This window comes from Pseudomonas petrae (assembly GCF_021728295.1).
GTDB lineage: Bacteria > Pseudomonadota > Gammaproteobacteria > Pseudomonadales > Pseudomonadaceae > Aquipseudomonas > Aquipseudomonas petrae.
This window is the reverse complement of record NZ_JAKJXE010000019.1, coordinates 1-97604: the sequence shown is the minus strand read 5'-3', so window position 1 is coordinate 97604 and position 97604 is coordinate 1. Positions and strand designations below refer to the sequence as shown.

Sequence of the window (97604 nt, the reverse complement as noted above, 5' to 3'; positions counted from 1 at the left end):
CCCAAAGGGTACAAAATGTCACTCGCGCCGCCCCGCCGTTGGTACAACGCCTACCCAAAAGCACACGATCCATCGACAAAACCCCCATAAACCGGGGACTGGACGGCAGTGGCCCGCGCTTTGCTCTACGCTCTAGCCATGCGACCTAGCTAGGCGCCGCAACGCGTTATCCCCAGACAATCACAAGAGCAAGGAGATATTCACCATGCGTTATGCCCACCCCGGTACTGAAGGCTCACTCGTCACCTTCAAGACCCAGTACGGCAACTACATCGGTGGCGAATTTGTGCCGCCGGTCAAAGGCCAATACTTTGAAAACACCTCGCCGATCACCGGCAAGCTGATCGCAGAATTCCCTCGCTCGACCGCCGAAGACATCGACAAAGCCCTCGACGCCGCCCATGCCGCTGCCGATGTGTGGGGCAAAACCTCGGTGCAGGAGCGCTCGCTGACCCTGCTGAAAATCGCTGACCGCATCGAACAAAACCTGGAATTGCTGGCGGTCACCGAGACCTGGGACAACGGTAAAGCCGTGCGCGAAACCCTCAACGCGGACATCCCCCTGGCTGTCGACCATTTCCGTTATTTCGCCGGTGTGCTGCGTGCTCAGGAAGGCTCGGCTGCGGAGATAGACGGCAACACCGTGGCGTATCACATTCACGAGCCGCTGGGCGTGGTCGGGCAGATCATCCCGTGGAACTTCCCGTTGTTGATGGCCGCCTGGAAACTCGCGCCCGCCCTCGCCGCGGGTAACTGCATCGTCCTCAAACCGGCCGAGCAAACGCCGTTGGGCATCACCGTGCTCATGGAACTGATCGGCGATCTGTTGCCAAAAGGCGTGCTGAACGTCGTGCAAGGTTATGGTCGTGAAGCGGGTGAAGCCCTGGCGAGCAGCAAGCGTATCGCCAAGATCGCTTTCACCGGTTCGACGCCGGTGGGTTCGCACATCATGAAACTAGCGGCTGACAGCATCATCCCGTCCACCGTGGAACTCGGCGGCAAGTCGCCGAACATCTTCTTCGAAGACATCATGCAGGCCGAGCCGGAGTTCATCGAGAAAGCCGCTGAAGGCGTGGTGCTGGCGTTCTTCAACCAGGGCGAAGTCTGTACCTGTCCATCCCGCTGCCTGGTTCAGGAGTCGATCTACCCGCAGTTCATGGAAGTGGTGATGAAGAAGGTCCTCAAGATCCAGCGCGGCGATCCGCTGGACACCGATACCATGGTCGGTGCGCAGGCGTCGCAGCAGCAGTTCGACAAGATTCTTTCGTACCTCGAAATCGCTCAGGGCGAGGGTGCCGAATTGCTGACCGGTGGCAAGGTCGAGAAGCTCGAAGGCTCGCTGGCGACTGGTTATTACATCCAGCCGACACTGCTGAAAGGCAACAACAAGATGCGCGTCTTCCAGGAAGAAATCTTCGGTCCGGTGGTAAGCGTGACCACCTTCAAGGACGAAGCTGAAGCCGTGGCCATCGCCAACGACACCGAGTTTGGCCTGGGCGCTGGCGTCTGGACCCGCGACATCAATCGCGCGTATCGCGTGGGCCGGGCAATCAAGGCCGGTCGCGTGTGGACCAACTGCTACCACCTGTACCCGGCCCATGCGGCGTTCGGCGGTTACAAGAAATCCGGCGTCGGCCGCGAAACCCATAAGATCGCGCTCGAGCACTATCAGCAGACGAAAAACCTGCTGGTGAGCTACGACATCAATCCGCTGGGCTTCTTCTGATTAGCGTGTTCGGGTGACAAGCAACGGCCTCTTCGGAGGCCGTTTTTTGTCGCAGGGTTTCGGCAATCCAACGTGTAGGAGCGTGGCTTGTCCCGCGATCTGGCGCGCAGCGGCAGCAACCCGGCGAACGCGGGCTATCCATGATCGCGCGGCGGCAGGTTTACGACTGCTGCGCAGCCGATCGCGGGACAAGCCACGCTCCTACCGGCTCGCATCCGCCTCCGATTCCGGAGCAGACGCAAATCTGCGGGTGAAAGGGGGCGGCATGTCGAGCGCCATAATTGCATTGCTTGCCTCTATAATGCCGCGCACATTGCCCTCTTCGCCCCGCACGACCCGGATCGGGTCTCAAACCAGGTGCCTACATGGATTTCAATCCGCTTGATCTGATTCTTCACCTCGACGTTTACCTCGACCTCCTTGTGACCCAATACGGCACCTGGGTTTACGCCATCCTGTTCCTGGTGATCTTTTGCGAAACCGGCCTGGTGGTCATGCCGTTCCTGCCCGGCGATTCGCTGCTGTTCATCGCGGGCGCCGTGGCGGCCGGTGGCGGCATGGATCCCGTGTTGCTGGCGTGCCTGCTGATGGCAGCGGCGATACTCGGTGACAGCACCAACTACATCATCGGCCGCACGGCTGGCGACAAGCTGTTCAGCAACCCGAATTCGAAAATCTTCCGTCGCGATTACCTGACCAAAACCCAAGAGTTTTACGGTCGCCACGGCGGCAAAACCGTCACCCTCGCGCGCTTCCTGCCGATCATCCGCACCTTCGCCCCCTTCGTGGCGGGGCTCGGTCGCATGCCTTACCTGCGCTTTCTCGGGTTCAGCGTGTTGGGCTCGGTTCTGTGGGTCGGCGGGCTGGTCGCTCTGGGCTTCTTCTTCGGCAATATCCCGTTCATCAAGAAGAACCTGACGCTGCTGGTGCTGGCGATCATTCTGATCTCGCTGCTGCCGATGATCATCGGCCTGATCCGCAGCCGCGCAGGTCGCTCCGCCGAGGCGCGCTGAGCCCATGTGGTCGTTCCGGGAATGGCGCAAACGGCGCACGCTGGCGCGTCATCCGGTCGATCCGTAGGTGTGGGAGCGCGTGCGCCAGCGCCTGCCGATCCTCGACGGCCTGACCGCTGAAGAAGACCGCTACCTGCTCGACAGTTGCGTGCTGTTTCTGCAAGCCAAACACCTGACGGCGCTGGAAGGCGTCGAGCTGAGTGATGAATCGCGGCTGTTTCTGGCTGCTCAGGCGCAGCTGCCGTTACTCGCCCTGGGCGATCTGAACTGGTATCAGGGTTTTCACGAAATCATCCTTTACGGCGACGATTTCATCAGCCCGCAACGCCATCGCGATGCCAGCGGCGTCGAGCACGAATGGGATGGCGAGCACAGCGGAGAAGCGTGGTCCCAAGGCCCGGTTATTTTGGCCTGGCCGGGTGTGCTGACTAGCGGCGGATGGGAAGCCTACAACCTGGTGATCCACGAACTGGCGCACAAGCTGGACATGCTCAACGGTGAGGCGAACGGCCTGCCGCCGCTGCACCATGACATGCGCGTCAGTGACTGGGCCAGCGCCATGCAGAGCGCGTTCGATGACCTCAATCGACAACTCGACGTCAACCCCGACGCCGAGACCGCCATCGACCCCTACGCTGCGGAAAACCCCGCCGAATTTTTCGCGGTCATCAGCGAGTACTTCTTCAGCGCTCCGGATTTACTCGTCGAGGCCTATCCCGCCGTCTATGGGCAACTGAAAGCGTTCTATCGTCAGGATCCGTTGGCACGGCTGACGGCATTTCAGCGTGGCACTTTAGACTAGGACGCCTGTCTATCAGGCTCAACACGACGCCTGAAGCCCGCTGTCACGCATGGCAACGCTTCAGGAATGTGCCTATAATCCGGGCCACTTTTTGGCGTTGCATGCCAGATTCTGAATGGTCAACCAAGGGGGCAAAGCCCAATGAGCTACAGCAAGATTCCGGCCGGTAAAGACCTGCCGAATGACATCTACGTCGCAATCGAGATCCCGGCCAACCACGCGCCGATCAAGTACGAAATCGACAAAGAAAGCGACTGCCTTTTCGTTGACCGTTTCATGGCCACCCCGATGTTCTACCCGGCCAACTACGGTTTCATCCCCAACACACTGGCTGACGACGGCGATCCCCTCGACGTGCTGGTCGTGACACCTTATCCGGTTGCTCCGGGTTCCGTGATTCGCGCCCGTCCGGTCGGCGTGCTGAACATGACCGACGACGGCGGCGGCGATGCCAAAGTCATCGCAGTCCCCCACGACAAGCTGTCCCAGCTGTACGTGGACGTGAAGGAATACACCGATCTGCCACCGCTGCTGATCCAGCAGATCGAGCACTTCTTCGCGAACTACAAAGACCTCGAAAAAGGCAAATGGGTGAAGATCGAAGGGTGGGCTGGCGCTGACGCCGCTCGCGAAGCGATCACCAAATCGGTAGCGGCCTACAAGGGCTGATCCGGTTGTGCCCCGCCGAAGCGCTCGCCGCTTCGACGGGGCCATGTTTTACACGCACGTCCCCCTGCTTTTCGACACCCCTCCCCCGTGAATCCCGCTTTTTTTCGTCCTCCGTCATTACACACATGTTTAAAACTCGCCTTGCACACACAGTGTGTTTAATCGCATCGTTTGATTTTCTTATTTGAACAATATCGCAGGATTCAAAATTTTCTCGTAGCCGCTTAAGTCAGGCCCCTGTGCCCGTTGATCGCTCATGCCCATGAATCCCACCGACTTCAAACACTGTTGATGCAAAAGAAAACAGTGAACGAATCGGCCTACAAAAACAGCCGAAGGTTGTAATCCTTACATTCGCCTCCAAGCATGATCGCGTGCTCATTTGAACACTTCGTTCATTTAAACGAGCCTCAACCCGCCGTAAACTTCGGCCCATGAATACATCAGGTGATCGACTGCGCGGCCTTCTGCGAGAGTGCCATCTCTCCGCAACGGACTTTGCCGCCAACCGAAAAGTAACGCCACAACACGTCAACAACTGGTTCAAGCGCGGCATCCCCATGGCGCGCATTGAAGAAGTCGCTGAACTGCTGAGCGTCAACGCGCGATGGTTGCGCAGTGGCGAAGGCCCCAAGCACCCCGGAGCCGACCGCGTCGTTGCCCAGCAACCAGACACTCAACCACCCCGGGCCGAGCGAAGCGCGCGCGAAGAGCTGGAAATGCCGGTCTACACCGAGCTGCAGACGCAAAGCTCCGGCCGGACGGCGGTGGGCGAAATCCACAACCACAAAGTGCGCCTGTCCCGACGCGTGCTCGAAACCATGGACGTCGAGCTGCACAACGCCATCTGCGTGGCGATGGTCGGCAACAGCATGGCGGACAAGATCCAGGACGGTTCGCTGATCGGCATTGATCGCGGGCGCGTGCAGATCATCGACGGGGAAATGTACGCCCTCGAACACGACGGCATGCTGCGGGTGAAATACCTGTATCGCCTGCCGGGCGGCGGTTTGCGTCTGCGCAGCCACAATTGCGCCGAGTACCCGGACGAGATCTTCAGCGCTGACCAAGTGCAGGCGCAGCACATTCAGATTCTGGGGTGGATCTTCTGGTGGTCGACGCTCAACAACCGCCGCCATCCGGCAACCATACGGCGAGGCGCGGAATGAGCGTGTTTCAGAACTGGGCAGACGCGAACAACATGGGTATCCTGCACGCCTTCGTTTCAGCACCCCTCGGCCACACGCGGATGGGTGATCGACCTGGCACCGTCTCCGTGACCTGCCCGGTCTACCTTACAAGCGCCTCCTCGCAGCGCGCACTTTTGCGGACGCGTGCGGTTAGCCAAAAACTAATCAAACCCGTCACCGAGAAGCCGGCCACAAGCCGGCTTTTTAACTTCCCATGAATACGTCGCACCGCTAACCCAGACGGCGCCTCCGTGCGCCCGAAAATCGGCAATCAATGGACTGAGCGCCCTAACCGACGAAGCGAACAACCACCTTCGTTTCAATACAGGAAGTTCATCATGAGTTATCGCAACAAAACCTACATCGCGTTCGCCAGTGAAGACTTTTCTTACTACTCGTTGATGAAAGCCTGGAAGCAGAACGAGAAGATCGACTTTGACTTCTTCAATGCCCATGACTTGTTTGAAGCGCGTGACAGCAGTTCGCCAGAGACCATCAAACGCCGACAGCGCGAGCGGCTGAACAACACCAAGCAAGTCATCTTTCTGGGCAGTGAAGATGGTCGTCGTAAAGGCGGTGACGGGGATTCGTTTCTAGCCTATGAAATCGAGGTGCTTCTCGAACTCGATCTTCCCATCGTCATCGCGAATCTCTGCCAGAGCAGAAACATCGTCACGGACAACATTCCCCAGCCGCTCATCGAGCAAAAACACTTCAACGTTTCGGTGTCTTTCCAGCCAAAAATCATTCAGTACGCGCTGGACAATTATGTCGGGAGCTACGCGAAGAGCGACCTGCAAGGTCCCCATCGATATGTCGGGAGAATCTACGAAGAGCTGGGCATGTGATGACCATCCTTCAGGACATGCAGACGTGGCGCTTCTGGCGGCACTTTCTGGTGGCGTTGTTCGCCTGTGTCGGCGGACAGGCACCACTGTCCAGCGTGCTCCCCGCCCAGGACGCCATCCGCTTTACTGTGCTGTCTTTCATGTTCGCCTCCCGAAACTCGAAGGTCTGCGACGAACTGCGCATCGTCGTGCGCCCTGACGACTACCGAAAACTCGATCGGCTCGAACTGCAGTCTTTCCTCTCGTCATTGAGGTCATCATGAGCCCGGAAACCAGCCTCGATCTCCCGGACAATCCCCGTTGCGCGTTCTGCGCGTACCTGAAGGAAGAGCGTCCTCACACCATCCTTTCGAGCACCACCCAAACCGCGACCTTCGTGACCCGCGAACAACGGGGTCATCCGCACTTGCTGGTGCTGCCCCGACGCCACGTGCCCTCGTTGCTTGAAATGACCGACGAGGAGGTTGCAGCGGTTGCGGTTGAAGTGCGCAATGCGGCGAGGCTGATTGAAAAGGCGTACGCGAAAACGGGGATCGCAGTCTGGCAGAACAACGGCGTGCCGGCGGGCCAGGCGATTGGGCACGTGCACTTTCATGTGGCCGGGACGTTGCCGGGTGGGGGGACGGAGTTTGGTGAGGTGAAGGAGATATCGGTGATGGAGACGGATGAGATTGCGCGGCGGTTGGTTGTGGGGAGATAGATTAGGCGGCATAACTAACCACTTGCAAAAGAGCCAGCCGGAAACGGGCGACATGGCCAGTTAGCCGGGTCTCGATTTAGCGTCACTGCGCATAGTGCGCCCAGTCCCAGAAAACCGAACAGGTAGGAAGTTTTTAGTGTTTCCAGCTCCAGCCTCGAATCTTATGGTCTATTTGGGCAGCAGCCTGCTGCCCAATTGAATTGGTTACACGTAGCAGTGCTGCTTATCAAGCCGGACAATTCGGTCGAGTACGAATGCATCCAGAACTGAAAGTAGGACCCGTTTAGACGCCTTACTGCGCTCACGGCTTATCGCCGCCCAATCCGCCAATCCGCTGAACCACTTCGTCAATGCATTGGGCAACCACTAAGAATTTCTTAGCAGTTGGCAAGGGCTAACCCCCGGGATACCGCTCCCAAATCTCATCATCCAACTCCCCGCCATACCCCGAATAATCCCTCGGCACCCGCTCAATATCCTCCGCCACCGCCTCAATCACGCCACTCAACTCAAGCGGCCCAAGCCAACGATCCGGGATCGCTTCAACGCCGTGCTGAACACCCAGCAAATGCCCGGCAATCAGCCCGGTGCTGTCACTGTCGCCACTGTGATTCACGGCATTGATCACGCCGTCTTCGAGCGATGTGGCAGTCAGTGCGCACCAGATGCCAATCGCCAAGGCCTCTTCCGCGATCCACCCGCCGCCCAGTTCGTCGATACGCTCGGGGGTTGGGCGGTGGCCTTCGTAGCTAAAGAAGAGCACCCGCTCCACAATCGCCCGTGTTTCCTCCATGCCGGGTTTGCCTCCGTGCTCGGCCAGGCTTTTGGCAATGGCGTCGTCGAGGCTGTCCTCGCGGTCGACAATGCGCTGGAGAATGTCGGCGAACAGTCCGGCGGCCAGGTAGCCCGTTGGATGACCGTGGGTCAGATGACCGGACTCGGCGGCGTTGTCGAAGGCGTTACCGAAGAACGCGCACGGCGCGACGCGCATGACGGCGCCACAGCCTTTGCTGTCGTTTTTGGCGAGAAACCCCAACTCCGTGCTGGCCTTCAACGCGCTAAGACAAGTGTGGCCGGGCGCGCGACGTGACCATAACTCCCGTTCATGAACCAGCCAGCCATCCAGGCTGACGCTTGTGATGGCAGGCGAGTAGTCCTGGGTCATCAGCCAGCGCAGCAAAGCATGGTGGATAACGCCAGGTATATGGCAAATTCCGCGTGATATGCCGCGCACATGGGCGCGCAGCAGACCTTCAGCGGTGAAGAGCATCATTTGCGTGTCGTCGGTGATGGCGCCCACGCGGCCGTAAGCCGGGGCGAAATCGACAATGCCACGCGCACCGAAGGTGGCGCGGATGGCACTCCAGTCGAGAAACTCGACCGGCGCACCCAGCGCATCGCCCACCGCGCCGCCAAGCAGGCAACCTTTGATCCGTTCAAGTCTGTTCATCTGTGCTTCCTTACACTGGCTGCGTCATGGTTTGGAGCGATACGAGCGTTCCTTCAAATGGCTCGACATAGGCTCTTTCTGCACGCGAAGTCCTGATCTTCTATTTGTTAATCCTCAAATTCAGGTTCCGCATCTTGCGCACGCCGACGCGACCGCCATCTCTCATACCCCTCCGCAATCTCCATGTCGGTCATCACCATCCCGAACCTCGGGCAAGCCTGCTTCAACTCAAGCTCAGCCGGAATGAAGTCATCCCCGCCCCTGATTGATCGGAACATACCGTTGGGCACCTCACCGAAGGCGACGAGATCCGGCTCCTCAACTGGCAGCCCTCTTCCTTCGTAGGCATCGTATGCAGCCATGTAGAGCACATCATTGATATGAGCCTGAACGCTTCGGTCGCCGCGCTTGAAAAAATGCACGGGCTGGAGGCTTTCTTCCCACACGTCAACGTGTCGCTGGAGCTCGGCCTGAGGTGGCATTTCCCCGCGTACGTTGACCGCCAGCACGAGCAGTTCAGCGAGATACCGGGAGTTGAACTGCTCCAGAAAACCCTTCATGTCATTGCGTTTCAGGCCGACGAACATCATCGCGTAGCGCGTGTCGACTTTCATGGCGAGCAGGACATGGGTCTTGCCGAATGTGGCGACGTGCAATTGCCAGCGATCCACTCGCTCGTGGGCTGCGCTGTCCGCTTCCAGCGATTGGGCAGCGGCGGCGGGCTGCACAGCGCCGATAATTTTGCCCTTCACTTTTTTCGAGAAAAAATCAGCGGCGTCTTGGGTGCAATCAAAAATCAGCATAGGGATGGAGGGTCCATTCGGCGATGGTCGAGGATACCGAGGCTGACCTCGAGGCGCCAACATGCGGAAAAGACGAGTCGGCTGCCGGCAACTTTTCGGTGTCTGGACAGGCCCCTTCCCGGCTAAAGCAGGTCCTACTGACAGCGTGCATTCAGTGGGACTGGCTTTAGCCGGGAGGCCGTAAGCGCATCTTCACCGAATCATCTGCCTAACCCCAAGCATCACAATCACCGCCCCACACACCCGATCAATCGCTCTCTTCTTACTGGCATACGCACCGGCAATCCGGGGCCGTGACAGCGCGGTCGCAATCAATGCATACCAAGTAGACGACACGATGCCGACCATCGCCAGCATCGCCGCGAACGTTCCAACCTCGACATGGCTCGGCGCGGCAGCGGAGAAAATTGCGGCGTAAAACGCGACTGACTTGGGGTTGGCAATGTTGGTCGCGACGCCCTGTTTGAATGCGCTTAGCAGGGTGGGCATCTGACCAGCGCGGGCGTCGAGTGTAGGTGGTTTACCGGAGGCTAATATCAGGCGCATTCCGAACCAGACGAGGTAGCCCGCGCCTAGGTATTTGACGACGAACGCCAGCCACGGCAGCAGCGAGAAAACCGCGCCAATGCCCAGGATGGCGCACGTCGCCCAGAACAGATTCACCACCACGATGCCCGCCACCAGCATCAGTGCGTGAGCCGTTGTCGCAGAAACCGCTTTGTGCGCGACAGCCACGAAGTTGGGGCCAGGGATGATCACGCCGGCGCAGTAGACCGAGAAGACAGCTGTTACGGCGGGCCAATTAACCATGTGAACGTTCCTCGTTGTCGGGTATCTAGCTGCTGGCGGATGAGATCAGTGTCAAGCAGCCCCTCGCCAGCCTGCGTGACGCATTGAGGGACAGAGCCAGGCGGGTCACCGCACCTGTAGGTCCATTCGGCGATGCTCGAATATACCGACGATCAGCCTCACCCCGCCAACACATGCCGCAAAAACAACGCCCCCGCCACCGACAACCCCTCCCGCGATCTCACGCAGACGTTGAGTTCGCGACTGGCCCATTCCTCTTCCAGCTGAACCACTTTCGCACCGTCCATTCGGTAAATCCCTGCGCTGCCCTCGGGCATGATGCCGATGCCGACGCCTGCCTGAACCATCAGGCTCAGGGCGTCGTAGCTGGCGACTTCCATGCGGATTCTCAGGGAGCGGCCGAGGTCGTTGGCGGCTTTGATCAGCTGAAAATTGAGGTGGGTGCCGCTGCGCAGGGCGACATATTCATGGTCGAGGGTGTCGCTGAAGCGCACTGACTCACGGCCTGCCAGCGGGTGGTCGTTGGGCACGATCAATACGAGGCGATCGGTGCGGAACGGGAAGACTTCGATGTCGGCGCCATGGGGCAGGCGCGTGAAGATGCCGATCTCTGCGCGGTTTTCGGCGACGGCTTTGGTGATCGCCAGGCTTTGCTGTTCTTCAAGGACGATGTTGATCAGCGGGTAAAGCGCCATGAACGACTTGATCAAGCCGGGCATGAATTGGGTGATCGCGGAGATGTTGGCCAGCACGTGCACCGAGCCGCGGGTCCCGTTGGAGTAGTCGCGCATCTGCAGGACGATGTCGTTGAGGTTGTTCAGCGCGCTGCGGGCCATGAACAACAGCGACAGGCCGGCATCGGTCGGCGTGATGCCTTTGTTGGTGCGGTTGAGCAGTCGGGAATCGAGCAGTTCTTCCAGTTCGCTGAGCCGCTTGCTGACGGCCGCTGCCGCGATGTGTTCGCGCTTGGCGGCGGCAGCAATGGTGCCTTCTTCGACGACGCTGACGAAGAGGCGCAGCGAGACGGGATCGAGCTTCATGTGGGGTACCGGGCGTGCTGGCCTGAGTGGCCGCCATAGTACCTCGTCAGGCATCGCCTCAGAACGCGCCCGATAACAGATGGCCGGCGTTGGGAACCTGCGCTTTGAGGCCGAGGGTTTTGAGCATCTGGTAGACGGTCGCCACGGACGCGGACAGCACCGGTTTATCCAGTCGGTCCTGTACGACCTGGATGGCGGGCAGCGACGGCATCTGCACGCAGCACGACAGCACCACTCCGTCGGCTTGCCCGACGTTGAGCCGGTCGGCGTGGGAAATCAGATCCATCGGGTCGAGGCGCCCGACCTGCAGGTTGTCGGAAACTTCCAGGCTGATGGCGTCCACCACCTCGATTCCGGCGGCTTCGATGTAGTCGATGACCTGTTGGGTGAGCGGCTTCATGTACGGGGTGATGATCGACACTTTTTTGTAGTCGAGCATCTGCAGGCTGTCGATCAGCGCGCCCGCCGAGCTCAGCACCGGTGCGTCGGAGGCGTTGCTGGCGACAGTTTTGCTCAAGCGCTCCTGGGAGACTTTATGGTAGCCGGCGCCTTGGCGCATGATTGCCACCAGGCAGGCGTACGCCATGACATCGACCCGGGCATCGCTCAACTCAAGCGCGCAACGGTCGCTGTCGATGTCCATCTTCTTCAACTCTTCGGGGCTGACTTTCATCATGCGCATGCGGGAGGAATGGAAGGTGAAGTGCTCGTCCGGGAACAGGGAGTACCGCGACGTGAGCATCGCCGGGATCTCGGTTTCCATGGTGGTGTTAGAGCTGGGGACGATCTGGCCAATCCGGAAATTTCTCACAGGGTCTTCTCCATTCGCCGACGGCGAGGTCATGTGCGTCCGATGCTAGGAGTGACCGAGAGCTGCGTATATCAGGCAATCGCGAGCCTGCCATCGCGGCTGGCGATGGCGGTTAGCAAAGGGGCGGATCACTGCTCAATGCCAATACCGCCTCATATCAAAGTGAACTCGATCATCCTGTAGGAGCGCGCTTGCCCGCGAACGCGGTGGGTCAGTCACCTTTCCATCAACTGACAGGACACGTTCGCCAGCAAGCCGGCTCCTACGGATTTACATCTGCCGCGAGCGCAAATTTTGCGCCTGGCGCCGCACGTTGTTCACGCTGACGCACCGCATTCACCTGCTTTACTGCCGCTGCGCCCCAGATCGCGGGCAAGCGCGCTCCTGCGCCCTTCGGGCAGCGGCAGACCGCGATCCATGCCATTCCACCTGCGACTTCATACCTGAGGGGTGGTCATCCAGCGCGGATTACCAACACCAACGCAGATCAACGGACGGCGCAAATCACCTGTAGGCGCGCGCTTGCCCGCGAACGCGGTGGGTCAGTCACCTTTCCATCAACTGACAGGACGCGTTCGCCAGCGAGCCGGCTCCTGCAGGCTGGGAGTGTCAGGGCTCTCTCGTTTACGCGTGAGAAAGCACCTCGCCTCGCGCAGGCGCTTCGGCCTTGTGGTTGCCCAGCATCGCCCGCGGGATCGACAGAATCAGTCCGGCGCTGATGAACAAGCACGCGCCCAGCACGTAGGTGCCGTTGTTGATGTTGCCGGTAAGGTTCTCGGCCACGGCGGTGATCATCGAGCCGGTGAAGCCTGACAGATTACCTATGGCGTTGATCATGCCGATCCCAGCAGCGGCCGCGACGCCGGACAGCACGGTGCCCGGCAGCGTCCAGTAGATCGGCATCAGGCTCAGCACGCCGGAGGCGGACACGCTCAAGAAGATGATCGACAGCACCACGTTACTGGCGAAGTACGCGCTGAGGATCAAGCCGATGCCGCCGATGATTGCCGGAATCGCTGCGTGCCAGCGGCGCTCCCCGGTCTTGTTGGAGTGCCGCGCGTTGAGGGTCATGGCGATCACGGCGATGCCATACGGAATGGCCGTCAGCAGACCAATGTCCAGCGGGTTGGAGACGCCGGCGCTTTTGATGATCGATGGCATCCAGAATGCCAGCCCGTAGAAACCGGTGTTGAACGTCAGCAGGATCAGCACCAGCAACCACACGCGTCCGTTGAAAAACACCTCGCGCAGACTCGTCGCCTTCCCTTTGCTGTCGGTCTCCAGGTTGGCCTTGAGCATGGCCTTTTCCTGGGGTGACAGCCATTTGGCCGCGTCGATGTTATTGGCCATGAACGCCAGCACCACAAAGGCCATTACCACCGAAGGCAGCCCTTCGATGATCAGCAGCCACTGCCAGCCGGCCATGCCGTTGACGCCCTGCATTCGGGTCATCAACCAGCCGGAAATCACACCGCCCAGCGTCAGACTGATCGGCATTGCCATGAGGAAACCTGCCATCACCCGGCTCTGCCGACGGGTAGGAAACCAGTAGTTGAGGTAAAGGATGACGCCGGGAAAGAACCCTGCCTCACAGATGCCGAGCAAGAAGCGCAGCACGTAGAACATGGTTTCAGATTCGATGTGGAACAACTTCGCCAGCGGCACGGTAAACGCGACGGCCATGGAGACGATGGCCCAGGTGAGCATGATCCGGGCGATCCAGAACCGCGCGCCGAAGCGATGCAGCAGCAAATTGCTCGGGACTTCGAAGAGGAAATAGCCCCAGAAGAACATGCTCGCGCCGAGGGCATAGATGGTGTTGCTGAATTGCAGATCGTTGAGCATGTCCAGTTTGGCGAAGCCGATGTTCACACGGTCGAGATACGCCGCCATGTAGCACAGGAGCAAGACGGGAAGAATGCGCAGAATGACTTTGCGATAAGTGCGGTCTTCAAAGCTGGCGTGCCCGGGACCCGAGGACTCGGGCAGGCGCTGGGAAACGGTTTCCATGGTGGGACCTCCAGGCACTCGGACGCGCCTGTATTGTTGTTATGGAGGGTCGAAACACGGGGCGATGTTACCGATAGCCGGTTTGATTAGGATAATGACTTGTTTCCATTGATTGATAACGCGGAGTTATCGATTACTGCCGCGCCAGCCGTGCATTCGCCAGCAGAATTTCGGCGAATTCCGATGCAGCCCCGAGCAAAGGCTCACCTCGGCGCGTAAGAATTCCGTAGTCCTGAGGTGCCAGTTTCAGCGGCGTGTTCAGCACTTTCAGCAGGCCCGAATCCAGGTGCGGCTGTGCCATGGAGGCCGGCAACATGGCGATCATCGGCCCTGCCTGCAGCACTTGCAGAAAGGTCTGCATCGAGATGGTGTCGATGGTGTTCTTCGGCGTGGCAATGCCGGCTTTGGCAAACGCCTGCTCCATGCGTGCGCGAATCGGGGTGCCCAGCGGGTACAGAATCCATGGCCAGTTTCCGAGCGCTTGCAGCGGCGTCTGCGGCAATTCAGTCAGCGGGTGGCGACTGTTGACCACCATGCAGAACGGCTCCGGCGCCAGCGCCTGGAAGTCGTACACCTGTTGCTGGTTTTCGTTGGTGTAGCGCGCCACGGCGAGGTCGAGTTTCTTGTCGTCGAGCATTTCCATCAGGTGGTCGCTGGTCTGCTCGACCACCTCGATCGACAGCAGCGGCCAGCGCTCTTTCAACTGAACGATGGCTTCCGGCAGCACCACTGCGGTCGCCGCGAAGATCGCCCCCACCTTCAGGAAACCATGCCCGCCCTCGCGCAGGCTGCTGATCTGATCAACGAACTTGCTGGCGTCATTCAGGGCGATCTGTGCATAGCGCACCACGTGTTCGCCGAGGGCGGTCGGTGGCATGTTGCGCGGCAGACGCTCGAACACATCAAAGCCAAGCAGCCGCTCGATCTCGCGCAGCATTTTGCTTACCGCCGGCTGGCTGAGGTTCATGTGCTGCGCCGCCGCATGCATGTTGCGGGTGCGCGCCAGGGTTTCGATGAGCACCAGATGCTTGAACTTGAGCCAGTTACAGACCGTGGAGAAGGATATGTCTGACATGAGGACGGCCTCGATGAGCGATAACCCAGTGTTATCGATTGCTAAGCAGATGTCATTGGAGTTTATCGTCGGTGCTGATTAGGGTCGCTGATAAATCATAAAAAGCGTTGAGGACTTCAGCATGCCTATCCAGCTCACTCCGGAAAATACCCTCCCCGCCGACGGCCTGAATGGCACATTGATCGGCCGCGCCTGGGTGCCCGGACACATCAGCGGCCCATCACCTGTGGTGTTGCGCAACGACGGCGTGTTCGATCTTTCGTCGAGCTTCGCCACATTGAGTGAGCTGCTGGAGCTAGAATCCCCCCTGACTGCCGTGCGCGAAGCCCAAGGCACGCGCGTCGCCAACATCGAAGAATTGCTGGCGAATTCGACCGCAACGCCCGATGCCAACAAGCCGTACCTGTTGGCGCCAGCGGACCTGCAAGTGATCAAGGCAGCCGGCGTGACCTTCGCCGCGAGCATGATCGAACGGGTGATCGAGGAGCAGGCGGCAGGCGACCCAGCCAAGGCGGAGAGCGTGCGCGCCATCGTGCAGAATGCCATCGGCGACAACCTGCGCAACATCAAGCCGGGCTCCGAACAGGCCAGCAAACTCAAGGCGCTGCTGATCGAGCAAGGCATGTGGTCGCAGTACCTTGAAGTGGGCATCGGGCCAGACGCCGAAATTTTCACCAAAGCGCCCGTGCTGGCGGCGGTGGGCAGCGGCAGCCAGGTGGGCATTCACCCGAAATCGGAGTGGAACAACCCCGAGCCGGAAGTGGTGCTGGCGGTGAACAGTCGCGGGCAAATCCACGGCGCGACCCTGGGCAACGACGTCAACCTGCGTGACTTCGAAGGCCGTAGCGCGCTGCTGCTGAGCAAGGCCAAAGACAACAATGCGTCGTGCTCGATCGGCCCGTTCATTCGGCTGTTCGACGAAACCTTCTCCCTGGATGACGTGCGCAACTGCGTGGTCGACCTGCAGGTAAAAGGCGATGACGGTTACGTGATGAAAGGCTCAAGCTCGATGTCGCAGATCAGCCGTGATCCGGCCGACATCGCTGGCCAGGCGCTCAACGCCAACCATCAATACCCGGACGGCTTCCTGCTGTTTCTCGGCACCCTTTTCGCCCCGACCGCCGACCGCGACCATGCCGGCGGAGGCTTTACCCACAAGTTGGGCGATCAGGTCAGTATCAGCAGCAGCCTGTTCGGCGGCCTGCACAATGAGGTGACCCACAGCAGTGACGCGGCGCCGTGGACGTTCGGCGTCGGCGCGCTGCTGCGCAACCTCGCCGTGCGCGGTTTGTTGTAACGCTGAACATCTTACGCAGCACACCTAATTCCAAGAGAGACCCGAACCATGTCCGACACGCCGAAACGCCCGCTTCGCAGCCAGCAATGGTTCGATGATCCGGAACACGCCGACATGACGGCGCTGTACGTCGAGCGCTACATGAACTACGGCATGACCCGCGAGGAGCTGCAATCGGGCCGGCCGATCATCGGCATCGCTCAGACGGGTTCTGATCTGGCGCCCTGCAACCGTCATCATCTGGAGCTCGCCCAGCGGGTCAAAGCCGGCATTCGTGATGCCGGCGGGATTCCGATGGAGTTTCCGGTGCACCCGATGGCCGAGCAGACGCGCCGCCCGACCGCAGCCCTGGACCGAAACCTGGCATACCTCGGGCTGGTGGAAATTCTCCACGGCTACCCGCTGGATGGCGTCGTCCTGACCACCGGCTGCGACAAAACCACGCCGGCCTGCCTGATGGCAGCGGCGACCACCGACCTTCCCGCCATCGTATTGTCTGGCGGGCCAATGCTCGACGGTCGGCACAAGGGTGAGCTAATCGGCTCCGGCACAGTGCTCTGGCATGCGCGCAATCTGCTGTCCGCAGGCGAGATCAATTACGAAGGCTTCATGGAAATGACAACCGCCGCGTCGCCGTCGGTGGGTCACTGCAACACCATGGGCACGGCGCTTTCGATGAACGCGCTGGCCGAAGCGCTGGGTATGTCGCTGCCGGGTTGCGCGAGCATTCCAGCGGCGTACCGTGAGCGCGGGCAGATGGCGTACATGACCGGCAAGCGCATCTGCGATCTGGTCCGCGAAGACGTGCGCCCTTCGCAGATCATGACCCGCGAAGCGTTTGAAAACGCAATCGCAGTCGCCTCGGCGTTAGGCGCGTCGAGCAACTGCCCGCCTCACTTGATCGCCATCGCCCGGCACATGGGCGTCGAGTTGAGCCTCGACGACTGGCAGCGCATCGGCGAAGACGTGCCGTTGCTGGTCAATTGCATGCCGGCCGGAAAGTATCTGGGCGAAGGCTTCCACCGCGCAGGCGGCGTGCCGGCGGTGATGCACGAGCTGCAGAAGGCCGGCAAGCTGCACGAAGACTGCGGCTCGGTCTCCGGCAAAACCATCGGTGACATCGTGCGCAACGCGGTCGCCCACGACACCGACGTCATCCGTCCGTATGAAGACCCGCTCAAACACCGCGCCGGTTTCATCATGCTGAGCGGCAATTTTTTCGACAGCGCGATCATGAAAATGTCGGTGGTCGGCGAGGCCTTCCGCAAGACCTATCTGTCCGAGCCGGGCGCCGAGAACAGCTTCGAGGCGCGAGCGATCGTGTTCGAGGGCCCGGAGGACTATCACGCGCGAATCAACGACCCTTCGCTGGAAATCGACGAGCGCTGCATTCTGGTGATCCGTGGTGCCGGCACGGTCGGTTATCCCGGCAGCGCCGAAGTGGTGAACATGGCGCCGCCTTCCGCGCTGATCAAACAAGGCATCGACTCGCTGCCATGTCTCGGCGATGGCCGGCAGAGCGGCACCTCGGCCAGCCCTTCGATCCTGAACATGTCGCCGGAAGCGGCGGTCGGCGGGGGTCTTGCCCTGCTGAAAACCAACGACCGGCTGCGCGTGGATCTGAACAACCGCAGTGTCAATGTGCTGGTCAGCGACGAGGAAATGGCCGAACGCCGCGCGCTGTTCGAGCCGAAGATGCCGGCCTCGCAAACACCGTGGCAGGAGCTGTATCGGCAGTTGGTAGGCCAGTTGTCCACCGGCGGATGCCTGGAACCGGCGACGTTGCATTTGAGGGTAATTGCACGCAGCGGCGAGCCACGGCATTCGCATTGAGCAGCGCGCACTCTTGTAGGAGCGTGGCTCGTCCCGCGATCGGCGACGAAGTCGTCGCAAAACCTGTCATCTCGGTGTGGAAGGTTTCCCGATGTAATCAATTTACGACTGCTTTGCAGCCGATCGCGGGACAAGCCACGCTCCTACAGGGGCATCATTGGGCCGAGAGTTGCGCCATGGATGGAGAGGTTAGGCAGTCACTCACAACAACGCCGGCAACCCCTTCTCCATTCCGGCGAAGCGGTTTTTCAACAGCGAATGCAGCTGCTGCACCGCGGGTGAAAACTGTTTGCGGTGCGGGCAGACCAGATTGAGCGGGGTCGGCTCGCCCGGGTAATCCGGCAGCAACAGTTCCAGCCGCCCGGCGTGCACGTCCTCGCAGACATCCAGCCACGACTTGTACGCCACCCCCTGCCCCGCCACCGCCCAGCGCCTCACCAGATCAGCGTCATCGGTGAGCAACGGGCCTAACACCGAAAACACGCGACCACCGAGCCGCCATTTGTCGTACACCCGACCCGCCAGCGTGAACAGCAAACACTGATGCCGCAGCAAGTCGTCCGAGACCACGGGCCGGCCCTTGCGCGCCAGATAATCGGGCGATGCCACCAGCACCCGGCGATTCCACGGCGCCAGCGCCAACGCGATGTAGTTGGCGTCTTCGATCACACCGTAGCGAATGGCGACGTCCACCGGATCGCGAAACAGATCGGCCACTTGATCGGAAATGAACAGGCGCAGATTCAGCGCCGGGTGCTGACTGCGAAAATCCGTCAGCCACGGCAGCAACATGTTTCGCCCCAGATCCGAAGGCGCCGCCACCTGCAGCGTGCCTTGCAGCTCAGCACTTTCCCTCTGCAGCTTTTCCCGGCCATCCCGTAAAGCATCGAGCACCGTCTGGGCGGTCGGCAGGTACTGCTCGCCTTCGGCGGTGAGGCGCAAGCTGCGCGTCGAACGGGCAAACAGGCGGATATCCAGCTCGCGTTCGAGGCGCTTGATGGCCGCCGCGACTTGACCCGGCAACAGATCCACCTCCCGCGCGGCATTGGAGAAGCTGCCCAATGCGGCAGTGCGAACGAACAAGGTCAGGTCGTCGATGCGGATCATTTTCACTCCAGGTGTGAAAGTGTTGCCGGATTCTGCGGGTTTTTCTGCCTGATGAACAAGAACAAGATGAGCCAACGTTTCAGCTACCTTCTGCCATCTGTCCAAGAGAGATCGCCATGAAAGCCGTCGCCTTCACCCAACACGGTCTGCCCATCGAAGACCCCAATGCGCTGCTCGACATGGACCTGCCCAAGCCAACGCCCGGCCCTCGGGATTTGCTGGTCGAAGTCAGAGCGATTTCGGTGAACCCGGTCGACACCAAAATCCGCGCCGGCTCTGCCGCCACCGAACCCAAAGTGGTCGGCTGGGACGCAGTCGGGGTTGTTCGTGAAACGGGCAGCGAAGTCACGCTGTTCAACGCCGGGGACGAGGTGTTCTACGCCGGTTCCATCGCCCGCCCCGGCAGCTACAGCGAATTCCACCTCGTCGACGAGCGCATCGTCGGGCACAAACCCAAGACCCTCGACAACGCCCACGCCGCCGCGCTGCCGCTGACATCGATCACCGCGTGGGAATTGCTGTTTGACCGTTTGGGCGTTCAGGAAGGCGGCGGCGAAGGTGACAGCCTGTTGATCATCGGGGCCGGTGGCGGCGTCGGATCGATTCTGGTGCAGCTGGCCCGCCAACTGACCAAACTGACCGTGATCGGCACCGCGTCCCGTCCGGAAACCCGTGAATGGGTCGAAAGCCTGGGCGCCCATCACGTCATCGATCACAGCCAGCCGCTGGTCGAGCAACTGAAACAGATCGGCGTCGGCCAGGTGAGCCATGTCGCCAGCCTGACTCACACCGATTCGTACTTCACGCAGCTGATCGAGGCCCTGAAACCGCAAGGCCAATTGGCGCTGATCGATGACCCGAAATCCCTCGACGTGGTGCCGATGAAACGCAAGGCCCTGTCGCTGCACTGGGAACTGATGTTCACCCGCTCGCTCTACGAAACGCCGGACATGATTGCCCAACATGAACTGCTTAACCGCGTCGCCGACCTGATCGACCAAGGCGTGCTGAAGACCACCCTCGGTGAGCATTTCGGCGCGATCAATGCTAAAAACCTGCGCCGCGCCCACGCCGTGGTCGAAAGCGGCAAGGCCAAGGGCAAGATCGTCCTCGAAGGTTTCTGAACCTGTTTCCATTATTTGAATGGCCTGCTACGGCAGGCCGGGAGCCGTTTGTGTCCATGAAACAGAACATGATGTTGTCGGCGGTGGCACTGTCTTTCGCGTTGATCAGCCAGACCGGCATTGCAGCCACGACTGCAACCACCGCACTAACCGCCAATGCGCCGGCAGAGAAAACCATCGGTCAGCTTGAGCAGGTGTTCACCTTTCACGACGCCATGCCCACCGGCGTGACCGTGACGGGAACCGGACGTATCTTCGTCAACTTCCCGCACTGGGGCGACGACGTGCCGTTTACCGTGGGTGAAATCCGTGACGGCAAGGTCGTCGCCTACCCCGATGCGGCCATCAACAAGGAAGATCCCAAGGAGCCCGCCAAAGGGCTGATCAGCGTGCAGAGCGTGGTCGCCGACGGTCAGGGCCGGGTCTGGCTGCTGGACACCGCTGCGCCAAATTTCGCCGCGCCGAAAGCCGGCGGCGCCAAGCTGGTGGCGGTTGATCTGGCCAGTAACAAGGTGGTCAAAACCCTAGTCTTCCCGGCCAACGTCATCCTGCCGAGCACCTACGTCAACGACATGCGCTTTGATTTCCGCAGCGGCAAAGAAGGCACTGTCTATGTCACGGATTCGTCGGTTTCCGGGCCCGGCGCGATCATCGTCTTGGACATCGCCAGCGGCAAGGCGACCCGTCGCCTGAGCGGGGCGAAATCCACCTCGGTCGACCCTGACTTCAAGCCGGTGGTCGAAGGTCAGGCCGCATTGGTCACCAAAGGCCCTGACGGCAAAGCGAAAACGTTGGGCGTCGCGTCCGACGGCATCGCGCTGTCCGCTGACGGCAAGACGCTGTATTTCAGCGCGCTTTCCAGCCGCCACCTGTATGCCGTGCCTGCTGCGATGCTGCGTGATGCCAGTGTGAGCGAGGCGCAACTGAACGCTGCGGTCAAAGACCTCGGCGAAAAAGGCGCGTCCGACGGTCTGGAAGCCGATGCCAACGGCGCGGTCTACGCCGGCGACTACGAACACAACGGCATCCGCAAACGCCTGGCCGACGGCAGCTGGCAGACCATCGTTCACGACCCTCGCGTGCTGTGGCCGGACACCTTGTCGGTCGGGCCCGATGGCTATCTGTATTTCACCGCCAACCAGCTGCAGCGCCAGGCCGGTTTCCACGATGGCAAGGATCTGCGCGAAAAGCCCTACAGCCTGCTGCGGGTGAAGATCGACGCTGCGCCTGCACCGACCCGTTGATTCAGTTTTTAATTTCGGAGATTCATCATGCAACTCACCGCACTGGCAAAATCGCGCTACACCACTAAAGCCTACGATGCCTCACGCAAGATCCCGCAGGAAACCATCCACGAGTTGCTGGAGCAACTGCGTCACAGCCCGTCATCGGTGAATTCGCAGCCATGGCACTTCATCGTTGCCTCCGATGAGCAGGGCAAAGCGCGCGTGGCCAAGTCGGCCGAGGGTGGTTTTGCCTACAACGAGGCGAAGATGCTCAATGCCTCCCACGTGATCGTGTTCTGCACCCGCACCGAGATGCCGGAATCGCACCTGCAAGCAGTGCTGGCCCAGGAAGCGGCTGACGGGCGTTTCGCCAACGACGAGGCCAAAGCCGGTCAGGACAAAAGCCGCCGTGGCTACGTGAACATGCACAAATTCGATCAGAAGGACGTGCAGGACTGGATGGAAAAGCAGACCTATCTGGCGCTGGGCACTTTGCTGCTGGGCGCGGCATCGCTGGGGCTGGATGCGACGCCGATGGAAGGCTTCGATTTCAAGAAGCTCGACGAAGAATTAGGCCTGCGTGACAAGGGTTTCACCAGCCTGGTCGTGGTCAGCCTGGGCTACCGCAGCGACAGCGATTTCAACGCCAAACTGCCGAAATCGCGCCTGCCGGCCGAGACGGTTTTTACTTTCCTCTAACCTTGCCGCACACCTCTGTATGAGTGAGCTTGCTCGCGATTGCGCCGCTTCAGACGACTATGCGTTGACTGAAATGGCGCCTTCGCGGGCAAGCGCGCTCCTACACTGAATCGGCGTTAACACTCGAAACCTGCGCCGTGCACAGATCCGGAGGAGCCGGCTTGCGGGCGAACACGTTGGGTCAGATAAATCTCTATTTGCTGACACAGCGCGTTCGCCAGCAAGCCGGCTCCCACAGATTGGGGCCAGACGACGGCTTGAGGGTGAAAACACATTCCTGCAGGCGCGTGGCGTGTGCCGCGATCTGGCGCGCATCGGCAAAGGCTTTAGCCGCCTCACCCTTCTCATTTGCCCCGATGCCTGCGCTCTGCTAGTGTCGCGCCGGTTTAACGTCTACCGGGATAGCCGCCATGGCCCGCAAGAAAGCTGCACTGGATTTCGAACAGTCCCTCACGGATTTGCAAACGCTCGTCGAGCGTCTGGAGAACGGTGAGCTGTCGCTGGAAGACTCACTGACCGCCTTTGAACAAGGCATCCGCCTGACCCGCGAGTGCCAGAGCGCGCTGGCCCAGGCCGAGCAGAAAGTGCAGGTCTTGCTGGAGCGCGACGGCGAACTGGCCGAAGAGCCGTTCGACGCGGAACAGCCGGAATGATCGCGGCGTATCAGGCACTCAGCCAGGCTCGCGTCAATGCGGCGCTGGAGACTCTGTTCGATGCGCCCGCCCCTGAATTGACCCGCCTTTACGCCGCCATGCGCTACAGCGTCACCAATGGCGGCAAGCGCGTGCGCCCGCTGCTGGTCTACGCCGCCTGCGAAGCCTTGGGCGGCAACGCCGAGCACGCCAACGGCGCGGCCTGCGCAGTCGAGCTGATCCACGCGTATTCGCTGGTGCACGACGACCTGCCGGCCATGGACGACGACGATTTACGTCGCGGCCTGCCCACCACCCACAAAGCGTTTGACGAAGCCTGCGCGATTCTTGCCGGCGACGGTCTGCAGACCCTGGCCTTCAGCGTGCTGAGCGATAACGCGCTGACCCCGCAGAACGCCGACACCCGGCTGAAGATGGTCGCCACCCTCGCCCGAGCATCCGGCCCTGCCGGCATGGTCGGCGGACAGGCCATTGACCTGGGCTCGGTCGGACTCAAGCTCGACCAGAAGGCGCTGGAATTCATGCATCGGCACAAGACCGGCGCACTGATCGAAGCCAGCGTCAGGCTCGGCGCTCTGGCCAGCGGCAACGCAACCCAGGTCCAGCTCGACTCGCTGCAGATTTACGCCCGCGCCATCGGCCTGGCGTTTCAGGTGCAGGACGACATTCTCGACGTCGAAAGTGATACCGCGACGCTGGGCAAACGCCAGGGCGCCGACATCGCTCGAGACAAGCCGACCTACCCCGCGTTGCTGGGCTTGGAAGACGCCAAGCATTACGCCCTGGAATTGCGCGATCAGGCCCTCGTGGCGCTGCGACCGTTCGATGAGGCCGCCGAGCCCTTGCGCGCGCTGGCGCGTTATATCGTCGAACGCCGCCATTAAGCGCAGGTCATAGGACTTATCGGGTGCGAGCAGCCTTGCTGGCGCTGCCCGATTTCGCCGGCAAACGTTGCCCCTGAACATCGCGTTGCTGCACATCGTGCGCAGCCGGCAATGCATCAGGTAAACTGCCGCCTCTTTTACTAATAACGATTCGCCTGATGCCCACGACGTTCAAAGAGATTCCCCGCGAGCGCCCGTCCACGCCGCTGCTCGACAAGGCAGCGACGCCGGACGGCCTGCGCCGCTTAGGTGAAGCAGAGCTTGAAGCCCTGGCGGATGAACTGCGCCTGGAGCTGCTCTACACCGTTGGCCAGACCGGCGGCCATTTCGGCGCCGGCCTCGGCGTCATCGAACTGACCGTGGCCTTGCACTACGTCTTCGATACCCCCGACGACCGGCTGGTCTGGGACGTCGGTCATCAGGCGTACCCGCACAAGATCCTCACGGGCCGTCGCGAGCAGATGTCGACCCTGCGCCAGAAAGGCGGTGTGGCGGCATTCCCGCGTCGCGGCGAAAGTGAATACGACACCTTTGGCGTCGGTCACTCCAGCACGTCCATCAGCGCCGCCCTGGGCATGGCGATCGCCTCCCGGCTGCAAGGCAGTGAGCGCAAGTCGATTGCCGTGATCGGCGACGGCGCTCTGACCGCCGGCATGGCCTTCGAGGCGCTGAATCACGCGCCTGAGGTCAACGCCAACATGCTGGTGATCCTCAACGACAACGACATGTCGATCTCGCGCAACGTTGGCGGGCTGTCGAACTACCTGGCGAAAATCCTCTCAAGCCGCACTTACGCGAGCATGCGCGAGGGCAGCAAGAAAGTGCTGTCGCGTTTGCCCGGCGCGTGGGAAATCGCCCGCCGCACCGAGGAATACGCCAAAGGCATGCTGGTACCCGGCACGCTGTTCGAAGAACTCGGCTGGAACTACATCGGCCCGATCGACGGCCACGACCTGCCTATCCTGATCGCCACCCTGCGCAACATGCGTGACCTCAAGGGTCCGCAGTTCCTGCACGTGGTTACCAAGAAAGGCAAAGGCTTCGCGCCGGCCGAGGTTGATCCGATCGGCTATCACGCGATCACCAAGCTCGATCCGCTGAATGCGCCCGTCGTGCCCAAAAAAGCCGGCGGCCCGAAGTATTCCGGCGTGTTCGGCCAGTGGCTGTGCGACATGGCCGAAGCGGACGAGCGCCTGGTCGGCATCACGCCCGCCATGAAGGAAGGCTCGGATCTGGTCGCGTTCAGCGAACGCTTCCCGGAGCGCTATTTCGACGTTGCCATTGCCGAGCAGCACGCGGTGACGCTGGCGGCGGGCATGGCCTGCGAAGGCGCCAAGCCGGTCGTGGCGATTTATTCGACCTTCCTGCAGCGCGGTTACGATCAGCTGATTCATGACGTCGCGGTGCAGAATCTGGACGTGTTGTTTGCCATCGACCGCGCCGGTCTGGTGGGCGAAGACGGCCCGACCCACGCCGGCAGTTTCGATCTGTCGTACCTGCGTTGCATCCCCGGCATGCTGATCATGACGCCGAGCGATGAAAACGAGCTGCGCAAGATGCTCACCACCGGTCACCTGTTCAAAGGTCCCGCCGCCGTTCGTTACCCGCGCGGCAACGGCCCCGATGCCGTGATCGAGAGCAGTCTCGAACCGCTGGAAATCGGCAAGGGCGTGGTTCGCCGTCAAGGCAGCAAAGTCGCGATGCTGGTGTTCGGCGTGCAGTTGACCGAAGCGCTGATCGTCGCGGAAAAACTTGATGCAACCGTGGTCGACATGCGTTTCGTCAAACCGCTGGACGAGGCACTGACTCGCGAAATGGCCGACAGCCACGACTTGCTCGTGACCCTCGAAGAAAACGCCGTCATGGGCGGTGCGGGTGCGGCGGTCAGCGAGTTTCTGGCGCGGGAGAACATTCTCAAGTCGGTGCTGCACCTGGGCCTGCCGGATGTTTACGTCGAGCACGCCAAACCGGCGCAGATGCTGGCCGAGTGCGGGCTGGATGCTGCCGGCATTGAAGCGTCGATCAACCAGCGCCTGCTGAAGATGTAGTTTTTGTAGGACTGACCGGGGTGGCGCTCCACCCCGGTCGCTCCTACAAGGTTTGCGATCAATAAGATGACGATTTCCCGCCTCGCCCTCGCCTTTTCCCTCATCCCCGCTGCTCAGGCCTTTGCCGACCAACCTGATCGGGAAAGCGCCTTGAAGCTGGACAGCGTGCTGATCAGCGCCAATCGCCAGGTCGAGCAGCGGGACGCCACCAGCGCGGCGAACACCGTGTTCACCCGCGCCGACATTGAGCGCTTGCAACCGAGCAGCGTCACCGACCTGTTGAGTCGTGTGCCCGGCGTGCAAGTCGCGCCCAGCGGCGGTCGAGGCAGTTTGCCGGGGATTTTCATTCGCGGGACCAAGGCCGCGCAGAGTCTGGTGCTGGTCGATGGGCAGCGCATTGCCAATGCCACGTCGGCGGACAGTAACCTGCAATACCTCGACATCGAGCAGGTCGAGCGCGTGGAAGTGCTGCGCGGTTCACGCTCGGTCATCTACGGTGCTGACGCCATTGGAGGCGTGATCCAGATCTTTACCCGACGGGGCGCCGAGCAAGGCCTCCAGGCTCGCCTGCATATGGGTTTCGGCAATCGAGGCACGCAGCAGCAGAGCCTTGGCCTGTCGGGCGGCGATCAGCAGACGCACTTCAACCTCAGCACCAGCCTGGATGAAACGGCAGGCATCGACCGCACCGGCCCGTCCTTCGCCAGCGATAACGACCACGACGCCTACCGCAATAAATCCCTGAGCCTGAACCTCAGCCACTGGCTCAACGACGACGTGGAAGTCGGCTTCAACACGCTGGATAACCGGGGCAAGACCGAGTTCGACAACCCGTTCGGTCTGTTCGACCCGGTGACGTTCAATACCGTGGGACAGCAGCAGTACAGCAAGTTTGACCTGAGCAGCCTCGGCACTTACATCGACGCCCGCATCAACCAGACCTGGAAAACCCGCCTGGAGCTGGGCCACAGTGAGAACCGCGAGAAGACGCTGGATAAGCTGAGCGACGATCACTACGTGTTCAACACCTACCGGGACTCGGTCAATTGGCAGAACGACCTGGCGCTGGACGACCGCAACAGCCTGATGCTGGGGGGCGACTGGTACGAAGACCGCGTTAACAGCAGCACGGCGTTCGACGAGGACAGCCGCTGGAACCGCGCGGCGTTCATTCAGCACCGTTTTAAAGGCGAGCACTTCTCGACCGAACTAGGCCTGCGCCACGATCAGAATGAGCAGTTTGGCAGCCAGAACACCTGGAGCGGCACGCTCACCGTTCCGCTCAATGACGCCAACGATGTGCTGCTCTCCTACAGCGAAGGCTTCCGCGCGCCGACGTTCAATGACCTGTATTACCCGGACTTCAGCAACCCGGACCTCAAGCCCGAGCACTCGAAAAGCTACGAGCTGCAATGGCGCAGTCGCCTGAGCGATACGGCCCGTCTTGAAGCCTCGCTCTATCGTACCGACCTGCAGGATGCGATCGCCCTCGACAGCGACTTTCGCCCCCAAAACATCGGCTCGGCACGGATCAATGGTTTCGAAGCGTCGCTTGAGCAGCAATGGTTCGGCTGGACCGGCAAGCTCGGCGGGTCGGTCATCGACCCGCGTGACCGTGACACTGGGCATACGCTCAACCGTCGCGCCCGTCGCACCCTGAACCTGGATCTTGATCGCCAGTTCGATCGCCTCGGCGTCGGCGCCAGTTGGCAGGCCGTCAGCGACAGCTACAACGACGAGGCCAACACCCAGCACATCGGCGGCTATTCGTTGTTCGGATTGCGCAGCAGCTGGAAAGCCAGCGACGAAGTGAAGCTGGAGTTCAAGCTGGATAACGCCTTGGACAAACGCTACAGCCGCACGCTGTACAGCTTCGATGGCAGCAACTACGGCTATCGTGAAGAGGGTCGGACGTGGATGTTTGGCGTGACCTGGACGCCGGAGCTGTAAATCTGCATTCCGCCCATCTAGCGCTCTGGCGCTATCACGCCGCACACCTTCGCCACCGCGTCCCCCATCTGCCCGCTTGCTCGTTCGAGGCCTTTATCGGGCACGGCAAACAGGCGACCGGCTTTTACGGCCTTCAACTGCGACCAGGTTTTCCATCCCGGCAGCAATGCAGCGTCGCTGGCCAGAATCACGTCCGGGTCGCGCTGCAGCACTGACTCGATACTCACCTGCGGCGCCGGCAGGGTCAGGTCTTCGAACACATTGCGTGCGCCGCACACGGTCAGTGCATCGCTGATGATCTGCCCGCCGCCTACCGTGTAAAGCGGCTGGTCCCACACTTGGTAGAACACCGTCAGCGGGACATCGCGGCGATAACGCTCACGCAATCCGGCCAATCGCTGGCGGAAATCCTTCGCTGCCTGTTGTCCACGATCGGCGCGGCCAAGTCGCTCGCCCATCTGCTCGATCTGATCAGCCAGCTCGATCAGCGTGTGGGGCTCGGCGGTGTAGGTAGGAATATTCAGGCGCTTCAGTTGGTCGCGCTGGGCCGCACTGACGCTGCCGGGCCACAGCAGCAAAAGATCCGGCTGCAAACTGAGCAGGCGCTCGATGTCGAGCTGCCCGTAGCGACCCACCGATGGCAGGCCCACTACTTTTTCCGGGCGCGGGCCGCCGTCGAGTACGCCAACCAACAGATCGGCGGCATCCAGTTCGATAACGATTTCGGTGAGAGAAGGTGCGAGGCTGACGACCCGCTGCGCAGCGCCGGCCTGACAGGCGATCAGCAACAGCAGGCAGGCAATCAGTGGGCGCATCGAACGCGTCCAGCCTGCGCCAGACGACGGCGCAGGCGGCCAGGTATCACGCTGGATCGACTTCGCTCTGATGCTCGTTGCCCATCATGTGGCCCAGCTTGCCGGCCTTGGTTGCCAGATAGAGCTTGTTGTGCGGGTTGTGGCCAGTGTGCAGTGGCACGCGCTCGGCGACGGTGATGCCCATGTCGGTCAGCGCTTTGACCTTGCGCGGATTATTGGTCATCAGACGCAGGGACTTGATGCCCAGATGCTCCAGCATCGGCAGGCAAATGCCGTAATCACGCTGGTCAGCGGCAAAGCCCAGACGCTCGTTCGCTTCAACGGTGTCGGCACCGCCGTCCTGCAATTCATACGCGCGGATCTTGTTCATCAAGCCAATGCCGCGACCTTCCTGGCGCAAGTACAACAGCACCCCGCGGCCTTCGGCGGCGATGGCGCGCAACGCCGCTTCCAACTGGGAACCGCAATCGCAGCGCTGACTGAACAACGCATCACCGGTCAGGCATTCGGAATGCACACGGCCGAGCACCGGGGCGCCATCTGACACATCGCCGAGGGTCAGCACGACATGTTCGCGACCGTTTTCCTGCTCGAGAAAGCCGTTCATCTTGAAAGTGGCAAAGGGGGTAGGCAGCTTGGAAGCCGCGACAAATACGACGGGCACCGGGTGCTCCTGATCAGTATGAGGGCTGGAAATTCGCAACATTGTAACAGCAGGTTCCGACGGACGCTTAGGCTGAATTGTCGGTCAATCAGATCAACAAGTTTGATCAGTGGCTGACGCCGGCGCGGGACTGAGCATCGCCTGATTCGAAAGGATACGGATGCTTCCAGCGCGCAAAGATCGGCCGCAGCTTGCCGCTGAGCACCAGATCACCCATCCGAACGTCAAACAGATCCCGCAGCGCGTGGCCTCGCGGGGTATCTGCGAAGCTCAGGTACAAAGGGATGACGGTGAGGTAGGTCAGTCGATAGCGTTGGGGATCGTTGCTTTGGGCGAGGATGAAGTCTATTTCCGGCTTGGCATCGATGTACAGATCCGCTCGGCCGTATTCGAGCATCGGCAGAATGTGATCCCGCCTCGCGACTTCGTTGAAATGCACTACGTTGGGCAGGTAGTGCTGAAACTCGTAGCCGCGCACCCAGGCCAGACGATATTTGCCCAGCGTCTGCAGCGAAGGAAGCGGCTTGGAGGCCAGACCCAGCGTGTAGATTTCGTCATTGTCGTAGTGCCACTTTGAATAAAGCGTGCCCTCGACCTCATCCTTGTAGGCGGCAATCCAGGCATCGGCCTCGCCGCGCTGCACCAGCCCGACCGCGCGGGTGTAGGGCTCGATGCGCTGATCGACCTTGACGCCGGCCGGCTCGAAGATCTCGCGCATCAGGTCCCAACCCAGCCCCGTGCCGTCGGTTTCGGTGTAGCCAATCCAGTGCTCGCTCACCAGCAGGATGTCGGAGGGCTTGTCGGGCACCGATGCAGGGGTTGCCGCGTCGGTAGTCGCCCAGACGCTCGTCATGAGCAACGCTATACCCAGCAGCCATCCCACGCCTGAACGCCTCATGAGCGCAGCCCCTACATGACAGCCCACAGCCAGACCAGCCCTTGCATCGCCAGCCATGCGAAAACACCGGCCAGGACATCATCGAGCATGATGCCGACGCCGCCGTGCACGTGCTTGTCGATCCAGTGAATGGGCCAGGGCTTGAGAATGTCGAAAAAGCGGAACACCAGAAAACCCACCAGCAGCCAGACCCAACCCTCGGGCACCAGCCACAAGGTGATCCACATCCCGACCATTTCGTCCCAGACGATGCCTTCATGGTCGTGAACGCGCAGGTCGTCGGCCACTTTGCCGCACAGCCAGAAACCGAACAGCATGGTCAGGCCGAGCATCAGCCAATAGCCCCAGTCCGGCAGCATCTGCCATAGCGGGATGAAGGGTACGGCGACCATTGAGCCCCAGGTGCCGGGCGCTTTGGGCAGTGTGCCGGAGCCGAAACCGAAGGCCAGGAAATGCCACGGATTGGTCCATACCGACGGAGGAACGTTTTCCGCCGGGACCTGATTAGGATGATCTGTCACCGTGTCTCCTGAAAGTGTTGATAGCCCCGAGTCAACGGGGTGACGTCCTGCCCAAGTGCGTCAATCAGCGCCACGCCTTGGCCTTCGACCACCCGACCCAGAACCAAAACAGGCAAGTCGGCGGCCTGCAGATCAGCCAGCCATGATGGCGGCAACGTGAAAGCCAGTCTGTAGTCATCCCCCCCACTGAGCGCGGCATTCAACGCCGCGTCAGGCCCGAAAAACGTCAGCAGCGCGTCAGACATCGGCACTTTGTCGCGCTCCACCAGCAAACGCACGCCCGATGCCGCTGCGATGTGTCCGCAGTCGGCAAGCAGTCCGTCGGAGATGTCCAGCGCCGCGCTGGCCTTGCCGCGTAACGCGATGCCCAGCTCGAACTGTGGCTGCGGCGACCAGTAACGGGCCAGCAAGGCCTGAGTGGTAGACGCCTCGGTGCTGCGCTGGTTCAACACCAACGGCAGCGCCCCGGCAGCATCGCCCAGCGGACCGCCCACGCACAATAAATCGCCGGGCTGCGCGCCGCTTCGGGTCAAGGCCTGCCCGGTCGGGACTGTGCCGAAGACAGTAAGGGTCAGGCTCAAAGGCCCGCGCGTCGTGTCGCCACCGATCAGGCGCAGGCCGCAGCCTTGGGCCATAGTGTTCAAACCGCGGGCGAACGCTTCCAGCCAGTCGGCGGAAACCTGCGGCAGGGTCAGAGCAAGGGTAAATGCGAGGGGACTGGCGCCCATGGCGGCCAGGTCGCTGGCCGACACGCCGAGTGCGCGCTGGCCGAGCAGGAAAGGATCGCAGACGTCCGGGAAATGCACCCCGGCAACCAGCGTGTCAGTGGAGATAGCGAGTTGCTCGCCAGCGGCCACCGACAACAGGGCGCAGTCGTCGCCGATCCCCAGTGCAACGCCTTCGCCGGATTGCGCGCAGGGCGCGGAGGCAAAGTAATTGCGGATCAGCTCGAACTCGCCCATGGCGTAGACGCTTAGGTTCTGGAGAAACCCAGAAGCCTCAGCGCTTGTGCGCCTTCACTTCGACTTCGCGCAGACGCGGAGCCAGCTTGTCGAGCACGCCGTTGACGAACTTGTGGCCGTCGGTCGAACCGTAGACTTTCGCCAGCTCGATGCCTTCGTTGATGACCACACGGTACGGCACGTCGATGCGCTCCAGCAGTTCCCAGGTCGACAGACGCAGGACCGCCAGCTCAACCGGGTCCAGCTCTTCGATGGTCAGGTCCAGGCAAGGCGCCAGCGCCGCGTCGATTTTGTCCTGATTGGCCGGGACACCGTGGAGGATGTCGTGGAAATAGCTGGCATCGACGGAGGTGAAATCGTTGTCGACGCGGAACTGTGCTTCGATCTCGTTCAGCGACTGACCCGCCATATGGCGCTGGTACAGGGCCTGAGTGGCCATCTGGCGAGCCGCACGACGCTTTTCGCTTTTGGATGGTTTGCCAGCGTCTGCCGCACGTGGATCACGCGGGTTGAACTGATCGCTTTCGTCGTTAATCACTTGGCCTCCAACTGCGCCAACAGGCTGACCATCTCGATGGCGGACAGCGCAGCTTCAGCGCCTTTGTTGCCGGCCTTGGTGCCGGAACGCTCGATCGCCTGTTCGATGGAATCGACAGTCAGGACGCCGAACGCGACCGGCACGCCGAACTCCATGGACACCTGGGACAGGCCCTTGGTGCATTCGCCAGCCACGTATTCGAAGTGCGGGGTGCCGCCACGAATGACGGCGCCGAGCGCGATGATGGCGGCGAATTCGCTGCGTTGAGCGACCTTCTGCACAACCAGCGGGATTTCGAACGCGCCCGGTGCGCGGATGATGGTGATGTCGCTTTCGCTCACGCCATGGCGAACCAGGGCATCAACGGCACCGCTCACCAGGCTTTCGACGACGAAGCTGTTGAAGCGGCCAACCACCAGGGCATAGCGACCTTGGGGGGCGATGAAGGTACCTTCGATGGTCTTCAGGGTCATTCGGCTGAGTCTCGTGTTCTCGTATTAAAGAGCATGAAAGCGCGCATCGGGCGCGCGCTTTCAGGGATTTTAGGCCACGAATCGGGCGACTGCAGGGGCAAAAACCACCAACGGCTGAACGCTGTCGGGGCCTGTCACCTGCCGGTCTTTATTCGGAGGGCACGTATTCTACAACTTCCAGATCGAAACCGGATATCGCATTGAACTTCATTGGCGAACTCATCAAGCGCATTTTGCGCACGCCGAGGTCGCGGAGGATCTGCGAACCGGCACCGACAGTGCTGTAAGTAGTCGGCGTCTTGATCGGCGTGCCGCCGGCGGTTTCACGCACATGGGCCAGAACCGTGTCGCCGTCGAGCGGGTGACCGAGCAGCAGCACGACGCCGCTGCCGGCCTCGGCCACGGTCTTCATGGCAGCGCGCAGGCTCCAGCGGCCGGGCTGTTTGACCATCAACAGGTCACGCAGCGGGTCCATGTTATGCACCCGAACCAGCGTGGCTTCTTCCGCGCAGATCTTGCCCAGCGTCAGCGCCAGGTGCACGTCACCTTCGACGGAATCGCGGTAGGTCACCAGATTGAAATGGCCCAGTTCGCTGTCGAGGGGCTGCTCGGCAATCCGCTGAACGGTACGTTCGTGGATCATCCGGTAATGGATCAGGTCGGCGATGGTGCCGATCTTGATGTTGTGCTCGGCCGCGAAAGCTTCCAGTTCAGCACGACGGGACATGGTGCCGTCGTCGTTCATCACTTCGCAGATCACGCCGGTCGGCTCGAAACCGGCCATGCGCGCCAGGTCGCATGCCGCTTCCGTATGACCTGCGCGGGACAGCGTGCCGCCGGCCTGGGCCATCAGCGGGAAGATGTGGCCCGGGCTGACGATGTCTTCGGCCTTCGCGTCCCTGGCAGCAGCAGCCTGAACGGTGCGCGCGCGGTCTGCAGCGGAAATCCCGGTGGTCACGCCTTCGGCGGCCTCGATGGACACGGTGAACTTGGTGCCGAAGCCCGAGCCATTGCGCTGCGCCATCAGCGGCAGTTTCAGCGTCTCGCAACGCTCGCGGGTCATCGGCATGCAGATCAGGCCACGGGCGTAACGCGCCATGAAGTTGATGTGCTCGGCCTTGACGCACTCGGAGGCCATGATCAGATCGCCTTCGTTCTCGCGGTCTTCGTCATCCATGAGGATGACCATCTTGCCTTGGCGAATGTCTTCAACCAGTTCTTCGATGCTGTTGAGCGCCACGCGGCACCCCCTTCAATTCAGGATTTGAGGTAGCCGTTGGCGGCCAGAAAGCTTTCGGTGATGTTGCCGCCCTGCGCCGGCGTCGGATCGGCCGCTTTGTCACCGAGCAACAAACGCTCGAGGTAACGCGCCAGCAGGTCGACTTCCAGGTTGATTTTACGGCCCTGGCTGTAGTCGCCCATGATGGTTTCGGCGAGCGTGTGCGGGACGATGGTCAGCTCGAACTCGGCGCCGTTGACCGCATTCACGGTCAGGCTGGTGCCGTCGACGGTGATCGAGCCTTTGTGGGAGATGTACTTGGCCAGCTCGCGGGGTGCACGCATGCGGAACTGGATCGCACGGGCGTTTTCCTCGCGGGACAGCACCTCGCCGACGCCGTCGACGTGGCCGCTGACCAGATGGCCGCCCAGGCGCGTGGTCGGGGTCAGGGCTTTTTCCAGATTGACCCGGCTGCCGGTCTTTAGATCGACGAATGCGGTGACATTCAGGGTTTCGCGGCTGACGTCAGCCCAGAAGCCGTCGCCCGGCAATTCGACGGCGGTCAGGCAGACCCCGTTGACCGCGATGCTGTCGCCCAGTTTGACGTCGGAAAGGTCGAGCTTGCCGGTCTCTACGTAAACGCGGACGTCGCCGCCTTTCGGAGTGATGGCGCGGATGCTGCCGATGGATTCGATGATGCCAGTAAACATGGGTGCTCCTGGAAAACAGGGCCAGCGCTGAACGCGGAAGCCGGAATTATACGCCGGGGTGCGACGCGGGTATCGCAATGACTCGCCAGTCATTGCCGACCGCGCGCATTTCGACAATCTTGAGTTCGAGCGCTTCGCTCATCTGCGCCAGCGGCAGGTCCAGCAACGGCCGCGCCGACGAGCCCATGAACTTGCCCGCCACGAAGATCTGGAATTCATCCACCAGGCCCAGCCGGGTAAAGGCGCCAGCGAGTTTAGGGCCGGCCTCGACAAGCACATCGTTGACGCCACGGGCTGCCAGTTCGATCAGCAATTTGCGCAGATCGACGTGCCCGCCGCTGCTGGCCAGTGCGAGCATTTCGTGGCCTTCGTCGTGGTAACGCTCGCGCGCCGAGGCTGCCGCGCAGGTTGCCACCAGCGCACTGCCCGCTTTAAAGAACGGCGCATCAAGGGGCACCCGCAAACGCCCGTCGATCAACACGCGCAACGGCGGCCGGGTCGCGGCCAAGGCGGTGAGTTCGGCGTTCAGGCCCAATTCGTCAGGGCGCACGGTGAGCCGCGCGTTGTCGGTCAGCACGGTATCGGCGCCGGTCAGCACCACGCTCGACCGCGCACGCAGGCGCTGGACGGCGGAGCGTGCTTCGGGGCCGGTGATCCACTGGCTTTCACCGCTGGCCATGGCCGTGCGTCCGTCGAGGCTCATCGCCAGCTTGACCCGCACGTACGGCAGGCCGTGCTCCATACGTTTGAGAAAACCTTTGTTCAGCGCCCGCGCTTCGCTTTCGAGCACGCCGCTCTGCACCGCGATTCCAGCGTTCATCAATCGCAACAAGCCACGACCGGCGACGTCGGGATTGGGGTCTTGCATGGCGGCAACCACACGCGCCACGCCGGCATTGACCAGCGCGTCGGCGCACGGCGGGGTGCGGCCATGATGACTGCAGGGCTCGAGGGTGACGTAAGCGGTCGCGTCCTTTGCCTTGTCGCCCGCCTGGCGCAGCGCATGCACCTCGGCGTGGGGCTCGCCCGCGCGGACATGCCAGCCTTCGCCGACAATTGCGCCATCACGCACGATCACGCAGCCGACACGCGGGTTGGGGTGCGTCGAGTAGACGCCCTTGCGCGCCAGTTCCAGCGCCCGCGCCATATAGGCTGCGTCGAGCACGCTTTGCTCTGTGGAGGTCATGCTCACTCTTTAACCGGCTCGCGGGCCAGTCGGTCGATTTCTTCGCGGAATTCGTTGAGGTCTTGAAACCGCCGATAAACAGAAGCAAAGCGGATGTAGGCCACTTCGTCGAGTTTTTGCAATTCGCCCATCACCAGCTCGCCGACGATCAGCGATTTGACCTCGCGCTCGCCGGTCGCGCGCAGTTTGCTTTTGATGTGGGCCAGGGCCGCTTCGAGACGCTCGACACTAACCGGGCGCTTTTCCAGCGCGCGCTGCATGCCGGCGCGCAGCTTCTCTTCGTCGAAGGGCTGACGGCTGCCGTCCTGCTTGATCAGCCGGGGCAGAACCAGTTCAGCGGTTTCGAATGTGGTGAAGCGTTCTTCGCAGGCGACGCATTCACGGCGGCGGCGAACCTGATCGCCTTCAGCAACGAGGCGCGAGTCAATGACTTTGGTGTCGTTGGCACCGCAAAAGGGACAGTGCATGGTGGCAGGCAACAAAAAAAGGGAGGGCCATGGTAGCGCATCTCGCCGGCAAGACAAGTCCAAGGCTTTGAGGTATATAGACGCGCATTCAGTGCGGTGAAACACGCTGCACTCAGCGATACTGCGCCATCCCGTGCATATCTCGCCCGCATTCTGCTTTGTCTGGAGCTGTTCATGACGCTACGTACGCTTGCTGTAATCAGCCTTGTGGGCCTGCTCGCTGCCTGCAGCACGGCCGAGGCGCCGAAACCTGCGGCACCCGCCAAACCTGCGCCCAACGCCATCACGCTGCCGGAAGGGCAAGGCCCGTTGCAGCCGTTCCAGCGCGAATTGAGCGGCCAGTTGCTGGGCGTGCCGGCCGGCGCAGAGGTCGAGCTGGCGCTGCTGGTGATCGACGATCGTAATCGCCCGCAAAAGCTGCTGACCAGCACCAAGTTGATCGGCAACAACCAGTCGCTGCCGTTTCAGTTGCGCTTCAATCCGGAAGCTTTCCCGGTGGGTGCGCGTGTCGAATTGCGCGGCCGCGCCAGCAAGTCGGGTCAGTTGATTCTGCATCTGCCGTCCGTGCTGATCACCCAGCCCACCACTCAGGCGCTGGGCCAGCTGCAATTCGCTCCCGCGCCGTGACCGCCCCGCTTCATCTGCAAGCCGCATTGAGCGAACTGCTGGGCGATGCGCAACTGGTTGCCGAAGCGCTGCCGGGCACGGACCTGAAGTTGTGGCTGATCGACGCGAACAATATGGATCGCGCGTTCAGCCCCGAGGAAACCCGGCGCATTCTCGAAGACCCGCCCTACTGGAGTTTTTGCTGGGCCAGTGGCCTGGCGCTGGCGCGTTTTCTCGCCGAGCAGCCGCAGTGGGTCGCGGGCAAGCGGGTGCTGGATTTCGGCGCGGGCTCGGGTGTCGCAGGCATTGCGGCGATGAAAGCCGGGGCGCTTGAAGTCGTCGCCTGTGATCTCGATCCGCTGGCGATCCAGGCCTGCCGAGCCAACGCCGAGCTGAACAGCGTGACGCTTCAGTATTCAGGCGACTTCTTCGCCGAGGAGGATCGTTTCGATCTGATCGTGGTGGCGGACGTGTTGTACGACCGCGCCAACCTGCCGCTGTTGGATCAGTTTCTCAGTCGTGGAAAACAAGCGTTGGTGGCCGATTCCCGGGTGCGGGACTTTCAGCATCCTATGTATACGCGGCTGGGAATTCTTGAGGCGCTGACGCTGCCGGATCTGGCCGAGCCGTGGGAGTTTCGCAGGGTGAGTCTTTATCATGCGCAGCGACAGGCCTGACCTGACCTGACCTGACCTGTAGGAGCGTGGCTTGTCCCGCGATCTGACGCGCAGCGGCAGCAACCCACCCAACACGGTGCGTCAGACTTATCGAGTCAGCCGGTTTTACGACGACTTCGTCGCCGATCGCGGGACAAGCCACGCTCCCACAGGTCGTTGCCAAAATGCACATGTGTTGTGGCGCTTCCGACAATCCCCCCAGCCCTTTATAGTTCGCGCCATCAAGCCTTTTTTCGAGACCAGCGATGAGCCAGGACACGCCGTACATCTTCGATGCGACCACCGCCACTTTCGATCAGATGGTCATCGAGAATTCCTTTCACAAACCCGTGCTGGTGGATTTCTGGGCCGAGTGGTGTGCGCCGTGCAAGGTGCTGATGCCGCTGCTGCAACAGATTGCTGAGAGTTATCAGGGCGAACTGCTGCTGGCCAAGGTCGATTGCGACGCTGAACAGGACATCGTGGCGCGCTTCGGCATTCGCAGCCTGCCCACCGTGGTGCTGTTCAAGGACGGTCAGCCGGTGGATGGATTCTCCGGCGCCCAGCCTGAATCGCAAATCCGCGCACTGCTTGAGCCCCATGTGCAGATGCCGCCTCCGGCCGCCGCCGACCCGCTGAAAACCGCGCAGGCGATGTTCGCCGAGAGCCATTTCGCGGAAGCCGAAGCGGTTCTGCAGACCATCCTTGCCGAGGACAACACCAACGCCGCCGCGCTGATTCTGTATGCGCGCTGCCTGGCCGAACGCGGCGAACTGACCGAAGCCCGCACGGTGCTGGAGGCGGTTAAGAGCGATGAGCACAGAGCCGCGCTTGCCGGGGCCAAAGCGCAATTGACGTTTCTGGCTGAAGCCGCCGCGTTGCCTGACGTCGCCGAGTTGAAATCGCGCCTGGCCCAGAACCCGCAGGACGATGAAGCCGCGCACCAGTTGGCGATCCAGCAATTGTCCCGTCAGCAATACGAAGCCGCGCTGGAGGGACTGCTCAAGCTGTTCATCCGCAACCGCAGCTACAACGAAGGCCAGCCGCACAAAACGCTGCTGCAGGTGTTCGACTTGCTGGGCAATGATCACCCGCTGGTTACTACCTATCGTCGTCGGTTGTTTGCGGCGCTCTACTAGCCTTCCCGGCTAAAGCCAGTCCTACAGACCGTGTGTATCAGTCAACCCAGTGATACACCGGCGTGTCGCCCTGGCTTTCCACTTTCACGTTAGCGCTGTGGCGCATCCGCACCATAAGGCGTTTGCCCGCAGCGGTGCTGCCCGACAGACCTTCCAGTTGACCGAGCAGATCTGGCCCGTTCAGGTGACCTGCCTTGCGCAACAGCTCTTGAGCGATGTCCCAGACAGCATCGTTGCGACTGGCCGCAGGCTTGACGGACGTATGACTCGGTTCAGCGGGTTCCTGAACCTGCGTGCCCAGCTGAATGCCCAGCCGAGCCCAGTCGGCGTCGTCCATTTCCACAGTCAGATCCACCGGCAGATCGCCGACGGTTCCACGGATTCGCAGCATGGGGTGTGTCCTCTGATGGGGCGGACCAGCATGGTCCCACAGGAATTGGCGACCTGCACGCGATCCCTGACACCCCGCAATACTGTAGGAGCGTTGCCCCTGAAATCGCATTCGCGGGCAAGCGCGCTCCAACAAGGGGTGGCGTCGAACGTATGATCGGCGTCGTGCACAAGACCTGTAGGAGCGCGCTTGCCCGCGAACACGTCGGCGCATTCAGCATCTTTGTTGACTGACACACCGCGTTCGCCACGCCCCTACAAGGCCGCTTGAAAAAGTTAAGAAACCGCGCAACACATTGTTATAAGATCACATAACAAATTTCAGACTCGCCTCCGGAGCTTCCCCCATGCGTCGTTTGCTGCTCGCCCTGCCCTTCACGTTGCTACCCCTCGCCGTCGCCCACGCGGCCGATGAACATGACCACGATCATGAGCACGGCAGTCTCGGCGCGCATGTGCACGGTGTCGCGCGGCTGGATATGGCGCTGGACGGTCGCACGCTGGAACTGGAACTCGACACGCCGGCGATGAACATCGTCGGCTTCGAGCATCCGGCGACGACCGCCGCAGACAAGATGACCCTGGCCTTGGCCAAGGAGACCCTGCTCAAGCCCCACGCCCTGTTCAGTCTTCCGGAAGCGGCCGGATGCACCGCCACCAAACAGCGGGTGGAAAGCACGCTGTTCGGCGACAAGGATGACGACGATCACGACCACGCAGATGGCGACGCGGCTGAACACGAGCACAGCGAAATTCACGGCCACTACCAGTTCACCTGCAGCGCGCCGAACGTGCTCAACGAGCTCGACCTCACCCAACTGTTCAAAAGCTTCCCGGCCACCCAGACCATCCAGGTGCAACTGGTGACACCGAAACGCCAAATGGGCGCTGAAGTGCGTCCGAGCAACCCGGTGGTCAAGTTTTAACCAGCAACGTTCCATCAGCGACCGGGCTTCCCGGTCGATCATTTTTCAGACGCGCGTGTGGTCATGACTCAAGCTCTCATTGAATTGTCCGAACTCGGCTTCAGCTGGCCGGGGCATCCGCAGCTGCTGGACATTCCGGCGTTTCACCTCGATGCCGGCGAAACCCTGTTCCTCAAAGGCCCCAGCGGTAGCGGCAAAACCACGTTGCTGGGTCTGCTGGGCGGTGTGCAGCGCCCGAGTCGCGGCAGAGTTCGCCTGCTCGGTCAGGAGCTCACGCAGCTCTCGGCCGGGGCGCGGGACCGGTTTCGTGTCGATCACACGGGCTACATTTTCCAGCAGTTCAACCTGCTGCCGTTTTTGTCGGTGCGCGAGAATGTCGAGCTGCCGTGCCGCTTTTCCAAATTACGCACCCAGCGGGCGACGCAGCGCCACGGCAGCGTCGATAAAGCGGCTGAAACCCTGCTCGCTCACTTGGGCTTGAAAGACCCTGAAATGCTTAGCCGCCGCGCCGACTCGCTGTCCATCGGTCAGCAGCAACGCGTCGCTGCCGCCCGCGCCCTGATCGGCCAGCCGGAGCTGGTCATCGCCGACGAACCCACGTCGGCGCTGGATGCCGACGCCCGCGAAGCGTTCATTCAGCTGCTGTTCGCCGAATGCCGCGAGGCCGGTGCCAGCCTGTTGTTCGTCAGCCACGACCAGAGCCTGGCGCCGCTGTTCGACCGCAACCTGTCGCTGGGCGAACTCAATCGCGCCGCCGTCGCCGCAGAGGTTTGAGATGTACCTTCTTCGTCTGGCGCTGGCCAGCCTCGCCAACCGCCGCTTCACTGCCTTCCTCACTGCGTTCGCCATCGCCCTTTCCGTTTGCCTGCTGTTGGCGGTCGAACGTGTGCGCACGGAAGCACGCGCCAGTTTTGCCAGCACCATCAGCGGGACGGACCTGATCGTCGGCGCGCGCTCGGGGTCGGTCAATCTGCTGCTTTACTCAGTGTTTCGCATCGGTAACGCCACCAACAACATTCGCTGGGACAGCTTCGAGCACTTCGCCAACAGCAAGCAGGTGAAGTGGGCGATCCCGATTTCCCTGGGTGACAGCCATCGCGGCTATCGGGTGATGGGCACCAACGAATCGTATTTCGAGCACTACCAGTACGGTCGTCAGCAGCCTCTGGAGCTGGCAGACGGCCGGGCATTCGCCACCGACCCGTTTGAAGTGGTGCTCGGCGCGGAAGTGGCGCAAGCGCTGCATTACAAGCTCGGCGACAAACTGGTGCTGGCCCACGGCGTCGCGACGGTGAGTCTGGTCAAGCATGACGACAAGCCGTTCACCGTCGTCGGCATTCTCAAACGCACCGGCACGCCGGTTGACCGCACGCTGCATATCAGCCTCGGCGGCATGGAGGCGATTCACATCGACTGGCACAACGGTGTGCCGGCACAAGGGGCCGGGCGTATCAGCGCCGATCAGGCACGCAACATGGACCTCACGCCCACCGCCATCACCGCCTTCATGCTCGGGCTGAACAGCAAGATCGCGACCTTCGCCGTGCAGCGCGACATCAACGAGTTCCGGGGCGAGCCGATGCTGGCGATTCTGCCGGGGGTGGCGTTGCAGGAGCTATGGAGCCTGATGGGCACGGCTGAAAAAGCGCTGTTCGTGATTTCGTTGTTCGTCGTCTTGACCGGGTTGATCGGCATGCTCACGGCGATTCTCACCAGCCTGAACGAGCGGCGTCGGGAGATGGCGATTCTGCGTTCGGTGGGGGCACGCCCTTGGCATATCGCAAGCCTGCTGGTGCTGGAAGCGTTTGCGCTGGCGCTGGGGGGCTCGGTCTGCGGGCTGGCGCTGCTTTACATCGGCATCGCCTCCGCGCAGGGTTACGTGCAGGCCAATTACGGTTTGTACCTGCCGCTGTCACTGCCCAGCACGTACGAGTGGACGCTGCTGGCGGGGATTCTCGGCGCTGCAGTGTTGATGGGCACCGTTCCCGCGTGGCGTGCCTATCGCCAGTCGCTGGCAGACGGATTGTCGATTCGCTTATGAGGTCGTTGTGATGCGGATGGGTTGGATGCTTTTAATGCTTGTCGCGACGCCGTTGTGGGCCCAGGACCTGCGGGTGCTGACGTGGCAGGAAATGATCCCGCCTGACGCGCCGCCAGTGAAGCTGATCACCGCGCCGATTCATAACCTGTCGAGCATGGCGGACACCCTCTCAGTCGAGTCTGCGCCCGCCGCGCATCAACTGGCCCCCCATGCACCCGTGGTCAAGTCGCTGGACGGCGAGCGAGTGCGGCTGCCGGGGTATATCGTGCCGCTGGAAGTCAGCGAGGAAGGCCGGGTGACGGAGTTTTTGCTGGTGCCGTACTTCGGCGCCTGCATTCACGTGCCACCGCCGCCGCCGAATCAGATCGTCCACGTGACCAGCGAGTTGGGCGTCAAGGTGGACGAGCTGTACCAACCCTACTGGATCGAAGGCCCGATGCAGGTCAAATCCTCGACCAGCGAATTGGCCGACGCGGGTTACCAGATGGAAGCGGACAAGATTCTGGTGTACGAAATGCCGGATGAGCAGTGAGTTGTCGCTAACAGGCACACCCTAATCAAGGTTTCATTGAGCCAGGTCAAAAACCGCGACCTGGACGCTTCGTAACATACGGCATCTCTTTTTTATGCCCTTACGGAGCCCCCATGCACAAGTCCCTGCTCAGCGCGCCCCTGCTCGCGCTTGCACTCGGTGTTCCCTTCGCTGCTCACGCCCACCAGGCCGGTGATTTTATCGTTCGCGCCGGTTCTGCCACGACAGCGCCCAACGAAGAGAGCGGAAACCTGAAGCTCGACGGGGCCAAGGTCCCGGGCACCAAAGCGACGTTGACCAGCGACACGCAACTGGGCCTGACCTTCGCCTACCTGCTCACCGATCACGTCGGCCTCGAACTGCTGGCGGCCACGCCCTTCCAGCACACCGTCGCGGTCAAAGGCCTGGGCCCGGGGCTGGATGGCAAGCTGGCGGACGTGAAACAACTGCCGCCGACCCTGTCGCTGCAGTACTACCCGATGGACGCGACGTCGAAATTTCAGCCATACGCCGGTCTCGGGGTGAATTACACCTGGTTCTACGATGAAAACCTGAGCAGCGAACGCAAAGGCCAGGGCATGAACAACCTGCACATCAAGAACTCCTGGGGCTGGGCCGGTCAGATCGGCGCGGACTACATGCTGACGGACACGATCATGGTCAACGCCGCCGTCTGGTACGTAGACATCGACACCCAAGCCACGCTGGACGGCCCGTCGGCGCTGGGCGTCGGCCGAACCAAAGTGAACGTGGACGTCGATCCGTGGGTGTACATGGTCGGTGTGGGTTACACGTTCTAAGCGCTTGCGCCCGAACGAGCAGGCACAAAAAAGGCACCTCATCGGTGCCTTTTTGCTGCGTGGATTTCAGCGCCCCATCAGCCGCGCCAGCCCGACTTTCAGCGGCGTCGGCTCGGGCACTTTGAAGCGCTCAAGCAGACGCTGATTGCTCGCCCGTGAATGCTTGATGTCACCCGAGCGCGCCGGCAGGTAGCTCACCGGCGGCAGATTCCCGACCACCTCGGCAAGGGCGCCCAGCAGCTGGTTCAGCGAAGTCGTCGCGTTCAGGCCGACATTGACTGCGCCCTCTGCCACCGTCGGCATCTCGATGCCCTGCACCACGAGGTCAACCAGGTCCTCAACGTAGAAGAAATCCCGCGTCTGCTCGCCGTCGCCGAAGACCGCAATCGGCAGGCCATTTAGCGCACGCTCCGCGAAGATGCTGATCACGCCCGAGTACGGCGAAGAAGGATCCTGTCGCGGGCCGAAGATGTTGAAGAAGCGGAACACGACAGGCTCGAAACCATGCTGGCGGCGATAGAAATCGAAGTAGTGCTCACCGGCAAGTTTGTCCGACGCGTAGGGGGTCAGCGGTGCTTTCGGCGTGTCTTCGGTAATGGCCTCCCCTTCGCCGTTGTTGCCGTAAATCGCAGCGCTAGAGGCAAACACAACGCGTTTGATACCGGCCTGACGCATCGCTTCGCAGACATTCAGCGTGCCGATGAAATTGCTCTGATGGGTCTTCACCGGATCATCCACCGAGGCCTGCACCGACGCGACGGCAGCCAGATGCGCAACGGCCTGACAACCCACCGCCGCCCGCGCCACCAGCGCGGCATCGGCCACATCACCTTCGATCAACTCGACGCGCGGGTTGTCCAGCGGCAGGTTACTGCGCTTGCCGGTGGACAGGTCGTCGAGAATGCGCACCGCATAGCCCTTGGCGAGCAGCGCGTCGGTCAGGTGCGAACCGATGAAACCGGCGCCGCCGGTGATGAGGACAGGAGCATCAGACATGGCGGTAATAGCGGTCCAGTAGGTTGGGCAAGCCGGCACGCCAGGCGCGTGGTTTGATACCGAAAGTGTGGAGGATTTTCTTGCAGGCGAGCACGGCGTTCTGCGGCTCTTCGCTGGCGTCCGGACGTGCGGCGTGGGCCTGCGCAGTCGGCGTCTCGATCGCCAGCGGGCGAAGCAGACGGGCTTCGGTCAACACGGCCTGGCCGAATGCCAGTGGCGTAGTCGCTTCGTGCCCGGCGTAGTGATAAGTGCCCCACAGCGGTGCGGCGCAATCCAGTTGCTTGAGCACTGAAATGATGACCCTCGCGGCATCGTCGACCGGGGTCGGATTGCCACGACGATCGTCTGCCAGCGGCAATTCACCGGGGGACTCGGCGCGGCTGAGAAAGCGGCCAAGCACGCCTTCGGCGCTGTCGTCCAGCAGCCAGCCGAAACGCAGCAACACATGCTGCGGGCAGGTTGCACGCACGCTTTGCTCGATGCGCCATAAGGCCTGACCACGGGAACCCAGCGGCACGGGCTCGTCTTTTTCGCTGTAAGCCGTGGCCCGCGAACCGTCGAACACGCGGTAGCTGGACGGTTGAACGAGGACGATATTGTGGTGCTGGCACAGTTCAGCGAGACGCTCGACGGAGCGTTCCTGATTATCCAGCTTGTCAGCACTTACCCGCTCCGCCTGAAACCAGTCGAAGTAGTAAGCGAGATTGATCAAGGCATCCGGGCGGGTGTCATCGAGCAGTTGCGTCAGGCTTGCCGCATCCCAACCTTCTAGGGGTGGACGCGGTGCGAGGAAACCAATGTTCTCCTCGGCACCTAGACGAATCAACGCCTGCCCAAGGGCATTCCCGCCGCCCAACAGCATAAGGCGCATTCGCATAGAGTCAGCAGGCTCAGTCTTCAGGTCGATTAAAAATAGGTGAAAAACGTCCGCAAACATAACACGTCATTGGGCAAGTCCCAACAACGGCGGGCATGCGCGCGTGCGGGTGCCCTGAAACGCGTCGCCGATCGCTCGCCCTTGTGTCTTCCCCTCGAGTACCTGCCCCTTGCATCTGCTTCACTGCGACCGCATTAATTGCGGATGAACCTTCCCCAGACGCCCGACCCGGTGCTCGACGCCTTTCATCCGGCGGTCAGCGCGTGGTTTCGCTCGACGTTCCCGGCCATTACCGCGGCCCAGGCGCAGGCGTGGCCGCTGATCAAACGCCGCGAGTCCACGTTGATCGCCGCGCCCACCGGCTCCGGGAAAACCCTGACGGCGTTTCTGGCGGTCATTGATGATTTGGTGCATCAAGGGCTGGAGAGGGGCGGCGAGCTGCCGAATGAGACGTTTGTGGTGTATGTCTCGCCGCTGAAAGCGCTGTCCAACGACATCCAGATCAATCTACAAAACCCGCTGGCGGGCATCACCGATCAACTGATCCAGCAAGGTCTGCCCGGCCTGCGCATCACCACCGCCGTGCGCACCGGTGACACGCCGCAGAAAGAACGCACCGCCATGCGCAAAACCGCGCCGAACATTTTGGTCACGACGCCGGAATCGCTTTACGTGCTGCTGGGATCCGACTCCGGCCGGCGCATGTTGTCTAGCACGCAGACCGTCATCGTCGATGAAATTCACGCCATCGCTGCGGGTAAGCGCGGCAGTCATCTGGCCCTGACTCTGGAGCGTTTGCAGGCGCTGTGTGCGAAGCCGCTTCTGCGTATCGGCCTGTCGGCGACGCAAAAACCCATCGAGCGGGTATCGCGCTTTCTGGTCGGCAGCGATCCGGTCAGCCGTCCCTGCGCCATCATCGACATCGGCCACGCCCGCCCTCGAGATCTGGCTATCGAAGTGCCGCCGGTTGCCTTGAGCGCCGTGATGTCCAGTGACGTCTGGCAACTGGTCTACGACCGGCTTGCAGCGCTGGCCCGTGAACATCGCACCACCCTCATCTTCGTCAACACGCGGCGGCTGGCCGAGCGCATGGCGCGGCATCTGAGCGAGCGACTGGGCAAAGAGGCGGTCGCCGCGCACCACGGCAGCATGGCTAAAGAGCAAAGGCTCGACGCCGAACAGCGTCTCAAGCGCGGTGACCTGCAAGTGCTGATCGCCACCGCTTCGCTGGAACTGGGGATAGATATCGGCGACGTCGATCTGGTCTGCCAGATCAGCTCGCCCCGCTCCATCGCTTCCTTTTTGCAGCGCGTCGGCCGTTCCGGTCACCACGTAGGCGGCACGCCCAAGGGACGGCTGTTTGCTGTGTCTCGGGATGATCTGATCGAGTGCGCGGCGCTGCTGGATTGTGTACGTCGCGGCGAGCTCGACACGCTGGTCATTCCCAAGGCGCCGCTGGATGTCCTGGCGCAGCAGATTATCGCTGAGGTGAGTTGTCAGGAATGGCAGGAGCAGGACCTGCTGGCGCTGTTCCGCAAGGCGTCGCCGTACGCCGATGTCGACGAAAGCCATTATCAAGCACTCTTAACCATGCTCGCCGAGGGTTACAGCGGCGGGCAGGGCGTGCGTGCTGCGTATCTGCATCGCGACGCGGTGACCCGCACGTTGCGTGGCCGGCGCGGCAGTAAACTCACGGCGGTCACCAGCGGCGGCACGATCCCCGACAACGCCGATTACAGCGTGGTCCTCGAACCTCAGGCGCTGAACATCGGCACCGTCAACGAAGACTTCGCCGTGGAGAGCGCCGCGGGTGACATCTTCCAGCTGGGCAACACGTCCTACCGGATTCTGCGGATCGAGTCCGGGCGAGTGCGAGTCGAGGACGCCCACGGCATGCCGCCAAACATTCCGTTCTGGATGGGTGAGGCGCCGGGGCGCAGCGATGAACTGTCTTTCGCCGTCGCCCGTTTGCAGGCCGACATCGACGAGCAGCTCAGCGCCCACCCCGGCAATCTTCAGGCCTGCACCGACTGGCTGATGAAAAGCCTGGGCCTGGACCTCGCCAGCGCCGAGCAGATCATTGAATACCTCGCTCGCGCGCACTCGGCCCTGGGCGCGCTGCCGTCCCAGGACACGCTGGTCATCGAGCGTTTTTTCGATCAGTCCGGCGGCACGCAACTGGTGATTCATTCGCCGTTCGGCAGCCGGGTCAATCGTGCGTGGGGCCTGGCACTGCGCAAGCGCTTCTGCCGCACCTTCAACTTCGAGCTGCAAGCCGCCGCCAGCGAGGACGCCATCGTGCTGTCGCTGTCCACGGCGCACAGTTTTGCGCTGGACGAAGTCTGGCGCTATCTCAACTCCGCCACCGCCGAGCATTTACTGATTCAGGCGGTGCTGGATGCGCCGCTGTTCGGCGTGCGCTGGCGCTGGAACGCCGGCGTGGCGCTGGCCCTGCCGCGTTACACCGGCGGGCGAAAAGTGGCGCCGCAGCTGCAGCGGATCAAGAGCGATGACTTGATCGCCACGGTGTTTCCGGACCAGATCGCCTGCCTGGAAAATCTGGTGGGCGAGCGGGATGTACCGGAGCATCCGCTGATCGAGCAGACCCTGGACGACTGCCTGCACGAAGCCATGGACGCCGAAGGCTGGCTGAAACTGCTGCGGCGTATGGAAAACGGCGAAGTGCGTCTGGTGAGTCGCGATCTGCCCGCGCCCTCGCCGCTGGCGGCGGAAATCCTCAACGCCAAGCCGTATGCGTTTCTCGATAACGCGCCGCTGGAAGAACGTCGCACCCAGGCGGTGCTCAATCGGCGCTGGAGCGACCCGGAATCCACCGACGATCTCGGCGCGCTGGATGTCGATGCGATCAAAGCGGTGGCCGATGAAGCCTGGCCGCAGCCGCAAAACGTCGATGAGATGCACGAGGCGCTGATGAGCCTGGGATGCATCACCGGCGTTGAGGCCCGCGAGCACACCGACTGGATGAAATGGCTGGAAAGCCTGGCCCGCTCCGGCCGTGGCACACGCCTGCAGGTCACGCCGGAGCAGGCGTTGTGGATTCCCCTGGAGCGGCTGACCTGTTTGCAGGCGATCTATCCCGCCGCCGAAATGCACCCGCCGTTGGCGGCATTGGCCGGGTTCGACGGGGCGTGGAGTGAGGACGAAGCGCGCGTGGAAATCGTGCGTGCGCGGCTTGGCGGCTTCGGCCCGCTCACGGTTACCGCCATTGCCGAGCCGCTGGCGCTGACACAGAACGAGATCGCTCAGGCGCTGGCGCAGTTGGAGAACGAAGGCTACGTGCTGCGCGGCCAGTTCAGCCCTGACGCCCGCGGGGAAGAATGGTGCGAGCGGCATCTGCTGTCGCGCATCCACCGTTACACGGTCAAACGCCTGCGCCGGGAAATCGAGCCGGTGTCGCTGCAGGACTTCACCCGATTCCTGTTCGATTGGCAGCATCTGTCCGCCACGACCCAGAGTCAGGGCAAAGCCGCGCTGCCGGAAGTCGTCGCGCAACTGGAGGGATTCTCGTCAGCCGCAGGCGCGTGGGACAGTGATCTGCTTCCGGCACGCTTGAAGGACTATTCATCGATCTGGCTGGATGATCTGTGTCGGTCCGGCAAGGTGGTGTGGATGCGCCTGACCAGTCGCAACAAGGTTGGCAGCGCTGCGTTGCGCAGTACGCCGATTGTGCTGCTGCCGCGACCGCAGGTTCGCCTGTGGACCGGGCTGACCGAACAGCCGGCGCCGACCGAATTATCCCTGCGCGCGCAGAAGGTTCATGAGGTGTTGTCGAGCCAGGGCGCGATGTTTTTCGACGAGCTGACCGGTGAAGCGCACCTGCTGCGGGCCGAGCTGGAAACGGCGCTGCAGGAATTGGTCGGCGCCGGGCTGGTCAATGCCGACAGTTTTGCCGGGCTGCGGGCGCTGATCACTCCGGCGAGCAAGCGCGCCAGCCACACCAGCCGACGCAATCGCGGCGCGTTCATTGGCGGCATGGACGATGCCGGGCGCTGGGCGTTGTTGCGTCGCGCGCCGGCGAAGGAAGAAGGCGTGTCGCAAAGGATCGACGGCGACACGCTGGAGCATGTCGCCATGACGTTGCTGCGCCGATACGGCGTGGTGTTCTGGCGCCTGCTGGAGCGCGAGGCAGACTGGCTGCCGACGTGGCGGGAGCTGCTGCGCACGTTCCATCGGCTTGAAGCACGCGGAGAGATTCGGGGCGGGCGCTTTGTTGCAGGCCTGGCCGGTGAACAATTTGCCTTACCGGAAGCGATTCCCTTGCTGCGCGACGTCCGCAAGCGCCCACTGGACGGCAGCCTGATTGCCGTCAGCGGGGTTGACCCGCTCAACCTCGCCGGGACGCTGCTTCCCAGCGCGAAAGTCCCGGCGATTGTGGGCAACAAACTGGTTTACCGCGACGGCATCCCCATTGCCGCCATCATCGCCGGCAAGCCGCAGTATTGGGGCGAGGTGGATGAGGCGCTGATGTTGCAGGTGCGGGATCGGTTGTTCAGGTAAGCGCAACCGAGTGGGGCGTGTTACCACGCTCGACTCGGCTGTGGCCCGATCTCAAACCGGGCTTTCGGACCAATCCTTGTTCACCACCGAGGTCTTGCCCGGCAGCGCTTGTTGCTCTGTGCCCTCTTCCCCCTCAGGTGCCTGACGATTGTGCGGGCTCATCACCAGTTGTGGATAAGTTTGCGCGAATCGCACGTCAGGCGACTTATCCACAAGCCGCTTGAGCCGATCGTTGAATGCACGACTCACCGCGTACTGCCCACCCGACGAGGTACGGAACTGCGCCGTGATGACAATGCCGTTCATGTCCATGCGGTCCAGTCCGAATACTTCCAACGGACCCTGCAGCTTGCTCGCCAGCAGCAAGTCGTCGCTGATCGACTGGCCCGCTTCACGAATCAGCGAGGTCGCCGCGTCCACGTCCGTGTCGTAGGTGAACTGGAACGAGAAGAACGCGTAAGCGAATTGCCGCGACTGGTTGGTGACCGCCTTGATCTGCCCAAACGGCACCGAATGCACGAAGCCCTTGCCGTCGCGCAGACGCAGGGTGCGGATCGTCAGGCTCTCGACTGTGCCGGCATGGCCTGAATCCAGCACCACCCAGTCGCCGATGGAGATGGTGTCCTCGATGATGATGAACAGCCCGGTAATGACGTCTTGCACCAACTGCTGCGAGCCGAAACCGATCGCCAGACCGACAACCCCGGCACCGGCCAGCAATGGCGCGACGTTGATGCCCAGGTTGGCCATCGTCGTGATGGTGCAGATCACCACGAGGATGATCTTCATCGCGTTACGCAACAGCGGCAGGATGGTCTTCACCCGCGTGCTCGGCTGACGCGCGGAACGTCCATTGGCCGGAGGCTTCAGGGCTTCCTGAATGGCTGTGTCCATGACCACCCACAGCAGCCAGGTCACCAGCAGAATCAGACCGATGCTACTGAGGGAGTCGCTGATCACTTTGCCCAGCGCATTGCGTTGGGCAAATTCAAACAGCGAGAAACCCCAGATCCGGCCCAACAACTCGATGAAACCGATTGCAAGCGCAATTCGCATGACCGCGTGTAGCAAGCTCAGCAAACGCTCCTTGTAAACACTGTCGGTCCGCGCCTCGGTGGGTTTGAACATGTGCTGGAACAAGGTGCTGAGAAACACCGCACCAATCAGCAGGACCGTCGTCAGCAACGCGCAACGCAAGGCTTCCTGGCTGCCTTCGCCGGCGCCGATCAGATTCACTGCCGAGACCAGAATCATCAGCAGGATCGGCAAGTGCCACAGGCTGGAGAAGATCTTCAGCGTCTGTTGCACCGCTGGCCGCGCCAACCGGGCGCCCAGGGAACGGTTGCGGATCAGGTGCGCGATCGGCCGGCGCATGCGGATGACCACCATGCCAAACATGACCGACGCCATCAGCCCGGTGAACGCGGCGACGCTGGTGGTCACGTTGCCGCCGAACAGCCTGGCAATCTGCGGGCTGGTCAACGCGTCGCTCAACGCCGCGAGGAAGCCGATGATGAACAAGGGGTGCGGCGCGTAGTGACGAATGATGCGCACCGCCGGCCGTTTGTGGCCCGAATTAAACAGCACGATCAGTGACAACAGCACCGATGTGGAGAAAATCCCGCTGCTGGTCGAGTAAGCCAGACACAGCGCCAGCGCGCGCCCCACCGACGTCGGCATGAAGTGACTGACGTACAGCGTCAGCGGCAGGCAGATGAGCGCCGGCACCATGTACGGCAGCACATAGCCCAGCACCCCGACCACGCGATCGCGGCGAATCAATAACCGATGCCGTGATAACCGTGTGACGAGAAACGCGCCGATGCGATTGAGCAGCAGGAACGCCCCCGCCCACACCAGGGACAGCATCACGAAATCGCCGGCGATCCGCCAGGCTGATCGCGACTGTGGTTTGTTGACCAGCGCGTCGATCTCGTCGGCGGCGCGGTCTGCCCGTAGTCGCCACGAGTCGAGCAAGTGACCATCAACGTCGAGTTTGTCCTGCACGCTGTCGATGCTGGAACTGATGGCGCCGAGCAATCCGCCTTTGACCAGAATCTCCGCTTTGGCAGGATCCTCCGGCGCCGGGTCGGCAGGTGCAGCAGCAGGAGCAGTCGTTGCGGCGGGGGCGTCGGCGGCTTGAACATTGACGCTGCAAACGCTTAACAGCAGGCATAGCAACAGAAAGGGTTTGAAATTCGGCACAACGGGAGTCACTCCTTCAGTCAGAGACCGTGGAAAAAACGGCCCTCTGAAACTGATCGGATTTCATCCGGCAAGTTCGCTCCGACACACAATCGTCATGTTGGCCGTTGACGGTCCTCTCACCGAGAAATGTAACGAACCTTTACCGAGCCGCTTCGTCGTAGCCTTTACGAGGGCGACTGTCTCCAGTGCGCCCGCTCCGCCGAGGATCACCTTCATGACGCTCATCCATCCCAAAGCCCATTTCCGCCCCTACACCTCTGCCGCCGGCGGTTGGGGCTCGGCGAAGTCGGTGATGGAGATCCTCTGGCGCGAGCAGGCGCCGATTCGAGCGGGGCTGCCGCTGATCAAGCAAAACAAGCCGGGCGGATTCGCCTGCGTCAGCTGCGCGTGGGCCAAGCCCGGCAAACCCCACAGCCTGGAGTTCTGCGAAAACGGCGCGAAGGCCACGGCCTGGGAGCTGACGTCGCGGAAGACCGATCCGGCCTTTTTCGCCCGTCATACGCTCACCGAGTTGCGCCAGTGGCCCGATTACGACTTAGAGCAGCAGGGCCGCCTCACGCATCCCATGCGGTACAACGCTGCGACCGATCGCTACCAGGAAACCACGTGGGAGGAAGCCTACCGTGACATTGGCGCGCAGCTGAAAAGCATGTCGCCCGACAGCGTGGTTTTTTATGCGTCGGGCCGGGCCTCGCTGGAAACGTCGTTCATGTACCAGCTCCTCGCCCGCGCCTATGGCACCAATAATTTGCCCGACAGCTCGAACATGTGCCACGAGAGCACGTCGGTCGGCTTGCAGGAAAGTATCGGCGTACCGGTAGGAACGGTGACGCTGGATGACTTTGAGCACACCGACTGCATCCTGTTTTTCGGCCAGAACGTGGGCAGTAACAGCCCGCGGATGCTGCATCAACTGCGTGAAGCCCGGCAACGTGACGTGCCGATCATTACGTTCAACCCTATTCGCGAGCGCGGTCTCGAACGCTTCGTCAATCCGCAGTCTCCCGTGGAGATGCTGGGGCCGAACTCGACCGTCATCAGCACGCAATACCACCAATTGGCGATCGGTGGCGACACGGCCGTTGTCATGGGCATCGCCAAGTCGCTGTTCGAGATGGACGAGGCGGCGCTGGCCAAGGGTCAGCCCGGGATCATCGATCAGGCGTTCATTGCCCAACACACCGAAGGATTCGCTGAGTTCTGCAACTCCGTACTCGAAACACCGTGGGACACCATCGAGCGTCAGGCAGGACTCAGCCGCAGCGCGCTGGAGGCAGTGGCGACGGTGTACGCCAGACACGAGCGCGTGATGCTGGTTTACGGCATGGGCATCACCCAACACCGGCGCGGCGTGACCAACGTGCAGATGTTGGTGAATCTGCTCCTGCTGCGCGGCAACATCGGCAAGCGCGGTGCCGGCATCTGCCCGGTGCGAGGTCACTCCAATGTGCAGGGGCAGCGCACGGTTGGCATTACCGAAGACCCGAAAAAGATTCCTGTGGATAAGATTGAGGAACTGTACGGTTTCACGGTCCCCTCGAAAAAAGGCTTGAATACCGTTGAGACGTGCGAGGGGCTTCTCGACGGGAGCGTGCGCGGGTTCATCGGGCTCGGCGGGAATTTTCTGCGGGCGATCCCGGATACGTCCCGCATGGAGCCGGCTTGGAATACATTGGAGCTGAACGTTCAGATCGCCACCAAGCTGAACCGCACTCATCTGGTTCCGGGGAAAAACGCATGGATACTGCCCTGCCTGGGGCGCATCGAAAAGGATGTACAAAACGGCGTCGAGCAGGTTTATACCACTGAAGACAGCACCGGCTGCGTGCGGGCCTGGCAGGGTAATAGCGAACCGGCCAGCGCCCACGCCCGTGCCGAGGTCGCAATTCTCGCAGGTATCGCCGAGGCAACATTACCCGGTGCCACTCGAATCGATTGGGACGCGCGGCGCCGCGATTACGCGCTGATTCGTCAGGGCATCGCTCAGGTCTACCCCGAAATTTTTCACGACATGGAAACCCGCATGTGGGAAACCGGCGGTTTTCATCGCCCCATTGCCGCAGCGAAGCGTGAATGGAAAACCGAGAGCGGCCGCGCAATCTTCATCACGCCCGAGCTGCTGGAAGAAGACGATGACGTGTACCCGAACCACACTCGCCGCGACGTTTTGCAACTCATGACGCTGCGCAGCAATGACCAGTTCAACACCACGATCTACGGCTACGAAGATCGCTTCCGTGGCGTCAGCGGCACCCGCGCAGTCATCTTCATGAACCGCAACGATGTCCTGCGACTGGGCTTCAAACCGGGAGACTGGGTCAACGTCACTACGGCTATCGAGCCGCAGGTCACGCGTTCGGTAGGGCCTTTGCAGATCATCGCCTACGACATCCCCGAAAACTGCTGCGCGGCGTACTACCCCGAGTGCAACCCACTCGTTCCGCTGTGGCACCACGCTGAACGCAGCAAGGTGCCTGCGGCTAAATCCATCCCCGTTACGCTGGCCAAGGCTTCACCCAGCGCAGGCGATTTGAAGCGTGCGCTGCCCGAGTCCGACCAGGTGCGTTGAGCCTATTTTTGAATGGGCGGCTTGACGTGGGAGAACGTACGTTCTACCTTTTGCGTCATGAATACATCAACGACCAACACTCGCGAGAAAATCCTCGCGACTGCCGAGCAGCTCATTTACCAGAACGGCATTCAGGCCACCGGCATGGATCTTTTGGTGAAGACGTCGGGCGTCGCGAGGAAAAGCATCTATCGCTACTTCGCCACCAAAGATGACGTGGCCGCGGCTGCACTCAACGCCCGTGACGTGCGCTGGATGGACTGGTTCCGGACTGAATCAAACAAGGCCGACACCCCTGAGGCGCGCATTCTGAATATGTTTGACGTGCTCAAAGGCTGGTTCGAGTCCGAAGGCTTTCGCGGCTGCGCATTTATCAATACGGCAGGAGAAGTCGGCGACCCACAGGACCCCATCCGTCTGATCGCCAAGCTGCACAAACAGAAGCTGCTGGACTACACGCTTGAGCTCTGCGAGCAGCTCGGTATTGCCGATCCGCAAGCTTTGGCCAAACAGTTACTCATCCTTATGGAAGGCGCGATCACCGTCGCCCGCGTCATGGGTGACTACAGCGCTGCAGAAAGCGCCAAGGCTGTTGCGCAGTTGATGCTTGAACAACGCTCGCGTTCCATTTCCTAGCTACAAACGTCCCACCCACCGCCGAACCATCACCGCCTGGAGGTCCCTATGTCGTCCAATGCCCAGACTCGCCCGCCACTTCCCCCTTTCACCCGAGAATCCGCCATCGAAAAGGTTCGCCTGGCTGAGGATGGCTGGAACAGCCGGGACGCTGAAAAGGTCTCGCTGGCCTACACGCTCGACACCAAATGGCGCAACCGCGCCGATTTCGCCGAGAATCGTGAAGAAGCAAAAAATTTCCTGATCCGCAAGTGGAACAAGGAGCTCGACTACCGCCTGATCAAAGAAATCTGGGCGTTCACCGATAACCGCATCGCGGTCCGTTACGCCTACGAATGGCATGATGACTCAGGCAACTGGTTCCGCTCGTACGGCAACGAGAATTGGGAATTCAATGAAGACGGCTTGATGGCGCGACGCTTCGCCTGCATCAATGACATGCCGATCAAAGAAGCGGATCGCAAGTTTCACTGGCCGCTGGGCCGCCGTCCTGACGATCATCCCGGGTTGTCGGATCTGGGTCTGTAATCCTCGAACGCGACCCAAAACAAAGCCCCCGACAGCTGAGCTGTGCGGGGGCTTTTGTTTACAGCGTTATCGCGTTTGGATACGCGCTGCTTAGAAGGGGAGTACTGACAAGCAACACATAAGTAACTGACTTTATTGGATTTATATTAAAGCACGCCGATAACAGTTATTTTATTTTGTAAAGCAAAACGCTCGGCGTCCCGTTCGCCATGCCCTTTCAGATCGAGGTGTAAAGCTGGGCCGGAGATTTTGTGAAGCATCGTGGGTTCACCGACACTAATCAGTGCACAACATCGGGTTGATAAACCTTTTGTAAACGGAATGGTAAAACAGCCCCAAAACGTCCGGCGACCGAAGGGTGTCGTCTCTGTTGCAGCAAGGCTAAAAATTGGCGCCAACGCCAAATTGACCCAGTTGCCGAGATGCCACCGCCCCCGTCTGATTCTTCGCGAAGCCTAGGCATACGTTGTTTGATGTGTGTCCCGATTTGCTAAAGCTGTGAGAAAGTAAATTTTTGGTTCAGCGCTTAAGACGACATCTAAAATTTTGTACGTTTGAGCCGATAGATACGTATACAAAAATTCCGCGCAAGCGCGCTGCAAGGATTTGAGTTGAATATTTCCCCGCCGATTGTCACCTCCCCGTCCAGTCGAGTGATCCTGGCAATGACCCGCGCCTCACTATTCAAATTCGTGGGGTTACTGGCATGCGTCTTTTTATTGGCATGCTATTTGCTGGTCTACATCGCGAGCGATCTTGACCGTTCGGAGCAGGAGGACAGGGCCTTCCATGTAGAAAAGGCCTTAAAATCGCTGGAGGCGGCCCTCACTGGCTCCATCAAAGACTACGCAATTTTGAATGATCCTCTAGAGTACAAGCTCTCAGAGAAGGATATGGGTTGGAGTCACTCTTTAGAAAAAATAGGACTAGAACTCCACCGGACTTTGGGTGTTCAAGGCTTGTTTGTACTCAACGGCCAGAACCAAACTATTTATAGCGCGGTCAATGGAGAGCTTACATCAGTTCAAGCTGAGCGCTGGGCTAACCACTCACTGGGGCCGTTTTTAAATGAAGCGCGTGCTGGGGCGAAAACGAGCGCGCCGACATCTGCATTCATTAATATTAACGGGATACCTGCATTGGTCGCCGCAATGGCGACAGGCCAAACGAGAACTCGCTCTTCAAGTTCGACCGGAAGCAGTTCTCCCTCCCTTTTTTTGGCCGTAGTAGTGCTTGATGAAGCCAAGCTCCGAAAAATGGCTGAGGATTATGATATCACTGGGCTGCGTGTCGCTCCGTCGGACGCACACCATGAAGCGTCCATCTTACCATTAGGTCACAACGGTGAAGCAGGTGTCCTGCAATGGGACCTTCCCAAACCAGGCCGAAATTTATTGGAGCTTGGACTGCCATTGCTGGGGATCTCGGCCTTACTCATTTTTTTGATGACGTGGGTCATCATGCGCCGAGCAACAGCCGCTGCACATGCGTTAGACGACAGTTATATATTTTTGCAAAACGCGCAAGTCGCGCTTGCAGCCAGTGAAGAACGGTTTCGGGACGTGGTAGAAGCAAGCTCCGACTGGGTGTGGGAAATTGACGCCGAATGGCGATTTAAATATCTGTCTGAACGATTTGAAATTGTAACTGGCCTTCACAGGAACGCTTGGTTAGGTGCAGTTATTGATGGTTTGCTCAGCACTACCGAACCAGGAATGCTATCAAGTAAACTCTGTAGTCCTCGTCGGCGTCACGATCTTCATCTTCAATGTAGCTATATAGATGCGACCGGCCAAATACGAATCACACGAATTTCTGCTCGAGAGATGACAAACGGCGGGTTCCGTGGTGCTGCCACAGACATCACCGAGGAAGTTGAAGCTCGTCGACGCATTGAGTTTCTTTCCCAACACGATGCAATGACAGGTCTTCCTAACCGCATAAGGCTCCAAGAATTCCTTGACGGGAAGTTAAAAGCGTTTCCAACGGATGACAGACCTCTTGTAATGTTAAGTCTGGATCTTGATAGATTCGAACCGGTGAATGACATGCTCGGGCATGCAGCGGGAGACTCTGTGCTTAATGAGGTGTCGATTCGTCTCGCTGCGTGTGTCCGCCAAGATGATCTTGTCGCTCGTATTGGCGGAGATGAATTCGTTCTAATATTAACCGACCTCACCTGCCAAGGCGAAGTTGAATCTCTCTGCGAACGGTTGATCAAATCCATCGAACGCCCTATAAAAATCAGTGGTCAGGAAGTATTTATTAGTGCCAGTATCGGAATTGCAATGGCGCCCAATGATGCACGCGAGGCAACAGAACTGTTACGGTATGCAGACATTGCACTTTACGAAGCCAAGGCACACGGCCGAAATACCTGGCGGTTCTACGCGGGTGACATGAATGCTAAACTTATTGAGCGCCGCCGGTTAGAAATAGATTTGCGCAATGCAATCACTAACGGGGAATTGCAACTTCAATTTCAACCTCGATCACGAATTGTCGATGGTAATATGGTTGGTGCCGAAGCACTGGTTCGGTGGCTGCATCCGGAGCGAGGTCTCATTCTCCCAGATGCTTTCATTCCAATTGCTGAAGACGCAGGGATGATCCTGACTATTAGTGACTGGGTGCTTGAAACTGCATGTTTTCACGCCAAATGCTGGCCTGATAATTTATTTGTTTCAGTCAATCTGTCCCCAGCAGAGTTTAAACAAGGAAATTTGATTGGGCGGGTCCGGAAAATACTTGCGGAATCTGGAATTAAGCCACATAGATTAGAATTGGAAATAACAGAGAGTTTAATGCTTGAGGATGTCGAAGGTGTACTCGAGGTTATGCATGCGCTGAAGTGTCTTGGGGTGCGCATATCCATGGACGATTTCGGAATTGGATACTCTTCGCTCAGTCACTTGCGTACATTTCCTTTTGACGGAATGAAAATAGACCGTAGCTTCCTTAACAAAATGAGTGAGAACGAAGACCATAGGGCTCTAATTGAAGCGATGGTAGGGATTGGTCATGCCCTCGCGCTGACCGTTACTGCAGAGGGCATTGAAACTTCCGAGCAGCTCGATCTGCTTAAATCTGTCTCGTGCGATGAGGGGCAGGGGTACTATCTAAGTCTCCCTCTAGATATTGATGAGTTTACCGACTTAGTTAAATCAACGTTAATGTAAATCCGTTGATCCAGATAAGAATGCTGATTGCGCAGGGTGTATCCTTGAAGCATTTTTTTAATGATTTTAGGATAAGAAATAGTTTTAAATTCGAGTACTTAGCGAATTTAGCCAGAAGGGTTAAGTCTGTTTTCGCGAGTTAGTCGAGGATCACGCCCGATGGCTGGTCCTTTTAAACCCGCAGATGCAAAGCCCCTCATTCACCCGAATGAAACCCATGATGATTTTTGATCAGAATCGCATGACGCGCCTCCTCGTGCTTTACATTTGGTTTAGCGCGTGTCCCTACATTGTCAAAACCACTTTTCCGGTTTTACAGAAGCATTCCTTACACGCAAAAAAAACCCTCGAACTTTTTTACAGAATTCGAGGGCATTTTTTTGATTCAAAAGCTTTAAATTTAAAGGACCATGGTTAAAGGCTTACATTAAAAGCTTCTATCCACACTAGAACGGGATGTCGTCATCGAAGCTGTCGAAATCAGGCGCTGGCTGTGGCGCTTGTTGCGGCGCGGGACGCGATTCACGCTGTGGCTGAGGAGCGGACTGCGGGCGTGCCTGCTGCTGCGGGCGCGGCGCGGAGTTCTGATAACCGCCGCCACCCTGGCCCTGAGGAGCGCCTTCGCCTTGAGGACGGCCACCGAGCAACTGCATGGTGCCTTGCATGTCGACGACGATTTCAGTCGTGTAGCGCTTGATGCCGTCTTTTTCCCACTCGCGGGTCTGCAGCTTGCCTTCGATGTAGACCTGCGAGCCCTTGCGCAGGTACTCGCCGGCGATTTCCGCAACCTTGCCGAACATCGAAACACGGTGCCATTCGGTCTTCTCGACCTTCTGACCGGTTTGCTTGTCGGTCCACTGCTCGCTTGTTGCCAGACTCAGGTTGGTCACGGCATTACCGTTAGGCATGTAGCGGACTTCGGGATCCTGGCCGCATGTGCCGACCAATATGACTTTGTTAACCCCACGGGCCATAACGTTCTCCTAGGCTTCACACGTTTCCGACGCTGGATTGACCACTTCGTCGAAAGACGCCCGATCCAACAGTTCTTTGTCAAATTTGATATAGATGGCAGCCTCGTCGGCAACCACTACTGCATCTGTTACTCCACGTACGGCCAACACACGATCGGCAAGGTCTGTGTCGCGTTGAGCCTCGGGCGACAACGGCAAGCGAAGGCTGGTTACGTAGGGAGGTTCGCGCATGGTAACAGCAAACGCCAGCCAAATGGCGGCCAGCCCGGCGCCGCCGAGGAACACCACATCCAGTCCTCCGTGCTGGAAAAGCCATCCACCGAGAATGCCCCCCGCAGCCGAGCCCAGGAACTGACTGGTGGAATAAATTCCCATCGCCGTGCCCTTCCCGCCCGCTGGAGACACTTTGCTGATCAGCGACGGCAGCGACGCTTCGAGCAAATTGAATGCGGTGAAAAAGACCACGGTACCGATGACCAGCGCTCGCAGCGTGTCTCCGAACTCCCAGAAGAATAGCTCAGTGAGCAGCAGCACCAGCACGGCGCCGAGTAAAACGCGCTTCATCTGACGCTTCTTTTCGCCGTAGATGATGAAAGGGATCATCGCGAAGAAAGAAATCAGCAGCGCGGTCAGATACACCCACCAGTGCTGTTCTTTGGGCAGGCCGGCTTTTTCGACCAACGCCAGCGGCAATGCCACGAAACTGGACATCAGCATGGCGTGCAACGCGAAGATACCCAAGTCCAGACGCAACAGGTCGGGATGACGAAGCGTCGTGCCCAATGCCTGTCGCGCCAGACCGGATTCACGGTGCTGCAGGGTCACCGTGGACTTGGGCACGACGAAGGCGACGATTGCCACGCCGACCAGCGCCATGGCGCCGGTCGCCAGAAACAGCCCGGACAATCCGAATGCACTGGTCAGAATGGGGCCGACCACCATCGCAACGGCGAACGACACGCCAATCGTCATGCCGATCATCGCCATGGCTTTGGTGCGGTGCTGCTCGCGGGTCAGATCGGACAGCAACGCCATGACCGCAGCGGAGATGGCACCCGCGCCTTGCAGAACCCGACCGGCGATCACGCCCCAGATCGAGGTGGACTGGGCGGCCAGCACGCTGCCGAGCGCGAACACGATCAGCCCCAGGTAAATGACCGGGCGACGGCCGATGCGATCAGAGATGATGCCGAACGGAATCTGCAACACCGCTTGCGTCAGGCCGTAAGCGCCGATCGCCAGACCGATGAGCGCCGGGCTTGCGCCGGCCAGGTCCATCCCGTAAGTGGCGAGGACGGGCAACACCATGAACATGCCAAGCATACGGAAGGCGAACACCAGCGCCAGACCGCCCGCCGCGCGGGTTTCGCTGCCGCTCATGCGCTCGCTGTGAGAATCGTGCATGAAGGAACCTCGTATGAACCGGCGGCGATTCTACCAGTCCCATCGTTTAGAGCACATACGACGGTTTGCCGCGCATCGCAGGAATTTTCTTTTTCCCCAGTGAGGCGGCGTGCCCCTCAGCAGTGTGTATCCATCCAGTATTTCCCCGTATACTCCCACGTTTTACACGCCCGCCGTGCGAGGCCAGCTTTGGACAAGATCTTGATTCGTGGGGCTCGAACCCACAACCTGAAGAACATCGACCTGACCCTTCCACGCGACAAGCTGATCGTCATCACCGGATTGTCCGGCTCAGGAAAATCGTCCTTGGCGTTTGATACGCTCTACGCCGAGGGCCAGCGTCGCTATGTCGAATCGCTGTCCGCTTACGCCCGTCAGTTCCTGTCGATGATGGAGAAGCCGGACGTCGACACAATTGAAGGCCTGTCGCCCGCCATTTCCATCGAGCAGAAGTCCACGTCCCACAACCCCCGCTCGACCGTGGGCACCATCACCGAGATCTACGACTACCTGCGCTTGCTGTATGCGCGTGTGGGTCAGCCGCGCTGCCCGGATCACGACATACCTCTGGAAGCGCAAACCGTCAGCCAGATGGTCGACCTGGTGCTGGCACAGCCGGAAGGCGCCAAACTGATGCTGCTTGCCCCCGTGGTACGGGAGCGTAAAGGCGAGCACCTGGCGATTTTTGAAGAGCTCCGCGCTCAGGGTTTTGTACGCGCTCGGGTGAACGGCCGGCTGTGCGAGCTGGACGAGCTGCCGAAGCTCGATAAACAGAAGAAGCACTCGATCGATGTCGTGGTTGACCGCTTCAAGGTGCGGTCGGACCTGCAACAGCGGTTGGCCGAGTCGTTCGAGACCGCGCTGAAGCTGGCAGACGGCATTGCGCTGGTCGCGCCGATGGACGATGAGCCAGGCGAAGAGATCATTTTCTCCGCTCGCTTCGCCTGCCCGATCTGTGGCCATGCGATCAGCGAGCTGGAGCCAAAGCTGTTCTCGTTCAACAACCCCGCCGGCGCCTGCCCGACCTGCGACGGGCTGGGCGTGAAGCAATTCTTCGACACCAAGCGTCTGGTCAATGGCGAACTCACACTGGCAGAAGGCGCGATTCGTGGCTGGGACAGACGGAACGTCTATTACTTCCAGATGCTCGGCTCATTGGCGAAGCATTACGGCTTCAGCCTCGAGGTGCCGTTCAAGGAACTGCCTGCCGACTTGCAGAAGGTCCTGCTCGGCGGCAGCGGCAAGGATAGCGTTGACTTTCGTTACTTGAACGACCGCGGCGACATCGTCAAACGCGCGCACCCGTTCGAAGGCATCGTTCCCAACCTGGAACGCCGCTACCGGGAAACTGAATCGACCACGGTCCGAGAGGAATTGGCGAAGTTTCTCAGCACGCAGCCCTGCCCCGAATGCCGTGGTACGCGGTTGCGCCGTGAGGCCCGCCACGTATGGGTCGGCGAGAAGACACTTCCGGCCGTTACCAACATGCCGATCGGCGACGCTACCCATTATTTTGGTGAGCTGAAGCTCACGGGCCGACGCGGTGAAATCGCTGACAAGATTCTCAAGGAAATTCGCGAGCGCCTGCAGTTCCTCGTCAACGTCGGGCTGGACTATCTGACACTGGACCGGAGCGCCGATACGCTCTCCGGCGGTGAGGCACAGCGCATTCGTCTGGCCAGCCAGATCGGCGCCGGACTGGTCGGCGTGATGTACATCCTCGATGAGCCTTCAATCGGCTTGCATCAGCGCGATAACGATCGGTTGCTGGACACGTTGCGGCACCTGCGAGACATCGGCAACACGGTCATCGTGGTTGAGCATGACGAGGATGCCATTCGACTGGCCGACTATGTGGTCGACATCGGCCCGGGTGCGGGCGTGCATGGCGGCAATATTGTCGCGGAAGGCACGCCACAGGAAGTGATGGATCATCCGGACTCGTTGACGGGTAAATACCTGTCAGGGCGCGTGAAGATCGCCGTGCCTGCCAAGCGTACGCCCCGTAATAAAAAGCTGTCGCTGAAACTCAAAGGCGCGCGCGGCAACAACCTGCGCAATGTCGATCTGGAAATTCCAATTGGCTTGCTGACCTGCGTGACAGGTGTGTCGGGCTCGGGCAAGTCGACGCTGATCAACAACACGCTGTTCCCTCTCAGCGCCACTGCGCTCAATGGCGCAACAACGCTTGAGGCTTCGGCGCACGACAGCATTGACGGCCTGCAGCATCTGGATAAGGTCGTCGATATTGACCAGAGCCCAATCGGGCGTACCCCACGGTCAAACCCTGCGACATATACCGGGCTGTTCACGCCAATCCGTGAGTTGTTTGCTGGCGTGCCTGAATCAAGATCTCGTGGTTACGGCCCTGGCCGATTCTCTTTCAACGTCAAGGGCGGTCGCTGCGAAGCGTGTCAGGGTGACGGCCTGATCAAGGTCGAGATGCATTTTCTGCCTGACATCTACGTGCCTTGCGATGTGTGCAAGAGCAAGCGGTACAACCGCGAGACGCTCGAGGTCAAGTACAAGGGCAAAAACGTCCACGAGGTCCTGGAGATGACGATCGAAGAAGCGAGGACGTTCTTTGACGCCGTACCGGCCCTCGCCCGGAAGTTGCAGACGCTGATGGATGTAGGTCTGTCCTACATCAAGCTGGGTCAGTCGGCGACCACGCTCTCCGGTGGCGAAGCACAGCGTGTGAAGCTGTCTCGCGAACTGTCCAAGCGTGACACCGGCAAGACCCTGTACATCCTGGATGAGCCCACCACTGGCCTGCACTTCGCGGATATCCAGCAATTGCTGGACGTACTGCATCGCCTACGTGACCACGGCAACACGGTCGTTGTGATCGAGCACAACCTGGATGTGATCAAGACCGCCGATTGGCTGGTCGACCTGGGCCCTGAAGGCGGCTCGAAAGGTGGACAGATCATCGCGACCGGTACGCCAGAACAGGTGGCGGACATGAAACAGTCCTACACCGGCCACTATCTGAAGCCGCTTCTGGAGCGCGATCGCGCTTAATCACATGGCAGCAACAAAAAAGCCCCTGTCGCGATACGCGCCAGGGGCTTTTCTATAGCGACTGTCTCAGTGTTCAGAACTGCGACTGAAGGTAATTCTCGAGGCCGATGGATTTGATCAGGCCCAGCTGCTTCTCAAGCCAGTAAGTGTGGTCTTCTTCCGTGTCGGCGAGCTGAATGCGGAGGATGTCACGGCTGACGTAATCCCTGTGCTGCTCACAGAGCGCAATGCCTTTGCACAGCGCGGCTCGCACCTTATATTCCAGGCGAAGGTCGCTGGCGAGCATCTCAGGTACCGTCGTGCCCACATCCAGATCATCAGGACGCATGCGTGGAGTGCCTTCGAGCATCAGAATCCGGCGCATCAACGCATCAGCGTGTTGAGCCTCTTCTTCCATCTCGTGATTGATACGTTCGTACAGCTTGCTGAAACCCCAATCTTCGTACATCCGCGAGTGGACAAAATACTGGTCGCGCGCAGCCAGTTCGCCAGTCAGCAGCGTGTTGAGGTAATCAATTACATCCGGGTGGCCTTGCATCGCCGTCCATCTCCTCGTGAAAGGCGTTAGTTTGAACCAACCGGACTGGTAGGTCACGCTGCGGGATAGCAAATAAACGTACAAATCCGGCGAAATTCGGACATTTGGTATCGAACAAGCAGGTAAATGAGGAGGGTTCCGTTTATCACTTAGAATCACCCCATATTCGGCGCAATTCATCATTCGGGGCTGGTTATAGCAGGCAACAAAAAACCGGGCACTAGGCCCGGTTCTTTGTAATGACTGATGTCTTATTCAGCGGTTTCTACAGAACCACCGACAGGACGATCAACCAGTTCGACGTACGCCATTGGCGCGTTGTCGCCAGCGCGGAAGCCGCACTTGAGGATGCGCAGGTAGCCACCCTCACGAGTTGCATAACGCTTGCCCAGATCGTTGAACAGTTTACCGACCATTTCTTTCGAACGGGTACGGTCAAATGCCAGACGACGGTTAGCAACGCTGTCAATCTTGGCCAAAGTGATCAGCGGCTCAGCAACGCGACGCAGTTCTTTGGCTTTCGGCAGGGTAGTTTTGATCAGCTCGTGCTCGAACAGCGACACCGCCATGTTTTGGAACATGGCCTTACGGTGAGAGCTGGTACGGCTCAGGTGACGTCCACTTTTACGATGACGCATGGTTCATTCCTTACCAAACACTACGTTCGGTGATTACGACGATCAGGCAGTCGCCTTGTCGTCCTTCTTAAGACTTGCAGGCGGCCAGTTGTCGAGGCGCATGCCGAGGGAGAGACCACGAGAAGCCAGAACGTCCTTGATTTCGGTCAAGGATTTCTTGCCCAGGTTCGGAGTCTTCAACAGTTCTACTTCGGTGCGCTGAATCAGGTCGCCGATGTAGTAAATGTTCTCCGCCTTAAGGCAGTTGGCCGAACGTACGGTCAGTTCCAAATCGTCAACCGGACGAAGCAGGATCGGATCGATCTCGTCTTCCTGTTCGACTACAACGGGTTCGCTGTCACCTTTGAGGTCGACGAACGCAGCCAACTGCTGTTGCAGGATGGTTGCTGCACGACGGATTGCCTCTTCAGGATCCAGAGTACCATTGGTTTCCAGATCAATAACCAGCTTGTCCAGGTTGGTACGTTGCTCGACACGGGCGTTTTCCACCACGTATGCAATGCGACGAACCGGGCTGAACGAAGAGTCGAGCTGCAAGCGACCAATACTGCGGCTTTCGTCTTCATCGCTCTGACGCGAGTCTGCTGGTTCATAACCGCGACCACGAGCTACAACGAGCTTCATGTTCAGGGCGCCGTTAGACGCCAGGTTAGCGATTACGTGATCGGGGTTAACGATCTCGACATCATGATCCAGCTGAATATCGGCAGCGGTAACCACCCCCGAACCCTTCTTCGACAAGGTCAGCGTAACTTCGTCTCGACCGTGCAGCTTGATAGCCAGACCTTTAAGGTTCAACAGGATTTCAATGACATCTTCCTGTACACCTTCGATGGCGCTGTACTCATGGAGTACACCGTCAATCTCGGCCTCGACTACTGCACAGCCGGGCATGGAGGACAACAGGATGCGGCGCAGCGCGTTGCCCAGGGTATGGCCGAAACCACGCTCGAGAGGCTCGAGAGTGATTTTGGCGCGGGTCGGACTGACAACCTGCACATCAATGTGGCGGGGTGTCAGGAACTCATTTACCGAAATCTGCATGGATGCACCTATTTTCTAGCCCTTACTTGGAGTAGAGCTCGACAATCAGGCTTTCGTTGATGTCGGCGGACAGATCACTGCGAGCTGGGACGCTTTTGAAGACGCCAGATTTTTTCTCAGTGTCTACTTCTACCCATTCTACGCGGCCACGTTGGGCACACAGATCGAGAGCCTGAACAATACGCAGCTGGTTCTTCGCTTTTTCGCGAATCGCTACTACGTCACCAGCACGGACCTGGTAGGACGGAACGTTAACGGTTTTGCCGTTTACGCTTACCGACTTGTGCGATACCAGCTGACGCGATTCGGCGCGAGTCGAACCGAAGCCCATGCGGTACACAACGTTGTCCAGACGGCATTCGAGCAGTTGCAGCAGGTTCTCACCAGTTGCGCCTTTCTTGCCGGCAGCTTCTTTGTAGTAACCGCTGAACTGACGCTCGAGAACGCCATAAATACGACGGACTTTCTGCTTTTCACGCAGTTGGGTGCCGTAGTCGGACTGGCGACCGCGGCGTTGGCCGTGGATACCAGGTGCTGCTTCGATGTTGCACTTCGATTCGATCGCGCGCACGCCGCTCTTCAGAAAGAGATCGGTGCCTTCGCGACGAGCGAGTTTGCATTTTGGACCAATGTAACGAGCCATTCTTTACAATCTCCTGGATTACACGCGGCGCTTCTTCGGCGGACGGCACCCGTTGTGCGGGATTGGCGTCACGTCGGTGATGCTGGCGATCTTGTAGCCGCAGCCGTTCAAAGCACGGACAGCAGATTCACGACCTGGACCTGGACCTTTGACGTTGACGTCGAGGTTTTTCAGGCCGTATTCCAGCGCAGCTTGACCAGCACGTTCAGCAGCTACTTGAGCAGCAAACGGCGTGGACTTGCGAGAACCGCGGAAACCCGAACCACCGGAGGTTGCCCAGGACAGAGCGTTACCTTGACGGTCGGTGATGGTCACGATTGTGTTGTTAAAAGATGCATGGATGTGGGCGATGCCATCAACCACTGTCTTTTTAACTTTTTTACGAGGACGAGCAGCAGGTTTTGCCATGATTTAATTCCTGTCGATTCGCTGGGGCGATTACTTGCGGATCGGCTTACGCGGACCTTTACGGGTACGCGCGTTAGTCTTGGTACGCTGACCGCGCACTGGAAGACCACGACGATGACGCAGACCGCGATAGCAACCGAGGTCCATCAAGCGCTTGATTTTCATGTTGATTTCGCGACGCAGATCACCTTCAGTGGTGAACTTCGCGACTTCGCCACGCAGCTGTTCAATCTGCTCGTCGCTCAGATCTTTGATCTTTACCGCCGGGTTCACCCCGGTAGTAGCACAGATTTTGTGTGCAGTTGTGCGACCAACACCATAGATGTAGGTCAGCGAGATAACAGTATGCTTGTTATCTGGAATGTTAACGCCTGCAATACGGGCCATTCAGTGGGACTCCAATTGACAGCTACCTACGCCCCGGAAGCCAAGAAATAGGGCGCGAGATAATATCGCTGTAATAACAAATAATCAACCCAGCAGCGCACTAGCTGCTGGGCTTTTAGCACAGATCACATTTAGCCTTGGCGCTGCTTGTGACGTGGTTCCGCGCTGCAAATTACTCGAACAACACCTTCGCGGCGAATAATCTTGCAGTTGCGGCACAGCTTTTTCACCGATGCACGAACTTTCATCACCAACTCCTCGAACCTTATGGGTGCTTCAGCGCAGCATGCCGCTGCCGTAGCCCTTCAGGTTGGCTTTCTTCATCAGGGATTCATACTGGTGCGAAACGAGGTGCGATTGCACTTGGGACATGAAGTCCATCACAACCACGACCACGATCAGCAACGAGGTCCCGCCAAGGTAAAACGGCACGTTTGCAGCGACCACGAGAAACTGTGGAAGCAAGCATACGGCCATCATATAGAGAGCACCGAACATGGTCAGACGAGTCAGAACGCCATCAATATAGCGCGCAGACTGCTCACCAGGACGAATGCCCGGAATAAAGGCACCGGACTTCTTCAGGTTTTCCGCTACGTCTTTCGGATTGAACATCAACGCCGTATAGAAGAAGCAGAAGAAAATAATCCCTGCACTAAACAGCAGAATATTCAACGGCTGACCAGGTGCGATCGACTGCGAGATGTCCTGCAACCAGCCCATACCCTCAGACTGGCCGAACCAGGCACCCAGCGAAGCCGGAAACAGCAAGATGCTGCTCGCGAAGATGGCGGGAATAACGCCCGCCATGTTCACTTTCAACGGCAAGTGGCTCGTCTGCGCAGCGAAGACCTTGCGGCCCTGCTGACGCTTGGCGTAGTGAACAGCAATACGACGCTGACCACGCTCGATAAACACCACGAAACCGATGATCGCTACTGCCAGCAAACCGATGGCGACCAAAGCGAAGATATTGATATCACCTTGACGTGCAGACTCGAAAGACTGCCCGATCGCTCTCGGAAGACCGGCGACGATACCCGAAAAAATCAACATCGAGATACCGTTGCCAACACCGCGCTCAGTGATCTGCTCGCCCAGCCACATCATGAACAGCGCACCAGCAACAAAGGTGGTGACTGCAACGAAGTGGAAGCCGATATCTGCTGAGAACGCAACGCCCTGACCGGCCAAACCAATGGACATGCCAATAGCTTGAACCAGGGCCAGGACGACGGTGCCATAGCGGGTGTACTGACTGATCTTACGACGACCAGCCTCACCTTCCTTCTTCAACTGCTCCAGCTGCGGGCTGACTGCGGTCATGAGCTGCATGATGATCGATGCCGAGATATACGGCATGATCCCCAATGCAAAAATGCTCATGCGCTCCAGCGCACCGCCGGAAAACATGTTGAACAAGCTAAGAATGGTCCCCTCATTCTGTCGAAACAGGTCCGCCAGCCGGTCAGGGTTGATACCCGGAACTGGGATATGCGCACCGATCCGATAGACGATAATCGCCAGGAACAGGAAACGCAGACGAGCCCAGAGTTCGGACAACCCGCCGGTTTTGCCTAGCGCTGAGAGAGCACCTTGCTTAGCCATTTATTCCTCGAACTTGCCGCCAGCTGCTTCGATAGCCGCACGCGCACCTTTGGTGGCTGCGATACCTTTGAGGGTGACTGCGCGAGTAACCTCACCGGACAGCATGATTTTCACACGCTGCACGTTTTGGTTGATCACGTTGGCATCCTTCAGGGACTGCACAGTGACGACGCCCTCTACTTTTGACAGCTCGGAGGTGCGAACTTCAGCACGATCCATAGCTTTCAAAGAGACGAAGCCGAACTTAGGCAGACGACGATGCAACGGCTGTTGGCCGCCTTCGAAGCCCGGAGCAATGGTGCCACCGGAGCGGGAGGTCTGACCTTTGTGGCCACGGCCACCGGTCTTACCCAAACCACTACCGATACCACGGCCCGGACGATGCTTTTCGCGACGGGAACCCGGCGCTGGACTCAGATCATTGAGTTTCATCGATTAACCCTCGACTCGCAGCATGTAGTAGGCCTTGTTGATCATCCCACGGTTTTCCGGGGTATCAACGACTTCTACAGTGTGACCGATGCGACGCAGACCCAAACCCTTAACGCACAATTTGTGGTTAGGGATGCGGCCGGTCATGCTTTTGATCAGCGTTACTTTAACGGTAGCCATGATCAGAAGATCTCCTGGACGTTCAGGCCGCGTTTAGCAGCGATCGACTCAGGGGACTGCATGGTTTTCAAACCTTTGAACGTTGCGTGAACAACGTTAACCGGGTTAGTCGAACCGTAGCACTTGGCCAGAACGTTGTGGACGCCAGCAACTTCGAGGACGGCGCGCATTGCACCACCAGCGATGATGCCAGTACCTTCCGACGCAGGCTGCATGTAAACCTTCGAAGCCCCATGAGCGGACTTGATGGCGTACTGCAGCGTAGTGCCGTTCAGATCAACCTGGATCATGTTGCGGCGAGCAGCTTCCATTGCCTTCTGGATCGCGGCAGGCACTTCACGTGACTTGCCACGGCCGAAGCCAACGCGCCCTTTACCATCACCAACCACGGTCAACGCGGTGAAAGTGAAGATACGGCCGCCTTTAACGGTTTTTGCTACGCGATTAACCTGTACCAGCTTCTCGATGTAGCCTTCGTCGCGTTTTTGGTCGTTATTTGACATAACTTAGAACTCCAGCCCGCCTTCACGAGCAGCATCAGCCAGCGCCTTAACGCGACCGTGGTACTTGAAGCCAGAACGATCAAAAGCCACTTGCGATACACCGGCGGCTTTCGCACGCTCAGCGATCAGCTGGCCAACTTTAGTGGCCGCGTCGATGTTGCCAGTGGCGCCATCACGCAGTTCTTTGTCCAAAGTCGAGGCGTTTGCCAGGACTTTGCTGCCGTCGGCCGAGATGACCTGGGCATAAATGTGCTGCGAAGAGCGGTACACGCAGAGACGCACGACTTCGAGTTCGTGCATTTTCAGGCGTGCTTTGCGAGCGCGACGCAGTCGGGTAACTTTTTTGACGGTCATTTGCTATGCCCTACTTCTTCTTGGCTTCTTTACGACGGACGACTTCGTCCGCGTAACGCACGCCTTTGCCTTTGTACGGCTCTGGACGGCGGAAGTCGCGGATCTCAGCGGCCACTTGACCAACCAACTGCTTGTCGATACCGCGAATAACGATATCGGTTTGGTTGGGAGTCTCAGCGGTGATGCCTTCCGGCAATTCGTAGTCCACTGGGTGCGAGAAGCCAAGGGCCAGGTTCAGCACCGTGCCTTTTGCTTGCGCTTTGTAACCAACACCGACCAGCTGGAGCTTGCGCTCGAAGCCTTGGCTTACGCCCTGGACCATGTTGTTTACCAACGCACGAGTGGTACCGGCCATTGCGCGAGTTTGTTGATCGCCATTGCGAGCAGCGAAACGCAGCTCACCGGACTCTTCAACAATTTCAACGGACGAATGAATGTTCAGGTCTAGAGTGCCCTTGGCACCCTTCACCGAAAGCTGCTGGCCGACGAGTTTGACTTCGACGCCTGCTGGCAACTTAACGGGGTTCTTAGCTACGCGTGACATGCTTATCCCCCCTTAGAACACAGTGCAAAGCACTTCGCCGCCGACACCGGCAGCGCGCGCAGCACGATCCGTCATCACACCTTTGTTGGTGGAGACGATAGACACACCGAGGCCGCCACGAACTTTTGGCAACTCATCGACGGACTTGTACTGACGCAGGCCTGGACGGCTAACGCGCTTCACTTCTTCGATGACCGGACGGCCTTCGAAGTACTTCAGCTCGATGGATAGCAACGGCTTGGTTTCGCTGCTGATCTGATAACCCGCAATGTAACCTTCGTCCTTCAGGACTTTGGCTACAGCCACCTTCAACGTGGAGGATGGCATGCTTACGACGGGCTTTTCAGCCATCTGGGCATTACGGATACGAGTTAGCATGTCCGCTAACGGGTCCTGCATACTCATGGGCTAGACGCTCCTGATACAAAAAAAATGAGCCTTGCGGCTACAACCTATCGCCTTAAAATTCCGGGCACGTGCAAGCACGGGCTCTGGCGAGCCGGCAATTCTAGGCGCACCCCAGAAATGAATCAAGCCCCAAAAGGGGCTTGATTCAAATTCAGGCTCTACGCCGATCGGTTCGAGGTGAACACGATGGGCGCACTGCGAGAATAACTGCTTACCAGCTGGCTTTAACCAGACCCGGTACGTCGCCACGCATTGCCGCTTGACGCAGCATGTTACGGCCGAGGCCGAACTTGCGGTATACGCCGTGCGGACGACCTGTCAGGCGGCAACGGTTACGCATGCGCGAGGCACTTGCGTCACGTGGTTGCTTCTGCAGTGCGACCGTAGCTTCCCAACGTGCTTCTGGACTTGCGTTCAGATCCACGATGATCGCTTTCAGCGCAGCACGCTTGGTAGCGTACTTGGCAACGGTGAGCTGACGCTTCAGCTCACGGTTTTTCATGCTCTTCTTGGCCATGGTCCTACTCCAATCAGTTGCGGAACGGGAACTTGAAAGCACGCAGCAATGCGCGACCTTCTTCGTCCGTACGAGCAGTGGTGGTCAGGGTAATGTCCAGACCGCGCAGGGCATCGATCTTGTCGTAGTCGATTTCCGGGAAAATGATCTGCTCTTTAACGCCCATGCTGTAGTTACCACGACCATCAAAGGACTTGGCATTCAGGCCGCGGAAGTCGCGAACCCGAGGCAGGGAGATCGACAGCAGACGATCCAGGAATTCATACATACGCTCACGGCGCAGAGTCACTTTGACGCCGATCGGCCAACCTTCACGGACTTTAAAGCCAGCGATAGATTTACGAGCGTAGGTCACAACGACTTTTTGGCCGGTGATTTTTTCCAGGTCTGCAACAGCGTGCTCGATGATTTTCTTGTCGCCGATCGCTTCGCCCAGACCCATGTTCAGGGTGATCTTGGTAACGCGTGGAACTTCCATCACGTTCGAAAGCTTAAGTTCTTCCTTAAGTTTCGGTGCGATTTCTTTCCAGTAAATCTCTTTTAGTCGTGCCATGGTCTTCTACCTAGCAGTGTTCAAGCATCAACCGCTTTTTGGGTCGACTTGAAGACACGAATTTTCTTGCCGTCTTCAACTTTGAAACCAACGCGGTCAGCCTTGTTGGTTGCGCCGTTGAAAATGGCGACGTTAGAAGCGTGCAATGGCGCTTCTTTCTCGACGATACCGCCCTGTACGCCCGACATCGGGTTTGGCTTGGTATGACGCTTCACCAGGTTGATCCCACCAACGACCAGACGGTCGTCAGCGAGAACCTTGAGCACCTTACCGCGCTTACCTTTGTCTTTGCCGGCGATCACGATGATCTCGTCGTCACGACGAATCTTTTGCATGTCGGATCTCCTTACAGCACTTCTGGGGCGAGCGAGACGATCTTCATGAACTTCTCAGTACGAAGTTCACGGGTCACTGGCCCAAAGATACGGGTGCCGATCGGCTCTTGCTTGTTGTTCAACAGAACAGCAGCGTTGCCATCAAAGCGGATGATGGAGCCGTCTGCGCGACGAACACCGTGGCGAGTGCGGACTACTACTGCAGTCATCACTTGGCCTTTCTTCACCTTACCGCGCGGAATTGCTTCCTTGACGGTAACTTTGATGATGTCACCGATACCAGCGTAACGACGATGAGAGCCACCAAGCACCTTGATGCACATAACGCGGCGTGCGCCGCTGTTATCGGCCACATCGAGCATGGATTGAGTCTGAATCATATAATTTCTCCGACCCCTAGCCCTTAGACTTCCACAGCGCGTTCGAGAACATCAACCAGCGCCCAAGATTTGGTCTTGGCCATCGGACGAGTTTCACGAATAGTGACCTTGTCGCCGATGTGGCACTGATTGGTTTCGTCGTGCGCGTGCAGCTTAGTCGAACGCTTAACGTATTTACCGTAGATTGGGTGCTTGACGCGACGCTCGATCAGTACGGTGATGGTCTTGTCCATCTTGTCGCTGACGACACGGCCAGTCAGCGTACGGACGGTTTTTTCGGCTTCAGCCATGATTACTTACCTGCCTGCTGGTTGAGCACAGTCTTCACGCGAGCGATGTCACGCTTAACTTGCGAGAGCAGGTGAGACTGCCCCAACTGGCCAGTTGCTTTCTGCATGCGCAGATTGAACTGGTCGCGCAGCAAGCCGAGCAGTTGCTCGTTCAGTTGCTGTGCTGATTTTTCACGAAGTTCATTCGCTTTCATCACATCACCGTCCGCTTAACAAAGGAGGTGGCGAGCGGCAGCTTTGCAGCAGCCAGGGCGAAAGCCTCACGCGCCAACTCTTCGGAAACGCCCTCGATTTCATACAGGACTTTGCCTGGCTGAATCTGGGCAACCCAGTACTCCACGTTACCCTTACCTTTACCCATCCGAACTTCGAGAGGCTTTTTGGTGACAGGCTTGTCCGGGAATACACGGATCCAGATCTTGCCGCCACGTTTAACGTGACGGGTCAGTGCACGACGCGCTGACTCAATCTGACGAGCGGTGAGACGACCACGAGCAACAGACTTCAGCGCGAACTCGCCGAAGCTGACTTTGCTACCGCGCAATGCCAGACCACGGTTGTGGCCGGTCATCTGCTTGCGGAACTTCGTACGCTTAGGTTGCAACATTTGGCGTACCCCTTACTTAGCAGCTTTTTTACGAGGCGCTGGTGCTTGCGGTTTCAGCTCTTCTTGGCGACCACCAATTACTTCGCCTTTGAAGATCCAAACCTTTACACCGATCACACCGTAAGTGGTGTGAGCTTCGTAGTTGGCATAGTCGATGTCGGCACGCAGGGTGTGCAAAGGCACACGACCTTCGCGATACCATTCAGTACGTGCAATTTCAGCACCGCCGAGACGACCGCTCACTTGGATTTTGATGCCTTTGGCACCAATGCGCATGGCGTTCTGCACTGCGCGCTTCATAGCGCGACGGAACATTACGCGACGCTCCAGCTGCTGAGCTACGCTCTGCGCAACCAGCATACCGTCGAGCTCCGGCTTACGGATCTCTTCGATATTGATGTGCACAGGCACACCCATTTGCTTGGTCAGGTCCTGACGCAGCTTCTCAACATCTTCGCCTTTCTTCCCGATAACGATACCTGGACGAGCGGTGTGGATGGTGATGCGTGCAGTCTGCGCCGGACGATGGATATCGATACGGCTTACGGACGCGCTTTTTAGTTTGTCTTGGAGATACTCTCGCACCTTCAGATCAGCGAACAAATAGTCCGCATAAGTCCGACCGTCTGCGTACCAGACGGAGGTGTGCTCCTTGACGATTCCCAGGCGAATGCCAATGGGATGTACTTTCTGACCCATCTCTTCGACTCCGTTACTTGTCAGCAACCTTGACAGTGATATGGCAAGACCGCTTGACGATGCGATCAGCACGGCCTTTGGCACGTGGCATGATGCGCTTCAGCGAACGCCCTTCGTTGACGAAAACGGTGGAGACCTTGAGGTCATCAACGTCTGCGCCTTCGTTATGCTCGGCGTTGGCTACGGCCGACTCCAGCACTTTCTTCATGATCTCGGCGGCTTTCTTACTGCTGAAAGCCAACAGGTTGAGCGCTTCGCCCACCTTCTTCCCGCGGATCTGGTCGGCGACCAAGCGGGCTTTCTGGGCGGAGATTCGAGCGCCCGACAACTTAGCGGCTACTTCCATCGTTCCTTACCCCTTAACGCTTGGCTTTCTTGTCTGCCACGTGCCCACGATAAGTGCGGGTACCGGCAAACTCGCCTAGTTTGTGGCCGACCATGTCTTCGTTCACGAGAACAGGAACATGTTGACGACCGTTATGCACAGCAATGGTCAAACCGACCATTTGTGGCAGGATCATAGAACGGCGCGACCAGGTCTTAACTGGTTTGCGATCGTTCTTTTCCGCCGCCACTTCGATCTTCTTCAGTAGGTGAAGATCAATAAAAGGACCTTTTTTCAGAGAACGTGGCACTGTCGTATCCCTCTATTTACTTGCGACGACGGACGATCATTTTGTCGGTACGCTTATTACCACGAGTCTTCGCGCCCTTAGTCGGGAAGCCCCACGGCGATACCGGATGACGACCACCAGAGGTACGACCTTCACCACCACCATGTGGGTGGTCAACCGGGTTCATGGCAACACCACGGACGGTTGGGCGAACGCCACGCCAGCGTTTGGCACCAGCTTTACCCAGCGAACGCAGGCTGTGCTCGGAGTTCGAGACCTCACCCAGAGTCGCGCGGCATTCAGCCAGGACTTTACGCATCTCACCGGAGCGAAGACGCAGAGTCACATAGACACCTTCACGAGCGATCAGCTGTGCAGATGCACCAGCGGAACGAGCGATCTGAGCACCTTTGCCCGGCTTCAGTTCGATGCCGTGAACGGTAGAACCCACTGGGATGTTGCGCAGTTGCAGAGCGTTGCCTGGCTTGATTGGAGCCAAGGCACCTGCGATCAACTGGTCGCCAGCACTCACGCCTTTAGGCGCGATGATGTAGCGACGCTCGCCGTCTGCGTACAGCAGCAGTGCGATGTGAGCAGTACGGTTTGGATCGTATTCAATGCGCTCGACGGTGGCAGAAATGCCATCCTTGTCATTGCGACGGAAATCGACCAGACGATAATGCTGTTTATGACCACCACCGATGTGACGAGTAGTGATGCGGCCATTGTTGTTACGACCACCAGTCTTCGATTTTTTCTCGAGCAGCGGTGCGTGAGGAGCGCCTTTATGCAGCTCCTGGTTGACCACCTTGACCACAAAACGGCGGCCAGGGGAAGTCGGTTTGCATTTAACGATTGCCATGATGCACCCCTTCCTTACTCAGCACTGCTGCTGAAATCGAGATCTTGGCCTGGCTGAAGGGAGATAACTGCCTTCTTCCAGTCATTACGCTTGCCCAGACCGCGAGCAGTGCGCTTGGTCTTACCCATAACATTCAGGGTAGTGACACGCTCTACTTTCACGCTGAACAGGCTTTCGACGGCCTTCTTGATTTCCAGCTTGGTTGCATCAGTAGCAACCTTGAAAACGAACTGACCTTTTTTGTCTGCCAGAACCGTAGCCTTCTCGGAAACGTGCGGGCCAAGCAGAACTTTAAATACGCGTTCCTGGTTCATCCCAGCAGCTCCTCGAATTTCTTCACGGCCGACACAGTGATCAACACTTTGTCGTATGCGATCAGACTAACTGGATCGGAACCTTGAACATCACGCACATCAACGTGCGGCAGGTTGCGAGCAGCCAGGTACAGGTTCTGATCGACAGCGTCCGACACGATCAAAACGTCGGTCAGGCTCATGTCGTTCAGTTTGCCCAGCAGATCTTTGGTTTTCGGCGATTCAACAACGAAATCCTGAACCACGACCAGACGATCAGTACGAACCAGTTCAGCAAGGATGGAGCGCAATGCAGCGCGATACATCTTCTTGTTGAGCTTCTGAGAGTGGTCCTGAGGACGTGCTGCGAAAGTGACACCACCGCCGCGCCAGATCGGGCTACGGATAGTACCGGCACGAGCACGGCCAGTACCCTTTTGACGCCAAGGGCGCTTACCGCCACCGGATACGTCAGAACGGGTCTTTTGCTGCTTGCTACCCTGACGACCGCCAGCCATGTAGGCCACGACTGCCTGGTGAACCAGCGTCTCGTTGAATTCGCCGCCAAATGTCAGTTCGGAAACTTCGATCGCTTGGGCGTCATTTACATTTAATTGCATGTCAGCTTCCCCTTAACCGCGAGCCTTGGCTGCTGGACGTACAACCACATTGCCGCCAGTAGCGCCAGGAACAGCACCCTTGACCAACAACAGATTGCGTTCAGCGTCCACGCGCACTACTTCCAGGGACTGCACGGTCACGCGCTCAGCGCCCATATGACCGGACATTTTTTTGCCCTTGAATACACGACCAGGAGTCTGGCACTGGCCGATAGAGCCCGGGACGCGGTGGGACACGGAGTTACCGTGAGTATTATCTTGACCACGGAAATTGTGGCGCTTGATAGTACCTTGGAAGCCTTTACCTTTGGACTGACCGGTAACATCTACCATTTGGCCAGCAGCAAAGATTTCTGCATTGATCAGATCGCCAGCCTTGTATTCGCCTTCTTCAAGACGGAACTCCAGGACGGCACGACCAGCGGCAACGTTCGCTTTAGCGAAGTGACCTGCTTGAGCAGCAGTCACACGGGAAGCACGACGCACACCGACAGTGACTTGCACTGCACGATAGCCATCGACTTCTTCGGTTTTGAACTGGGTGACGCGATTCGGCTCGATCTCAATGACCGTAACCGGAATGGAGACACCTTCTTCGGTGAAAATACGGGTCATACCGCATTTACGACCGACTACACCAATAGTCATGTTGTAAACCTCATGAGTGTACGGGGCTTTCACCCGCTATGGCCGCCCATTTCAGAGCGTTACACGACTAAGACCCGAGTCTTAGCCGAGGCTGATCTGTACTTCCACACCTGCCGCAAGATCAAGCTTCATCAGCGCGTCAACGGTTTTATCCGTTGGCTGGACGATGTCCAGAACACGCTTATGAGTACGGATCTCGTACTGGTCGCGCGCGTCTTTGTTGACGTGCGGAGAAACCAGAACGGTGAACCGCTCTTTACGGGTAGGGAGTGGAATCGGACCACGCACTTGAGCACCAGTACGTTTCGCGGTTTCCACGATTTCCTGGGTGGATTGGTCGATCAGGCGATGGTCAAAAGCCTTCAACCTGATACGGATTTGCTGATTTTGCATTGGATTTCAGACTCCAGGCTACTTCCCACCGAGCGCAATACGCCCGTTTAAAGGAGGCGCAATTCTATAGACGAGCTAACAGGGTGTCAACCCAATAAAAAAGCCCCCGCAAGCGGGGGCTCTTTTTGAAGATCATCGCTTACGCGATGATTTTGGCTACGACGCCAGCGCCGACGGTACGACCGCCTTCACGGATAGCGAAACGCAGACCGTCTTCCATTGCGATTGGCTTGATCAGGGTAACGGAAACTTTCACGTTATCACCTGGCATAACCATCTCAACGCCTTCCGGCAGTTCGCAGCTACCAGTTACGTCGGTAGTACGGAAGTAGAACTGTGGACGGTAGCCTTTGAAGAACGGAGTGTGACGACCGCCTTCTTCTTTGCTCAGAACGTAGATTTCAGCTTCGAACTGAGTGTGCGGCTTGACAGTACCTGGCTTGACCAGAACCTGGCCACGCTCAACGTCATCACGCTTGGTACCGCGCAACAGAACGCCGCAGTTCTCGCCAGCACGACCTTCGTCGAGCAGTTTACGGAACATTTCAACACCGGTGCAGGTGGTGACTGTAGTGTCACGCAGACCAACGATTTCCAGTGGATCTTGAACCTTGACGATACCGCGCTCAACACGACCAGTCACAACAGTACCGCGACCGGAGATCGAGAATACGTCTTCGATAGGCATCAGGAACGGCTTGTCGACAGCACGCTCTGGCTGAGGAATGTAGCTGTCCAGAGTTTCAACCAACTTCTTGACGGCAGTGGTGCCCATCTCGTTGTCGTCTTTGCCTTCCAACGCCATACGGGCAGAGCCGATGATGATTGGAGTGTCGTCGCCCGGGAAGTCGTAAGTGCTCAGCAGATCGCGCACTTCCATCTCAACCAGTTCCAGCAGCTCAGCGTCGTCTACCAGGTCAGCCTTGTTCAGGAAGACCACGATGTACGGAACGCCCACCTGACGGGACAGCAGGATGTGTTCACGAGTTTGTGGCATCGGACCATCAGCAGCCGAACAAACCAGGATAGCGCCGTCCATTTGGGCAGCACCGGTGATCATGTTCTTCACGTAGTCGGCATGACCTGGGCAGTCAACGTGTGCGTAGTGACGCACGGCCGAGTTGTACTCAACGTGAGCGGTGTTGATGGTGATACCGCGAGCTTTCTCTTCTGGTGCGCTGTCGATCTTGTCGAAGTCAACACGAGCCGAACCGAAAACTTCGGAGCAGACACGAGTCAGAGCAGCGGTCAGCGTGGTTTTACCATGGTCAACGTGACCGATGGTGCCAACGTTGACGTGCGGAAGGGAACGATCAAATTTTTCTTTAGCCACGACAAATAACTCCTAGCCTAAAGGCGCTGAATCAGCCTTGTTTTTTGGTTACAGTTTCGACGATGTGCGACGGAGCTGTATTGTATTTTTTGAATTCCATAGAGTAGCTTGCGCGACCTTGGGACATGGAGCGAACGTCGGTCGCATAACCGAACATCTCACCCAACGGAACCTCGGCACGAATTACCTTGCCGGAGACCGTATCTTCCATACCCAGGATCATGCCGCGACGACGGTTAAGGTCGCCCATCACGTCACCCATATAGTCTTCAGGCGTAACAACCTCTACAGCCATGATCGGTTCAAGCAACTCACCGCCGCCCTTCTGGGCCAGTTGCTTGGTCGCCATGGAAGCAGCCACCTTAAACGCCATCTCGTTCGAGTCGACGTCGTGGTAAGAACCATCAAACACGGTAGCCTTCAGGCCGATCAGCGGATAGCCGGCAACAACGCCGTTCTTCATCTGCTCTTCGATACCCTTCTGGATAGCCGGGATGTATTCCTTAGGAACCACACCACCCACTACTTCGTTCACGAATTGCAGACCTTCCTGACCTTCGTCAGCAGGTGCAAAACGGATCCAGCAGTGGCCGAACTGACCACGACCGCCGGACTGGCGAACGAACTTGCCTTCGATTTCACAGTTCTTCGTGATGCGCTCACGATACGAAACCTGAGGCTTACCGATGTTGGCTTCGACGTTGAACTCACGGCGCATCCGGTCAACCAGGATGTCCAGGTGCAGCTCGCCCATGCCAGAGATGATCGTCTGACCAGTCTCTTCATCAGTTTTGACGCGGAAAGACGGGTCTTCCTGAGCAAGTTTGCCCAGTGCGATACCCATTTTTTCCTGGTCATCCTTGGTTTTAGGCTCTACGGCAACCGAAATAACCGGCTCCGGGAAGTCCATCCGAACCAGGATGATTGGCTTGTCAGCGTTGCACAAGGTTTCGCCAGTGGTGACGTCCTTCATGCCGATCAAGGCCGCGATGTCACCAGCGCGCACTTCCTTGATCTCTTCGCGAGCGTTAGCGTGCATTTGCACCATACGACCCACGCGCTCTTTCTTGCCCTTGACAGAGTTGATCACGCCGTCGCCGGATGCCAACACGCCCGAATAAACACGGACAAACGTCAGGGTGCCGACGAATGGGTCAGTAGCGATCTTGAACGCCAGAGCCGAGAACGGCTCGTTGTCGTCTGCATGACGCTCGAGATTGATAGTCTCGTCATCAGGGTCGGTGCCCTTGATGGCAGGAATATCAACCGGTGCCGGCAGATAGTCGATCACGGCGTCGAGAACCAGGGGAACGCCCTTGTTCTTGAAGGAAGAACCGCAAACAGCCAGGACGATTTCACCAGCGATAGTACGCTGACGCAGAGCATCCTTGATTTCCGCGTTGGTGAGCTCCTCACCTTCGAGGTACTTGTTCATCAGCTCTTCGCTGGCTTCGGCCGCAGCCTCAACCATGTTGCCACGCCATTCGTCAGCCAGTTCCTGCAGTTCAGCAGGGATAGGCTTACGAACAGGAACCATACCCTTGTCGGAATCGTTCCAGTAAACCGCTTCCATAGCCATCAGATCGATCTGACCCTGGAAGTTGTCTTCAGAACCTATTGCCAACTGGATAGGGACCGGAGTGTGGCCCAACCGCTGTTTGATCTGACCGATTACGCGCAGGAAGTCTGCACCGGCACGGTCCATCTTGTTTACATAAACAAGACGCGGAACACCGTACTTGTTGGCCTGACGCCATACGGTTTCCGACTGCGGCTCAACGCCCGAGGTACCACAGAAGACCACGACCGCGCCGTCGAGTACACGCAGGGAACGCTCAACTTCAATGGTGAAGTCTACGTGGCCCGGGGTGTCAATCACGTTGAAGCGATACTGGTCTTTGTGCTGCTTCTCGGAACCCTGCCAAAAGGCAGTAATAGCAGCAGAAGTAATGGTAATACCACGCTCCTGCTCCTGAACCATCCAGTCGGTGGTCGCGGCGCCGTCATGCACCTCGCCCATCTTGTGGCTTTTACCGGTGTAAAAAAGGACGCGCTCGGTGGTGGTGGTTTTACCAGCATCCACGTGAGCAACGATACCAATGTTACGGTAACGGTTGATCGGTGTAGTACGAGCCATAAAGCCCTCGCAAAATTAGTGACGCTGAAATTAGAAGCGGTAGTGCGAGAAAGCTTTGTTGGCTTCAGCCATACGGTGCACGTCTTCACGCTTCTTGACCGCAGCACCTTTACCTTCGGCGGCGTCCAACAGTTCGCCAGCCAAACGCAGAGCCATAGACTTCTCACCGCGCTTGCGCGCGAAGTCTACCAGCCAACGCATTGCCAGAGCATTACGACGGGACGGACGAACTTCGACCGGAACCTGGTAAGTAGCACCGCCTACACGGCGCGACTTCACTTCGACCAGCGGAGCGATGGCGTCGAGAGCTTTCTCGAAGATTTCCAGGGGATCGGAGTTCTTGCGTTCTTTAACCTTTTCCAGCGCGCCATAAACGATACGCTCGGCAACGGCTTTTTTGCCGCTCTCCATAACGTGGTTCATGAACTTGGCCAGGATCTGGCTGCCGTATTTTGGATCGTCAAGCACTTCGCGCTTGGCTGCTACGCGTCTTCTTGGCATGGATAAGCCCTCAAACGGTCTTCAGGTTCGCTCGGAATCAGCACCTACTGGCGCTTCCGACCTTACTCTTATCGACTCAGAAAATAAGATGATTCAGTTTTTACAAAAAGCCGCTACTACTTAGGCTTCTTGGTACCGTACTTCGAACGACCCTGGTTACGACCTTTGACACCGGAGGTATCCAACGAACCGCGAACGGTGTGGTAACGAACACCTGGCAAGTCTTTTACACGGCCGCCACGAATCAGTACGACGCTGTGCTCTTGCAGGTTGTGGCCTTCACCGCCGATGTACGAGGAAACCTCGAAACCGTTGGTCAGACGCACCCGGCAGACTTTACGCAATGCCGAGTTAGGTTTTTTCGGCGTAGTTGTGTACACGCGAGTGCACACACCACGGCGCTGCGGGCAGTTCTGCAGCGCAGGCACGTCGGATTTCTCGACGATACGCTTACGCGGCTGACGTACCAGCTGGTTGATAGTTGCCATCTACTAGCTCCACTGTTGTCTTGCGACGCTATTGTCTTACAAGAAAAGCAAAATGGCAGGACATACGTCCCGCCAGATTTAGGGGTACAAGAGTCTAAAGAGGATCCTGCCCCCAGTCAAGGCAAAGCCCCGGTGTCCACAACCACTGGCAACCCACCGAACCGGGTGAGACCAATGACTATGAAAATCGGGGCCCTACCCTCAATTACTGCTTGAGTTCAACGCTTCGGTCAGAGCGGCTTCAACTTCGCTCGCACTCACACGCATCGGCTTGTCAGCTTCACGACGACGCTTGCGCTCGCTGTGATATGCCAGACCGGTACCCGCAGGAATCAGACGACCCACGACGACGTTCTCTTTCAGCCCGCGCAGGTAATCGCGCTTGCCGGTAACCGCCGCCTCGGTCAGTACGCGAGTGGTCTCCTGGAAGGAGGCCGCCGAGATGAACGATTCGGTGGACAGCGAGGCCTTGGTGATACCAAGCAACACACGAGTGAATTTGGAAACAAACTTCTCGTCGGCTGCCAAGCGCTCGTTTTCAACCAGTACGTGCGTCAACTCCATCTGGTCGCCCTTGATGAAGCTGGAGTCGCCCGACTCAGCGATCTCGACTTTACGCAGCATCTGGCGAAGGATCGTCTCGATGTGCTTGTCGTTGATCTTCACGCCTTGCAGGCGGTAAACGTCTTGAATCTCGTTGACGATGTATTTCGCCAGAGCGCTGACACCCAGCAGACGCAGGATATCGTGCGGATCGCTAGGACCGTCTGAGATAACCTCACCACGGCTGACCTGCTCACCTTCGAAGACGTTCAAGTGACGCCACTTAGGAATCAGCTCTTCGTACGGATCGGTACCATCGTTTGGCGTGATAACCAGACGGCGCTTGCCTTTGGTCTCTTTACCGAACGCAATCGTACCGCTGACTTCAGCCAGGATCGACGCTTCTTTAGGGCGACGCGCTTCGAACAAGTCGGCAACGCGCGGCAGACCACCGGTGATGTCACGAGTCTTGGAGGTCTCTTGCGGGATACGGGCGATAACGTCACCCACACCCACTTGCACACCATCCGCAACACCGACGAGGGCGTTTGCCGGCAGGAAGTACTGAGCGGGTACATCGGTACCCGGCAACAGCAGATCCTTGCCATCAACACCAACCATCTTGACCGCAGGACGAATGTCTTTACCTGCTGCAGGACGGTCTTTGGCATCCAGTACTTCGATGTTGGTCAAACCGGTCAGTTCGTCGGTCTGGCGCTTGATCGTAATACCTTCCTCCATGCCCACGTAGGTCACGGTACCTTTCATCTCGGTAACGATTGGGTGAGTGTGCGGATCCCACTTGGCCACGATGGACCCTGCGTCGACCTTGTCACCTTCCTTCACCAGAATCACAGCGCCGTACGGCAGCTTGTAACGCTCGCGCTCACGCCCGAATTCGTCGGCAATTGCCAGCTCACCGGAACGTGAAACCGCGACCAGGTGGCCATCAAGGCGCTCAACGTGCTTCAGGTTGTGCAGACGAACGATACCGCCGTTCTTCACCTGGACGCTGTCCGCAGCAGAAGTACGACTTGCCGCACCACCGATGTGGAATGTACGCATGGTCAGCTGGGTACCCGGCTCACCGATCGACTGCGCAGCGATAACGCCGACAGCTTCACCGATGTTCACCTGGTGACCGCGAGCCAGATCTCGGCCGTAGCACTTGGCGCAGATACCGAAACGGGTTTCACAGCTGATTGGGGAACGTACGATGACTTCGTCGATGCTGTTCAGCTCGATGAATTCAACCCACTTCTCGTCAACCAGTGTGCCGCCTGGAACGATGACGTCTTCAGTGCCAGGCTTGAATACGTCACGGGCGATCACTCGACCCAGTACGCGTTCGCCCAACGGCTCTACGACATCACCGCCTTCGATGTGCGGCGTCATTACCAGACCGTGTTCAGTACCGCAGTCAACCTCGGTAACGACCAGATCCTGCGCCACGTCTACGAGACGACGAGTCAGGTAACCGGAGTTCGCGGTCTTCAACGCGGTATCCGCAAGACCCTTACGAGCACCGTGGGTCGAGATGAAGTACTGAAGTACGCTCAGACCTTCACGGAAGTTTGCAGTGATCGGCGTCTCGATGATCGAGCCATCCGGCTTGGCCATCAGACCACGCATACCTGCCAGCTGACGGATCTGTGCTGCGGAACCCCGCGCACCCGAGTCGGCCATCATGTACATCGAGTTGAAGGATTCCTGGTCAACGGTCTCACCGTGACGGTCGACAACCTTCTCTTTCGAGAGGTTCGACATCATCGCTTTCGAGACTTCATCGTTGGCCTTGGACCAGAGGTCGATCACCTTGTTGTACTTCTCGCCCTGGGTAACCAGGCCTGAGGCGTACTGACTTTCGATCTCTTTCACTTCGTCGGTTGCGGCGTCGATGATGCGAGCTTTTTCATCAGGGATAACGAAGTCGTTAACGCCGATGGAAACACCCGAGATCGTCGAATAGGCAAAACCGGTGTACATCAACTGGTCAGCGAAAATAACGGTCTCTTTCAGGCCAACCACGCGATAGCACTGGTTGATCAGCTTGGAGATCGCCTTCTTCTTCATCGGCTGGTTGACGACGTCATATGACAGGCCGGCCGGAACCACCTGGAACAGCAGCGCACGGCCGACAGTTGTGTCGACGATACGGGTGTTCTTGACGCTGCCGCCGTCACGATCATTGACCGTTTCGTTGATGCGCACTTTTACTTTTGCATGCAGCGCGGCTTCGCCGGCACGGAATACACGGTCAACTTCCTGCAGATCCGCGAACACACGACCTTCGCCCTTGGCGTTGATCGCTTCACGGGTCATGTAGTACAGACCCAGCACAACGTCCTGCGAAGGAACGATGATTGGCTCACCGTTCGCTGGCGACAGGATGTTGTTGGTCGACATCATAAGGGCACGAGCTTCGAGCTGGGCTTCCAGCGTCAGCGGCACGTGAACAGCCATCTGGTCACCGTCGAAGTCGGCGTTGTATGCCGCACAGACCAACGGGTGCAGCTGGATCGCTTTACCTTCGATGAGAACCGGTTCAAACGCCTGGATACCCAGACGGTGGAGTGTCGGTGCACGGTTCAGAAGCACTGGATGTTCGCGAATGACTTCGGCGAGAACGTCCCAGACCTCTGGCAACTCGCGCTCGACCATTTTCTTGGCAGCTTTGATGGTGGTAGCGAGACCACGCATTTCAAGCTTGCCGAAGATGAACGGTTTGAACAGCTCGAGGGCCATCTTCTTCGGCAGACCGCACTGATGCAGACGCAGGGTCGGACCTACGGTAATTACCGACCGGCCCGAGTAGTCAACACGCTTACCGAGCAAGTTCTGACGGAAACGACCTTGCTTACCCTTGATCATGTCAGCCAGGGATTTCAAAGGACGCTTGTTCGAACCTGTGATGGCGCGACCGCGACGACCGTTGTCGAGCAAGGCATCCACAGCTTCCTGCAGCATGCGCTTTTCGTTGCGCACGATGATGTCAGGAGCAGACAGATCCAGCAGGCGCTTCAAACGGTTGTTACGGTTGATCACTCGACGATAGAGATCGTTGAGGTCGGAAGTCGCGAAACGACCACCATCAAGCGGAACCAGTGGACGCAGGTCTGGCGGCAGAACCGGCAGAACGGTCAACACCATCCACTCTGGAAGGTTGCCGGAACCCTGGAAGGCTTCCATCAGCTTCAGACGCTTGGACAGCTTCTTGATTTTGGTTTCGGAGTTGGTTTGCGGAATTTCTTCGCGCAGACGGCCGATCTCGTGTTCCAGATCGATAGCGTGCAGCAGCTCACGGACAGCCTCGGCACCCATACGGGCGTCGAAGTCATCACCGAACTCTTCGAGGGCTTCGAAGTATTGCTCGTCGTTCAGCAGCTGCCCTTTTTCGAGGGTGGTCATGCCTGGATCGATAACGACATAGCTCTCGAAGTAGAGAACGCGTTCGATATCACGCAGGGTCATGTCCATCAGCAAGCCGATACGGGACGGCAGCGATTTCAGGAACCAGATGTGAGCTACCGGCGACGCCAGTTCGATGTGAGCCATGCGCTCACGACGGACTTTGGCCAGTGCGACTTCAACGCCGCACTTCTCGCAGATAACGCCACGATGCTTCAAGCGCTTGTACTTACCGCACAGGCACTCGTAATCCTTGACCGGGCCAAAGATCTTGGCGCAGAACAGGCCGTCACGCTCAGGTTTGAACGTACGGTAGTTGATGGTTTCCGGCTTTTTAACTTCACCGAACGACCACGAACGGATCATCTCAGGCGATGCCAATCCGATACGGATGGCGTCGAACTCTTCGACTTGACCCTGGTTTTTCAGCAAATTCAGTAGGTCTTTCAAGGCCTTTCCTCCTGGCGGAGCAGAGGGCAGTCATACCGACCCACCCTCGATTCGCGTCACGTGTTATTCGGTTTCCAGATCGATATCGATACCGAGCGAACGGATTTCTTTGATCAACACGTTGAAGGACTCGGGCATGCCCGGCTCCATACGGTGATCGCCGTCCACGATGTTCTTGTACATCTTGGTACGGCCGTTCACGTCGTCCGACTTCACTGTGAGCATTTCTTGCAGAGTGTACGCCGCGCCATATGCTTCCAGCGCCCAGACCTCCATCTCCCCGAAACGCTGACCACCGAACTGAGCCTTACCACCCAGCGGCTGCTGGGTGACCAGGCTGTACGAACCAGTGGAACGCGCGTGCATCTTGTCGTCCACCAAGTGGTTCAGCTTCAGCATGTACATGTAGCCAACGGTGACCGGACGCTCAAACTTGTTACCGGTACGGCCGTCGAACAGTTGCATCTGGCCACTGTCCGGCATGTCCGCCAGGCGGAGCATTGCCTTGATCTCGGATTCCTTGGCGCCGTCGAATACCGGAGTAGCCATAGGAACGCCGCCACGCAGGTTCTTCGCCAGATCCAGAATTTCCTGATCAGACAGGTCATCAAGACTTTCCTGACGGCCGCCAATCTCGTTGTAGATCTCGTTCAGGAACTTGCGCAGCTCAACGACTTTACGCTGCTCTTCGAGCATGCGGTTGATCTTCTCGCCCAACCCTTTAGCCGCGAGGCCCAGGTGAGTTTCGAGGATCTGACCGACGTTCATACGCGAAGGTACACCCAACGGGTTGAGGACGATATCCACCGGCGTGCCGTTGGCATCGTGCGGCATGTCTTCAACCGGCATGATCACGGAGACCACACCTTTGTTACCGTGACGACCGGCCATCTTGTCGCCCGGCTGGATACGGCGGCGAATGGCAAGGTAGACCTTGACGATCTTCAGCACGCCTGGAGCAAGGTCATCGCCCTGCTGCAGCTTGCGCTTCTTGTCTTCGAACTTGTCGTCAAGCAGACGGCGACGATCAACGATATACGCCTGAGCCTTCTCGAGCTGCTCGTTCAGCGCATCTTCGACCATGCGCAGCTTGAACCACTGACCATGCTCCAGACCGTCCAGAACTTCGTTGGTGATTTCCTGGCCTTTCTTCAGGCCGGCACCACCTTCAGCGACACGACCGACCAGCGCGGAACGCAGACGCTCGAAAGTTGCGCCTTCAACGATGCGGAACTCTTCGTTCAAGTCCTTGCGGATCTCGTCAAGCTGGCTCTTCTCGATGGACAGCGCACGAGCATCACGCTCAACGCCATCACGCGTGAAGACCTGGACATCAATGACAGTGCCTTTGGTACCGGTAGGTACGCGCAGGGAGGTGTCTTTAACGTCGCTGGCTTTTTCACCGAAGATTGCGCGCAGCAGCTTCTCTTCCGGAGTCAGCTGGGTCTCGCCTTTCGGAGTGACCTTACCTACCAGAATGTCGCCAGCGCCGACTTCCGCACCAACATAAACGATACCGGCTTCGTCCAGCTTGTTAAGAGCTGCTTCACCCACGTTCGGGATGTCGGCAGTGATCTCTTCAGGCCCAAGCTTGGTATCACGCGCCACACAGGTCAGTTCCTGAATGTGGATTGTGGTGAAGCGATCTTCCTGAACAACACGCTCGGACAGGCAGATGGAGTCTTCGAAGTTGAAGCCGTTCCACGCCATGAACGCGATGCGCATGTTCTGACCCAACGCCAGTTCACCCATATCGGTGGACGGGCCGTCAGCCATGATGTCGCTGCGCTGAACGCGATCACCCTTGCTCACCAGCGGACGCTGGTTGATGCAGGTGTTCTGGTTCGAGCGCGTGTATTTGGTCAGGTTGTAGATGTCGACACCGGCTTCGCCTGTCTCAACTTCGTCATCTGCAACACGAACCACGATGCGGCTGGCGTCTACAGAGTCGATCACGCCACCACGACGGGCCACGACACAGACACCGGAGTCACGCGCAACGTTGCGCTCCATCCCAGTACCAACCAGCGGCTTGTCAGCGCGCAGAGTTGGAACAGCCTGACGCTGCATGTTCGAACCCATCAACGCACGGTTGGCGTCGTCGTGCTCAAGGAACGGGATCAGCGATGCTGCAACCGAAACAACCTGCTTCGGCGAAACATCCATCAGGGTGACGTCTTCCGGCGCCTTGACGGTGAACTCGTTCAAGTGACGTACAGCAACCAGCTCGTCGATCAGGATCTTCTTGTCGTTCATTGCCGCAGAAGCCTGGGCAATGACGTGATCCGCTTCCTCAATAGCCGAGAGGAAAACGATTTCGTCAGTTACCAGAGCATCCTTAACAACACGATACGGGCTCTCGAGGAAGCCGTACTGGTTGGTGCGCGCATAAGCGGCCAAGGAGTTGATCAGACCAATGTTCGGACCTTCCGGCGTCTCAATCGGGCATACACGACCATAGTGAGTCGGGTGTACGTCACGAACTTCAAAGCCGGCACGCTCACGTGTCAGACCACCAGGGCCGAGTGCAGAAACACGACGCTTGTGAGTGATCTCGGACAGCGGGTTGTTCTGGTCCATGAACTGGGAAAGCTGGCTGGAACCGAAGAACTCTTTCACCGCTGCCGCAACAGGCTTGGCGTTGATCAGGTCCTGAGGCATCAGGCCTTCGCTTTCTGCCATCGACAGACGCTCTTTGACCGCACGCTCAACACGTACCAGACCTACACGGAACTGGTTCTCGGCCATCTCGCCTACGCAACGAACGCGACGGTTACCGAGGTGGTCGATGTCATCGACGATGCCTTTACCATTACGGATGTCGACCAGGGTCTTCAGCACAGCGACGATGTCGTCTTTGTGCAGGACGCCCGAACCTTCGATCTCGGTACGACCGATGCGGCGGTTGAACTTCATCCGACCTACAGCCGACAGATCGTAGCGCTCGGGACTGAAGAACAGGTTGTTGAACAAGGTCTCGGCGGCATCCTTGGTAGGTGGCTCGCCAGGACGCATCATCCGATAGATTTCGACCAGGGCTTCCAGCTGATTGCCGGTCGAGTCGATCTTCAGAGTGTCAGAAATGAACGGACCGCAGTCGATGTCGTTCGTGTACAGCGTCTCGATGCGAACAACCTGAGCCTTGGCAATTTTCGCCAGGATCTCGGTGTTCAGCTCGGTATTGCACTCGGCAATGATCTCACCGGTCGCCGGATGCACAATCGCTTTGGCGCTGGTGCGGCCGATGACGTAGTCGAGCGGAACTTCAAGGGTCTTGATGTTCGCTTTTTCGAGCTGGTTGATGTGGCGAGCCGTGATACGGCGGCCTTGCTCAACAATCACCTTGCCCTTGTCGTCCAGAATATCCAGAACGGCAATTTCGCCACGCAGGCGCTGAGGCACCAACTCCAGATTCAGGTTCTCGCCCTGAACGTGGAATACGTTGGTGGTGTAGAAGGCATCCAGCACTTCTTCAGTGGTGTAACCCAATGCACGGAGCAGAACCGATGCAGGGAGTTTGCGGCGACGGTCGATACGTACGAAGACACAGTCTTTCGGATCGAATTCGAAGTCCAGCCACGAGCCACGGTAAGGAATGATGCGAGCCGAGTACAACAGCTTCCCGGAACTGTGCGTCTTGCCGCGGTCGTGATCAAAGAACACGCCCGGGGAGCGGTGCAGCTGGGAAACGATCACTCGTTCGGTACCGTTGATAACGAAGGTACCGTTTTCAGTCATCAGGGGGATTTCACCCATGTAGACTTCTTGCTCTTTGATGTCCTTGATCGCTTTGTTCGACGATTCTTTGTCGAAAATGATCAGACGTACTTTTACCCGCAAAGGTACGGCGTATGTCACACCGCGGAGCACGCATTCCTTGACATCAAAAGCCGGTTCGCCCAGACGATAACCCACATACTCCAAAGCAGCATTGCCGGAGTAGCTGATGATCGGGAAAACAGATTTGAAGGCCGCATGCAGGCCCACGTCGCGGAACTGATCTTTAGTCGCTCCCGCTTGCAAGAATTCACGATACGAATCCAGCTGGATGGCCAGGAGGTAAGGCACATCCATGACGTCCGGCAACTTGCTAAAGTCCTTGCGGATACGTTTTTTCTCAGTATATGAGTAAGCCATCAGCGTTCCCCAGCTTGGTCACCTGCTTGTTTGGCTCCTCCCGACGGGAGCAGCCAGAAAAATCTTGCGAACCCCATGGTTCGCGCCACCGTTCGAGGTGGGTAGATCACGTAATCAGCGCTAACCGAATCAGCTGCCAACAACGGAAAAAGGCCGGTGGCAGAAGCCACCAGCCATCAGCCTTTCGCTTAACGCTTGGGCTGGAAACGCAAAGTCGATGCTTACTTCAGCTCGACTTTAGCGCCTGCTTCTTCCAGAGCAGCTTTGGCTTTGTCAGCAGCGTCTTTGGAGACTGCTTCCAGGACCATGGCTGGAGCGCCGTCAACGACTGCCTTGGCTTCTTTCAGGCCCAGACCGGTCAGTTCACGAACTGCTTTAATAGCGTTAACTTTCTTCTCGCCAGCTTCCAGCAGCATGACGTTGAATTCAGTTTGCTCTTCAACAACGGCAGCAGCAGCAGCTGGGCCAGCGGAAGCAGCAGCAGCGCTAACACCGAATTTTTCTTCGAATGCTTTGATCAGCTCAACAACCTGCAGAACGGACATTTCAGCTACGGCGTTGAGGATATCGTCTTGAGAGATAGACATGACTCTAATTCCTGAATTGGGGGACGGCCTACGCGACCATCGAAATAAACAAAAATACGCGAGAGGAAGTACCTGCCCTTAGGCTGCAGCGGCTTCTTTCTGTTCGCGAATGGCCGCCAGAGTACGAGCGAGCTTGCTGGTAGCGCCTTGAATCACGCTCATCAGCTGCGAAATCGCTTCGTTGCGGGTCGGCAGTGTTGCCAGTACGTCGATCTGATTAGCTGCGAGGAACTTGCCCTCGAACGCAGCTGCCTTGATCTCGAACTTATCCTGACCTTTAGCAAACTCTTTGAACAAACGGGCAGCAGCACCTGGATGTTCGTTGGAGAAGGCGATCAAGGTCGGGCCAGTGAACACATCGTTGAGGACACTGTATTCAGTGTCAGCAACGGCGCGCTTGAGCAGGGTGTTACGTACTACACGTACGTAAACGCCAGCTTCACGAGCCTCTTTACGGAGTCCGGTCATCGCGCCTACCGTCACACCGCGGGCATCAGCCACAACAGCAGACAGAGCGACTTTGGCAGCCTCGTTGACTTCAGCGACGATGGCCTTCTTGTCTTCGAGTTTAATTGCCACGGGTTTAACTCCTGCTTGTTACCGTTTCATCTGACCTGAGCCGGATGTCGTTTTGGTGTCTGATTCGGTAAGGAACCGGGAGCACCATCTGCGTAGGCTTGAGGTTTAAGGCTTTCGCCGCCTACGGTCTTGGATAGCCCCCGCCAGGCAGGGACCCCAATTTTCGCAACGACGCGGTTACCCGCGCCATGCCAGTCTTACGCGTCTAACGAACCTTGGTCGATGACCAAGCCTGGGCCCATAGTGGTGCTCAGTGTTACGCGCTTGACGTAAATACCTTTCGAGGAAGCTGGCTTGATACGCTTCAGATCAGCGATCAGCGCTTCAACGTTCTCACGCAGCTTGTCTGCATCAAAGCCGACCTTGCCAACGGAGGTGTGGATAATGCCGTTTTTGTCGGTGCGATAACGAACCTGACCAGCCTTGGCGTTTTTCACGGCAGTGGCTACGTCTGGAGTAACGGTACCGACTTTAGGGTTAGGCATCAGGCCGCGCGGGCCGAGGATCTGACCCAACTGACCAACAACACGCATTGCGTCCGGGGAGGCAATTACGACGTCATAGTTCAGGTCGCCGCCTTTCATTTCAGCAGCAAGATCGTCCATACCAACACGATCAGCGCCTGCAGCCAGAGCAGCTTCAGCAGCTGGACCCTGAGTAAATACTGCGACACGAACGGTCTTGCCAGTGCCGTGAGGCAGCACGGTAGCGCTACGTACGACCTGGTCGGATTTACGAGGATCAACACCGAGGTTCACGGCGATGTCTACAGACTCGCTGAACTTCACTGTCGACAACTCAGCCAGCAGAGCAGCGGCGTCGTTGAAGTTATACGATTTGCCAGCTTCAACTTTGGAAGCGATAGCTTTTTGGCGCTTAGTCAGCTTAGCCATTACACACCCTCCACGTTAAGGCCCATGCTACGAGCGGAACCGGCGATGGTGCGCACGGCGGCGTCCATATCAGCAGCGGTCAAGTCGGCATTTTTTGCCTTGGCGATTTCTTCCAGTTGAGCACGGGTTACGGTGCCAACTTTTACGGTGTTCGGACGAGCCGAGCCGCTGGTCAAGCCAGCTGCTTTTTTCAGCAGTACCGAAGCCGGGGTGCTTTTGGTTTCAAAGGTGAAGCTGCGGTCACTGTAAACAGTGATGATCACGGGAGTCGGCAAACCTGGCTCAATACCCTGAGTACGGGCGTTGAACGCTTTGCAGAATTCCATGATGTTCACGCCGTGCTGACCTAGTGCAGGACCAACAGGCGGGCTTGGGTTAGCCTGAGCGGCTTTCACTTGAAGCTTGATGTAAGCGGTAATCTTCTTGGCCATGAGGCACTCCAATTACGGGTTCTAGCGCCTCGAAAGGCTCCCCGGTTACTTGCGCGTTTATCCCGGTGACGAAAAAACCCCACAGCCCAGGGCTGCGGGGTATGGGATTTTGAGCTCAGTTACGCCTTTTCGACCTGACTGAACTCCAGCTCCACCGGAGTGGAGCGTCCGAAAATGAGCACTGCCACTTGGATGCGGCTCTTCTCGTAATTGACCTCTTCGACGGTACCGTTGAAATCAGCAAACGGACCATCTGTAACGCGGACGACTTCGCCCGGCTCGAACAGAGTCTTTGGCTTCGGCTTGTCGCTGCCATCAGCAACGCGACGCAGAATGGCCTCAGCTTCTTTATCGGTAATAGGGGCCGGCTTGTCCGCCGTACCACCGATGAAGCCCATTACACGAGGCGTGTCCTTGACCAAGTGCCAAGTGCCCTCGTTCATATCCATCTGGACAAGCACATAGCCAGGGAAGAATTTGCGTTCACTTTTGCGTTTCTGGCCGTTACGCATTTCCACTACTTCTTCAGTAGGGACCAGAATTTCGCCGAAGCCATCTTCCATGCCTGCAAGCTTTACACGCTCAACCAGTGAGCGCATGACATGCTTCTCGTAACCCGAGTAGGCATGCACTACGTACCAACGCTTAGCCACGGGACACCCTTAGCCGACAATCAAGGAAACAAGCCAGCCGAGCAGGGAATCTAAACCCCACAGCAGCAGCGCCATGACGAGAACCACTGCAACCACGATTAAAGTGGTCTGAGTAGTCTCTTGACGCGTAGGCCACACGACTTTACGAATCTCAACGCGCGCTTCCTTGGCCAAAACAAAGAAAGCCTTACCCTTCCCCGTCTGGAGAGCCACATAGGCTGCCAATGCGGCGATCACAAGCAGGGCAAGAACGCGATACAGGATTGGTTGCGCGGAGTAGTATTGATTTCCAACGACACCCACAGCCACCAGAAGCACTACTACTAGCCACTTCACGAGATCAAACCGGGAGTCTTGGGCTTCAGCCTTTGGATTCATCTACTAAAATCCTGTGAAAAGAAAGCCAGATACTTTTGAGAATCTGGCAGGTCAGGAGGGAATCGAACCCCCAACCTACGGTTTTGGAGACCGTCGCTCTGCCAATTGAGCTACTGACCTAAAAGCAAAATCAGGCCGAACATTATGCGGACCTGACAGGAAGATTTCAACAGCAACTCGATAACTACGCATCGCGCAAATCGATTTACTGCAGCACTACCTCACCAAGCACCTGAAAACCCTGGGATTCGTAGCACTTAAAACAAAGGCAGATACTCACATATCTGCCTTAGTAATGGAGCTCTTGAGCGGATTTGAACCGCTGACCTCACCCTTACCAAGGGTGTGCTCTACCAACTGAGCTACAAGAGCAAAACAAATTGCACAACCAGAAAACTTGGAGCGGGTAGCGGGAATCGAACCCGCATCATCAGCTTGGAAGGCTGAGGTTCTACCACTAAACTATACCCGCTGAGCTTTACTGCTTACGCTCAAAATTTGGTGGAGGGGGAAGGATTCGAACCTTCGAAGTCGTAGACGTCAGATTTACAGTCTGATCCCTTTGGCCGCTCGGGAACCCCTCCTAAGCGAGGCAGCATTCTATACCATGCCGCCCTTCTGTCAATCTTTTTCTCAATAAAAACTTGAGGTTACAAGCATTGACTCTTGCTACACGAGCACTTATCAATTGATCTGCACTGCGAAGCGGGCGCCATTCTATTCAAACTAATCAGCCGTTGCAATGCCTTCACATGACATTATTTCATTTTTTAGCATGGGGAAATCCCTCCGGAGCTCGGCGATCAACGCATCACTGACCAGACGCCTGCTCGCAGGCGCAATCCTCAGCCAATACGCGCCGCCTTGCTGGTCCAGACGCTCTCCAAGATGAGTATCGATATCCAAAGCAACAAGACGCTGCTCAAGAAGTACTGCCTCAGCCTGCTGGGCGCTACCGCCCAGGTAGAGGCATTTCTCTTGCTCTGCAGCGGTGCGCGCATTACCACCACCCAATCCCGACTCACTGAGCAACCGAATATCCTGACCATATGCTCGATGGGTTAGCAGCGGCTCGACCTCTTTAGGGCGTAGCGGCGCATCCTGCTGATGCCAGACAAAATAAAGACCGTTCAACATGATTAACAACAAAAACGCCCAAGGCATACCCACCTCATAAACGATACGCATCCGGATGCATGCCTACCTACTAACTCCGATTTCTATCCTAGTTACCCTGGAGCCTCAGACTCACCTCCCCCCCGCTGAAATACTCCTCACGCCCGCCTACGTCCAGGCGTAACGCCCCATCATCACCAACTCCCATGACAATGCCCCGAGTGATCTTCGCACCCGCGGTGAGAGCGACCGCGAGGCCTTGCCATAAGTGCTTGTCCTCCCAATCTCTCCGGTAGGCCGCAAAGCCCTTTTCTTGATGACCAGCAAGATAGGCGCTGAGATTGCGACTTAGCGCGCAAGCAACCTTGTTCCGGTCATGCACATGTCCCAGTTCAAGGGCCAACGACGTCCAAGCCTGGTCGACGTTAATGGATTCACGCATATTGATATTGATCCCAATACCAATCACTACGTGGCATACATTGGCAGGATCGCCAGTTAACTCGAGCAGCACTCCGGCGAGTTTCTTGCCGCCAACCAGAATGTCGTTAGGCCATTTCAGCCCCGCACTACGAATACCGAGCTCTCGCAGGGTATCTACCACAGCAAGCCCTACGAGAAGGCTGAGACCGTCGAGCCGACGCGTCCCGCCATCCATACGCAAGGCGAGGCTGTAATAGAGATTTTCAGCGAAAGGACTTATCCACTGACGGCCACGCCTGCCGCGGCCCGCCGTCTGCTGCTCTGAAAGAATCAAGGAAGGAAGTTCAGCACCTGAATTCGCCACTCGCATGGCTTCAGCATTCGTCGAGTCGATAGTTTCGTGAATCCTGCATGCCCAACCCAACCCAATGTGCTCACGGCGCAGGGCCTCATCGTCCAACAATGACAGCGGCGAAGCCAAACGGTAACCACGACCGCGCACTTTGTAAATTTCTATGCCAAGGTCAGCCTGGGCCTGCTGCAGCTTCTTCCAGACGGCACTCCGGCTGACGCCCAGCGCAATCCCCAGATCCTCTCCGGAGTGAAACGCCCCGTCTTCAAGTAGCTTTAGCAACGTATGCATGAGTGAGAGTGCCTGGTAGTAAGACGCGCATGATAGTCATACAGCCGACCTACGCAAGCGTACGTTTCACGGCGCAGACCGCAGCCAAGCATCGCTTATGCGTTAGTTATCTTGTGAAGAATGGATACTCGCTTTTTCGCGCGCAAAAACAAAACCCCATCTGCTTTCGCAGATGGGGTCTT

The 97604-nt window shown here is 58.7% G+C and carries 98 protein-coding genes, 4 tRNA genes and 1 pseudogene; 31 read left to right on the top strand and 72 right to left on the bottom strand.

Features of this window, described 5'->3' with window-relative positions:
* Window positions 1-205 precede the first annotated feature (205 nt).
* The 8 genes and pseudogenes from exaC to L4G42_RS24285 all read left to right on the top strand — a co-directional run bounded on the left by exaC (window position 206) and on the right by L4G42_RS24285 (window position 6948).
* Window positions 206-1726, top strand: coding sequence for an acetaldehyde dehydrogenase ExaC (gene exaC / locus L4G42_RS24320; RefSeq protein ID WP_237259822.1), 1521 nt, complete (start codon window positions 206-208; stop codon window positions 1724-1726).
* Window positions 1727-2091: 365 nt separating this feature from the next.
* A complete protein-coding gene (locus L4G42_RS24315; RefSeq protein WP_237255052.1) occupies window positions 2092-2739 on the top strand; it encodes a DedA family protein in 648 nt (215 codons plus the stop codon).
* Window positions 2740-2743: 4 nt separating this feature from the next.
* Window positions 2744-3541: pseudogene (locus L4G42_RS24310) on the top strand (M90 family metallopeptidase).
* A gap of 141 nt (window positions 3542-3682) precedes the next feature.
* Window positions 3683-4210, top strand: coding sequence for an inorganic diphosphatase (gene ppa / locus L4G42_RS24305; RefSeq protein ID WP_062384817.1), 528 nt, complete (start codon window positions 3683-3685; stop codon window positions 4208-4210).
* 434 nt (window positions 4211-4644) lie between these two features.
* Entirely contained in the window at window positions 4645-5379 is a 735-nt protein-coding gene (locus tag L4G42_RS24300; protein WP_237259820.1) for a S24 family peptidase, read from the top strand.
* Between the two features lie 359 nt (window positions 5380-5738).
* Window positions 5739-6248: a TIR domain-containing protein gene (locus tag L4G42_RS24295; RefSeq protein WP_237254945.1), complete on the top strand. Its 510-nt coding sequence runs from the start codon at window positions 5739-5741 to the stop codon at window positions 6246-6248.
* Window positions 6248-6511 (top strand): hypothetical protein, encoded by a 264-nt coding sequence (locus L4G42_RS24290; RefSeq protein WP_237254944.1) that lies wholly within the window; start codon window positions 6248-6250, stop codon window positions 6509-6511. The genes L4G42_RS24295 and L4G42_RS24290 overlap by 1 nt, the downstream gene beginning before the upstream one ends.
* Window positions 6508-6948 (top strand): HIT family protein, encoded by a 441-nt coding sequence (locus tag L4G42_RS24285; RefSeq protein ID WP_237254943.1) that lies wholly within the window; start codon window positions 6508-6510, stop codon window positions 6946-6948. The genes L4G42_RS24290 and L4G42_RS24285 overlap by 4 nt, the downstream gene beginning before the upstream one ends.
* A gap of 394 nt (window positions 6949-7342) precedes the next feature.
* Here L4G42_RS24285 and L4G42_RS24280 read toward each other — a convergent pair whose 3' ends face one another.
* The 7 genes from L4G42_RS24280 to L4G42_RS24250 form a co-directional block, all read right to left on the bottom strand.
* Entirely contained in the window at window positions 7343-8398 is a 1056-nt protein-coding gene (locus L4G42_RS24280; protein ID WP_237259819.1) for an ADP-ribosylglycohydrolase family protein, read from the bottom strand.
* Window positions 8399-8505: 107 nt separating this feature from the next.
* A complete protein-coding gene (locus L4G42_RS24275) occupies window positions 8506-9201 on the bottom strand; it encodes a DUF6933 domain-containing protein (RefSeq protein ID WP_237259818.1) in 696 nt (231 codons plus the stop codon).
* Window positions 9202-9393: 192 nt separating this feature from the next.
* Window positions 9394-10011, bottom strand: coding sequence for a LysE family translocator (locus tag L4G42_RS24270; protein ID WP_237259817.1), 618 nt, complete (start codon window positions 10009-10011; stop codon window positions 9394-9396).
* Window positions 10012-10169: 158 nt separating this feature from the next.
* Window positions 10170-11051 carry a LysR family transcriptional regulator gene (locus tag L4G42_RS24265; protein ID WP_237259816.1) on the bottom strand — a complete coding sequence of 294 codons (882 nt, stop codon included), beginning with the start codon at window positions 11049-11051 and terminating at the stop codon, window positions 10170-10172.
* A gap of 58 nt (window positions 11052-11109) precedes the next feature.
* Window positions 11110-11862, bottom strand: coding sequence for a maleate cis-trans isomerase family protein (locus L4G42_RS24260; protein WP_336885893.1), 753 nt, complete (start codon window positions 11860-11862; stop codon window positions 11110-11112).
* A gap of 624 nt (window positions 11863-12486) precedes the next feature.
* Window positions 12487-13872 carry an MFS transporter gene (locus L4G42_RS24255; protein ID WP_237259815.1) on the bottom strand — a complete coding sequence of 462 codons (1386 nt, stop codon included), beginning with the start codon at window positions 13870-13872 and terminating at the stop codon, window positions 12487-12489.
* Between the two features lie 133 nt (window positions 13873-14005).
* Window positions 14006-14947 carry a LysR family transcriptional regulator gene (locus tag L4G42_RS24250; RefSeq protein ID WP_237254207.1) on the bottom strand — a complete coding sequence of 314 codons (942 nt, stop codon included), beginning with the start codon at window positions 14945-14947 and terminating at the stop codon, window positions 14006-14008.
* A 121-nt stretch (window positions 14948-15068) separates the two neighbouring features.
* Between L4G42_RS24250 and L4G42_RS24245 the strand changes: the two genes are divergently transcribed.
* Both L4G42_RS24245 and L4G42_RS24240 read left to right on the top strand, forming a co-directional pair.
* Window positions 15069-16244, top strand: coding sequence for a fumarylacetoacetate hydrolase family protein (locus L4G42_RS24245; protein WP_237254206.1), 1176 nt, complete (start codon window positions 15069-15071; stop codon window positions 16242-16244).
* A gap of 48 nt (window positions 16245-16292) precedes the next feature.
* Window positions 16293-18077, top strand: coding sequence for an IlvD/Edd family dehydratase (locus L4G42_RS24240; RefSeq protein WP_237254205.1), 1785 nt, complete (start codon window positions 16293-16295; stop codon window positions 18075-18077).
* A 201-nt stretch (window positions 18078-18278) separates the two neighbouring features.
* Here the strand turns inward: L4G42_RS24240 and L4G42_RS24235 are convergent, their stop codons facing one another.
* A complete protein-coding gene (locus L4G42_RS24235; RefSeq protein ID WP_237254204.1) occupies window positions 18279-19184 on the bottom strand; it encodes a LysR family transcriptional regulator in 906 nt (301 codons plus the stop codon).
* A 116-nt stretch (window positions 19185-19300) separates the two neighbouring features.
* On the opposite strand from L4G42_RS24235, the gene L4G42_RS24230 reads away from it, so the two are divergent.
* From L4G42_RS24230 to L4G42_RS24200, 7 genes are all read left to right on the top strand, one after another.
* On the top strand, window positions 19301-20308 hold the full coding sequence (locus L4G42_RS24230) for a zinc-binding alcohol dehydrogenase family protein (protein ID WP_237254203.1): 1008 nt from the start codon (window positions 19301-19303) through the stop codon (window positions 20306-20308).
* Between the two features lie 50 nt (window positions 20309-20358).
* Entirely contained in the window at window positions 20359-21552 is a 1194-nt protein-coding gene (locus L4G42_RS24225) for an L-dopachrome tautomerase-related protein (RefSeq protein WP_419789406.1), read from the top strand.
* Between the two features lie 27 nt (window positions 21553-21579).
* Window positions 21580-22233, top strand: a complete 654-nt coding sequence (gene nfsB / locus L4G42_RS24220; RefSeq protein ID WP_237254201.1) for an oxygen-insensitive NAD(P)H nitroreductase — start codon at window positions 21580-21582, stop codon at window positions 22231-22233.
* A 410-nt stretch (window positions 22234-22643) separates the two neighbouring features.
* On the top strand, window positions 22644-22886 hold the full coding sequence (locus L4G42_RS24215) for an exodeoxyribonuclease VII small subunit (protein ID WP_062384761.1): 243 nt from the start codon (window positions 22644-22646) through the stop codon (window positions 22884-22886).
* The gene (gene ispA, locus L4G42_RS24210; RefSeq protein WP_237254200.1) at window positions 22883-23770 is read left to right on the top strand and encodes a (2E,6E)-farnesyl diphosphate synthase; all 888 of its coding nucleotides are present in this window, start codon (window positions 22883-22885) and stop codon (window positions 23768-23770) included. Before L4G42_RS24215 ends, ispA begins: the two co-directional genes overlap by 4 nt.
* A 158-nt stretch (window positions 23771-23928) precedes the next feature.
* Complete coding sequence (dxs, locus tag L4G42_RS24205; protein WP_237254199.1) at window positions 23929-25818, top strand: 1-deoxy-D-xylulose-5-phosphate synthase; 1890 nt, start codon at window positions 23929-23931, stop codon at window positions 25816-25818.
* 66 nt (window positions 25819-25884) lie between these two features.
* The gene (locus L4G42_RS24200; protein ID WP_237259814.1) at window positions 25885-27768 is read left to right on the top strand and encodes a TonB-dependent receptor domain-containing protein; all 1884 of its coding nucleotides are present in this window, start codon (window positions 25885-25887) and stop codon (window positions 27766-27768) included.
* A gap of 17 nt (window positions 27769-27785) precedes the next feature.
* Here the strand turns inward: L4G42_RS24200 and L4G42_RS24195 are convergent, their stop codons facing one another.
* The 11 genes from L4G42_RS24195 to nrdR form a co-directional block, all read right to left on the bottom strand.
* On the bottom strand, window positions 27786-28583 hold the full coding sequence (locus tag L4G42_RS24195; protein WP_237254197.1) for a cobalamin-binding protein: 798 nt from the start codon (window positions 28581-28583) through the stop codon (window positions 27786-27788).
* 46 nt (window positions 28584-28629) lie between these two features.
* Window positions 28630-29247, bottom strand: a complete 618-nt coding sequence (ribA, locus tag L4G42_RS24190) for a GTP cyclohydrolase II (RefSeq protein ID WP_074891807.1) — start codon at window positions 29245-29247, stop codon at window positions 28630-28632.
* A gap of 106 nt (window positions 29248-29353) precedes the next feature.
* Window positions 29354-30100 (bottom strand): substrate-binding periplasmic protein, encoded by a 747-nt coding sequence (locus L4G42_RS24185; protein WP_237254196.1) that lies wholly within the window; start codon window positions 30098-30100, stop codon window positions 29354-29356.
* 56 nt (window positions 30101-30156) lie between these two features.
* Window positions 30157-30666 (bottom strand): phosphatidylglycerophosphatase A family protein, encoded by a 510-nt coding sequence (locus tag L4G42_RS24180; RefSeq protein WP_065988427.1) that lies wholly within the window; start codon window positions 30664-30666, stop codon window positions 30157-30159.
* Window positions 30663-31628 carry a thiamine-phosphate kinase gene (gene thiL, locus L4G42_RS24175; protein ID WP_237259813.1) on the bottom strand — a complete coding sequence of 322 codons (966 nt, stop codon included), beginning with the start codon at window positions 31626-31628 and terminating at the stop codon, window positions 30663-30665. The genes L4G42_RS24180 and thiL overlap by 4 nt, the downstream gene beginning before the upstream one ends.
* Before the next feature lie 37 nt (window positions 31629-31665).
* On the bottom strand, window positions 31666-32166 hold the full coding sequence (nusB, locus tag L4G42_RS24170; RefSeq protein ID WP_133776020.1) for a transcription antitermination factor NusB: 501 nt from the start codon (window positions 32164-32166) through the stop codon (window positions 31666-31668).
* A complete protein-coding gene (gene ribH, locus L4G42_RS24165; RefSeq protein WP_037017809.1) occupies window positions 32163-32639 on the bottom strand; it encodes a 6,7-dimethyl-8-ribityllumazine synthase in 477 nt (158 codons plus the stop codon). The genes nusB and ribH overlap by 4 nt, the downstream gene beginning before the upstream one ends.
* A gap of 148 nt (window positions 32640-32787) precedes the next feature.
* Complete coding sequence (ribBA, locus tag L4G42_RS24160; RefSeq protein ID WP_237261260.1) at window positions 32788-33879, bottom strand: bifunctional 3,4-dihydroxy-2-butanone-4-phosphate synthase/GTP cyclohydrolase II; 1092 nt, start codon at window positions 33877-33879, stop codon at window positions 32788-32790.
* Between the two features lie 17 nt (window positions 33880-33896).
* A complete protein-coding gene (locus L4G42_RS24155) occupies window positions 33897-34568 on the bottom strand; it encodes a riboflavin synthase (protein WP_237254193.1) in 672 nt (223 codons plus the stop codon).
* Window positions 34569-34614: 46 nt separating this feature from the next.
* Window positions 34615-35754 carry a bifunctional diaminohydroxyphosphoribosylaminopyrimidine deaminase/5-amino-6-(5-phosphoribosylamino)uracil reductase RibD gene (gene ribD / locus L4G42_RS24150; protein ID WP_237259812.1) on the bottom strand — a complete coding sequence of 380 codons (1140 nt, stop codon included), beginning with the start codon at window positions 35752-35754 and terminating at the stop codon, window positions 34615-34617.
* A gap of 2 nt (window positions 35755-35756) precedes the next feature.
* Window positions 35757-36221, bottom strand: coding sequence for a transcriptional regulator NrdR (nrdR, locus tag L4G42_RS24145; RefSeq protein WP_065988433.1), 465 nt, complete (start codon window positions 36219-36221; stop codon window positions 35757-35759).
* A gap of 174 nt (window positions 36222-36395) precedes the next feature.
* On the opposite strand from nrdR, the gene L4G42_RS24140 reads away from it, so the two are divergent.
* The 3 genes from L4G42_RS24140 to trxA all read left to right on the top strand — a co-directional run bounded on the left by L4G42_RS24140 (window position 36396) and on the right by trxA (window position 38622).
* The gene (locus tag L4G42_RS24140) at window positions 36396-36848 is read left to right on the top strand and encodes a hypothetical protein (protein WP_237254191.1); all 453 of its coding nucleotides are present in this window, start codon (window positions 36396-36398) and stop codon (window positions 36846-36848) included.
* Window positions 36845-37504, top strand: a complete 660-nt coding sequence (locus tag L4G42_RS24135; RefSeq protein WP_237254190.1) for a class I SAM-dependent methyltransferase — start codon at window positions 36845-36847, stop codon at window positions 37502-37504. Before L4G42_RS24140 ends, L4G42_RS24135 begins: the two co-directional genes overlap by 4 nt.
* Window positions 37505-37749: 245 nt before the next feature.
* A complete protein-coding gene (gene trxA, locus L4G42_RS24130) occupies window positions 37750-38622 on the top strand; it encodes a thioredoxin (protein ID WP_237254189.1) in 873 nt (290 codons plus the stop codon).
* 37 nt (window positions 38623-38659) lie between these two features.
* Here the strand turns inward: trxA and L4G42_RS24125 are convergent, their stop codons facing one another.
* Complete coding sequence (locus L4G42_RS24125; protein ID WP_237254188.1) at window positions 38660-39013, bottom strand: hypothetical protein; 354 nt, start codon at window positions 39011-39013, stop codon at window positions 38660-38662.
* Window positions 39014-39359: 346 nt separating this feature from the next.
* Between L4G42_RS24125 and L4G42_RS24120 the strand changes: the two genes are divergently transcribed.
* The 5 genes from L4G42_RS24120 (at window position 39360) to L4G42_RS24100 (ending at window position 43311) form a co-directional block, all read left to right on the top strand.
* Window positions 39360-39938, top strand: a complete 579-nt coding sequence (locus L4G42_RS24120) for a DUF2796 domain-containing protein (RefSeq protein WP_237259811.1) — start codon at window positions 39360-39362, stop codon at window positions 39936-39938.
* Between the two features lie 63 nt (window positions 39939-40001).
* Window positions 40002-40712, top strand: coding sequence for an ABC transporter ATP-binding protein (locus L4G42_RS24115; RefSeq protein ID WP_237254186.1), 711 nt, complete (start codon window positions 40002-40004; stop codon window positions 40710-40712).
* A gap of 1 nt (window position 40713) precedes the next feature.
* Window positions 40714-41979 (top strand): ABC transporter permease, encoded by a 1266-nt coding sequence (locus tag L4G42_RS24110; protein WP_237254185.1) that lies wholly within the window; start codon window positions 40714-40716, stop codon window positions 41977-41979.
* Window positions 41980-41995: 16 nt separating this feature from the next.
* Entirely contained in the window at window positions 41996-42511 is a 516-nt protein-coding gene (locus L4G42_RS24105) for a DUF3299 domain-containing protein (RefSeq protein ID WP_237254184.1), read from the top strand.
* A 113-nt stretch (window positions 42512-42624) separates the two neighbouring features.
* Window positions 42625-43311, top strand: coding sequence for an OmpW/AlkL family protein (locus L4G42_RS24100; protein ID WP_237254183.1), 687 nt, complete (start codon window positions 42625-42627; stop codon window positions 43309-43311).
* Between the two features lie 66 nt (window positions 43312-43377).
* On the opposite strand, the gene L4G42_RS24095 is transcribed toward L4G42_RS24100, so the two are convergent.
* Together L4G42_RS24095 and L4G42_RS24090 are read right to left on the bottom strand one after the other, a co-directional pair.
* Window positions 43378-44307: an NAD-dependent epimerase/dehydratase family protein gene (locus L4G42_RS24095; RefSeq protein WP_237254182.1), complete on the bottom strand. Its 930-nt coding sequence runs from the start codon at window positions 44305-44307 to the stop codon at window positions 43378-43380.
* Window positions 44300-45184 carry a sugar nucleotide-binding protein gene (locus tag L4G42_RS24090; RefSeq protein ID WP_237254181.1) on the bottom strand — a complete coding sequence of 295 codons (885 nt, stop codon included), beginning with the start codon at window positions 45182-45184 and terminating at the stop codon, window positions 44300-44302. The genes L4G42_RS24095 and L4G42_RS24090 overlap by 8 nt, the downstream gene beginning before the upstream one ends.
* 204 nt (window positions 45185-45388) lie before the next feature.
* On the opposite strand from L4G42_RS24090, the gene L4G42_RS24085 reads away from it, so the two are divergent.
* Complete coding sequence (locus tag L4G42_RS24085; RefSeq protein WP_237254180.1) at window positions 45389-49702, top strand: DEAD/DEAH box helicase; 4314 nt, start codon at window positions 45389-45391, stop codon at window positions 49700-49702.
* 51 nt (window positions 49703-49753) lie between these two features.
* Here the strand turns inward: L4G42_RS24085 and L4G42_RS24080 are convergent, their stop codons facing one another.
* Window positions 49754-51907 carry a mechanosensitive ion channel family protein gene (locus L4G42_RS24080; RefSeq protein WP_419789405.1) on the bottom strand — a complete coding sequence of 718 codons (2154 nt, stop codon included), beginning with the start codon at window positions 51905-51907 and terminating at the stop codon, window positions 49754-49756.
* A 217-nt stretch (window positions 51908-52124) separates the two neighbouring features.
* On the opposite strand from L4G42_RS24080, the gene L4G42_RS24075 reads away from it, so the two are divergent.
* The 4 genes from L4G42_RS24075 to L4G42_RS24060 all read left to right on the top strand — a co-directional run bounded on the left by L4G42_RS24075 (window position 52125) and on the right by L4G42_RS24060 (window position 58822).
* Window positions 52125-54479 (top strand): FdhF/YdeP family oxidoreductase, encoded by a 2355-nt coding sequence (locus L4G42_RS24075; RefSeq protein WP_237254179.1) that lies wholly within the window; start codon window positions 52125-52127, stop codon window positions 54477-54479.
* Window positions 54480-54536: 57 nt separating this feature from the next.
* Complete coding sequence (locus tag L4G42_RS24070) at window positions 54537-55115, top strand: TetR/AcrR family transcriptional regulator (protein ID WP_237254178.1); 579 nt, start codon at window positions 54537-54539, stop codon at window positions 55113-55115.
* 48 nt (window positions 55116-55163) lie between these two features.
* Complete coding sequence (locus L4G42_RS24065) at window positions 55164-55643, top strand: nuclear transport factor 2 family protein (protein ID WP_237254177.1); 480 nt, start codon at window positions 55164-55166, stop codon at window positions 55641-55643.
* 665 nt (window positions 55644-56308) lie between these two features.
* A complete protein-coding gene (locus tag L4G42_RS24060; RefSeq protein WP_237259842.1) occupies window positions 56309-58822 on the top strand; it encodes a bifunctional diguanylate cyclase/phosphodiesterase in 2514 nt (837 codons plus the stop codon).
* A gap of 446 nt (window positions 58823-59268) precedes the next feature.
* Here the strand turns inward: L4G42_RS24060 and L4G42_RS24055 are convergent, their stop codons facing one another.
* Both L4G42_RS24055 and L4G42_RS24050 read right to left on the bottom strand, forming a co-directional pair.
* Window positions 59269-59796, bottom strand: coding sequence for a single-stranded DNA-binding protein (locus L4G42_RS24055; RefSeq protein ID WP_237254176.1), 528 nt, complete (start codon window positions 59794-59796; stop codon window positions 59269-59271).
* A 9-nt stretch (window positions 59797-59805) separates the two neighbouring features.
* A complete protein-coding gene (locus tag L4G42_RS24050; protein WP_237254175.1) occupies window positions 59806-61200 on the bottom strand; it encodes an MFS transporter in 1395 nt (464 codons plus the stop codon).
* 189 nt (window positions 61201-61389) lie between these two features.
* Between L4G42_RS24050 and uvrA the strand changes: the two genes are divergently transcribed.
* On the top strand, window positions 61390-64224 hold the full coding sequence (uvrA, locus tag L4G42_RS24045) for an excinuclease ABC subunit UvrA (RefSeq protein ID WP_237254174.1): 2835 nt from the start codon (window positions 61390-61392) through the stop codon (window positions 64222-64224).
* A 73-nt stretch (window positions 64225-64297) separates the two neighbouring features.
* Here uvrA and bfr read toward each other — a convergent pair whose 3' ends face one another.
* The 47 genes from bfr to birA form a co-directional block, all read right to left on the bottom strand.
* Window positions 64298-64762 carry a bacterioferritin gene (gene bfr, locus L4G42_RS24040; protein ID WP_122623962.1) on the bottom strand — a complete coding sequence of 155 codons (465 nt, stop codon included), beginning with the start codon at window positions 64760-64762 and terminating at the stop codon, window positions 64298-64300.
* Between the two features lie 251 nt (window positions 64763-65013).
* Window positions 65014-65400, bottom strand: coding sequence for a 50S ribosomal protein L17 (gene rplQ / locus L4G42_RS24035; RefSeq protein ID WP_065988453.1), 387 nt, complete (start codon window positions 65398-65400; stop codon window positions 65014-65016).
* Window positions 65401-65442: 42 nt separating this feature from the next.
* Window positions 65443-66444: a DNA-directed RNA polymerase subunit alpha gene (locus L4G42_RS24030; RefSeq protein WP_007970428.1), complete on the bottom strand. Its 1002-nt coding sequence runs from the start codon at window positions 66442-66444 to the stop codon at window positions 65443-65445.
* 22 nt (window positions 66445-66466) lie between these two features.
* On the bottom strand, window positions 66467-67087 hold the full coding sequence (gene rpsD, locus L4G42_RS24025) for a 30S ribosomal protein S4 (protein ID WP_037017742.1): 621 nt from the start codon (window positions 67085-67087) through the stop codon (window positions 66467-66469).
* A gap of 18 nt (window positions 67088-67105) precedes the next feature.
* Window positions 67106-67495: a 30S ribosomal protein S11 gene (rpsK, locus tag L4G42_RS24020; RefSeq protein WP_002555466.1), complete on the bottom strand. Its 390-nt coding sequence runs from the start codon at window positions 67493-67495 to the stop codon at window positions 67106-67108.
* Between the two features lie 30 nt (window positions 67496-67525).
* Window positions 67526-67882, bottom strand: a complete 357-nt coding sequence (gene rpsM, locus L4G42_RS24015) for a 30S ribosomal protein S13 (protein WP_037017739.1) — start codon at window positions 67880-67882, stop codon at window positions 67526-67528.
* A gap of 131 nt (window positions 67883-68013) precedes the next feature.
* Window positions 68014-68130 carry a 50S ribosomal protein L36 gene (gene rpmJ, locus L4G42_RS24010; RefSeq protein ID WP_002555468.1) on the bottom strand — a complete coding sequence of 39 codons (117 nt, stop codon included), beginning with the start codon at window positions 68128-68130 and terminating at the stop codon, window positions 68014-68016.
* Between the two features lie 28 nt (window positions 68131-68158).
* Window positions 68159-69490: a preprotein translocase subunit SecY gene (gene secY / locus L4G42_RS24005; RefSeq protein WP_237254173.1), complete on the bottom strand. Its 1332-nt coding sequence runs from the start codon at window positions 69488-69490 to the stop codon at window positions 68159-68161.
* Window positions 69491-69922 carry a 50S ribosomal protein L15 gene (gene rplO, locus L4G42_RS24000; RefSeq protein ID WP_237254172.1) on the bottom strand — a complete coding sequence of 144 codons (432 nt, stop codon included), beginning with the start codon at window positions 69920-69922 and terminating at the stop codon, window positions 69491-69493.
* A 3-nt stretch (window positions 69923-69925) separates the two neighbouring features.
* Window positions 69926-70102: a 50S ribosomal protein L30 gene (gene rpmD, locus L4G42_RS23995; RefSeq protein ID WP_028621547.1), complete on the bottom strand. Its 177-nt coding sequence runs from the start codon at window positions 70100-70102 to the stop codon at window positions 69926-69928.
* Between the two features lie 2 nt (window positions 70103-70104).
* A complete protein-coding gene (gene rpsE, locus L4G42_RS23990) occupies window positions 70105-70605 on the bottom strand; it encodes a 30S ribosomal protein S5 (protein WP_037017729.1) in 501 nt (166 codons plus the stop codon).
* Window positions 70606-70608: 3 nt separating this feature from the next.
* A complete protein-coding gene (rplR, locus tag L4G42_RS23985; protein WP_037017727.1) occupies window positions 70609-70959 on the bottom strand; it encodes a 50S ribosomal protein L18 in 351 nt (116 codons plus the stop codon).
* Between the two features lie 10 nt (window positions 70960-70969).
* On the bottom strand, window positions 70970-71503 hold the full coding sequence (rplF, locus tag L4G42_RS23980; protein ID WP_108121485.1) for a 50S ribosomal protein L6: 534 nt from the start codon (window positions 71501-71503) through the stop codon (window positions 70970-70972).
* Between the two features lie 12 nt (window positions 71504-71515).
* A complete protein-coding gene (gene rpsH, locus L4G42_RS23975) occupies window positions 71516-71908 on the bottom strand; it encodes a 30S ribosomal protein S8 (protein ID WP_037017722.1) in 393 nt (130 codons plus the stop codon).
* Window positions 71909-72122: 214 nt separating this feature from the next.
* Window positions 72123-72428, bottom strand: coding sequence for a 30S ribosomal protein S14 (rpsN, locus tag L4G42_RS23970; protein ID WP_003186042.1), 306 nt, complete (start codon window positions 72426-72428; stop codon window positions 72123-72125).
* A 13-nt stretch (window positions 72429-72441) separates the two neighbouring features.
* Window positions 72442-72981, bottom strand: a complete 540-nt coding sequence (gene rplE, locus L4G42_RS23965; protein WP_237254171.1) for a 50S ribosomal protein L5 — start codon at window positions 72979-72981, stop codon at window positions 72442-72444.
* Window positions 72982-73001: 20 nt separating this feature from the next.
* Window positions 73002-73316, bottom strand: a complete 315-nt coding sequence (rplX, locus tag L4G42_RS23960; RefSeq protein ID WP_002555478.1) for a 50S ribosomal protein L24 — start codon at window positions 73314-73316, stop codon at window positions 73002-73004.
* 11 nt (window positions 73317-73327) lie between these two features.
* Window positions 73328-73696, bottom strand: coding sequence for a 50S ribosomal protein L14 (gene rplN / locus L4G42_RS23955; protein WP_002555479.1), 369 nt, complete (start codon window positions 73694-73696; stop codon window positions 73328-73330).
* 23 nt (window positions 73697-73719) lie between these two features.
* Window positions 73720-73986: a 30S ribosomal protein S17 gene (gene rpsQ / locus L4G42_RS23950; RefSeq protein ID WP_003194644.1), complete on the bottom strand. Its 267-nt coding sequence runs from the start codon at window positions 73984-73986 to the stop codon at window positions 73720-73722.
* A 2-nt stretch (window positions 73987-73988) separates the two neighbouring features.
* Window positions 73989-74180: a 50S ribosomal protein L29 gene (rpmC, locus tag L4G42_RS23945; protein WP_002555481.1), complete on the bottom strand. Its 192-nt coding sequence runs from the start codon at window positions 74178-74180 to the stop codon at window positions 73989-73991.
* Window positions 74180-74593: a 50S ribosomal protein L16 gene (rplP, locus tag L4G42_RS23940; protein ID WP_003186052.1), complete on the bottom strand. Its 414-nt coding sequence runs from the start codon at window positions 74591-74593 to the stop codon at window positions 74180-74182. Before rplP ends, rpmC begins: the two co-directional genes overlap by 1 nt.
* Window positions 74594-74605: 12 nt before the next feature.
* The gene (gene rpsC / locus L4G42_RS23935; protein ID WP_003176422.1) at window positions 74606-75292 is read right to left on the bottom strand and encodes a 30S ribosomal protein S3; all 687 of its coding nucleotides are present in this window, start codon (window positions 75290-75292) and stop codon (window positions 74606-74608) included.
* A 13-nt stretch (window positions 75293-75305) separates the two neighbouring features.
* On the bottom strand, window positions 75306-75638 hold the full coding sequence (rplV, locus tag L4G42_RS23930) for a 50S ribosomal protein L22 (protein ID WP_003103908.1): 333 nt from the start codon (window positions 75636-75638) through the stop codon (window positions 75306-75308).
* A 13-nt stretch (window positions 75639-75651) separates the two neighbouring features.
* A complete protein-coding gene (rpsS, locus tag L4G42_RS23925) occupies window positions 75652-75927 on the bottom strand; it encodes a 30S ribosomal protein S19 (RefSeq protein ID WP_002555486.1) in 276 nt (91 codons plus the stop codon).
* A 16-nt stretch (window positions 75928-75943) separates the two neighbouring features.
* Window positions 75944-76768, bottom strand: a complete 825-nt coding sequence (gene rplB, locus L4G42_RS23920) for a 50S ribosomal protein L2 (protein WP_003176423.1) — start codon at window positions 76766-76768, stop codon at window positions 75944-75946.
* A gap of 14 nt (window positions 76769-76782) precedes the next feature.
* Complete coding sequence (rplW, locus tag L4G42_RS23915; RefSeq protein WP_065988457.1) at window positions 76783-77082, bottom strand: 50S ribosomal protein L23; 300 nt, start codon at window positions 77080-77082, stop codon at window positions 76783-76785.
* The gene (rplD, locus tag L4G42_RS23910; RefSeq protein WP_237254170.1) at window positions 77079-77681 is read right to left on the bottom strand and encodes a 50S ribosomal protein L4; all 603 of its coding nucleotides are present in this window, start codon (window positions 77679-77681) and stop codon (window positions 77079-77081) included. Before rplD ends, rplW begins: the two co-directional genes overlap by 4 nt.
* Window positions 77682-77693: 12 nt before the next feature.
* Entirely contained in the window at window positions 77694-78329 is a 636-nt protein-coding gene (rplC, locus tag L4G42_RS23905) for a 50S ribosomal protein L3 (RefSeq protein ID WP_237261257.1), read from the bottom strand.
* An 81-nt stretch (window positions 78330-78410) separates the two neighbouring features.
* Window positions 78411-78722, bottom strand: a complete 312-nt coding sequence (gene rpsJ, locus L4G42_RS23900; protein ID WP_003186070.1) for a 30S ribosomal protein S10 — start codon at window positions 78720-78722, stop codon at window positions 78411-78413.
* A 139-nt stretch (window positions 78723-78861) separates the two neighbouring features.
* Window positions 78862-80055, bottom strand: a complete 1194-nt coding sequence (gene tuf / locus L4G42_RS23895; protein WP_133775997.1) for an elongation factor Tu — start codon at window positions 80053-80055, stop codon at window positions 78862-78864.
* 31 nt (window positions 80056-80086) lie between these two features.
* Window positions 80087-82192: an elongation factor G gene (fusA, locus tag L4G42_RS23890; protein ID WP_237259809.1), complete on the bottom strand. Its 2106-nt coding sequence runs from the start codon at window positions 82190-82192 to the stop codon at window positions 80087-80089.
* 30 nt (window positions 82193-82222) lie between these two features.
* Complete coding sequence (gene rpsG, locus L4G42_RS23885) at window positions 82223-82693, bottom strand: 30S ribosomal protein S7 (RefSeq protein WP_002555493.1); 471 nt, start codon at window positions 82691-82693, stop codon at window positions 82223-82225.
* A gap of 116 nt (window positions 82694-82809) precedes the next feature.
* Window positions 82810-83181, bottom strand: a complete 372-nt coding sequence (gene rpsL / locus L4G42_RS23880; protein ID WP_002555494.1) for a 30S ribosomal protein S12 — start codon at window positions 83179-83181, stop codon at window positions 82810-82812.
* Between the two features lie 201 nt (window positions 83182-83382).
* A complete protein-coding gene (rpoC, locus tag L4G42_RS23875; RefSeq protein ID WP_108121483.1) occupies window positions 83383-87582 on the bottom strand; it encodes a DNA-directed RNA polymerase subunit beta' in 4200 nt (1399 codons plus the stop codon).
* 63 nt (window positions 87583-87645) lie between these two features.
* Window positions 87646-91719 (bottom strand): DNA-directed RNA polymerase subunit beta, encoded by a 4074-nt coding sequence (rpoB, locus tag L4G42_RS23870; RefSeq protein ID WP_192174975.1) that lies wholly within the window; start codon window positions 91717-91719, stop codon window positions 87646-87648.
* Window positions 91720-91940: 221 nt separating this feature from the next.
* The gene (gene rplL, locus L4G42_RS23865) at window positions 91941-92306 is read right to left on the bottom strand and encodes a 50S ribosomal protein L7/L12 (protein WP_237254168.1); all 366 of its coding nucleotides are present in this window, start codon (window positions 92304-92306) and stop codon (window positions 91941-91943) included.
* Between the two features lie 78 nt (window positions 92307-92384).
* Window positions 92385-92885, bottom strand: coding sequence for a 50S ribosomal protein L10 (gene rplJ, locus L4G42_RS23860; RefSeq protein ID WP_133775993.1), 501 nt, complete (start codon window positions 92883-92885; stop codon window positions 92385-92387).
* Between the two features lie 197 nt (window positions 92886-93082).
* Entirely contained in the window at window positions 93083-93778 is a 696-nt protein-coding gene (gene rplA, locus L4G42_RS23855; RefSeq protein WP_237254167.1) for a 50S ribosomal protein L1, read from the bottom strand.
* Entirely contained in the window at window positions 93778-94209 is a 432-nt protein-coding gene (gene rplK / locus L4G42_RS23850) for a 50S ribosomal protein L11 (protein ID WP_037017696.1), read from the bottom strand. Before rplK ends, rplA begins: the two co-directional genes overlap by 1 nt.
* Window positions 94210-94328: 119 nt before the next feature.
* A complete protein-coding gene (nusG, locus tag L4G42_RS23845; protein WP_003317113.1) occupies window positions 94329-94862 on the bottom strand; it encodes a transcription termination/antitermination protein NusG in 534 nt (177 codons plus the stop codon).
* Between the two features lie 9 nt (window positions 94863-94871).
* Window positions 94872-95240: a preprotein translocase subunit SecE gene (gene secE, locus L4G42_RS23840; protein WP_237254166.1), complete on the bottom strand. Its 369-nt coding sequence runs from the start codon at window positions 95238-95240 to the stop codon at window positions 94872-94874.
* Window positions 95241-95284: 44 nt separating this feature from the next.
* A tRNA-Trp gene (locus L4G42_RS23835) sits at window positions 95285-95360 on the bottom strand.
* A 176-nt stretch (window positions 95361-95536) separates the two neighbouring features.
* Window positions 95537-95612 (bottom strand) — tRNA-Thr (locus L4G42_RS23830).
* 26 nt (window positions 95613-95638) lie between these two features.
* Window positions 95639-95712: transfer RNA gene (locus L4G42_RS23825), tRNA-Gly, on the bottom strand.
* A gap of 27 nt (window positions 95713-95739) precedes the next feature.
* Window positions 95740-95824, bottom strand: a tRNA-Tyr gene (locus L4G42_RS23820).
* A 142-nt stretch (window positions 95825-95966) separates the two neighbouring features.
* Window positions 95967-96404, bottom strand: coding sequence for a hypothetical protein (locus tag L4G42_RS23815; protein WP_237254209.1), 438 nt, complete (start codon window positions 96402-96404; stop codon window positions 95967-95969).
* A gap of 61 nt (window positions 96405-96465) precedes the next feature.
* Window positions 96466-97422 carry a bifunctional biotin--[acetyl-CoA-carboxylase] ligase/biotin operon repressor BirA gene (gene birA, locus L4G42_RS23810; protein ID WP_237254165.1) on the bottom strand — a complete coding sequence of 319 codons (957 nt, stop codon included), beginning with the start codon at window positions 97420-97422 and terminating at the stop codon, window positions 96466-96468.
* Window positions 97423-97604 lie beyond the last annotated feature (182 nt).

What these genes read in the sequence shown, in the direction of transcription:
- exaC (WP_237259822.1), top strand. Translation starts at nt 206, where the DNA reads ATGCGTTATGCCCACCCCGGTACTGAAGGCTCACTCGTCACCTTCAAG.
- L4G42_RS24315 (WP_237255052.1), top strand. Translation starts at nt 2,092, where the DNA reads ATGGATTTCAATCCGCTTGATCTGATTCTTCACCTCGACGTTTACCTC.
- ppa (WP_062384817.1), top strand. Translation starts at nt 3,683, where the DNA reads ATGAGCTACAGCAAGATTCCGGCCGGTAAAGACCTGCCGAATGACATC.
- L4G42_RS24300 (WP_237259820.1), top strand. Translation starts at nt 4,645, where the DNA reads ATGAATACATCAGGTGATCGACTGCGCGGCCTTCTGCGAGAGTGCCAT.
- L4G42_RS24295 (WP_237254945.1), top strand. Translation starts at nt 5,739, where the DNA reads ATGAGTTATCGCAACAAAACCTACATCGCGTTCGCCAGTGAAGACTTT.
- L4G42_RS24290 (WP_237254944.1), top strand. Translation starts at nt 6,248, where the DNA reads ATGACCATCCTTCAGGACATGCAGACGTGGCGCTTCTGGCGGCACTTT.
- L4G42_RS24285 (WP_237254943.1), top strand. Translation starts at nt 6,508, where the DNA reads ATGAGCCCGGAAACCAGCCTCGATCTCCCGGACAATCCCCGTTGCGCG.
- L4G42_RS24280 (WP_237259819.1), bottom strand. Translation starts at nt 8,398, where the DNA reads ATGAACAGACTTGAACGGATCAAAGGTTGCCTGCTTGGCGGCGCGGTG.
- L4G42_RS24275 (WP_237259818.1), bottom strand. Translation starts at nt 9,201, where the DNA reads ATGCTGATTTTTGATTGCACCCAAGACGCCGCTGATTTTTTCTCGAAA.
- L4G42_RS24270 (WP_237259817.1), bottom strand. Translation starts at nt 10,011, where the DNA reads ATGGTTAATTGGCCCGCCGTAACAGCTGTCTTCTCGGTCTACTGCGCC.
- L4G42_RS24265 (WP_237259816.1), bottom strand. Translation starts at nt 11,051, where the DNA reads ATGAAGCTCGATCCCGTCTCGCTGCGCCTCTTCGTCAGCGTCGTCGAA.
- L4G42_RS24255 (WP_237259815.1), bottom strand. Translation starts at nt 13,872, where the DNA reads ATGGAAACCGTTTCCCAGCGCCTGCCCGAGTCCTCGGGTCCCGGGCAC.
- L4G42_RS24250 (WP_237254207.1), bottom strand. Translation starts at nt 14,947, where the DNA reads ATGTCAGACATATCCTTCTCCACGGTCTGTAACTGGCTCAAGTTCAAG.
- L4G42_RS24245 (WP_237254206.1), top strand. Translation starts at nt 15,069, where the DNA reads ATGCCTATCCAGCTCACTCCGGAAAATACCCTCCCCGCCGACGGCCTG.
- L4G42_RS24240 (WP_237254205.1), top strand. Translation starts at nt 16,293, where the DNA reads ATGTCCGACACGCCGAAACGCCCGCTTCGCAGCCAGCAATGGTTCGAT.
- L4G42_RS24235 (WP_237254204.1), bottom strand. Translation starts at nt 19,184, where the DNA reads ATGATCCGCATCGACGACCTGACCTTGTTCGTTCGCACTGCCGCATTG.
- L4G42_RS24230 (WP_237254203.1), top strand. Translation starts at nt 19,301, where the DNA reads ATGAAAGCCGTCGCCTTCACCCAACACGGTCTGCCCATCGAAGACCCC.
- nfsB (WP_237254201.1), top strand. Translation starts at nt 21,580, where the DNA reads ATGCAACTCACCGCACTGGCAAAATCGCGCTACACCACTAAAGCCTAC.
- L4G42_RS24215 (WP_062384761.1), top strand. Translation starts at nt 22,644, where the DNA reads ATGGCCCGCAAGAAAGCTGCACTGGATTTCGAACAGTCCCTCACGGAT.
- ispA (WP_237254200.1), top strand. Translation starts at nt 22,883, where the DNA reads ATGATCGCGGCGTATCAGGCACTCAGCCAGGCTCGCGTCAATGCGGCG.
- dxs (WP_237254199.1), top strand. Translation starts at nt 23,929, where the DNA reads ATGCCCACGACGTTCAAAGAGATTCCCCGCGAGCGCCCGTCCACGCCG.
- L4G42_RS24200 (WP_237259814.1), top strand. Translation starts at nt 25,885, where the DNA reads ATGACGATTTCCCGCCTCGCCCTCGCCTTTTCCCTCATCCCCGCTGCT.
- L4G42_RS24195 (WP_237254197.1), bottom strand. Translation starts at nt 28,583, where the DNA reads ATGCGCCCACTGATTGCCTGCCTGCTGTTGCTGATCGCCTGTCAGGCC.
- L4G42_RS24185 (WP_237254196.1), bottom strand. Translation starts at nt 30,100, where the DNA reads ATGACGAGCGTCTGGGCGACTACCGACGCGGCAACCCCTGCATCGGTG.
- thiL (WP_237259813.1), bottom strand. Translation starts at nt 31,628, where the DNA reads ATGGGCGAGTTCGAGCTGATCCGCAATTACTTTGCCTCCGCGCCCTGC.
- ribH (WP_037017809.1), bottom strand. Translation starts at nt 32,639, where the DNA reads ATGACCCTGAAGACCATCGAAGGTACCTTCATCGCCCCCCAAGGTCGC.
- L4G42_RS24155 (WP_237254193.1), bottom strand. Translation starts at nt 34,568, where the DNA reads ATGTTTACTGGCATCATCGAATCCATCGGCAGCATCCGCGCCATCACT.
- ribD (WP_237259812.1), bottom strand. Translation starts at nt 35,754, where the DNA reads ATGACCTCCACAGAGCAAAGCGTGCTCGACGCAGCCTATATGGCGCGG.
- nrdR (WP_065988433.1), bottom strand. Translation starts at nt 36,221, where the DNA reads ATGCACTGTCCCTTTTGCGGTGCCAACGACACCAAAGTCATTGACTCG.
- L4G42_RS24140 (WP_237254191.1), top strand. Translation starts at nt 36,396, where the DNA reads ATGACGCTACGTACGCTTGCTGTAATCAGCCTTGTGGGCCTGCTCGCT.
- trxA (WP_237254189.1), top strand. Translation starts at nt 37,750, where the DNA reads ATGAGCCAGGACACGCCGTACATCTTCGATGCGACCACCGCCACTTTC.
- L4G42_RS24125 (WP_237254188.1), bottom strand. Translation starts at nt 39,013, where the DNA reads ATGCTGCGAATCCGTGGAACCGTCGGCGATCTGCCGGTGGATCTGACT.
- L4G42_RS24120 (WP_237259811.1), top strand. Translation starts at nt 39,360, where the DNA reads ATGCGTCGTTTGCTGCTCGCCCTGCCCTTCACGTTGCTACCCCTCGCC.
- L4G42_RS24115 (WP_237254186.1), top strand. Translation starts at nt 40,002, where the DNA reads ATGACTCAAGCTCTCATTGAATTGTCCGAACTCGGCTTCAGCTGGCCG.
- L4G42_RS24110 (WP_237254185.1), top strand. Translation starts at nt 40,714, where the DNA reads ATGTACCTTCTTCGTCTGGCGCTGGCCAGCCTCGCCAACCGCCGCTTC.
- L4G42_RS24105 (WP_237254184.1), top strand. Translation starts at nt 41,996, where the DNA reads ATGGGTTGGATGCTTTTAATGCTTGTCGCGACGCCGTTGTGGGCCCAG.
- L4G42_RS24100 (WP_237254183.1), top strand. Translation starts at nt 42,625, where the DNA reads ATGCACAAGTCCCTGCTCAGCGCGCCCCTGCTCGCGCTTGCACTCGGT.
- L4G42_RS24095 (WP_237254182.1), bottom strand. Translation starts at nt 44,307, where the DNA reads ATGTCTGATGCTCCTGTCCTCATCACCGGCGGCGCCGGTTTCATCGGT.
- L4G42_RS24090 (WP_237254181.1), bottom strand. Translation starts at nt 45,184, where the DNA reads ATGCGAATGCGCCTTATGCTGTTGGGCGGCGGGAATGCCCTTGGGCAG.
- L4G42_RS24085 (WP_237254180.1), top strand. Translation starts at nt 45,389, where the DNA reads ATGAACCTTCCCCAGACGCCCGACCCGGTGCTCGACGCCTTTCATCCG.
- L4G42_RS24075 (WP_237254179.1), top strand. Translation starts at nt 52,125, where the DNA reads ATGACGCTCATCCATCCCAAAGCCCATTTCCGCCCCTACACCTCTGCC.
- L4G42_RS24070 (WP_237254178.1), top strand. Translation starts at nt 54,537, where the DNA reads ATGAATACATCAACGACCAACACTCGCGAGAAAATCCTCGCGACTGCC.
- L4G42_RS24065 (WP_237254177.1), top strand. Translation starts at nt 55,164, where the DNA reads ATGTCGTCCAATGCCCAGACTCGCCCGCCACTTCCCCCTTTCACCCGA.
- L4G42_RS24060 (WP_237259842.1), top strand. Translation starts at nt 56,309, where the DNA reads ATGACCCGCGCCTCACTATTCAAATTCGTGGGGTTACTGGCATGCGTC.
- L4G42_RS24055 (WP_237254176.1), bottom strand. Translation starts at nt 59,796, where the DNA reads ATGGCCCGTGGGGTTAACAAAGTCATATTGGTCGGCACATGCGGCCAG.
- L4G42_RS24050 (WP_237254175.1), bottom strand. Translation starts at nt 61,200, where the DNA reads ATGCACGATTCTCACAGCGAGCGCATGAGCGGCAGCGAAACCCGCGCG.
- bfr (WP_122623962.1), bottom strand. Translation starts at nt 64,762, where the DNA reads ATGCAAGGCCACCCGGATGTAATTGATTACCTCAACACGCTGCTGACT.
- rplQ (WP_065988453.1), bottom strand. Translation starts at nt 65,400, where the DNA reads ATGCGTCATCGTAAAAGTGGACGTCACCTGAGCCGTACCAGCTCTCAC.
- L4G42_RS24030 (WP_007970428.1), bottom strand. Translation starts at nt 66,444, where the DNA reads ATGCAGATTTCGGTAAATGAGTTCCTGACACCCCGCCACATTGATGTG.
- rpsD (WP_037017742.1), bottom strand. Translation starts at nt 67,087, where the DNA reads ATGGCTCGTTACATTGGTCCAAAATGCAAACTCGCTCGTCGCGAAGGC.
- rpsK (WP_002555466.1), bottom strand. Translation starts at nt 67,495, where the DNA reads ATGGCAAAACCTGCTGCTCGTCCTCGTAAAAAAGTTAAAAAGACAGTG.
- rpsM (WP_037017739.1), bottom strand. Translation starts at nt 67,882, where the DNA reads ATGGCCCGTATTGCAGGCGTTAACATTCCAGATAACAAGCATACTGTT.
- rpmJ (WP_002555468.1), bottom strand. Translation starts at nt 68,130, where the DNA reads ATGAAAGTTCGTGCATCGGTGAAAAAGCTGTGCCGCAACTGCAAGATT.
- secY (WP_237254173.1), bottom strand. Translation starts at nt 69,490, where the DNA reads ATGGCTAAGCAAGGTGCTCTCTCAGCGCTAGGCAAAACCGGCGGGTTG.
- rplO (WP_237254172.1), bottom strand. Translation starts at nt 69,922, where the DNA reads ATGAAACTCAATGATCTGAGTCCAGCGCCGGGTTCCCGTCGCGAAAAG.
- rpmD (WP_028621547.1), bottom strand. Translation starts at nt 70,102, where the DNA reads ATGGCTACCGTTAAAGTAACGCTGATCAAAAGCATGACCGGCCGCATC.
- rpsE (WP_037017729.1), bottom strand. Translation starts at nt 70,605, where the DNA reads ATGTCAAATAACGACCAAAAACGCGACGAAGGCTACATCGAGAAGCTG.
- rplR (WP_037017727.1), bottom strand. Translation starts at nt 70,959, where the DNA reads ATGACCGTCAAAAAAGTTACCCGACTGCGTCGCGCTCGCAAAGCACGC.
- rplF (WP_108121485.1), bottom strand. Translation starts at nt 71,503, where the DNA reads ATGTCACGCGTAGCTAAGAACCCCGTTAAGTTGCCAGCAGGCGTCGAA.
- rpsH (WP_037017722.1), bottom strand. Translation starts at nt 71,908, where the DNA reads ATGAGTATGCAGGACCCGTTAGCGGACATGCTAACTCGTATCCGTAAT.
- rpsN (WP_003186042.1), bottom strand. Translation starts at nt 72,428, where the DNA reads ATGGCCAAGAAGAGCATGAAAAACCGTGAGCTGAAGCGTCAGCTCACC.
- rplE (WP_237254171.1), bottom strand. Translation starts at nt 72,981, where the DNA reads ATGGCACGACTAAAAGAGATTTACTGGAAAGAAATCGCACCGAAACTT.
- rplX (WP_002555478.1), bottom strand. Translation starts at nt 73,316, where the DNA reads ATGCAAAAGATTCGTCGTGACGACGAGATCATCGTGATCGCCGGCAAA.
- rplN (WP_002555479.1), bottom strand. Translation starts at nt 73,696, where the DNA reads ATGATTCAGACTCAATCCATGCTCGATGTGGCCGATAACAGCGGCGCA.
- rpsQ (WP_003194644.1), bottom strand. Translation starts at nt 73,986, where the DNA reads ATGGCTGAAGCCGAAAAAACCGTCCGTACGCTGACTGGCCGTGTCGTC.
- rpmC (WP_002555481.1), bottom strand. Translation starts at nt 74,180, where the DNA reads ATGAAAGCGAATGAACTTCGTGAAAAATCAGCACAGCAACTGAACGAG.
- rplP (WP_003186052.1), bottom strand. Translation starts at nt 74,593, where the DNA reads ATGTTGCAACCTAAGCGTACGAAGTTCCGCAAGCAGATGACCGGCCAC.
- rpsC (WP_003176422.1), bottom strand. Translation starts at nt 75,292, where the DNA reads ATGGGTCAGAAAGTACATCCCATTGGCATTCGCCTGGGAATCGTCAAG.
- rplV (WP_003103908.1), bottom strand. Translation starts at nt 75,638, where the DNA reads ATGGAAGTAGCCGCTAAGTTGTCGGGCGCTCGAATCTCCGCCCAGAAA.
- rplB (WP_003176423.1), bottom strand. Translation starts at nt 76,768, where the DNA reads ATGGCAATCGTTAAATGCAAACCGACTTCCCCTGGCCGCCGTTTTGTG.
- rplW (WP_065988457.1), bottom strand. Translation starts at nt 77,082, where the DNA reads ATGAACCAGGAACGCGTATTTAAAGTTCTGCTTGGCCCGCACGTTTCC.
- rplD (WP_237254170.1), bottom strand. Translation starts at nt 77,681, where the DNA reads ATGCAATTAAATGTAAATGACGCCCAAGCGATCGAAGTTTCCGAACTG.
- rplC (WP_237261257.1), bottom strand. Translation starts at nt 78,329, where the DNA reads ATGACTATTGGTGTAGTCGGTCGTAAATGCGGTATGACCCGTATTTTC.
- rpsJ (WP_003186070.1), bottom strand. Translation starts at nt 78,722, where the DNA reads ATGCAAAATCAGCAAATCCGTATCAGGTTGAAGGCTTTTGACCATCGC.
- fusA (WP_237259809.1), bottom strand. Translation starts at nt 82,192, where the DNA reads ATGGCTCGTACTACACCGATCAACCGTTACCGTAACATTGGTATCGTT.
- rpsG (WP_002555493.1), bottom strand. Translation starts at nt 82,693, where the DNA reads ATGCCAAGAAGACGCGTAGCAGCCAAGCGCGAAGTGCTTGACGATCCA.
- rpsL (WP_002555494.1), bottom strand. Translation starts at nt 83,181, where the DNA reads ATGGCAACTATCAACCAGCTGGTACGTCAGCCGCGTAAGCGTATCGTC.
- rpoB (WP_192174975.1), bottom strand. Translation starts at nt 91,719, where the DNA reads ATGGCTTACTCATATACTGAGAAAAAACGTATCCGCAAGGACTTTAGC.
- rplL (WP_237254168.1), bottom strand. Translation starts at nt 92,306, where the DNA reads ATGTCTATCTCTCAAGACGATATCCTCAACGCCGTAGCTGAAATGTCC.
- rplA (WP_237254167.1), bottom strand. Translation starts at nt 93,778, where the DNA reads ATGGCTAAGCTGACTAAGCGCCAAAAAGCTATCGCTTCCAAAGTTGAA.
- rplK (WP_037017696.1), bottom strand. Translation starts at nt 94,209, where the DNA reads ATGGCCAAGAAGATTACCGCTTACATCAAGCTTCAAGTGAAAGCCGCT.
- secE (WP_237254166.1), bottom strand. Translation starts at nt 95,240, where the DNA reads ATGAATCCAAAGGCTGAAGCCCAAGACTCCCGGTTTGATCTCGTGAAG.
- L4G42_RS23815 (WP_237254209.1), bottom strand. Translation starts at nt 96,404, where the DNA reads ATGCCTTGGGCGTTTTTGTTGTTAATCATGTTGAACGGTCTTTATTTT.
- birA (WP_237254165.1), bottom strand. Translation starts at nt 97,422, where the DNA reads ATGCATACGTTGCTAAAGCTACTTGAAGACGGGGCGTTTCACTCCGGA.